Origin of the sequence: Helicobacter pylori (genome assembly GCF_016755635.1) — a bacterium.
Lineage (GTDB): Bacteria > Campylobacterota > Campylobacteria > Campylobacterales > Helicobacteraceae > Helicobacter > Helicobacter pylori_CQ.
Map to the genome: position 1 here is coordinate 115,344 of NZ_CP051500.1, position 115,343 is coordinate 230,686.

The following is a 115,343-nucleotide window of genomic DNA, read 5'->3' on the forward strand; positions in this document are numbered from 1 at the left end:
CAGAGCAGGATTTACAACAAAGCAGTATTCAAGATGGTTTCAGCCAAGATAATACGCCAAACGCCCCTGATTTTGACAGGTTACAAGCTTTAAACGCTATCAATAACGACGGCGAGATTAAAGATAAATCCCAAGTTGAAAAAAGCCTTGCTGATGGCGAAAATACCCCTGAAATTTATTCCAGCCTAGACACATACGCTTAAAAAGGGGTTCACCATTCCTTCAAAGCCATTTTGATCGCTTCTATCACGCAATCCATCCCACCCGCTAAACTAAAAAGCCAGTATTTGTGCGCGTAAATGTATTCTAATTGCTTAGCCCTTAATTCGTCTTCATTATTCGTTTTTTTACACACGATTTCAGCGATATGCAATTCCTGGTGGAAAATGTAAGATTGTATCGCATCCATGAAATACGAATTGAATCGCTTGTCATCAAAAAGCTCTTTAACGTTGTCAATTTCAGCGCTCAAATTTTCTAATGCTTTAAAATCCAACTCGTCTAATTTTTTTTCTTCATGAAGCTTTTCCACTTTTTCTAAAAATTCTGCCACCTTTAAAAACGCTTCTTCAACTTGCGTTTTTTTCTCATTGGCGTATTTGATGATTTCTTCGCATTTTTGCTTGGCGATCTTTAAATTTTTAGCCTGTTCTGATTGGGTGGGATAAATAAGATTGATAGGAGGCTTTGGCTTGGATTTGTCTATTTTTTCGCACACTTCTTTAAAAGGCATTTCTTTAGTCCCTTTAATCCTAGCCCCCCCTTCAGTAGCGTTAATGACTTCTAATTTATAGGGCGTGTTAAAAATATCTTTTTCAAAAAATTCTAAGAAAAGTTTCCACACTAAAGTGGTCTCTACTTTCCCATTACCTCCGTATTTTTCTATAAAGATCTTGTCTTTATCCTTTTTAGGCTTGATCTCTCTATCGCCATAAATCGCCCCACTAGCGTGGCTGTTACCGCTTTGTGAAAAGCTCAAATCTTGCCCGATAAACACGCATCTTTTGAAACGAGAATGCACCACTAATTCATACGCCATGTTCGCTGCACTCATGCCTATGCCCACATAACCATACTGGTGCAAATCAAAAAGGTTAGTATAACCAAAGGGGCGGAAGCTGAATTGCTTAACCCCCTTTTTAACCGCTTTAATCAATCGTTTATGCACAATGGAAGTCAGAGCAAAAATAACGCCTTCTTGAAAATCTAAGGGGGTTTCTTCGTAAAATTTCGCCGTCAAATCCACCCTTTCTAAAGACAGCACAATATCAGGCTTGATACCGGCTTTAGCCAAAATAGGGAAAGAAGCGTCTATGCAAAAAAGCGTCGCATAAGGAGCGATTTCTTTTAAAAGGGGGAGTTGCTTATTTAAACTAGGCCCGGTTGAAACAATAATAGCGGTATCTCTGTTTTTTAAAGCGTTCACAAAATCCACTAAACTAGGGCTTTTGATGACTTCAGGCAAATTAGCGGCATGTTGTTTGATGCCTATGAGCGCGTCTTTAGCGTCATTGCCCACGCTAATAGCGCCATGCTCTAAAGCGCGCGTGAAATGCTGGTTGATTTCTATCATTTGATCAGAATATCGTTCATAATAAGCGTTAAAAAGTTTTAAATCATACATTCTTGCGTATAAACGAGACTTTTTATCCATATCAAATAATGAAGCGATCATGTTGTAATTGCAAAAACTTGCATGCAATAAAATCAAACGATTTTCTAAAATCTCAGTGGAAAAATCCAAAAGATTCAGCACGATGAAAATAATTTCTATTTCAGGCTCAATGACCACCAAGCGTTTTAAATTGCCATTACCTAAAAGCAAGCGATAAAACACCCCATTACCCAAGCCAAAATAATACAAATAAGGATAAAGCATGTGAATTTCGCTATTTTTGTATAGCTCTAAGCTTGAATCTAGCGGGCTTTTTTCAAATAAGGGGGTGTTTGTTTCTTTATCTAAAAGGTTGAAATTCGCGCTATCATTCCCTAAAAACACTTCGTATTTTTTGTTTTCTTTAATGGCTTTGAGCTTTGCGAATAAGAGAGGGTCTTTTTTGAAAAGAGCTTGTAAGTTTTTTTGATAAATATCCATCGTTCCAACTTATAAAAAGGGCTAACGCCCCTTTGAATCAAGGGTTGTTATTGTAAAAGCCTTAAGACATTTTGTTGCACCGCATTCGCTTGCGCCATAGCAAAACTCCCGCTTTGCGCCAAAATATTGTATTTAGAAAAGTTCGCGCTCTCTTCAGCAAAATCCACATCTCTGATTTGAGATTCAGCCGCTTTAACATTCACTTGGGTTACAGAAATATTATTAATGGTGGTAACCAATTCCATTTGCACCGAACCCATATCCGATCGGATCTTGTCTAATTGCGTGCGCGCTGAATCCGCCATATCCATCACAATCATCGCCCCTTTAAGGCTTGTTACCCCAGCCCCTATACCTTGAGAATTGGTTTCCGCTTGCGCGCCATTAGCGTTCGCTCCAGCTGCGGAAGCCACATTCGCATCAAAAATGCCCCTAACCGCTCTCAAATTCACGGTGTATTCTGCCACCCCTTGAGCGGAATGAAAGCCCACATGGCTAAAATTCACACCGCTCACAATGATGTCTCTAGCGTCGGTCCTAGTCAAGGTTAAGCGCCCAATAACCGCATGCTGTGTCCCAGAAATCCCTGCAAAATTCCCTCCCCCAAAAACCTGACCGCTCGCGCTCGCTGCATGCACTGAGATCGCGCGCCCGTCAATGGAGTGCAAATTAATGCGCCCTTGAATATCCAAGCTCGCTTCCACGCCGGTGCGATCTTTGACGGAGTTAATGGCATTAGTCAATCTCCCGTCAGCGTCGTTTTTATGCACATCATTCACGGTCCCAATTTCTACGCCATTAATGGTAAGCTCCCTCACAGTTCCTGATTGCACAGGAGTGCCACCGGTAGCCATGACATTATAAGACGCCCTAACGCCTAAGGTGTTAGAAAAGCGGTTGATGATTTCGCTTAACGCCCCAATCCCAGTGCCAGCGCTTGTAGAAATACGCACGGTTTCAATCTTATAATCATTCACGCCATTGACTTGTTTGAAATTCAATCCCACTTCAGTCAAGTTTTGCGCCGCCGCACTAGCGAGCATGCCTGCACCGCTAAAAGAAGAGGTTTCCATGCGCACATGCCCAATCTTATCTGAGCTCGTTGAGCCAATAGACGCCTTAACCGTGGTGTTAGAATACGCGCCGATTTGAAATTCTTTGTTAGAAAAACTTCCTGAAAGCATTTGTTGGCCGTTAAAGCTTGTGGTGTTAGCGATATTGTCTAGTTCTTCTAACAACCTTTGAATATCGCTTTGGAGCGCTCTTCGGCTTTCTAAAGTTTGCCCATCTTGAGCGGCTTGAACGGCTTTGGTTTTAATGGTGTCTAAGATTTTGATTTGCTCATCCATCGCTTTATCAGCGGTTTGAACCATACCAATAGCGTCATTAGCGTTGCGGATCGCTTGACCCAAATTCGCACTTTGACTCCTTAAGCTATCAGCGATCGCCATCCCACTAGAATCGTCAGCGGCTTTATTGATCCTAAGCCCTGAGCTTAACTTTTCAAGCGAGCTTGAAAGGTCTCTGTTGTTTTGAACCCCTACCGCATGAGAAGTTAAAGCGGCGATATTGGTATTTATCCTAAAACTCATGTTTGCATCCTTTGCATAGATATTTGCTGTTAATCAAGCAAAGGGTGTTCCAACTCTTTGATTTTTAGCGCCGTTATAGTTTTTATGGTTTAATAGGGCGTTTAGTCAAAATTCTATGCTACAATCATTTATTAATAGGTATAAACATTTTATTAAAGGCGTTCCATGAAGCACCTTATTATTGTAGAATCCCCCGCAAAAGCCAAAACCATTAAAAATTTTTTGGATAAAAATTATGAAGTTATCGCCTCTAAAGGGCATGTTAGGGATTTATCCAAATTCGCTTTAGGCATTAAGATTGATGAAACCGGCTTCACTCCTAATTATGTCGTGGATAAAGATCATAAAGAACTTGTCAAACAAATCATAGAGCTTTCTAAAAAAGCATCTATTACTTATATCGCTACTGATGAAGACAGAGAAGGGGAAGCGATAGGCTATCATGTGGCATGCTTGATTGGGGGGAAATTGGAGAGCTATCCTAGGATTGTTTTTCATGAGATCACGCAAAATGCGATTTTAAACGCTCTAAAAACCCCACGACAAATTGACATGTCTAAGGTCAATGCCCAACAAGCCAGGCGTTTTTTAGATCGAATCGTGGGTTTCAAGCTCAGCTCATTGATTGCATCAAAGATCACTAAAGGCTTGAGCGCTGGGCGGGTGCAAAGCGCGGCTTTAAAGCTTGTGATTGATAGAGAAAGGGAAATCAAAGCCTTTAAGCCTTTAACCTACTTCACGCTAGACGCTTACTTTGAGCCGCATTTAGAAGCGCAACTCATCAGCTATAAGGGCAACAAACTCAAAGCCCAAGAACTCATTGATGAAAAAAAAGCCAAAGAAATTAAAAACGAATTAGAAAAAGAAAGCTACACTATCTCTAGTATCGTTAAAAAATCTAAAAAATCCCCCACACCGCCCCCTTTCATGACTTCCACTTTACAGCAAAGCGCTTCCAGTCTTTTAGGCTTTTCGCCTACAAAAACCATGAGTATCGCTCAAAAATTATATGAAGGCGTAGCCACCCCGCAAGGCGTTATGGGCGTGATCACTTACATGAGGACTGATAGCTTGAATATCGCTAAAGAGGCTTTAGAAGAAGCGAGGGCTAAGATTTTAAAAGACTATGGCAAAGACTACCTACCCCCTAAAGCCAAAGTCTATTCCAGCAAGAATAAAAACGCCCAAGAAGCCCATGAAGCGATCAGGCCCACTTCTATTATTTTAGAGCCAAACGCTTTAAAAGACTACCTTAAGCCTGAAGAATTAAAGCTCTATACCTTAATTTACAAACGCTTTTTAGCTTCTCAAATGCAAGACGCTCTTTTTGAAAGCCAAAGCGTGGTTGTGGCTTGCGAAAAAGGCGAGTTTAAAGCGAGTGGCAGAAAACTCCTTTTTGATGGTTATTATAAAATTTTAGGCAATGACGATAAGGACAAATTGCTCCCCAATTTGAAAGAAAATGACCCCATTAAATTAGAAAAACTAGAGAGCAACGCCCATGTTACAGAGCCTCCGGCACGCTATTCAGAAGCGAGTTTGATTAAAGTTTTAGAAAGTTTAGGCATAGGCAGGCCCAGCACCTACGCCCCAACGATTTCCCTTTTGCAAAACAGAGACTACATCAAGGTAGAAAAAAAGCAGATCAGCGCTTTAGAGAGCGCTTTTAAAGTGATAGAAATTTTAGAAAAGCATTTTGAAGAAATCGTGGATTCCAAATTCAGCGCTTCTTTAGAAGAAGAGCTTGATAATATCGCTCAAAATAAAGCCGACTACCAGCAAGTCTTAAAGGACTTTTACTACCCTTTTATGGATAAAATTGAAGCCGGGAAAAAGAATATCATCTCTCAGAAAGTGCATGAAAAAACCGGCCAATCATGCCCTAAATGCGGGGGGGAATTAGTCAAAAAGAATAGCCGTTATGGGGAGTTTATCGCTTGCAATAATTACCCTAAATGCAAATATGTCAAACAGACTGAAAACGCTCACGATGGAGCCAATCAAGAATTGTGCGAAAAATGCGGAGGGGAAATGGTGCAAAAATTCAGCAGAAATGGGGCGTTTTTGGCTTGCAACAACTATCCTGAATGCAAAAACACCAAATCGCTAAAAAACACCCCTAACGCCAAAGAAACAATAGAAGGCGTGAAATGCCCAGAATGCGGGGGGGATATTGCCTTAAAAAGGAGCAGGAAAGGCTCGTTTTATGGCTGTAACAATTACCCTAAATGCAATTTTTTATCCAACCATAAGCCCATCAACAAGCGTTGCGAGAAGTGCCATTATTTAATGAGTGAAAGAATCTATCGCAAAAAAAAGGTGCATGAATGCATTAAATGCAAAGAGCGTGTGTTTTTAGAGGAAGAGAATGGCTAAAGAAAATCCGCCTGTCGTTTTTGGGCCTGTTTTATCCAGGCGTTTTGGGAAGTCTTTGGGCGTGGATTTATCGCCCTCTAAAAAACAATGCAATTACAATTGCATTTATTGCGAGTTGGGTAAAGCCAAGCCCATTGAACGCATGGAAGAAGTGATAAAAGTAGAAACCTTGATTAACGCCATTCAAAACGCCCTAAACAATCTCACCATCCCCATTGATGTTTTAACCATTACCGCTAATGGCGAACCCACTCTATACCCTCATTTATTAGAGCTTATCCAAAGCGTCAAGCCTTTTTTAAAGGGCGTTAAAACTTTGATTTTAAGCAACGGCTCGCTCTTTTATGAGCCAAAAGTCCAGCAAGCCTTAAAGGAATTTGACATCGTTAAATTTTCTTTAGACGCTATTGATTTGAAAGCCTTTGAAAGAGTGGATAAGCCCTATTCTAAAGACATTAACAAGATTTTAGAGGGGATTTTGAGCTTTTCTCAAATCTATCAAGGGCAACTGGTGGCTGAAGTGCTGTTGATTAAGGGCGTGAATGATAGCGCGAACAACTTAAAACTCATCGCTGCCTTTTTAAAACAAATCAATATAGCCAGAGTGGATTTAAGCACCATAGACAGACCCTCAAGCTTTAAAGCCCCTAAATTGAGCGAAGATGAATTATTAAAATGCTCTTTATTTTTTGAAGGGCTTTGCGTGAGTTTGCCTAAACGATCCATTACTCAAGCTAAAAAATTGATTTCTTGCGGTATAGACGAATTGCTCGCTTTAATTTCCAGGCGCCCTTTAAGTGCAGAAGAAGCCCCCTTAATACTGGATTCTAACGCTTTTAAGCATTTAGAAACTTTATTAAACCATCAACAAATTACGATTAAAAGAGTCGGCTCTTTGGAGTTTTATTGCGCGTTTTAACCTCCATTTGTAAGTTTTACCTTACTTTAGGGAGCTTAAGCTTTTAAATAAGGTTCTCTTTTATTACCAAATAACGCCACAATACCATAAAAAATCAAAAGCCGACAGATCATTAAAAACTTGGTGTAATGTTTTTAATCGCTACATCCTTTTACTATAACCATAACCCGCTTTTTCTGCTTTTTTTTCAGTATTAGCCGCTGCTTCTATTTCTTTATTAATATCAGCAACGATGTTTTGAATGATTGAAAAGCTTTGAAAGGATGAAAGGTTGGCTTGTGGGTTTCTCATTTCAAGCATTTTAGCTTGAGCTTTAGAGCGTATTTTTAGATTTTCGTTTTGCCATTCTTCTGTAACATTAAAATCTCTAGGGTCTAGTTCTAAATAGGCGATAGAACTTGGTCTATAAAAATTCACTTGTTTAGCGATAGCTTTTTGTGAATAGGGCAGAGATTCTAGCTCTTTTTGCAAATAAGCTATAAGCTCTTGCGCTTTTGATCCTCTTTGAGAGTGGGGTTGTTTAGAGTTTGGAAGGTGTTTTGGCTGGATAGGGGTTTGGTTTGTTTTTGTGGGTTTAGGGGTTTTGCATTCAGCTTCTACTTCTATAGCAATACTATCTTTAATTCTTGCTTTTTTAATAAAGAATTGACCATGTTTTTCTTCGCAATTTTGTTCTAGGTCTTTAATGAAATCTTTCTGTGTTTTAATGGTCTTTTGTTTTTCTTGTTCTGTCTTTTGTCTTTCTTGTTCTAACTCTATCCCACTCTTGTTCGCCTTTTGTTTTTCTTGTTCTGTCTTTTGTCTTTCTTGTTCTAACTCTATCCCATTCTTGTTTGCCTTTTGCTTTTCTTGTTCTAGTTCTATTTGTTTATCAGTATCACCAACACTACAAGCGGCTAATAAGAAACTTGTCGCTATTGTTAATCCTGAATATTTCCACCAATTGATTTTATTCTCTTTTTCAGCTTGTTTGGATTTATCTTGGACTTTATCGTCTAATTCTTTTGCTCTCTTGCATGCAACATGGGTTAATACTACTAATGCCGCATTGCTTTTCTTGGGATGTTTTTTTACAAATTCTCTAACTTTCTTTGCAATTTTTGTAAAAATCCCACCAATTTGATCTGATCCTTTAAAATAAGTCCCTTTATTTGTCTTTGTGTTAGCCATCTCTGTGTTCTTACCGACTTTATTTGTTTTTCCTATTTTTACTGATTTCATTACCACCCTTTTTTTCAAAAAACAATCTTACCCATCAAAATTAAATCTATGGAAACTAATACGAAAAAATCCACTCAAGTTAGATCAACCCATTTATTATCAACGCGCAGTTAAGCCATGCTCTTTCAACTCTTTTTCTAACTTGGCTACAGCGTTCCAAGTGGGGATCACGCTATCAGGGTTTAAAGAAATGGAAGTGATGCCCTCTTTGACTAAAAACTCTGTTACTTCAGGGTAATCGCTTGGGGCTTGCCCACAAATCCCGCAATATTTGTTGTGCCTTTTACAAGCTTCAATCGCTTTTTTAAACATTCTTAGCATCGCTTCATTCCTTTCATCAAAGACATGGCTGACTAATTCGCTGTCTCTATCCACGCCTAAAGTGAGCTGGGTTAAATCATTAGAGCCAATAGAAAAGCCATCAAACAAGCTTAAGAAATCATCAGCCAAAATGACATTCACGGGTAATTCACACATGATATAGATTTCAAGCCCGTTTTTACCGGATTCTAAATTGTTTTTTCTTAAGATCTCTAGGACTTTTTTACCTTCTTCAATGGTGCGTAAAAAAGGGATCATCACTTTCATGTTGGTTAATCCCATTTCTTCCCTCACCAACGCTAAGGCTTCGCACTCCCATGAAAACGCTTCATTATAGCTTTCTGAATAATACCGACTAGCCCCTCTATATCCAAGCATGGGGTTTTCTTCATTAGGCTCATAGCTAGAGCCGCCAAGCATGCGCATGTATTCGTTGGATTTGAAATCGCTAGTCCTTACAATGACAGGTTTAGGGTAAAACGCCGCACTGATCATGCCAATGCCTTCAGCGATTTTTTTCACAAAAAAATCTTTAGGGTTAGCATAGCCTGCCATGAGGTTTTCAATTTCATTTTTTTCTTTCACGCTTTTTTTGTGGTGCAAATCCACTAATGCTAAAGGGTGGGCTTTGATTTGATTTAAAATAATCATTTCCATTCTGGCTAACCCTACGCCGTGATTAGGGAGTTGAGAAAAGCCAAAGGCTTTTTCAGGGTTTCCAATATTGATGTAAATTTTTGTTTGCGTTTCTTGCATGTTAGAAAGCTCCACCCTTTCAATTTCATGCTCATAAATGCCTGCATACACATAGCCCTCTTCGCCCTCAGCGCAAGAAACCGTGATTTCCATGCCGGTATAAAGGCTATCAGTCGCCCCGCTCACCCCAACAATGGCTGGCACGCCAATTTCTCTCGCCACAATCGCCGCATGGCAAGTGCGCCCTCCACGATTAGTGATAACCGCGCTCGCTTTTTTCATGCAAGGCTCCCAATCTGGGTCGGTGTTATCGGTAACTAAAATTTCGCCCTCTTTAAAAGAATTCATATGCTCCAAATCATTGATGATACGCACTTTCCCTGAGCCGATTTTACTCCCAATCGCTCTGCCTTGTAAGATAATCTCTTTTTTTTCGTTAGGGTTTTTGAATTTGAATTTTTCAAAGACTTGATTTTCTTCTTTACTTTTTTGGCTTTGAACGGTTTCTGGGCGTGCTTGAACGATAAAGATTTCCCCGCTCTCGCCATCTTTAGCCCATTCTATATCCATAGGGCGGTATTGTTTGGCTTCTTTAGAGTAATGTTTTTCAATTTCAATGGCGTATTTGGCTAAAATCAGCACGTCTTCATCGCTCAATGAAAAGGATTGCCATTCTTTTTTGGTGGTTTTAATATTTCTGGTGGGGTGTTCGCTACCTCTTGGGGCATAGACCATTTTTTGCGTTTTATTGCCGAGTTGGCGTTTGATAATGGGGCGTTTGTTTTGCTCTAAAGTGGGCTTAAACACATAAAATTCATCGGGGTTTATCGTGCCGCCCACCACATTTTCGCCTAACCCCCACGCTGAAGTGATAAACACCGCGTCTTTAAAACCGGTTTCAGTGTCAATAGAAAACATCACGCCCGCGCTGCCTTTATCCGCTCGCACCATTTTTTGCACCCCCACGCTCAGGGCGACTTTTAAATGATCAAACCCACGACTCGCTCTATAGCTAATCGCTCTGTCGGTAAAAAGCGACGCTAAACAGGATTTGATATAGTGGATCAATTCTGTTTTACCCTTAATGTTTAAATAAGTGTCTTGCTGTCCGGCAAAAGAAGCGTCCGGCAAATCTTCTGCAGTAGCGGAGCTCCTTACAGCCACATCGGCTTCTTTCATGTGGTATTGCTGGCTTAAAATTTCATAAGCTTGAAAAATCTCATCTCTCAAATCGCTAGGAAAAGGCGTGCCAAAAATAAGCTCTCTGATTTGTTTGGAGCGGATTTTCAACACATCAATTTCGGTGGCATCAACATTTTCTAAAAGCTCTATGATTTTTTGTTTAGCCCCCCCTTGCTCTAAAAGATACCAATACGCTTCGCTCGTGATCGCAAAGCCATCAGGCACTTTAATCCCAATTGGCACTAGTTCTTGAAACATTTCACCAATGCTAGCGTTCTTGCCCCCAACCAGATTCACATTCTTATTGTTCAACTCTTTGAAAAACTTGATATATCGCACAAAACTCCCTTAAAATTATCATTAAGTCTTTTAAAACAAAAATCTAATTAATGAATGATAGCATGATAGAGCTTTAGTTTTAGCTAGTTTGTATTCTAAGCTTTCTAATAGGGGTGTATTCTTTTTGATTTATGATTTTATTGTATAATAGGCGGTTAGTTAGGTATTTTTGAATATAGAAAGGGTGGTTTTGTATAGGCGGTTATTGTTGAATTTGTTTTGTATGGTGTTTTTACAAGCGTGTTTAAAGCCTATGAGCGACCCTAAAGCTGAGAAAGTGGATTCGCAAGTGCAATGCGGGTTTGGCTCAAAAGATTGCTAAATTTTAAGGTTTGAAGAAAGGAAACATAAGTTTTAAAGAATGAGTGCGGAATTGATTGCTGTTTATAAAGACGAGCAAATAATAGATTTAGAGAGCGCGAAAGTCTTAGGGCTGAGCGATGGGATTAAAGCGTTAAAAGGGAGTGAGCCGATATTTTTTGATGATTCGCCTTTGGCTTTAGAGGTGATCAGGCATTCATGCGCACATTTGCTTGCGCAAAGCTTGAAAGCCCTTTATCCGGACGCGAAATTTTTTGTAGGCCCTGTGGTAGAAGAGGGGTTTTATTACGATTTCAAGACCGCTTCAAAAATCAGCGAAGAGGATTTGCCTAAAATTGAAGCGAAAATGAAAGAGTTTGCGAAGTTGAAACTCGCTATCACTAAAGAGACTTTAACCAGAGAGCAAGCTTTGGAGCGTTTTAAGGGCGATGAATTAAAGCATGCGGTGATGAGTAAAATCAGTGGCGATATATTTGGCGTGTATAAACAAGGCGAGTTTGAAGATTTGTGTAAGGGGCCGCATCTCCCAAACACCCGTTTTTTAAACCATTTCAAGCTCACTAAACTGGCTGGGGCTTATTTGGGTGGCGATGAAAACAATGAAATGCTCATTAGAATCTATGGCATCGCTTTTGCCACCAAAGAGGGTTTAAAAGACTATCTTTTCCAAATAGAAGAAGCGAAAAAACGAGATCACAGAAAGTTAGGCGTGGAGCTAGGGCTTTTTAGCTTTGATGATGAGATAGGGGCGGGCTTGCCTTTATGGCTGCCTAAAGGGGCAAGACTCAGAAAACGCATTGAAGATTTATTGAGTCAAGCGTTACTTTTAAGAGGTTATGAGCCGGTTAAAGGCCCTGAGATTTTAAAGAGCGATGTGTGGAAAATCAGTGGGCATTATGACAACTATAAAGAAAACATGTATTTCACCACGATTGATGAGCAAGAATACGGCATAAAGCCCATGAATTGTGTGGGGCATATTAAAGTCTATCAAAGCGCTTTGCACAGCTACAGAGATTTGCCCTTAAGGTTTTATGAATACGGCGTGGTGCATCGGCATGAAAAAAGCGGCGTGTTGCATGGGCTTTTAAGGGTTAGGGAATTCACCCAAGACGATGCACATATTTTTTGCTCTTTTGAACAAATCCAAAGCGAAGTGAGTGCGATTTTAGATTTTACGCATAAGATCATGGAAGCGTTTGGTTTTAGCTATGAAATGGAATTATCCACTAGACCGGCTAAATCCATAGGCGATGATGAAGTTTGGGAAAAGGCCACTAACGCTTTAAAAGAAGCCCTAAAGGAGCACCGCATTGATTATAAGATTGATGAAGGAGGAGGGGCTTTCTATGGGCCTAAGATTGACATTAAAATCACTGACGTTTTAAAGCGTAAATGGCAGTGCGGCACGATTCAAGTGGATATGAATTTGCCTGAACGCTTCAAGCTCGCTTTCACTAATGAGCGCAATCACGCTGAACAGCCAGTGATGATCCACAGAGCGATTTTAGGCTCGTTTGAAAGGTTCATTGCGATTTTGAGCGAACATTTTGGGGGGAATTTCCCTTTCTTTGTCGCGCCCACTCAAATCGCTCTCATTCCTATTAATGAAGAGCATCATGTTTTTGCTTTGAAATTAAAAGAGAAACTAAAAAAGCGCGATATTTTTGTAGAAGTGCTGGATAAAAACGACAGCTTGAATAAAAAGGTGCGATTAGCCGAAAAGCAAAAAATCCCTATGATTTTAGTGTTAGGGAATGAGGAAGTGGAGACCGAAATTTTATCCATTAGAGACAGAGAAAAACAAGCTCAATATAAAATGCCCTTAAAGGAGTTTTTAAACATGGTTGAATCTAAGATGCAAGAGGTTAGTTTTTGAGTAGAAGCGAAGTGTTGTTAAACGGAGACATTAATTTTAAAGAAGTGCGTTGCGTGGGCGATGATGGCGAAGTGTATGGGATTATTTCTTCTAAAGAAGCGCTAAAAATCGCTCAAAATTTAGGCTTGGATTTGGTTTTGATTTCAGCGAGCGCGAAACCTCCCGTGTGTAAGGTGATGGATTATAATAAATTCCGCTACCAAAATGAAAAGAAAATCAAGGAAGCCAAGAAAAAGCAAAAGCAAATTGAAATCAAAGAGATCAAGCTTTCCACTCAAATCGCGCAAAACGATATTAACTATAAAGTCAAGCATGCGAGAGAATTTATTGAAGCCAATAAGCATGTCAAATTCAAAGTGGTTTTAAAGGGTAGGGAAAGCCAAAACTCAAAAGCCGGGCTTGATGTGCTTTTGAGAGTCCAAACGATGATGCAAGATTTAGCCAACCCTGAAAAAGAGCCAAAAACCGAGGGGCGTTTCGTTTCGTGGATGTTTGTGCCTAAGGCTAAAGAAGCCCCAAAAAACGAAAAGAAAACTAAAGAAAATAACCCGCCTTTTAATCGTATTAACCTTATGAAAGGAGAAAATCATGCCAAAAATGAAGACTAATCGCGGCGCGTCTAAGCGTTTCAAAGTCAAAAAAAACTTGATTAAGCGTGGCAGCGCTTTTAAAAGCCATATTTTGACTAAAAAAAGCCCTAAGCGTAAAGCCAATCTAAACGCGCCAAAACATGTGCATCACACTAACGCGCATTCTGTCATGTCGTTGCTTTGCAGGGCTTAGGAATGCTCATTAGAAAGTGGAGTTAATCCCCTTGTTTAAGGGAAAGTCGTTTGAAAAACGCACCTAAAAATATTTTAAAAAGAAAGGTAAAGAAATGAGAGTTAAAACAGGCGTTGTGCGCAGAAGACGCCATAAAAAAGTCTTAAAACTCGCTAGAGGGTTTTATAGTGGCAGAAGAAAGCATTTTAGAAAGGCTAAAGAACAGCTTGAAAGGAGCATGTATTACGCCTTTAGGGATCGCAAACAAAAGAAAAGAGAGTTCAGGAGTTTGTGGGTGGTAAGGATCAATGCGGCTTGCAGAATGCACAATACAAGCTATTCGCGCTTCATGCATGCCCTAAAAGTGGCTAATATTGAATTAGACCGCAAGGTTTTAGCAGACATGGCGATGAATGACATGCAAGCTTTTAAGAGCGTGTTAGAGAGCGTGAAAGAGCATCTTTAATCTCTATTGGCTGTTAGGTTTTAGTTTTAGCCTAAAAAAGGTGAGAGGATTTAGGACTTTTTACTAAAAAGTTCCTAAAATTGATTTTTGTTTCAATTTATTCTCATTCAATCGCTATATTTAATCAAAAAGAAAGCAATTTTATAGTAGAATGTAGCATTTAGAACTCAAGTAGAGAAAATGTAGAAGGAAGGAATACATGAAGAAATCTGTTATAGTAGGTGCTATCTCTCTAGCAATGACAAGCTTATTGTCAGCAGAGACCCCTAAGCAAGAAAAAGCTATTAAGACTAGCCCTACCAAAAAAGGTGAAAGAAATGCTGCTTTTATAGGGATTGATTACCAGTTGGGTATGCTCAGCACTACCGCTCAAAATTGTTCCCATGGGAATTGTAATGGTAATCAAAGTGGGGCTTACGGCTCTAATACGCCTAACATGCCTACAGCGTCAAACCCAACAGGAGGGCTTACTCATGGCGCTCTAGGGACTCGTGGGTATAAAGGCTTAAGCAACCAACAATACGCTATCAATGGTTTTGGGTTTGTTGTAGGGTATAAGCATTTTTTTAAGAAAGCCCCACAATTTGGAATGCGTTATTACGGATTCTTTGATTTTGCAAGCTCTTATTATAAGTATTACACTTATAATGATTATGGCATGAGAGACGCTCGCAAGGGTTCTCAAAGTTTCATGTTTGGCTATGGGGCTGGCACAGATGTGTTGTTTAACCCGGCTATTTTCAATCGTGAGAACTTGCATTTTGGGTTTTTCTTAGGCGTTGCGATTGGTGGCACCTCTTGGGGTCCAACAAACTATTATTTCAAGGACTTGGCTGATGAATACAGAGGGAGTTTCCACCCTTCAAATTTCCAGGTCTTAGTGAATGGAGGGATTCGTTTAGGCACGAAACACCAAGGTTTTGAAATTGGCTTGAAAATCCAAACCATTCGCAACAATTATTATACCGCTAGTGCGGATAATGTTCCTGAAGGGGTTACTTATAAATTCACCTTTCACCGCCCCTATGCCTTTTATTGGCGTTACATTGTAAGCTTTTAAAGTGTTTTAGGGTTAATCTTATGGGGGCATAGAAAAGGGCTTTTGCTCTTTGTGGCCTTTTATGACTTTCTTGTATCAAAGCCGTTGTTTAATCAATACGGCCACTCAGCAAAAATGAAATCGCAATCCTTACAAGCAATTGAACTCACTAGCAACTGCACACAAACAAGTTTTTGAAAAATCAAAAATGAGTTCATTATTTTTAAAAATAAGGGATATAGGTTAGCTGTTTTAATGGAGCGTTGATCATAAAATCTAAAAATCAATTGGCTATTAAAACGCTATAAGTTATCTTTAATCAATCAGATGATAGAATTCATTTTTTATTTTTGAATTGGGAGCATTTGATGAAAAAATTAGCGGTTTCTTTATTATTTACAGGGACTTTTTTGGGGCTTTTTTTGAATGCGAGCGATTTTAAAAGCATGAACAATCAGCAACTATTAGAGCAAGCAGGGAAAGTTGCTCCTAGCGAAGTTCCAGAGTTTCGCGCAGAAGTCAATAAGCGATTAGCAGTGATGAAAGAAGAAGAGCGTAAAAGTTATAAAGCGGATTTTAAAAAAGCGATGGATAAAAATTTAGCTTCTTTAAGCCAAGAAGATCGCAACAAGCGTAAAAAAGAAATTCTTGAAGCGATTGCTAACAAAAAGAAGACAATGACCATGAAAGAATACCGCCAAATGGGGTTGGATTTGCATGATTGTGCATGTGAAGGCCCTTTTCATGATCATGAGAAAAAGGGAAAAAAGGGGAAACAACCAAGCCATCATAAGCATTAACGCTTAAGGTGTGCTGACTTTTTTTGATTTTTGTAAAACCACGCCGTAAGTTTTTAGCTTTTGGCTAGGGGATATAAGGCGTTTTCGTGTTATAATTTTAGCGTTTGGGCACTTAAAATAGAGGTTGCTTGGTGGGTGGGCTTTGTTGATTCTAAAATCCTTTAGCTGTGAAGGGCATGCCAGTTTTTTAGAGTTAAAATTTTTGGAGTGTTTGTATTTTTTGGATATTTATAGTATCATACCCAATAATAAAGACCCTTTGAAAGTCTGTATTTTAAGACGACTAAAACAGCTTGAATTCTAGGTGGTTTTTTATCAATAGAAGAAGATTTCAAAAGAGAGCTTTTATGAAGAACGGTATCTATTTTTGTTGCGGTTATATATTAATTTAATTAGGAGTTTGGTGTGAAACGGATTTTATTTTTTTTAGCGGCTACGACTTTTTTGTTGAGAGCAGAAACGGATTCTGCCACTATTAACACTACAGTTGATCCCAATGTTATGTTTTCTGAAAGCTCCACAGGGAATGTGAAAAAAGACCGCAAGAGAGTTTTAAAGAGCATGGTTAATTTAGAAAAAGAGCGCGTGAAGAATTTTAACCAGTATTCTGAAACCAAGATGAGTAAGGGCGACTTATCCGCTTTTGGAGCTTTCTTTAAGGGGAGTTTGGAAAGCTGTGTGGAGCAAAAGGTCTGTTATTATGAGCATAAAGATGGTAAGGTTTCTTTTGTGGTGAATGACAGGGAGAAGTTTTATAAGCATGTGCTTAAAGACTTAGGGACAGAGCTTTCACTCCCTTTGTTTAACTGGCTTTACAAAGGCTCGGATTTTGGGGCTTTGCATGAGCAGTTTGGGGATATGTATGATGGGTATATCAAATACTTGATCAGTATGGTTAGGGTGAGCCAAAAAGAAAAGGCTAGAAAACTGGATACAGCCACTTTTAAGAGAATGGAAGAGCAAGCTGAGAAAGACACTAAGGCAGCGTTTCAAAAGAGGAGCAGTGGGGAGCTTGAAAGCCATACTGATAGCCCTGAATTTATAAGCTCTTCTAAGAGGACACAGAACGCTTCTAATTCGGATCTCAATTCTACGACCAATGCTAACGCACTCAAAGAAACAGCTTCAAAAGAGCCAGAGGCTTCTTCAAAAAAAGAGAAAAAGTCTAAGAAAAAACGCCGCCTTTCAAAGAAAGAAAGGCAACAACAAGCCTTGCAACAAGAGTTTGAAAAACAAATTAGCGACTCTAGTAAGTCTGAAAAATAGTAAAATAGCCCTAGCTTACCTTTTTGAGTAGGGGGGCTTTCTTTAATAAGTCTCTTAAGCACTCCTTTTCTAGGCTTTATAGCTCTCTATCGCTAAGCTCTCTGTGTCCTATTGATTTAGGACTATCTCTTTTAAAAATCACCGCTTTTTTAAAATCTTTAGACTTCAAGCTTTTTGGTTTTTTTGTGGTAACGATTGGTAAGCTTAAGGTTTTGTTACGCAAAAATCTTTGAAATATAGCGATTGATAGAGTTAAACATAACCTCAAGACATTCCAACGCATTTTATAAAGCCTATAAAAGTTTTTAATGGAGTATTGGTAATCAAATTGATGCTTTTGAGTATTTTTCACATTTAAAAAAAGCTTGCTAAAAGCGAGTGATAGTTCCTCATAACGCGCTCTTAGGGGGTTATGGGGAATTTTGGGGTTGGGGAGAGTTATTTCAAAAGGCCTCCTATCCCCTTATGAGCTTGAATAAACTTAATGAGTTTTATTATTAAATGGAATTTAAAAACGATGAAACAAAGTTTTAAAACCCTATTTTTTAAAATTTTTTAAGAATATCAAAGCGGATAAGGCTTATTGATATTTGATAAAAACAAACCTTTTTACTTTCTTTAGAAACCTAAAGCCCCCTAAAGATTAGATTTATCCCTTAGCATTTTAAGGTTTTGGCTAACCCCCCTAACGAGGTCTCTTTGTATTTTTCATTCATGTCTTTCCCGGTCGCATACATCGTAGCGATCACTTCATCTAGGCTCACTTTAGGCTTGTATTCATCTTCTAAGGCTAATTTAGAAGCGCTGATCGCTTTAATCGCCCCTAAAACATTGCGTTCAATGCAAGGGATTTGCACCAAGCCCCCCACCGGATCGCATGTCAATCCTAAATGGTGCTCCATAGCGATTTCACTAGCGATCAAAACCTGTTGCGTGGTCGCTTGGCACAAATGGGCTAACCCCCCCGCAGCCATAGAGCTTGCCACGCCAATTTCAGCCTGACACCCGGCTTCTGCGCCGCTCAAGGAAGCGTTTTTCTTGTAAAGATAGCCAATCGCCGCGCTAGTGAGTAAAAAATCATTGATGGCCTTTTGCGATAAATTTTCAAACAAATGGTTTTTAGCGTATAAAAGCACGCTTGGCACCACCGCGCACGCTCCATTAGTGGGGGCGGTTACCACCTTGCCTCCGCTGGCGTTTTCTTCAGCAATGGCGCGAGCGTAAAGCGAAATGTAATCAATCAACGCTAAGGGGTCTTTCCCGCTTGTGGGGTGTTTTTCTAAACGCGTTTTAATGCTTGGGGCCAATCGTGTTACTTTCAAAGAACCAGGCAGATACCTTTCTTTAGAATTAGCCCCATTATCATAACACTCAAGCATCGCATGGTAAATTTTAGCCATCATTGCATCAGGGCGGTTTTTCAGGGCGTCTTCTCTCAAGCGCACGATTTCAGCGATGTTTTTTTGGTATTTTTGGCATAATTCTAGCAATTCCTTAGCGCTTGAAAAATCATAGGCAATACTTTCATTTTCACCCTCTTCAGACAAGTTGTCTAATTCTTTTTCAGTATAGACAAACCCTCCACCGACAGAATAGTAAGTTTCTTCTTTTAAAACCTCATTTTTAGCGTTAAAAGCTTTTAGAATGAGGGCGTTTTGGTGTCTGGCTAAAGGCTTATTGTCAAAAATCAAATCTTTAGCGTAATCAAAAGGGATATGATGCTGGTTAGCGAGTTTTAAAACTTTGTTTTCAAACACTTCATGCAATAAGGCTTTTTTGGTTGTTACCTCCAATTCGTTAGCATAAATGCCATGCAAGCCAATTAAAACCGCCTCATCGCTCAAATGCCCTTTACCGGTCAAGGCTAATGAGCCATGCAAGGTGATTTGAACGCGTTCAACCTGCTCTAAAACGCCTTTTAACAACCCGCAAAATCTCGCTCCAGCTTCCATAGGCCCTATAGTGTGTGAAGAGCTAGGCCCCACGCCGATTTTAAAAATAGATAAAATAGAAAAACTAGCCATTAAAATAGTCCTAAAAACACGCTCAAAGCCGTCAAGCTCCCAAAAATAAACACAAAAATATCCACTTTAAAGTTTCTAAAACGCTTCAAACTAGAAATGCTATAAAAAGCTATCATAGGCATCACAAACAGAATGAGCGCGATAATGGGGCCGCCTAAATTTTCAATAAAATCCAAGATATTAGGGTTAATATAAGCCACAAGCGTGATAGTCAGCCATAAAAAAATCGTTACGCTAATATTCAAGGGCTTAGAAGCTTTTTTCAACTTTAAACTTTGAATGATAATACCTTCTAAACCCTCCTTAGCCCCATAATAATGCCCAAAAAAAGATGAAAAAATCGCTAAAAAAGCCACCACAGGCCCCGCATAATTGATTAAAGGGTTGTTTAAAGTGTTAGCAAAATAGCTTAAAATGGGGATATTTTGTTCCCTTGCTTTCACAAAATCGTCAGCATTCAAGCACATGACGCACGAAAACACAAAAAACATCACAAACCCTAAAAGCATCAGCGATGTCCCTAATTCAATTTGATTGAGTTTATACTCTTTGAAAGCGCCGTATTCTTTTTCCACATTTTGAGTGAAGGTTGAAATGATGGGGCTATGGTTGAATGAAAACACAAGCACCGGTAAGGTTAGCCAAATAGCTAACACAAATTCTTTAAAACTCGGCATCACAAAAAGGTTAGCGCCCTGCCAATAAGGGATAAGATACAAAGAAAAAAGCAATAAGATCAAGCATAAGGGATACACCAAAGCGTTACAAATGCGCGTAACAATCGTAGCGTTAAAAACCATCACCAACATCATTAAAGAAACTAACGCTACAGCCAGTAAGCCCCGATGGAAAGGCGCTAAATGCAACTGGTTAGTGAAGAAATGATCAAACACATTAGTGATACCCACCCCATAAGCCAAACAAATAGGATAAATCGCAAAGAAATAAAGCAAAGTGATAAGAAAACCCCATTGAGCGCCAAAATGAGAGCGAACGACCATGGTAATGTCTTCTTTATCTTTAGATCCTATGAAATAAGCTAAAGCTCTATGCCCCAGATAAGTTAAAGGGAATATAATCGCGCTCATCACCACAATAGCCCATATCCCATGCCCACCGGCTCTAATAGGCAAAAATAAAATCCCAGCCCCCACCGCCGTGCCAAATAAGGACACCATCCAACGCAAATCAAACAAATTGAGTTTTTTAGGATCTCTTGGAACTGCTTTTTCTTGCACCATGCTATTAAACCGCCCTTTTATCGTGTTAAAGAGATTTCATTGTAGCATAAAGCTTTTTATGATTGGGGTTTTTTGAGATTAAGGGGTGGTTTTTAGCGTGCATTTATTCCCTAAAATCCACGATTTAACCCGCACAAGCTATAATAACGCTTAAAAAAAGATTAATAAAGGATTATAGAAATGTCAAACACAACCTGGTCACCAACTTCATGGCATTCTTTTAAGATAGAGCAACACCCCACTTACAAAGATAAGCAAGAATTAGAAAGGGTCAAAAAAGAATTGCACTCCTACCCTCCTTTAGTGTTTGCTGGCGAAGCGAGGAACTTGCAAGAGCGCTTAGCCCAAGTCATTGACAATAAGGCGTTTTTGTTGCAAGGGGGCGATTGCGCAGAGTCGTTTTCTCAATTTAGCGCTAACAGGATTAAAGACATGTTTAAAGTGGTGATGCAAATGGCGATTGTCTTAACTTTTGCTGGCTCTATACCGATCGTGAAAGTGGGGCGCATTGCTGGGCAATTTGCCAAGCCTCGCTCTAATGCGACTGAAATACTAGATGATGAAGAAGTGCTAAGCTATAGGGGGGACATTATCAATGGGATTTCCAAAAAAGAAAGAGAGCCAAAGCCTGAAAGAATGCTTAAAGCCTACCATCAAAGCGTAGCGACTTTAAACCTTATCAGAGCCTTTGCTCAAGGCGGGTTAGCGGATTTGGAACAAGTGCATCGTTTCAATTTGGATTTTGTCAAAAACAACGATTTTGGGCAAAAATACCAGCAAATCGCTGATCGGATCACGCAAGCTTTAGGGTTTATGCGAGCATGCGGGGTGGAGATAGAAAAAACGCCTATTCTTAGGGAAGTGGAGTTTTACACCAGCCACGAAGCGTTACTGCTCCATTATGAAGAGCCTTTGGTGCGTAAGGATAGTTTGACTAACCAGTTTTATGATTGCTCTGCACACATGCTGTGGATTGGCGAAAGGACAAGAGATCCTAAGGGCGCACATGTGGAGTTTTTAAGGGGGGTTTGTAACCCTATTGGCGTGAAAATCGGGCCTAATGCGAGCGTGAGCGAAGTGTTAGAATTGTGCGATGTTTTAAACCCGCACAACATTAAGGGGCGTTTGAATTTGATCGTGCGCATGGGTTCTAAGATGATTAAAGAGCGTTTGCCTAAGCTTTTACAAGGGGTATTGAAAGAAAAACGCCATATTTTATGGAGCATTGATCCCATGCATGGCAACACGGTCAAAACCAGCTTGGGGGTTAAAACAAGGGCTTTTGATAGCGTGTTAGATGAAGTGAAAAGCTTTTTTGAAATCCATAGGGCTGAAGGGAGTTTGGCTTCAGGGGTTCATTTGGAAATGACAGGTGAAAATGTTACAGAATGTATCGGTGGCTCGCAAGCGATCACCGAAGAGGGTTTGAGCTGCCATTACTATACGCAATGCGATCCAAGACTAAACGCCACCCAAGCCCTAGAACTCGCTTTCTTAATCGCTGACATGCTCAAAAAACAGCGTGCTTGATTGAAATCAAGATAATAAGAGGCTTTAATCAAGCGATCGTTTCTTGTAATGCGTTCTATAGGGGGATTTAGTTGGGGGTTGTAGGGGGGAGTTATTTCAAAATACTCCAGTTATCCCCTTAAGAGAATGAGTTTTGTATAAAATAAAGTTTTAAAAATTAAAGGATAATAAGGTTAAATAAGGTTTTGAGTGCCGACATTTGATGAAAACAGAGCCAAATATTAATCTATCTTTAACTCTTTTTCTTTATAATTATCGTAAGCATTTTAATATTCAAAGGAGCTTGAAATGAGAATTTCTCTTTTAGCTGTAATTTTAGCGTTATTGTTTGTGGCTTGCCACGAAACTAAAAAACAAATCTTACAAAACGAAGCCGATAGCACCCCTTCAGAAAAAACCATTTGGCAACCTGAACAAAAATAAAAATTGTAAAAATCCTCAAAGGCATTTTTTAAAATAAACACAATCAAAAAGCTAGTGGGTGATAGTTTTTTGTAAAGCGATCTTAGGGTTGTAGGGGGAATGATTTCAAAACACCCCCTATCCCTTATGAGTTTTATTATAAAACTAAAATGGAGTTTAAAAAACAAGTTTTTAAAAATAAGAGAATAGCCAAAAAGCCTAAAATTAAAAAATCTCAAATTAAAACGGGCGAAAGCTTGAGAGTTAAACTACAAACTCTCTAAAACCTTTTGAGCATGGCCTTTCGCTTTGACATTGTAGAAGCATTTTTCTAAAACGCCCTGCGTGTTGATAATGAAAGTGGAGCGGATAATCCCCAAATGCTCCTTCCCATAGAGCATGCGTTTGCCATAAGCTTTGTAAAGATTGGCGGCTTTTTTATCTTCATCGCAGAGCAAAATCACATTCAAAGAGCATTGGCTGATAAATTTTTGATGCGATTGAGCGTTATCAGGGCTTACGCCTACGACAACAGCGTTTTTCTTTTCAAATTCACTAAACAGAGCGCTAAAGTCTTTGGCTTCTAGAGTGCATCCGGGGGTGTTGTCTTTAGGGTAGAAATACAGAACCACTTTTTTATGGAGCAAATCTTTTAAAGAAATCTCTACGCCATCGCTGTTTTTTAACCTGAAATCAGGGGCTAATTGCCCTACTTCTAATTTTTCCATCCTTGTCCTTTAGTAGAGAATGATAGCGACTTTTTGAGGCCCATGCACCCCAAAAACGGTTTTTAATTCAATATCGGCTGTCCGGCTAGGCCCGCCAATAAGGAGCATGTTTGTGGGTAATACGCCGTTTTTACTTTGGTTTTTTAAAGCTTGCATGCCTTCACTCAAATTGCGCACAATGGATTCTTTTTTCAATAAGATGATGCAATTAAGGGTGATGAGCGAAAGCAATCTTGGGCTTGCATGCGAAGAAACCGCCCCAATCATGCCCAAGCTTGAAATCCCACAAATCCCATGCAATAAAGCCGTATCAATCTCAAACAACTCTTCACGCATCGCTTCAATTTCTTTATCATAAGGCTGTAAAGTAAAATCCTTGAACGCTTCAAAATTCAAATTCAAATCTGTAGAGTGTAAGACTTTTTTGCTTTTAAAATTTTCTAAAGCCTTTAAAATTGTTTGCTCTAAATTTTCTTTAGCGCTTTCAATGACTTCAGCTTTATTCAACACTTGGAAATGTTTGTATTCTTCCACCAAGTCTTCAAACTCCACTTTAATGATATTCCTGTAAGCAGGGTTTGCTCCCTGAATGGCATGCTTGGCTCTGGCTTCTTTAATGCGGTTCAAAATAAGCTCTTTACTCATAAATCACCCCTTCTAAGTGCTGGACTTTTGCATGCAAGCTTGTGTCCATATTGGGTAAGGTTCTCACGCTCGCCCACTCTTTGACTAAAGGCAGTATGGGAGCTAAAAGCTTGCCTAAAGGCGAGAAAAATTGAGCCATTTTCAATTGGAAACGCCACTTAGCCCCATCGCTTGCCATTTTGGCAAACATCTTCATAGAGAATTTTTCCATCCCGCTGTGTTGGGTGCTTTTAGCCCCCTTAACTACGCCCCTACCCTCGCCCACTTTATCCGATCGTAAATCTCTAATGAGCTCGGCTAAAGGGATTTCTACAGGGCAAACTTCAGTGCAACGCCCGCAAAGACTGCACAAATTAGGGATATGCCCGTAATTATTCAGGCCAAAGAGTTGGGGGGATACCACCACGCCTATAGGGCCAGGATAAGTAGAAAGATAGGCATGCCCACCGATTTTGTCATACACGGGACAGTGGTTCAAACAAGTCCCGCAACGGATGCATGAAAGAGCGCGATAATACTTTTCATCAGCCAAAATATTAGAGCGGTTGTTGTCTAATAAAATGATGTGGGCTTCTTTAGGGCCGTCTAAATCGCCCTCTTTTCTGGGGCCTGTGATAATGTTTTGATAGCATGTGATAGGCACACCCACAGCGCTTGGAGCGAGCAGATTGTTTAAAATCGCCGCATCATCAAAGCTTTCTACTAATTTTTCAATCCCGCAAATAGCGACATGCACATCGCATGCGGTGGTGCTCATGCGACCATTGCCTTCATTTTCCACTAACCAGATCGCCCCCTCATTAGCGATAGCGAAATTAACCCCACTAATCCCCATTTTAAAGCTTTCAAATTCTTTGCGCATGTGCTTCCTGGCGATCGCATTGAGCTTCTCAGGCTCTTCTTCATAAGCGGCGTTGAGTTTTTCTTCAAAAATCTTACCGATTTGCTTGCGGTTTTTATGGATAGCTGGCACGACAATATGCACAGGGTGTTCATTAATGAGTTGGATAATCAATTCGCCCAAATCCGTTTCTTGCGCTTGAATGCCCTTTTCTTTCAAGTAATGGTTCAAGCCAATTTCTTCGCTCGCCATGGATTTTTGTTTTAAAATGCGATTGATATTCTTTTCTTTAGCGAGGTTGTAAATGATTTCATTAGCTTCATCGCCGTCTTTAGCGTAATGGATTTTAAAGCCGTTTTGAGTGGCGTTTTTTTCAAACAATTCCAAATACTCATCAAGCCTGGATAAAATTTTAAGCTTGACTTCTTTGCCTAATTCCCTTAAATTTTCCCATTCGCTGTAACGATTTTTAAGGAGATTCTTACGATTAGCCCTTAAGGTGTCCATTGCAGAACGCAAATTTTCCCTTAATTGCATATCGCCTAATTGGTCGGTGATGATTTCTTCGTATTCTTGGTCGCTGTGATATTTTTCCATGATTATTCCTTAAAACAATTCTTTAATGTTAAAGCCCAAGTCTTGAGGCTAAAAAGTCGTAAAAATGCATGGGTTTTGTGGGAGAGCCCATTTTTTGCATAGCGGTGCTGATATTCATCAAACACCCAGCGTCCGCTGAAACAATCACATCCACCTGACGGCTTTCTATGTCTTTAATCTTTTCTTTGACCATAACCGCTGAAATTTCAGGCTCTTTGACTGAAAAAGTCCCCCCAAACCCGCAGCATTCTTCTTCTTTTTCCAATTCAATGAGTTCCACATTTTTAAGCTGTCTGATGAGATTTTTCGCCGAGTCAATCACTTTAGCCACCCTTAAAGCATGGCAATTAGAATGCCATGTGATTTTAAGGGGTTCGCCCTTATCTTCATACTTGACTTGCAATTTTTTATCCAAAAACTCGCTCAATTCATACACCCTAGAGCAAAAATCTTTAACCATGTTAAATTCCGCATGCCCTTCAAACAATTCCAAATAATCATGCCGCATCATCCCTGTGCATGAACCGCTAGGCAAGATAATAGGGTAGTCATTATTGGAATAAAGTTTGATATTGTATAAAACGACTTTTTTTGTTTCTTCATAATACCCTGAGTTGTAGCTTGGCTGGCCACAACATGTTTGGTCTTTTTTAAAAACCACTTCCAAATTTTCCTTACGGAGTAATTTGATAGCGTTAAGCGATGCGTTGCTGTATATGGCTGCTCCTAGACAAGTAGCAAAGAAATTGACTTTCAAAGAAGGCTCCTTAAAATTCCAAATTAAGAGTTTCAAACATAATATAATACTCAAAATTAGTAAGATTGTAATCACAAGTTGATAAACCCACTCGCTCAAACATTGTTACTAAAATAAACCACAAACGCGCTCAGCCCCACCTAATATTAAACGCTGCTCGAAATTAGTTTTTTCTTTTAAGTAAGATAAAAAAGTACTTTTAATTATTCAAGGAAAATGCATGGAATTTTATCAAGTCTATGACCCATTAGGCAATATTTGGCTGAGCGCTTTAGTGGCGCTATCGCCTATTGCGCTCTTTTTTGTTTCTCTTATTGTCTTTAAACTTAAAGGGTATAGCGCTGGGTTTTTAAGCTTAGTGCTTTCAATCATTATTGCGTTATTTGTGTATAAAATGCCTGCTCAAATGGTGAGCGCGAGTTTTTTCTATGGCTTTCTTTATGGCTTGTGGCCGATCGCTTGGATTGTGATCGCTGCGATTTTTCTTTACAACCTTTCAGTGAAATCCGGGTATTTTGAGATTTTAAAAGAAAGCATTTTAAGCTTGACGCCGGATCACCGCATTTTAGTGATTTTGATCGGCTTTTGTTTTGGCTCGTTCTTAGAAGGCGCGATTGGTTTTGGAGGCCCGGTAGCGATCACAGCGGCGATTTTAGTCGGCCTTGGGCTAAACCCCTTATACGCTGCCGGATTATGCCTAATCGCTAACACCGCTCCTGTAGCTTTTGGCGCGGTGGGTATTCCTATTACGGCGATGGCTAGCGTGGTGGGTATCCCTGAATTAGAGATTTCTCAAATGGTGGGCAGGGTGTTACCCATTTTTTCCATTGGTATTCCTTTTTTCATCGTGTTTTTAATGGATGGTTTTAGAGGGATTAGAGAAACTTTTCCTGCAGTGGCCGTTACCGGGTTTAGTTTCGCTATCGCACAATTTTTAAGCTCTAATTATCTAGGGCCGCAGCTTCCGGATATTATTTCAGCTTTAGTGTCATTGATCGCTACCACTTTGTTTTTAAAATTCTGGCAGCCCAAACGCATTTTCACCAGCAATGGCAAAGAGCCCGCAATCAGCACAAAAAAACACCATATTTGTAAGGTGGTTGTGGCGTGGATGCCTTTTGTGTTGCTCACGATTACGATTATCATATGGACGCAACCCTGGTTTAAAGCGCTCTTTAAAGAAGGCGGGGCTTTGGCGTTTTCTAGCTTTGCTTTTGAATTTGATTCTATCAGTCAAAAGATTTTTAAAACCGTTCCCATTGTTACTGAAGCGACCAATTTTCCCGTCGTGTTCAAACTCCCTTTGATTTTAACGACAGGCACTTCCATTTTTTTAGCCGCTCTTTTAAGCGTGTTTTTGTTGCGCGTGAAAATCAGCGATGCGATAGGGGTGTTTGGGGCCACTTTAAAAGAAATGCGTTTGCCAATTTTAACCATTGGCGTGGTTTTAGCGTTTGCGTATGTGGCTAATTATAGTGGTATGAGCGCCACGCTCGCTTTAGCGTTAGCAGATACCGGGCATGTTTTCACTTTCTTTTCGCCTGTGGTAGGCTGGCTTGGGGTGTTTTTAACCGGAAGCGATACAAGTTCTAACCTTTTATTTGGCTCTTTGCAAATGCTCATCGCTACACAGCTTGGCTTACCTGAAGTGCTTTTCTTAGCAGCCAACACTTCAGGGGGTGTTGTGGGTAAAATGATAAGCCCTCAAAGTATCGCTATCGCTTGCGCAGCGGTGGGGTTAGTGGGGAAAGAGAGCGAATTGTTCAGATTTACAGTAAAATACTCTATCGTTTTGGCAATCATCATGGGGATTGTCTTCACTCTTATCGCTTATGTCTTCCCCTTTATTATTCCAGTTACTCCTACTTAATGGAGGGGGTTTAGGGGAGTAAGAGAATATTTTTTAAAGGGATTTTTAGTGCTAGAATTTCATCAAGTTTATGACCCTTTGGGTAATATTTGGCTGAGCGCTCTTGTAGCTTTATTGCCGATTTTATTGTTTTTCTTATCTTTAATGGTTTTTAAACTCAAAGGTTATACAGCGGCCTTTTTGAGCGTAGCTTTATCAGCTATTATTGCGGTTTTAGTGTATAAAATGCCTGTTAGCATGGTGGGTTCAAGCTTTCTTTATGGCTTTCTTTATGGCTTATGGCCGATCGCTTGGATTATTATTGCGGCGATTTTTTTATACAAACTCAGCGTTAAATCCGGCTATTTTGAAATTTTAAAAGAAAGTGTTCAGTCCATCACTTTAGATCACCGGATTTTAGTGATTTTGATTGGCTTTTGTTTTGGCTCGTTTTTAGAAGGAGCGATCGGTTTTGGAGGGCCTATTGCCATCACAGCGGCGATTTTAGTGGGGTTGGGGTTAAGCCCTTTATACGCTGCTGGGTTATGTTTGATCGCTAACACCGCTCCTGTAGCCTTTGGTGCGGTGGGTATCCCTATAAGCGCGATGGCGAGTGCGGTAGGGGTGCCAGCGATTTTAATTTCAGCCATGACGGGTAAAATCCTCTTTTTTGTGAGCTTGTTAGTGCCGTTTTTCATTGTGTTTTTAATGGATGGCTTTAAAGGGATTAAAGAGACTTTTCCGGCCGTTTTTATCGCGGCTTTTTCTTTCGCTGGCGCGCAATTTTTAAGCTCTAATTATTTAGGGCCAGAATTGCCCGGCATTATTTCAGCCCTTGTTTCACTCGTTGCAACGGCGCTCTTTTTGAAATTTTGGCAACCTAAAGTGATTTTTAGAAGCGACAACAAAGCGGCTTCATTCACTAAGAGTAACCATCATATCTGTAAGATCTATGTCGCTTGGTCTCCTTTTGTGATCTTGGTTTTAGTGATTGTGTTATGGATACAGCCTTTTTTTAAGGCTTTATTTGAAAAAGACGGCTTGTTAGCTTTTTCTAATTTTTATTTTGAATTCAATAACATCAGTAACCACATCTTTAAAAGCCCGCCTTTTGTAGAATCCGATCAAAGCGCGAGTTTTCCGGTGGTGTTTAAATTTCTCTTAATCAACACGGTTGGCACTTCCATTTTTTTAGCCGCTCTTATTAGCATGCTTGTTTTAAGGGTGCGAGTGAGCGATGCGCTGAGCGTTTTTGGCGAAACTTTAAAAGAAATGCGTTACCCCATTCTCACCATTGGTTTAGTCTTAAGCTTTGCCTATGTGTCTAATTACAGCGGGATTTCTTCCACTCTAGCCTTAGCGCTCACGCATACGGGTTTGGCTTTTACTTTTTTCTCGCCCTTGATCGGGTGGGTAGGCGTGTTTTTAACCGGGAGCGATACGAGTTCCAATCTTTTGTTTGGCTCTTTACAGCAACTCACCGCCCAACGATTGCATCTCCCTGAGGTTTTAACCCTAACGGCTAATACCGTGGGAGGCACTTTGGGCAAGATGATAAGCCCTCAAAGTATCGCTATCGCTTGCGCAGCGGTAGGGTTAGCCGGAAAAGAGAGCGATTTGTTCAAATTCACGGTCAAATACTCCCTTATTTTTGTAGCGATCATGGGAGTCGTGATTAGCGCGATTGCGTATTTGATCCCTGAAGTGGTGCCTACGATAAAGTAGAGCCATTTTGGATCTGGAAGGGTTTAACCCCCAAATAAATTTTTTTGTTTTAAAAAATTTAAAATTTTAAGCGTCATAGAGCTTATGGGTAAGGTTTCTAAGTCTTTAAGGCTATAAAAACGAACGGGATTTTTTAGATCCTTTATTGTGGCTAAATAGAGGTTTAAATTGAGTTTGAATTTAGTGTGGCTGTGTTTGATCGCACCTAAAAAGGGGAGTTTGCATTCTAAATTTTCTTTTAAGTCAGGGAAATGGTGCATCCCCAAATAGAGTTTTTGCTCTATTTTTTCTAAAGCGATTTGGTTATTTTGGATCACAACGCCCAAGTAACGCTCTTCTTGAACGATTTCTTGTTTTTTCTTAAGCGTGTGTTTTTCTAGGTTATTTTTACCTAAACAATAAGGATTGAAAGGGCAAATCGCGCATTTGGGTTTAGGGGAGCAGATTAAAGCCCCTAGATCAATTAGGGCTTGGTTATGATTAAAGCTTTCATTAGGATTAAGAAAGTCATTCGCCTTAATTTGTAAGTCTTTAGCGTGGATATTAGGATCCAAACCAAAAAGCCTTAAAAGCACGCGCTTGACATTAGCGTCCACGCATGCTCTCTTTTCTCTAAAACCAAAACACAAGATCGCATTAGCCGTGTATGCGCCAATCCCAGGGAGTTTTAACAGGCTTTGATAGTCATTGGGTAGTTGTGAGTGGTGTTCTTTAACGCAAATTTCAGCGCTTTTTTTTAAATTTTTAGCCCTTGAATAATAGCCAAGCCCTCGCCAGAGCAATAAAACCTCCTCTAATTGAGCGTTCGCTAAGTCTTTTAAAGTGGGGAAAGCTTCTAAAAAAGGGGAATAAAAACGCTCAATTACCGTGTTGATTTGGGTTTGTTGGCTCATCACTTCACTGATATAGACTTCATAAGGAGCGTTAATGCCCTTTAAATTCCTAAAAGGTAAATCCTTTCGCCCAAATTCTTCATACCATTTTAAAAGGGCGTTGTGTAAAGTTTCCAGCTACAACCACCTATAAGCGATGAGTTTAACCCAAGGCACGCACACGCTTAAAAACACGATCAAATACACCATACCAAAAATAAACCCCCATTTCCAAAAATCCTTGCTTGAAATATACCCGCTCCCGTAATAAATGGTGGATGGGCCTGTGCCATAGGGGGTTAAAATCCCCATAATCCCTAAAGAAAGCATTAAAAACAAGCTCAATTCTTGCAAATTGACCCCTTGAATGTGCGAACCAATCCCTACAAAAAGCGCAAATAACGCGCTCACATGAGCGGTGATGCTTGCGAAAAAATAATGAAACAGATAAAAGAGGGCTATAATAAACAAGACCGCTATTAACGGATCCAAGTTAGCATGCTCTAAAAAATTTTTAGCCGCATTGCCGATAAAGTTTAAAAACCCTACATTTTTAAGCCCGCCAGCCATCGTGAGTAGCGATCCAAGCAATAAAAAAATGTTGAACGCGCTCTTGTTTTTAATGATGTCTTCATAGCTTACAATCTTGCAAAACGCCATTAAAACCATGACAATCAAAGCCGTCGCGCTCGCATGCAAGCCTAAAGGTTTGCTAAAAATCCAACCCAATAAAGCTAGTAAAGTGAGGCTGAGCATTAAAATTTCTTTTAAAGAAAACCTCCCCATGCCCTCTAATTCTTTTTTAGCCCACAAACTCACTTCTTTTGAGCCTTTTAAGGTGGGTTTGCAGGTTTTATACGCTAATAAAGGCGCAAGCAAGATCAAAACCACCCCACAAGGCAAGAACGCTAAAAACCACGAAAACCATGAGATTTCATTCACGCCCATTTTGGTAGCGATTTCCATTGCTAGGGGGTTAGGAGCGAGCGCGGTTAAAAACATGGACGAAGTGATGCAAGTTGAAGCCAAAGCGACCCACATCAAATACGCGCCGATCTTGTCAGGGTTATTATTTGGAGCAGATCCCATTAAAGGCGGGATAGATGAAACGATTGGATAGAGTATGCCCCCACTTCTAGCGGAGTTGCTAGGGATAAAGGGGGCAAGACACAATTCGCTCAAACCAATCGCATAGCCTAAACCTAAAGGGGTTTGCCCTAAAAACCTAATGAGTAAAAGAGCGATCCGTTTCCCTAACAAGCTTTTTTCATACCCTAAACCCAAAATAAAAGCGACAAACACAAGCCACACCGTTTTATTCGCATACCCGCTCAAACCCCACGAAATAGCCTTATTAGCGCTCGCTACTTCATCGCTCGCTCCAATTTTTAACGCCACGCACAACACTAACGCGCTCAATGCCACTAAACCTGATGGCACCGGCTCTAAAACTAGCCCTATAATCATGCCCATGAAAATACAAAAATAAAGCCATGCGTTAGGGTTTAACCCATCTGGTGCGCCTAAAAAATACAATAGCGTTGCGATAAAAAAAGGGGCAAGGATTGAGAGAATTTGTTTAGTCATGTTTAGCCTTTAGCCAAAGATAGTAGTGGGTTGGCTTAGAAATGCCATTCAAATTGGATTGAGTTATTACAATATTACAGAAAAAGATTAAAAATTAAGCTTTTTGAAAAAGATAAAATTTTATAATCATGTTTATCTTTGTTGAATTTACTACAAATAGGAGTATTGCATGCAAGAAAATGTGCCTTTGAGTTATGATTATTCCATTAGCAAATTGTTTCTTTATGCGATGGTTGGCTTTGGGATAATAGGCATGTTAATAGGGATTGTGTTAGCCTTTGAATTGTCTTTCCCTAACTTGAATTACATTGCAGGGGAGTATGGTATTTTTGGCCGCTTACGCCCTTTACACACCAATGCGGTGATCTATGGTTTTACCCTTGGGGGGATTTGGGCGAGTTGGTATTATATCGGTCAAAGGGTGCTTAAAATCACTTATCACCAACACCCCTTTTTGAAAATTGTAGGGTTATTGCATTTTTGGCTTTGGATTCTTATTTTAATTCTAGGGGTCATTAGCTTGTTTGCTGGTCTTACTCAATCTAAAGAATACGCTGAATTGATGTGGCCTTTAGATATTATTGTGGTTGTGGTATGGGTGCTATGGGGGGTTAATATGTTTGGGAGCATGAGCGTTAGAAGAGAAAATACCATTTATGTGTCTTTATGGTATTACATCGCTACTTATGTGGGCATAGCAGTGATGTATATCTTCAATAACCTTTCTATCCCTACTTATTTTATCGCTGATATGGGGAGTGTTTGGCATTCTATTTCTATGTATTCAGGCAGTAATGATGCGCTCATTCAATGGTGGTGGGGGCATAATGCGGTCGCTTTTGTCTTTACGAGTGGGGTGATTGGCACGATTTATTATTTCTTGCCTAAAGAGAGCGGTCAGCCTATCTTCTCTTACAAACTCACTTTGTTTTCCTTTTGGAGCTTGATGTTTGTTTATATTTGGGCGGGCGGGCACCATTTGATTTATTCCACCGTGCCTGATTGGGTGCAAACCCTTTCTAGCGTGTTTTCAGTGGTGTTGATCTTGCCTTCGTGGGGGACAGCTATTAACATGCTTTTAACGATGAGGGGCCAATGGCACCAGCTCAAAGAAAGCCCTTTGATCAAATTCTTAGTTTTGGCTTCAACTTTCTACATGCTTTCCACTTTAGAAGGCTCTATTCAAGCCATCAAGAGCGTGAACGCCTTAGCCCACTTCACCGATTGGATTGTAGGGCATGTGCATGACGGCGTACTTGGGTGGGTAGGCTTCACTTTGATTGCGAGCATGTATCACATGACGCCTAGGCTTTTCAAAAGAGAGATTTATTCAGGCAGGCTTGTGGATTTCCAATTTTGGATCATGACTTTAGGGATTGTGCTTTACTTTTCGTCCATGTGGATTGCAGGGATCACGCAAGGGATGATGTGGAGGGATGTGGATCAGTATGGGAATCTCACTTACCAGTTCATTGACACGGTTAAGGTGTTAATCCCTTATTACAATATTAGAGGCGTTGGGGGTCTTATGTATTTTGTTGGATTTATTATCTTTGCCTACAATATTTTTATGACAATCACAGCAGGCAAAAAATTAGAGCGTGAGCCCAATTACGCCACGCCTATGTCTAGATAGGGGAGGTTGGAAATGTTTAGTTTTTTAGAAAAAAACCCGTTCTTTTTCACTCTTGCGTTTATTTTTGTGTTTGCGATTGCAGGCCTAGTGGAGATTTTGCCTAACTTCTTTAAATCCGCTCGCCCCATTGAAGGCTTACGGCCTTATACGGTTTTAGAAACAGCGGGGAGGCAAGTTTATATCCAAGAAGGTTGTTATAACTGCCATTCCCAGCTTATTCGCCCCTTCCAAGCTGAGGTGGATCGATATGGTGCGTATAGTTTGAGCGGGGAATATGCGTATGACAGGCCATTTTTATGGGGTTCTAAAAGGATTGGCCCTGATTTGCACAGGGTGGGGGATTATCGCACAACCGATTGGCATGAAAAGCACATGTTTGATCCTAAAAGCGTTGTGCCACACAGCATCATGCCCGCCTATAAGCATTTATTTGCAAAAAAGAGCGACTTTGACACCGCTTATGCAGAAGCTTTGACGCAAAAAAAGGTTTTTGGCGTGCCTTATGACACAGAAAACGGCGTGAAATTAGGGAGCGTAGAAGAAGCGAAAAAAGCCTATTTAGAAGAAGCTAAAAAAATCACAGCCGATATGAAAGACAAGAGGGTGCTAGATGCCATTCAAAGAGGTGAAGTGTTAGAAATTGTGGCTTTGATCGCTTATTTGAATAGCTTGGGTAATTCCAGGATCAACGCCAATCAAAACGCTAAGTAAGGGGTGAGTGATGGATTTAGAAAGTTTGAGAGGTTTTGCGTATGCGTTTTTCACTATTCTTTTTACGCTCTTTTTGTACGCTTATATTTTTAGCATGTATAGAAAGCAAAAAAAGGGTGTCGTGGATTATGAGCGATACGGGTATTTAGCGTTAAATGATGCTTTAGAAGATGAGTTGATTGAACCACGCCATAAAGAAGTTCATGATAAGGGCATAAAGGAAAGTTGAAATGGATTTTTTAAACGACCATATAAATGTTTTTGGCTTGATTGCAGCGCTTGTGATTTTAGTTTTAACCATCTATGAATCCAGTTCGCTCATTAAAGAAATGCGCGACAGCAAATCTCAAGGTGAGCTTGTAGAAAATGGGCATTTGATTGATGGGATAGGGGAGTTTGCCAATAATGTGCCAGTAGGCTGGATCGCAAGCTTTATGTGCACGATTGTGTGGGCTTTTTGGTATTTTTTCTTTGGGTATCCGCTGAATAGCTTTTCTCAAATCGGGCAATACAATGAAGAGGTTAAAGCACACAACCAAAAATTTGAAGCCAAATGGAAGCATTTGGGTCAAAAGGAATTGGTGGATATGGGGCAAGGCATCTTTTTAGTCCATTGTTCGCAATGCCATGGCATCACCGCTGAGGGCTTGCATGGGAGCGCTCAAAATCTGGTGCGATGGGGTAAAGAAGAGGGCATTATGGATACCATTAAGCATGGCTCTAAAGGCATGGATTATCTCGCTGGGGAAATGCCTGCTATGGAATTGGACGAAAAAGACGCTAAAGCGATTGCGAGCTATGTGATGGCAGAAATTTCTAGCGTTAAAAAAACCAAAAACCCTCAACTCATTGATAAGGGCAAGGAGCTGTTTGAAAGCATGGGTTGCACAGGCTGTCATGGCAATGATGGTAAGGGCTTGCAAGAAAATCAAGTGTTTGCGGCCGATTTGACCGCTTACGGCACAGAGAATTTTTTGAGAAATATCTTAACGCATGGCAAAAAGGGCAATATAGGGCATATGCCATCATTCAAATATAAAAACTTTAGCGATTTGCAAGTTAAAGCGTTAGCCGAATTTATCCAATCGCTAAAACCCTTAGAAGATTAAAGGAAAAGAGATGAAATTTTTAAACGGATTAGCAGGGAATTTACTGATTGTGGTTATTTTATTGTGTGTAGCCGTTTTTTTTACGCTCAAAGCGATCCATATCCAAAAAGAGCAAGCCACCAATTATTACCGCTATAAGGATATTAACGCTTTAGAGATGAAAAACACCCAAAACCGGGCTAATTATGAATTGGTCAATCAAGGGAGTAAAAAATGAAATTCACGACTTTAGAAAAAATCTTAGCCTTAATGGTAGTAGCGACCATTTTAATGACGATTGTTATTTCTTTTGTGCCTAACTTGTTTTTGTTTAGCACATGAGAATCTTATGGCTTGTAATAGCCTTTGTTTGTTGTTTGGGGGCCGATGATTATGTTTTTAATAATTCTAAGGGGCGTTTGGTAGAAAAAAGCGTTGCGTTTGTAGAGGGCGTTTCTAAAGAGCTTTATCTTAAAGCAGGCGTGCGTTTTGTGATTGATATGACGGATTTTGAAAAAAATCCTATCGCTTTGGCACTCAAAAAGGAACGCCAAAATTATCAAGAGGGCTTTTTAAAGCAGCTCAAGCCCCCTTTTGTGGTATTCTTTTTTTACCATGACGCTCAAAAAATAGAATTAGTGGCTAACCCTAAAGATTTGTTAGACACTGATAAAATCTTTTTTGAAAAAATCGCTCCCTTACTCCCCACAAACGCTAAAGAATACACGCCCCAAAGGATTTCAGCCATGCTCATTAACGGCTATTCGGTCGCAGTAGATGCTTTAGCGGAAAAATATCATGTGAATATTGTGCAAAATTTTAACGCTCCTAAGGGAGTAACTTTTGTAAAGGTGGTTATTTATATTTTATTATTGACGCTTTTAGGCGCGTTTTTGGGGCTTTATTTTTTTAAAAAATCTTAAGAGAGAAAATCAATGAAAGAAAAAAACTTTTGGCCTTTAGGGATCATGAGCGTGCTTATTCTTGGACTTGGGATTGTGGTGTTTTTGGTGGTGTTTGCCCTAAAAAATTCGCCTAAAAACGATTTAGTGTATTTTAAGGGTCATAACGAAGTGGATTTAAACTTTAACGACATGCTTAAAATTTATGAAAATTTTAAGTCTAATTATCGTTTTTTGGTGGGTTTAAAACCCCTTATTAAAAGCCCTAAAACCCCCATTTTGCCCTATTTTTCTAAAGGCACGCATGGGGATAAAAAACTCCAAGAAACCCTTTTAAACAACGCTTTGATTTTGGAAAAATCCAACACGCTTTATGCGCAATTGCAACCGCTCAAACCCGCTTTAGATCCGCCAAATATTCAAGTGTATTTAGCGTTTTATCCCAGCCCATCACAGCCCAGATTATTGGGGACGCTTGATTGTAGAAGTGCATGCGAACCTTTAAAATTTGATTTGTTAGAGAGCGATAAAAGGGGGCGCTATAAGATCCTTTTTAAATTTGTTTTTAAAAATAAAGAAGAATTGATTTTGGAGCAACTGGCTTTTTTCAAGCAGCGCGTTTAAAAAAATGCCTTTAGCGTTTTTTATTAACACTCAATCATTTTAAAAAGCCTGAATTTTCTATCCAAACGGGTATAATAAGGCTATGGGTTTTTTAAAAGTTTTTAAGCATGACGCCTTGGGGCAAGTAGGGAATGTTGTTGTGGGGAATTTTTTAATAACGCTCACTATTTTAGCGGTTTGTTTTTCCTCTCAAAGCGTTGAAGAAACGACCATGCTCACTTTAAGCTACACGCTCTTTTTTGTCTTGGGGGCGTTTTTACTGATTGCAATCAGTGTGGGAGCGATCAAAAATCTCAATGCGCTTTTTTCTAAAAGGGGGGTTTTAAGCTTTTCTTTACCCGTTAGTTTAGAGTCTTTATTGCTCCCTAAAATCTTGCTCCCCATGGTGTTTTTTATCTTCAGTTTGTTCTGGTTTGTGGCGAGCGTTCGTTTGGGCTATTCTCTTTTTAACGCGCAATCCAGCGTGCTGTTTATCTTGCACACCGCTTTAAAAACCTTTGTGTTAAAACCCACTAAAACTATAGGCGTTGCGCTGTTTTTAGGGCTTGTTTTAATGAAATTTTTATTTGTTTTGAGCGTTTTAAACGCTGCTAGGATCAAAAAAGCGCGTTTTTTACTAGGGGGGCTGTTATTCATTTTGGTGGGGGTTGTTTTGGAATTAGCGTTTAATTCGTTACTGCCCTTAATGAGCTCTAGTTTAAGCATCAATGAGGGATTTTATTATTTCTTGCAACAACAAGAATTGCAAGAAAATAAATACTACCTTTTATGGGGGGTGGATTTTTTAAAAATCCTTTTATTGTATGGGGTGATCCGTTACTTGCTTATGCATAAATTAGAATTGGATTAAGAAAAGCGGTATTTTAAATATTCATCAGTGAGCAAGCAATCTTTAGTCTTTAACAAGTTAGTGTAAAATCCGTGCTGATAGCCCAATTCAAAAAGCTTGTCTATGGCGAGAATTTGAACCTCACTTAAGTGCGTTGAAGTTTCGTTCGCATACAAGCTTAAATAAGTTCGTAAGCGCTCTTTATTGACACGAATGAGCGAACGCTCTAACAGCATGCTAGAGAGCAAATTTTGGTGTTTTAGCGCGGCTTCAACCGCTTTAATCAAAGCCTTTTTAATCAAAATCGCACGATACAAGGGGATAGAGCGCCTAATCGCCATGCCCCCTAAAGGTAAGGGTAAATCCACTTCAATGAGTTCTTTCCAAACATCCCACAATTCTTTTTCCACTTCTAATTCATCATGGAAATCCAAGATATTTTCATGGATGAGCACGCCCGCATGCACGCTCCCTTCAAGCACCGCTTTTTCAATGTCCAAAAAATTCATGTAAGTGATGCGCGCATGTTTGTAATAGATCTTAAACAAAAGGGCGTTGGTGGTGTGCTCCCCGCTTAATGCGACTCTAAAATCTTTTTTCAATTTCACGCCCTTTTTTTTCACTAATTTAGGCCCATAGCCGTTCCCAAAGCTCGTCGCTGTAGGGAGCAAAGCATAATCGTTTGCAATTTTAGGGTATAGCCCAAAGCTGATTGCGCTCACATCGTAAGTGTTTTTTAGGGCTTCTTGGTTTAGGGTTTCAATATCAAGGGCAATGTTTTTGAATGTTTTATTCTTAATGGGGCAATCTATCCAGCCAAACTTAATCGCATAATACATGAAAATATCATCAGCATCAGGGCTATGAGCGACACTAATCAAAGTAAAATCCTTTTGTGATAGGGTAAGTCCTTTTATTATAATAGATTTTAGGCTAGGATTTGATAGAATAAACAAATCAAATTCAATAAGGTGATTTATGGCAATAGATGAAGACAAACAAAAAGCGATTTCTTTAGCGATCAAACAAATTGATAAGGTTTTTGGTAAGGGGGCGTTGGTGCGCCTTGGGGATAAGCAAGTAGAAAAGATTGACGCTATTTCTACAGGCTCGTTAGGGTTGGATCTGGCTTTAGGGATTGGGGGCGTTCCAAAGGGCAGGATCATTGAAATTTATGGGCCAGAGTCAAGTGGGAAGACCACTTTAAGCTTGCATATTATTGCAGAATGCCAAAAAAATGGCGGCGTGTGCGCGTTCATTGACGCTGAGCATGCCCTAGACGTGTATTATGCTAAGAGATTGGGTGTGGATACGGAAAATCTACTCGTTTCCCAACCAAGCACAGGCGAAGAAGCTTTAGAGATTTTAGAAACGATCACCAGAAGCGGAGGGATTGATTTGGTGGTGGTGGATTCGGTGGCGGCTCTTACGCCTAAAGCGGAGATTGATGGGGATATGGGCGATCAGCATGTGGGCTTGCAAGCAAGGCTTATGAGCCATGCGTTAAGGAAAATCACCGGTGTTTTGCACAAGATGAACACTACTCTCGTTTTTATTAATCAAATCAGGATGAAGATTGGCATGATGGGTTATGGGAGTCCAGAGACCACAACCGGAGGTAACGCTTTAAAATTCTATGCGAGCGTTAGGATTGATATTAGAAGGATTGCGGCTTTAAAACAAAACGAACAGCATATCGGTAACAGAGCTAAAGCCAAAGTGGTTAAAAATAAAGTCGCTCCGCCCTTTAGAGAAGCGGAATTTGACATCATGTTTGGGGAAGGGATTTCTAAAGAGGGCGAAATCATTGACTATGGCGTGAAATTAGACATTGTGGATAAGAGCGGGGCATGGCTTAGTTATCAGGATAAAAAGTTAGGGCAAGGCCGAGAAAACGCTAAAGCCCTACTGAAAGAAGATAAAGCCCTAGCGAATGAAATCACTCTTAAGATTAAAGAGAGTATTGGTTCTAATGAAGAGATCATGCCCTTACCGGATGAGCCTTTAGAAGAAATGGAATAAAAAAGGATTTTGATGCTAACCATTAAAGATATTCATGCTTTAGAAGTGATGGATAGTAGGGGCAATCCTACCATTCAAGCCAGCGTGGTTTTAAGCGATAATACTAAGGCGAGCGCGATTGTGCCTAGCGGGGCGAGCACCGGTAAAAGAGAAGCGTTAGAATTAAGGGATAATGACAAAACCCGTTTTTTGGGTAAAGGGGTTTTAAGGGCATGCGAAAATGTCAATAGCGTGATCAAACACCATTTAATAGGGCTTGAAGCGACTAGTCAAGCCTTTGTGGATGAGAGGTTAAGGGCTTTAGACGGCACGCCTAATTACGCTAATTTAGGGGCGAACGCTGTTTTGGGCGTTTCTATGGCGTTAGCAAGGGCTAGCGCGAAGGCTTTAAATCTGCCATTATACCGCTATTTAGGGGGGGCTAACGCTCTGACTTTGCCTGTGCCAATGCTCAATATCATCAACGGCGGAACGCATGCGAATAATTCCATAGACTTTCAAGAATACATGATCATGCCTTTAGGGTTTGAGAGTTTTAAAGAAGCCTTAAGAGCGAGCGCAGAAGTCTATCACACGCTTAAAAAACTTTTAGATGAAAAGAATCAGCTCACAAGCGTGGGCGATGAGGGGGGTTTTGCGCCTAATTTTAACAACAATGTAGAACCCCTTGAAGCCATTTCTCAAGCCATTGAAAAAGCCGGCTATAAATTAGGCGAAGAAATCGCGCTCGCTTTAGATGTAGCGAGCAGTGAGTTAGTGGATGAACATTTCAATTACCATTTAAAGGGTGAAAATAAGATTCTAGATTCGCATGAATTAGTGGCTTATTATAAAGAGTTGGTGGCAAAATACCCGATTGTATCCATTGAAGATGGTTTGAGCGAAGACGATTGGGAGGGTTGGGCGTTTTTAAGCAAGGAATTAGGGCGTCAAATCCAGTTAGTGGGCGATGATTTGTTTGTAACGAACGCAAACATTTTACAAAAAGGCATTGAAAAAAACATTGCGAACGCCATTTTGATCAAACCCAATCAAATCGGCACCATTAGTGAAACTTTGGAAACCATAAGGTTAGCCAAACACCATGCCTATCAATGCGTGATGAGCCATAGAAGCGGGGAGAGTGAAGACAGCTTTATCGCTGATTTTGCAGTCGCGCTCAATACGGGAGAAATTAAAACCGGATCCACCGCAAGGAGCGAAAGGATCGCCAAATACAACCGCCTTTTAGAGATTGAGCATGAATTAAAAGGGGGGATTTATATCGGTAAAGAGTTGTTTAAGCATGGCTAGTGGCCTTTTTGAAAACGATAAAATCAAAGACAACAAAGCGCGAGATTTTTTTTATAGCCATAGCTCCCTTATTGTCTTTTTCCTTTTACTGCTTGGGTTTGGGTATTATTTAGGGAAGTTGCTTTTTGGGGGTTCTTCTTTAGAGGTTTATTTGGATTTAAGAGACAAGCATGAACGATTGCAACAAGAAATCACCGAATTGCAAAGCAAGAATGTGCGCTTGCAAAAGCGTTTGTTTGAATTGAGGGAATTACGGCCTAGAGATTAGATTTAAGGAAATGGCAGTGTTAAAAAAGATGATAGGTTTGGTGGTGGTTTTAAGCGTTTTATTGGCTAGAGACAACCCTTTTGAGTCTGAAATCAATTCCAAGAATTTGCAAGGGGGCTTTAATGGGATCTATGACAGCTATTTTAAAGAAATCCATGTGGATTTGCCCACGAGCGCTAGGATTTTAAAACAAATCACGCTCACTTACCAGGATATTGATGGCTCTATCCATTCTAAAGTCGTGGGCATTGATAAAAGCATTGATTGGCATTACCCCTTAAAACTCTCCCAACACACCCTTAATCAAGACGCCTTTGAAAAACGCTACCAGATCCAAGATTTTGATTTTTTAATGGCAAACAACACGATGATTTTGCGTTCCCCTTATAAAATTTTGCGCTCTTTTGTGCTGGTCAATCCTTATAGAATCGTGTTAGACACGCAAAAAGGCCCTTTGGATATTTATCAAAACATGGATTTAAACCAGAAATTTTTTTCTCAAATTAAAGTCGGCACGCACAAAGATTATTACCGCATCACGCTCATTTTAGACGGGAAATACCGCTATCTTTTGGAAGAAAAAAATGGGGCGTATGAATTAAAATTGAAATAAAAGCATGCAGCATTTAGTCTTAATCGGTTTTATGGGGAGCGGTAAAAGCTCTTTAGCGCAAGAATTGGGGCTTGCTTTGAAATTGGAAGTGTTGGATACGGATATGATCATTAGCGAGAGGGTGGGCTTGAGCGTGAGAGAAATTTTTGAAGAGCTTGGCGAAGACAATTTCAGGATGTTTGAAAAAAATTTGATTGATGAATTAAAAACGCTCAAAACCCCCCATGTTATTTCTACCGGTGGGGGCATTGTGATGCATGAAAATCTTAAGGGTTTAGGCACAACTTTTTACCTCAAAATGGATTTTGAGACCTTGATTAAGCGTTTGAATCAAAAAGAAAGGGAAAAACGCCCCCTTTTGAATGATCTCACTCAAGCCAAAGAACTTTTTGAAAAACGCCAAGCCCTCTATGAAAAAAACGCCTCCTTTATCATTGATGCAAGAGGTGGTTTAAATAATTCTTTAAAACAAGTGCTACAATTCATCGCATAAATTTTTTTTAAAGGCCTTTTGATGTTAAGTAGAGACATTGTCCAATATTCCAAGATCCGCACCGAGTTATACGCTTATCTTACCTATTTGTTTTCGCACAATATCCGCAACCATCTCCCTGAAATCACTTTGGATTATTTAAACAAACAGATCAGAAAAATGCACGCTGAAATCAAAATGGCAAAAAGTTTTTTTGTGTTAGACGCTAAGGGCATGCTAATTCTTAAGCCAAGCCAACTTAAAGAGCAGGGGCATAAGGAAGGGATATTAGAGCATGATTTAACAGAAGGGATTGAATTAGAATCGCATGCCAGCTTTAGCGATAAATACTATTTTTATCAAGCCGTGAGTGAAAAGCGTTGCATTTTAACAGATCCCTATCCTTCTAAAAAAGGAAACCATTTAGTAGTGAGCGCATCTTACCCGGTGTATGATCAAAATAATGATCTAGCGTTTGTGGTGTGCTTGCAAATCCCTTTGAGGGTGGCGATTGAAATCAGCTCGCCTTCAAAGTATTTTAAAACCTTTAGCGAAGGGAGCATGGTCATGTATTTTATGATTTCTATCATGCTCACTTTAGTGTCGCTGCTTTTATTTGTGAAATGCATTTCTAGCTTTTGGACAGCGATTGTCAATTTTAGCAGTTTTGATATTAAAGAAGTGTTCCACCCTATCGTGCTTTTAACCTTAGCTTTAGCCACCTTTGATTTGGTCAAGGCGATTTTTGAAGAGGAAGTGTTGGGTAAAAATAGTGGGGATAATCACCATGCGATCCACCGCACGATGATCAGGTTTTTAGGCTCTATCATTATCGCATTAGCCATTGAGGCGTTAATGCTCGTGTTTAAATTCAGCGTGAGCGAACCGGATAAAATCACTTATGCGGTGTATTTGGCTATCGGCGTGGCAGTGCTTTTGATAAGTTTAGCGATTTACGTTAAATTCGCCTATAGCGTGTTGCCCAAACGAGAACGCTAAGAGTTTAAAAACCTTTCTTTTAAGCGTTTGAAAATCTTACTCAATCTAAAAAAGACATATTCTAAAAGGGTTTTTTTATTGAGTAGGGGGGAAAGAAATTCAAAGGTTTTTTGTTTGTCTTGAAGGCTTAAACATTCTGTCATTTGTTTAAGGAATTTCACGGAATATTCAGCATAAAAAGGGGTTTTTAAAAGAGTCTCATGCCATTCTTTAGAATATAAAGCAGTGGGTAAAACCCAAGGTTTTCCTGTAAAATAAAAATGCAGCATGACGATTTCCTTTTTGTCAGGGATGAAGCGTTTTTGATTGGCCATGAAAGGGTGGGTGTTATAAATATAAGGTAAGATTAAAACTTTTTGATAGCATGCGAGCGTTAAAAGATCCTGTTCAGGGCAAAACACGCACTGGCCTTTTTGATGGGCCAAGTCCAATAAGCGCTCTTCTAATTTATCAGCCCGCCATAGCTTTAAATTCACGATTAAAAACCCAACGTTATAGTGGTTTTCACAAATGATTTGCATGTCTTTTTCTTTAAGGTAATGCTCATGGAGTGAAAATTTTTGGCGAGGCTCTCTCTCCCTTTCTATTTGAAAGCGTTTAAGGCTTTTAGGAGAAGAAAAATCCTTAGCCGCTCCAAAATAATAAGAATCCAGCGGGATAAAAAAACTCTCGCTCACATCGTTTAAAAACAAAGTGTCTGCATCAAACATGATGATTTTGTCGTATTGCGGGAATAAAGAAGCCAAAAACAAACGGCACATGACCATTTTAGAAAAGCGAGTCTTAGCGTAAATATTGAGTTGCAAAAAAGCTTCATGGATTTTATCAATCGCAGAGGGCTCTACTGAAGGGGTGTAAAGATTAGGGGTTGAAATGTCTAAAAAATCCACGCTCGCATAAGCATCAAAGGGGGCTAGAGTCTCTTTCAATTTGCGCTGGTTTTCAAGGCTTAAATTATCCACCAGGCAGTGGATTTTATAAAAAAGTTTTTTATCATGGTGTTCTGTTTTAGCGCAAGCTAGCATGGAATACAAGCTCACGCCAGCCGGCATGGCATAATGATTGTCAAAAGCGATGACAATAGGAATAATAATACTCATTTTAAGCTGTTTCCCTAAAATAGGTTTTTAATTAAATTTAATCCAAAAGTTGAATTTATTTTTTGACAATATTATACTATAATAACCAATTAAATTGGGGTTTTACTGATTTTTCTTTGTGCGAGCTTTGGCTTAGTTTTGTAAGGAATGAGATGATAAAGAGTTGGACTAAAAAGTGGGTTTTGATTTTGTTTTTAATGGCAAGTTGTTTCAGTTATTTGGTGGCTACAACCGGTGAGAAATATTTTAAGATGGCTAATCAAGCCCTTAAGAGAGGGGATTACCATAGAGCGGTGGCTTTTTATAAGAGGAGCTGTAATTTAAGGGTGGGGGTTGGTTGCACGAGTTTAGGCTCTATGTATGAAGATGGCGATGGCGTGGATCAGAATATTCCAAAAGCCGTTTTTTATTACAGAAGAGGGTGCAATTTAAGGAATCATCTCGCTTGCACGAGTTTAGGCTCTATGTATGAAGATGGCGATGGCGTTCAAAAAGATCTTCCAAAGGCTATCTATTATTACAGGAGAGGGTGCCACTTAAAGGGTGGGGTGAGTTGCGGGAGTTTAGGTTTTATGTATTTTAATGGCACAGGTGTTAAGCAAAATTATGCCAAAGCCCTTTCTCTTTCTAAATACGCTTGCAGTTTGAATTACGGCATCAGTTGTAACTTTGTAGGGTATATGTATAGGAACGCAAAAGGTGTGGAGAAGGATTTGAAAAAAGCCCTTACGAATTTTAAAAGAGGGTGCCATTTAAAAGACGGAGCGAGCTGTGTGAGCTTAGGCTATATGTATGAAGCCGGTCTTTATGTCAGACAAAATGAAGAGCAGGCCTTGAATCTTTATAAAAAGGGTTGTTCTTTAAAAGAAGGGAGCGGTTGTCATAATGTGGCGGTGATGTATTACACGGGTAATGGCACTCCAAAGGATTTAGATAAAGCCATTTCGTATTATAAGAAAGGTTGCACTCTAGGCTTTAGTGGTAGCTGTAAAGTGTTAGAAGAAGTGATTGGCAAGAAGTCTGATGATTTGCAAGATGACGCGCAAAACGACACGCAAGATGATACGCAATAGGCCAGAGTTTAGGGGCTATGATTAAAACTCATTTTATAGAAATCTTTCTATTCTCCTATTATCAAATAGGGATTAAGCGTCTCTATTGATGGGTATTGAGATTAAAAATCCACAAATCTAGGGTTTGGATTCGCTCTCATATTGATAATAAAAACATTCAAAGGCATTTTAAAACAAATATAAAAGAGCTTACAACACAAGCGATAATTTTTTAAAGCGCTCTTTAGGGGATTTAATGGGGTTAAAGGGGGCGTTATTTCAAAATCCCCCTATCCGCTTTAAAAAATAACTTACAGAATAAAAATTAACTATGAAAAAGCTTAAAAACAAGTTTTTTAAAAAAGAATATTGAAAAAGCTATTCATATTTGATCAAAACAAAAACCTTTATTCAATCAAAATAAGGTTAAAATCCAATAAAAAGGAGTTTTATAACTCTTCATAGGATTTTACAAGCTTATAGCAACAAAACTTTTTGTTGGTTTTGTTAAAAAATACTTTGAGCCTTTTTGCCTTTCACTCAATATTCGTATAAAGCGCGACCACATCATCATCGTCTTCAATCCTATCCAGTAATTTTTCGGTAAGCTCCATTTGTTCGTCATTCAATTCAATGGGCGTTGTGGCGATGCGTTGCAAACCCGCTTTTAAAATGGGCAATTTCAAGCTTTCAAACCCCTCATTTAAGAGTTTGAAGCTGTTATAATCCCCCCTAATAATAATCTTGTCTTCTACTTCTTCTAATTCTTCCAAGCCATAATCAATGAGAGCGAATTCTAAATCTTCTAGGCTGAGTTTTAAATTTTTTACTTCATTTTTCAAGCATTCAAACACGCTTTTTCTATTAAACATAAACTCTAAAGAGCCATTAGGCACGATACTTGCCCCTTGCGTTTTATTGAAATAGCTTTTAAGGTTGGCAATGGTTCTAGTGGGGTTATCAGTCATGCATTCCATAATGATTAACACGCCAAAATTCGCCTTACCCTCATAAGTGATTTCACTCAAATTCCCCTCTTTACTGCTCGCTCTTTTAATCGCTGCGTCAATATTGTCTTTAGGCATGTTTTGCGCTTTAGCGTTTAAAATCGCTGTTCGTAGTTTGGCATTCGTGTCCGGCTCGCTCCCGCCATCTTTTGCCGCTAGAGTGATCGCTTTGGCGAGCTTGGGGAAAACCTTACTCATCTTATCCCATCGTTTTTCTTTAGCCGCTCTTCTGTATTCAAACGCTCGTCCCATTCAATTCCTTTGTAATAAGTTAGCCACTTCTTTAGCATGATAGCTAATAATCATATCCGCTCCCGCTCTTTTAAAACAAGTCATCGTTTCTAATAAAACGCTTTCATAATTGATCAGGTTGTGTTTTTGCGCGAGTTTGAGCATGGCGTATTCCCCACTCACATTATAGAGCGCTAAGGGGAGCAAAGTGTGATCTCTAATCTCTTTAACAATATCCAAATACGCTAAAGCCGGTTTCACCATTAAAATATCCGCACCCTGTTTTTCATCTTCCAAGCTTTCTAAAAGCGCTTCTTTTTGATTAGCGTAATCCATTTGATAGCTTTTGCGATCGCCAAAACTCGGTGCAGAATTGGCTACATCTCTAAAAGGCCCGTAATAACTGCTCGCAAATTTAGTGGAATAGCTCATGATGGGCGTGTGAAAATACCCGGCCTTATCTAGCGCTTTTCTCAAGCTTAAAACATTGCCATCCATCATGTTGCTTGGGGCTAGAATATCCACGCCGCTTTCGGCTAAAATAAGCCCTTGAAGATTTAAAATCTCTAGCGTTTTATCGTTAGACACAGAATCGTTTTCTAAAATCCCGCAATGCCCATGGTCGGTGTATTCGCAAAAACACAAATCCGCTATAACGATCAAATCCTTAAATCGTTTTTTAATTTCTCTCGTGGCTTTTGCGACAATGTGATCCTTATTTAACGCATGGCTTCCTGTAGCGTCCTTATGTTTAGGAATGCCAAACAATAAAACGGCTTTGATGCCTAAACCCACTAATTCTTCGCATTCTTTTAAAAGAGGCTCGATACTCATTTGATAAACGCCAGGCATGGAACTGATTTCATTTTTAATATAACTATCGCTTTCTATGACAAATAAGGGAGCGATGAAATCATCAATATTCAGACGCGTTTCTCTTATCATCGCCCTTAAATTTTCGCTGCTTCGTAATCTTCTCAATCGTTTGAACATGTTCTCTCTTTATTGTTTTTCTTTAACCCCACAATTGGCTTTTTCTATCCCCATCATTCCCTTCACCTCTTTCAAATTTTCGGGGGGGGGGGGGGTAACTCTTCATCATCTTCTTCTAAATCGTAAAAACTATTAAAAACGCAATCATGGATAGTGAAACAAATTCTTCCATTGCTGTAATGATAGCTCAAATTCAATCCCATAGCCTCTAAAGCGTTTTTAATGATATACATGCCTAACCCAAAACCATGGGCTTGGCTGGGGTTAGAAGATTTGAAGTAGGGTTGCAAATATTTTTCAAAATTTTCTTTTAAAGGTTTGCTTTTATTGGACACCACTAAATTATTTCCTATGAAATCCAAAAATACCTGTTTGTCATCGCTGTATTTAATCGCATTATCTATCATGTTTTTTAACGCTATAGAAAACAATTCAAAATCCGCTTCAATGATGTAATTTGAAGAGGATACATGGATAGGGCTTTTTTTATCCTCATCAATTAAAAGCATTTTTTCAATCTTGTCTATCAAATCGCTCATTAAAAATTTTTCTTTATTGCTCCCATAATTTTTGGAAGCGAGTTGCTCAATGCGGGCAAATTGCTCAATCAACATGTTCAAGTGATCAAATATAGATGAAAAGCGCTTGTAAGACAGCTCTTCTTTGAGCATAGAGCTTAGTATCTTGCCCTTAGTGATAGGGGTGCGTAATTCATGCATGATAGAGCGCAAAAATAAAACCCGAGATTCATTCATCGCATTGATTTTTTGGATGCAATTGTCAAATTCGTTAGCCAGATCCCCTATTTCATCTTTTTGCTTGCTTTTACAACTCACGCTTTTATCCCCTTGAGCGAAGCGTTTCACTTGAGATCTTAACTCTTTTAAGGGCAATAAACTCTGCAAAACAAATAAAAAAAGGAATAAAATCAATAATAAACCCACCATAATAGCTAAGAAATAATTCCTGTAAGAAACCGAATGCAAATCTTTATAAAGCACAAAATGCTCATTCTTTTTTAAAAGGATAAAAACCATATCGCTGAATTTAAACACTTCAGCATACCCAATATTCCTATGGTGCAACTGGTGGCGTCTTTTGGCTAAAACCTTTTCTAAATTTTCCATTGTGGTTTCTTTAAAACCAATTTTATAGAGATAATCTTCTATGGCTCTATAATCAGAGTAGTTATTTAAAATTTCATTGATGGTGGTAACAAACTGATAATGGCGCATTTCGTTTTGATAGTTTTCGTGATTGATTTGAGAAGACACGAAATAGTAAGCGAACGCTCCAAAACTAAAGAGCGTTACCATAAACAAAGCGACAACTTTAAAAAAGATAGAGAAACGCAAAACCCCTTAACTCCTTATTAGAATATCAGTATTCTAATTTATAACCAATCCCTCTAACAGAGATGATGTATTGCGGTTGTTTAGGATTTTTTTCAATCTTGGATCGCAAACGGCCAATGATCACATCAATGCTTTTATTAGAGCTTTCAGGGTTGATGCTCTCGCTCTCAATCGCAATGCTTTCACGGCTAAACACATAACCTTTTTTGCTAATGAGAAGCGAAAGGATTTCATATTCAGCCCTAGTTAAGTCTAGCTTTTTTTCATGCATATACACTTCTCGGCTATCCTTATCCACCCTAAAGATATTCGCATCGCTTGGCTCACTCACTTCTTCTTTTTTATGAGAACGCCTGAGTAAGGACTGGATGCGAGCTAATAATTCTTTAGGATCATAGGGTTTAGGGAGGTAATCATCAGCCCCATAATCTAGCGCTTTAATCTTATCTTCCACATCGCTTCTTGCTGAAGAAATAATAATAGGGATATGTTTTTGTTTGGAAATGCGCCTACACACTTCAAGCCCGTCTAAATTAGGCAAAGTCAAATCCAATAACAACAAATCATAATTTTGTGTGTTAGCCGCACTAATGCCGGTGTATGGCTCATCGTAATTGGTTACATGAATGCCATGTTGGAGCAAAAACTCGCTCAAAAACTCGGCTAATTCTATATCATCTTCTATCATTAAAACTTCTATCATACTTCAATTAACTCCTTCAATGATTTTTACAACTTTAAAAACGATTAACTCTGTTAATGTTTTAAGGGCTTGATTTTAGCATTTTATTACTAAAGATACCTTAAAGATGTCTTAAAAATAAAAATTCAAAACATTATCATAGTTATTAATGGGAATTTAAGGCTTTGTTTTCATGGAATATTGAAAATCAAAGTCTTATTTTTTAATGTTTTTAAAAAATTCCTTTGATCATTTTTCACTCTGTGTCTTCTCGCTCCAAAGATTCTAATCGTTTTTCAAGCACGCTCAATTGGTATTGCAAGAAACGCGCCACTAAATCCAAACGCTTCATGGCTTCTTTTTCTTCTAAAGCTTGCATGCCTTTAAACAACACTAAGGTCCTCTCTAATAAATTTTTTAAAAAAACCCGCTCGTTTGGAATTAACACTTGCGTGGGGTTTTCTTGCACGATTTCTTCTATAATGATTTCTGGCGCCTCTTCTTCTTTTTCTTCTGTATTTTCTTCTGTGATTTTTTCTTGCGTTTCTATTTTAGCAGCGTTTTTTGGCTCCGTGTTACTCATTGGTGGCGTTTCAGCGTTTTTGGCGTTTTGCAAATAAGGGGGCGTTTTGAAAAAAGAGGGCGTTTTTTGTGCCGTATTAAAACCATCATCAATGGTTTTAGCCATTTTTTCAATTTCATTAAGGGTTTCTGAAATAATGTTTTTCAATTCCATTCTACCAGCCATTTTTCTAAATTTTCAACGCTCAAAAAATCCCCTTTGATAAAATTCAAATAGTGCTGCTCTAGTATTGCATCGTGTTTGAAAGGAGCGCCATTTTTTTGGATTTTTTCCAAGCGTTTTATTTGTTTTAACGCCTCTGCATGGTCAGGGGTTTTTTTTAAAATATTAGTATAAATTTGCAACGCTTCTTCAAAAAACCCTTGTTCTTCATAAATATTAGCGAGCGTGATAGTTTCTAACGACATGGTGTTTTCAATTACCCTTTAAAGAATACTCATTCTTAATTATTAAACTCCATTTTTTTAGACTCTGACTTGGGTGCGTAAAAAACTAAAAGCCGGTAAAGGTGCGGGCAGTCGCACTAAATTCACATTCCCGCTATGGATAGTTTCTAACTCGGTGTTATTTTCTAAAAGGATTTTATACAGCACTAAATAAGAGCGTTTTTCAAAGGTATAAATTTTGCCAATTTCATTGACTATGGGCGTGATAGCCGCATTTTTGGGGGCGATGATTTCATAAGCTATGTTAGTGGTGGTGGTGAATTTGCATGCAAAAAAACGCCCGTCTTCGGTTATTTCGCCATTGACTTGAAAATCCCCTTCGCTAATGGCTGTTTGGTGGTTTTGAGTATCCAACCTTTCAAAAGGCCTTCGCATCAAATAGCCGTCCGTAAAACCCCTGTTTTTAAGCGTGTTCAATTCGCTAGCATAAAAACTCGGCTTTAAGGTGTTATGGTAAAAATCATCAACCGCTAAACGATAGATGCGCGTGGTTTGTGCGGCGTAGTAACTGGACTTGGTGCGCCCTTCAATCTTGAGCGCGCTAATGGCGTTGGAGCTTAAAATTTCAGCGATATGACTAGAGAGATTCAAATCTTTAGCGTTAAAAATATGCGTGCCTACGCCTTCTTCTTCAACCAACCTCATCATCACGCCGTTATCAGGGTTTTTCACATAATATTCATAATCAAACCGGCAATCGTTCGCGCAACTCCCTCTATTAGGCACACGCCCCTTTTGTAAGGCCGAAATCAAGCAACGCCCTGAAAAGGCAAAGCACATGCTCCCATGCACAAAGATTTCTAATTCTAAATCGGGTAAGGCTTTTTTAATTTCAATCGCATCATTCAGGCTCAATTCCCTAGCGCACACAATGCGTTTAACCCCTAAATCATAAAACACTTGCGCATCGAGCAAATTTAAGACATTCGCTTGCGTGGATAAATGGACAGGGATATGCGGGGCGATTTTTAAAGCGAGTTTCACCACACCAGGCGCAGCGATAATGAAAGCGTCTGGCTCTAATTCTGCCATTTTATAAATATGCTCTTCTAAAAGTTTGAGCTGTGAATTGAAAGGGAAACCATTGATGGTCGCATAGACTTTTTTATTCAAGGCATGGGCGTAGTCAATCCCTTCTTTAAAGGTCTCTAAAGTGAATTCCTTGCTAGCACGATTGCGTAAAGAAAAATGGCTCACTCCCCCATAAACCGCATCAGCCCCATAGTTGAGAGCGATTTTAAGTTTTTTTAAATTACCAGCTGGAGAGAGTAATTCAACTTGGTTCAAAACTATTTGGCTCCAAAAGAAGCGATCAAAGCTTCAATATCATCAGCGCTGGCTAAATCTTTATCGTCATCGCCGGTGATAAAAGTCGCTGAACTCACGCGCTTAGAATCATCAATTTTGCCTTCAAAAAGCGAATTCATGTATTGGCTGAGCGCTCGCATGACATTGACCACTCGTTCAATTTTTTGGCGATGGATATCTTGAAACTGCATAATATCCATCGCTTGCATGGAGCTATCAGAGCAATTAGCGGCTTCTTCTTCAATGCTTTTAAGGGCGTTTAGGATTTCTTGTTGCTCGTTGAGCGCGGTTTTAAAAGATTCCACATGGGGGAAATGGCCATGCAAATTGTCAAAAATTTCTTGGTGTTTTTGCAAAGGTTCTTGGATTTTTTTAACCATTTTAGCGATCTTTTCAGCGCTAGCTCCGATCAAATCCAATTGATCAAAAATTTGCGTGGCTTTCACTTCAGAATCTCTTGTAACATCATCTAATTGATGCACGACTTTATGCTCTTCAGTGGGGGGAGGGGGAGGCCATTCATTGGGGCTAATCTTGCCATATTTTTCAGCGTCTTCTTTTTTGACGGTCATTTTTTGGCTAGAGCTTTCTTCTTTAGCCTCTTCTTTCTCTTTAGTTGGCTCTTTAGCCTCTTCTTTAGCCTCTAAGGCTTCCAAGTTTTCCAAATCGCCACCATTCATCAAAGCGTCTAATTCTTCTTGTGTCATTGTTGTTCCTTGCCAATTGGTTTTAAAAAGCGTTTTTAACCATAATTCCTAGCTGTCATTTTAGCGCACTTAAGCTTTAGCAATCAAAACGCCCTCTAAAATCGCATCAATATCGCCGTCTAGTATCGCTTCCACATTGCTATAAGCAATATTGGAGCGCGCGTCTTTGACTTGCTGGTAGGGGGCTAGGACATAGCTTCTTATTTGATGCCCCCAACCGATCTCGCTTTTTTCTTCATTTTTGGCACTGCTTTGCTGCTTTTCTAATTCCAATTCATAAAGCTTGGATTTAAGCATTTTTAACGCGCTCGCTTTGTTTTTATGCTGGCTCCTGTCGTTTTGGCATTGCACCACAATACCGGTAGGGAAATGTGTGATCCTAACCGCACTTTCTGTTTTATTGACATGCTGACCGCCTGCCCCACTGGCTCTGTAATAATCATAACGGACATCTTTTTCATCAATTTCTATATCAATATCATCGTCTAATTCAGGGCTAATTTGCACGCTCGCAAAACTCGTGTGCCGTTTGGCGTTCGCATCAAAGGGTGAAATCCTTACAAGCCTATGCACCCCATTTTCATTTTTCAAATAGCCATAAGCGTTTTCGCCCTTAATGATAAAGGCGACCCCTTTAATGCCCGCTTCTTCGCCATCTTGATAGTCTAAAATCTCGCTTTTAAAGCCCCTTCTTTCCGCCCACCTCAAATACATGCGATACAAAATACTCGCCCAATCTTGGCTTTCAGTCCCCCCCGCTCCAGGCTGAATGGTGATAATAGCGTTTGAAGTGTCATTTTCACCGCTTAACATGATTTCAATTTCTACTTTTTGGACGCTGTGCTCTAAAACAGGAGCCTCTTCATAGAGCAAGGATAAAGTAACCTCATCGTTATCGTTTTGAGCGAGTTCAAACAATTCTACGCTTTCATCTAAAGAATCTTTCGTTTTTTGATAGGTTTCTAGCAAGCGGTTTAGGCGCACTTTTTCTTTATTGGTATCTCTAGCCTTTAAGACATCTTGCCAAAAATTAGGGTCTTCTTGCTCTTTTTCAATGCGTTCTAATTCTTGTTTGATCTTTTCAGGCTTGATGATTAAAGCGATATTATCGCATTTGTTTTGCAAGCTTTTTAACAATTCGCTATAGGTGTAGTTATCCACAAACAGAACCTTTATGAGTGGGGTTTTAAGCTTGTCATTATAGCATTGTTAAAAGCCATTTTAATTTTCAAACCTTAAAATTTCAATTTCGCCCTGAACTAATCTTACTCCTTCATCAATTAAAGCGATAGAATCAACTTGCGCAAGGGCTTGAATCGCTCCTGAGTCATAGCGGTTGTCGTTGTAAGGAATGAATTGGTTGTTTGAATAGTTGCCTAAAATTAAATGCGTTCGTTCGCCTTTAAGCTTTAAAGGGGCATTGATTTGAGCCTTAAAGGGTTTTAGTTTAAAATCTTTATTTAAGGATAAGCGCTCTAGTAAGGGTAGAATCAAAACTCGTAAAACCAATAAGCAGCTTAAAGGATTACCCGGTAAGCCTATAATAATACTTTGATTGAGTTTGGCTAAAGTTACCGGTTTTCCAGGTTTGAGATTGACTTTTTCATAATAAAAAAGGGCGTTTTTTTCTTTCAAAGCGTCTTTAAAAAAGTCTTTATCCCCCACACTCACCCCCGCGCTTGAAAGGATGACATCATAATCTTGTGATTCAAGTGGTTTAAGCTGTAAATCTTTATTATCTTTTAAAACCCCTAAAAAATGCGTGTTGTAGTTTTTAAGCATGTTAAAAATACCCACTGAATTAACATCATAAACTTGGCATTCTAGGGCGTTTTGCCCTAAAGGCACTAATTCATCGCCGCTACTAAATAAAGCGATTTTTAATTTCCTAAACGCTTTGATTTCTTTTAACCCTTGAGAGGCAATGAGCGCGATATGCCCGTAATTCAAACGGGTATTTTTAGGGACTAACACGCTGTTTAAAGAAGCGTTTTCGCCCTTTTGACGGATATTGGCGTTTATTTTAAAATCTTTGGGAGCTAGGGCGAAATTTGTATGGCTTTCTAGCATGCATTCTATAGGGACAATCGTTTCTATTCCCTTTGGCACCATCGCTCCAGTCATGATTTTAACGCATTCATTTTCTTTAACTTCTAAAGCGCTCACATCATCTCCAGCAAAAATGCGCTGAATGACTTGAGTTTTTTTGCCTAAATCTTGCATTTTAAACCCATAGCCATCCATTGCGCTTTGATTGAATTTAGGCAAGGGGTGGATGCAAATAATATCCTCTGCTAAAATGCGCCCTATGCTTTCAAACAAAGAAATAACCTCTATTTCTAAGGGTTTTAGGGGAATGCTAGAATGGATTTTTAGAGCTTCTTTAAAACTAATCATATTGATCCTTTAAAAGATTTTGCTAATGGCGCTAAAGGCCAGGCTGATTTCTTCTTTAAAACGCCCCATGATAGCCGAAGCGATTAAAATAATGCCCACAAACCCGATCGCAATTTTAACCGGAAACCCGATAGCGAGTAGGTTGAACTGAGGGTGGGTTTTCATGATCATGCCAAAAATAATATCGCTCAATAACACCAAGCATAAAATAGGGAACGCCATAGAAAACCCTATGACAAACAAGTGCGAAAAGGCTTTGACAATGTTTTTAGCTAACGCTGGCTCAAAGACAAATTGCCCTAAAGGGACGGCTTTTAAGCTGTGATCCACAAACAAAATGATTTGATGGTGGAACGATAAGTCTAATAAAATTAAAATCGCTAACAATAAAAGGGCTTGCCCCACAATGGGTTTTTGCGATCCTGAAATAGGATCATATGCGCTCGCCATCGTAAGCCCCATAGAAAAGCTGATGCTATCGGTTGCAAACACCAAGCTTGCAAAGACGATTTGCAAAAAGATAGACGCGCACACCCCCAAAAACAGCTCGCACAAGCAAGCAATAATAAAACCCTCTGGCGTGTAAGCGGCGTTTGAAAATTCTAAAGTGGGGTAAAAAATCGTGCTCACATACAAGCTCAAAGCCCCACGCACCGACAAAGGCACTAAATGGTTTTCAAAAAAAGGGAAAAAAGACAGCACGCCACTAACCCTTAAAAACAACAAGAAAAAATCCCTAACATGGGGGGTGCTAAGCTCTTGAATGAAATCTAGCATTCTTTTTCTTTAAGGATAAAAAAGTAGTGCGTTAGCATTAGGGTTTGCAATAAAGTAGCAAAAAAATTAAAAAAAGGGATTAAGGAAAAAAGATAGCAAAAAAACGAGAAACGATAATGTTTTAACCGGTGCTGTTTGAGTAAATTTTGATAGCTTTGATGGTTAAAAATCATGCTGGCTATATCCAAACTCATGGTGTTTTTGAAAAAAAGAAAATGCGGAATTATAGAAAAAAAGACCCCAAAGATCCCTATAAAGGGAATGAAATAAAAGGGCGTTAAAACCGCCATCCATAAAAGCATAAAAATGAGCGATTTTAAAAAATATTTAATAGAAAAAAGAATAGAGCCAAATTCTTCTAAAACAACATGGGGATAATATTTTTGGTGCAAATAAGAGACCACCAAAGGGGTGTAAAAAACAGACGCAAAAATATTGATGACTAAACTCAAAAGAATCACGATCCAAAAAACAAGAAAATACACTAACGCTTTAAAAACCCATGCGAACACGCCAGCAAAAAAGCCTTGAGAATGGGAATAGTCATTCAAAGATTGCGGTAATAAAGTTTGGCAATAGCCCACAATATTTGTGCCATTGTAGTAAAAAACAGCTCCAAAAAACGCCAAACTCAAAAGGATAGGGCCAAGATTGATTAAAAGCATTCTAGTGCTCAAAAAATCATTAAAGCTTTTTTTAAGGATAGATAAAGACAAAAGCATAACTTGAAATCCTTCTTCACTCACTTTGCTAGGGTAATTTAAGCGCAAAGTCCCTTAATCTTACATAGTAAGTTTATAAATACGAGATTGATTAAAAGAATATAGAAGTTATTTAATATGGAATAACATATAGTAATAAAAATATTATGGGGTAAAACAATACCATCAGTATCCAAGGACACAAAATGATTACAGCAACAATGGTAAATATAACATTCATCATTGTCTTATAAAATTTTGAATCTTCTTTAACACCCTTTTTCTTCCCAAAAAGAACATAACTAACACCAATAAATACAATAAATTATTACAATATCTGTGGCGAACATTTTACCCGCTTTTAACGGAATGAATAACTTTAAGCATTTCTTACTCTTTATTGTGAGTTTTCTATAATCATGATAGCTGATTTTGTTTTAAATTTGCTATAATGCGAATTTAATGATGAAAATTAGTTTAAAGTGGAGAACACACAATGAAAAAAAATATCTTGAATTTAGCGTTAGTGGGCGCGTTGAGCGCGTCGTTTTTGATGGCTAAGCCGGCTCATAACGCAAATAACACTACGCATAACACGAAAAAAACGACTGATTCTTCAGCAGGCGTGTTAGCGACAGTGGATGGCAGGCCTATCACTAAAAGCGATTTTGATATGATTAAGCAACGAAATCCTAATTTTGATTTTGACAAGCTTAAAGAGAAAGAAAAAGAAGCCTTGATTGAGCAAGCCATTCGCACTGCGCTTGTAGAAAATGAAGCTAAAACAGAAAAGCTCGATCAGACTCCAGAATTTAAAGCGATGATGGAAGCGGTTAAAAAACAGGCTTTAGTGGAATTTTGGGCTAAAAAACAGGCTGAAGAAGTGAAAAAAATCCAAATCCCAGAAAAGGAAATGCAAGATTTTTACAACGCTAATAAAGATCAGCTTTTTGTCAAGCAAGAAGCCCATGCTAGGCATATTTTAGTGAAAACCGAAGATGAAGCCAAAAGGATTATTTCTGAGATTGACAAACAGCCAAAGACCAAGAAAGAAGCCAAATTCATTGAGCTAGCCAATCGGGATACGATTGATCCTAACAGCAAGAATGCACAAAATGGCGGTGATTTAGGGAAATTCCAGAAAAACCAAATGGCTCCGGATTTTTCTAAAGCCGCTTTCGCTTTAACTCCTGGGAATTACACTAAAACCCCTGTTAAAACAGAGTTTGGTTATCATATTATCTATTTGATTTCTAAAGATAGCCCTGTAACTTATACTTATGAGCAAGCTAAACCCACCATTAAGGGGATGTTACAAGAAAAGCTTTTCCAAGAACGCATGAATCAACGAATCGAGGAATTAAGGAAGCACGCTAAAATTGTTATCAACAAATAATTGATGAGGTGTTATCATGTTAGTTAAAGGCAATGAAATCTTATTGAAAGCCCATAAAGAAGGTTATGGGGTGGGGGCGTTTAATTTCGTGAATTTTGAAATGCTAAACGCTATTTTTGAAGCAGGAAATGAGGAAAATTCCCCGCTTTTCATTCAAGCGAGTGAAGGAGCGATCAAATACATGGGGATTGATATGGCAGTGGGCATGGTGAAAATCATGTGCGAACGCTACCCCCACATTCCTGTAGCCTTACACCTAGATCATGGCACGACTTTTGAAAGCTGTGAAAAAGCCGTGAAAGCGGGTTTCACTTCTGTGATGATTGATGCCTCTCATCATGCTTTTGAAGAAAATTTGGAATTGACTTCTAAAGTGGTCAAAATGGCGCATAACGCTGGAGTGAGCGTGGAAGCTGAGTTGGGGCGTTTAATGGGGATTGAAGACAATATTTCGGTAGATGAAAAGGACGCGGTGTTAGTGAATCCTAAAGAAGCGGAGCAGTTTGTCAAAGAATCTCAAGTGGATTACTTAGCCCCAGCCATTGGGACAAGCCATGGAGCGTTTAAGTTTAAGGGTGAGCCAAAATTGGATTTTGAACGCTTGCAAGAAGTCAAAAGGCTCACTAATATCCCTTTAGTTTTGCATGGAGCGAGTGCGATACCAGATGATGTGAGGAAATCTTATTTGGACGCTGGAGGCGATTTGAAAGGTTCTAAGGGCGTGCCTTTTGAATTTCTACGAGAATCTATAAAAGGGGGGATCAATAAGGTCAATACCGACACGGATTTAAGGATCGCTTTCATCGCAGAAGTGCGCAAGGTGGCTAATGAAGATAAGAGCCAATTTGATTTGAGGAAGTTTTTTTCTCCGGCCCAATTAGCGCTTAAAAATGTGGTCAAAGAGCGCATGAAACTTTTGGGCAGCGCTAATAAAATTTAATCAACAAGAGGAAAGAGTGTAACATGGCAATTGGGATGAGCGAGCTCAAAAAGGGCTTAAAAATTGAATTGGGTGGTGTGCCTTATAGAATTGTAGAATACCAGCATGTCAAGCCCGGCAAGGGTGCGGCTTTCGTGCGCACGAAAATCAAGTCGTTTTTGGATGGTAAGGTGATTGAGAAGACTTTCCATGCGGGGGATAAGTGCGAAGAGCCTAATCTGGTTGAAAAAACGATGCAATACCTTTATCACGATGGCGATACATACCAATTTATGGATATAGAGAGCTATGAGCAAATCGCTTTGAACGACTCTCAAGTGGGTGAGGCTTCTAAATGGATGCTAGACGGCATGCAAGTGCAGGTTTTATTGCATAATGACAAGGCGATTTCAGTGGATGTGCCGCAAGTTGTGGCTTTAAAGATTGTAGAAACAGCCCCTAATTTTAAGGGCGATACTTCAAGCGCGAGCAAAAAATCAGCGACTTTAGAAACCGGTGCGGTCGTGCAAGTGCCTTTCCATGTTTTAGAAGGTGAGACGATTAAGGTGAATACGGAAACAGAAGAGTATCTTGAAAAGGTGAAATGAGATTATCTTTTTATTGAGCTAGTGCTTTAGACACAGCCTTTTTGTCATAAGGGGTGTTATCAGCCCCTTTTTTGGGCTTTGTTTAAAGCGTGTATGAAATCTGTGATTAAAAATTATTTAAAATGGATTGACTTTTTTTATTGAGTGCCAATAAAAATATTCAAAGGCATTTTTTAAGATTAAACATAAGAGCTTGATATAAGAGCTTGATTTAATCAAGCGGATAACCTCTTAAAAAAGCATTCTTTGGGGGTTATGGAATTTGATTGGGGGTTATGGGGTATTAAGCACAAAATATTTCCCTAAAAAATGGGATTTATTATAAGGTTTAAAACGATAGCAACAAAGTAATCCTGTTTTTATTTTGGAATTCAAATAAGGCTCTAGTTGCAATATGTGATGAGAGTGATATTCCCTATCCCCTTAAGAGTTTATAAAATAAAGAAAATGAGTCTAAAATCAAACCTAAAACCATAAAACAAAATTAAAAACCCCATTTTTTAAACCAGACGACCGAGAATTTAACCAAATCCTTAAAGCAGTTTGACTTAAAAGATTACGAGATTAAGAGCGTTTTTGATAATTTAGAACAAGGCACAAAAGAAAGCTACGACAAAGCCCTAAACGAAATCATAGGAAAGCTATACGATGACAGCTACAAGGTGAATTTACGAGAAAGCGTCCAGGATGTAACCAATTTTGAAAAGTTTTTAAACGACTTGAAAGCGCAAGGCGAGATCGATGTGCAAGCTAAAAGCTTTTTAAGGCAAATTGAAGAAAATGTATATAACCCTAACGGTGTTACTTACGAGCAGCTGAAGAACTCACGCCAGCTAATCAATGCCTATTTAAGGAATGTCAAAGATCCTTCTACTTTAGGGTATATCCAAAAAGCGAGCGCTAATTTTTTAATCAAAACAAACTTACAATGAGCGTTCTATATCATCAGCGTTTAAAGGGGTGTTGGCTTTTAAAAATTTTGATGCCTTTTGGCCTAAAATTTCTTTATAAAATTTAGGGTGTAAGCCAAGGTTGGGGCGTAAGGCTTTGATATTGTTTTCAGTCAATGCTTCGCCTTTTTGAATATCCTTAATGACAAATAAAGAGCGAGCGAAGAATCTTCGCTTTTCTAAAGTCTTTGGATTGATTTTAGGCTCTTCTTCGCCTAAGGCTAAAACGCTTTGCTTGATGGCTTCAACCATGCTTTTAAATCCGTTAAAATCCATGCTAAAAGCGCTGTCTGGGGTTTGTAAGGATTTGTTTAAAATGAAATGCTTTTCTATCATGCTCGCTCCTAAAGTGGTGGCTAAAATGGGGCAAAGAGAGCCAATCGTGTGATCGCTCAAGCCAAATTTAACGCCAAAGGTTTCGCCTAATTTAACCATGCTCAATAAGTTAGCGTCTTCTATTTTACTGGGATAAGCGCTCACGCATTTTAAAAGGGTGATGTCAAAATTATTCACGCCTTTGCACAACGAGATAGCGTTTTGCAATTCGGTGTGTGTAGCGATACCGCTAGAAAGGATAATGGGCTTTTGTGTGCAAGCGGCCTTTTCAATCAAGTCTAAATCAACGATTTCAAAACTAGCGATCTTATACATGGGGCAATTCAGGCTCTCTAAAAGCTTTAAGGCTTTTGAACTAAAAGGCGAGCTAAAAATGCCTAAATCAAGCTTTCTAGCCAACTCAAACAATTCCGCATGCCATTCTAGGGGGGTAGAAGCCTTTTGATACAATCCATACAGATTTTCTTTATCCCATAAAGTGCCTTGAATGATGAAAGGATCTTCTTTAGAGTTTAAAGTCATGCAACTTGGCGTGTAGGTTTGGAGCTTGACAAAATCCGCACCGCTTTCCTTAATGGCATGAAGGCTTTCTTTAGCGAGATTTAAATCCTGGTTATGATTAGCGCTCAATTCAGCGACAATTTTAGGGCGTTGTAACATTTCTTATTTTTCCTTAATCAAAACTTCTTTTTCTAAGCGATAGACTTGAGAGCAAGTGAAAGCCAAATGCTCATCATGCGTGGCTAGAACTAACGCCCCTTCTTTTTCTGTAATGTAATTTTGCAGCATGCTGATGACTTGATTAGCGCTAGTGGTGTCTAAATTCCCGGTGGGTTCATCAGCGATAATGATTTGGGGTTTTTTAGAAAGCACTCTGGCGATGCTTAAGCGTTGTTGCTGGCCGCCGCTCAATTCACCCACGCCTTGTTTTAGGGTGTGGGCTATGCCTAATTGTTCTAAAAGGGAATGATTTATTTCTTGCTTGGCTAGGATGGAAGCGACTTGCAAGTTTTCTAAAGCGCTAAAACCCTTAAAAAGGTAATGCGATTGGAAGATTATGCCCACTTTTAAGCGCCGTAGTTCCAAAAGCTTTTTGGAATTTAAAGCATAAATATCTTGGTGTTCTAACAAACTAACTGTTCCGTTATCCGGTTTTAGCATGGTGGCTAGATGGCTTAAAAGCGTGCTTTTACCGCTCCCGCTCACGCCCAAAATCGCTAGGCTTTCTTTGGGCTTGATGTGCAAATTCACGCCACTATAAAGAGGCTTTTCAAAAGCATGAGAAATATTAATCGCTTTAATCATGATCGTTTCCTAAAAAGAATATCGCCTAATAAACTAGGGCTTAAAATGTAAGAAGTTGAAAAGTTCGCGCTGTGCAAGATGATTTTATCATAACGCCTTGCATAGTATTTTAAAAGCGTTTTTTGTAGGGTGGGTTCAATGCTTGGGCTAAACCATGCGTTATTGCTCATTAGGATAAAAATTTTTGAAGGGCTGTTTGAATAAGCGGGTTTGGAAGTGCCTTCATAACAAATCAGAGGGCGGAAAGTAAAATCGTCTAATGTAAAATCGCTGAAACTAGAAGCGTTGCGGTATAAATAAGCGCTCTCGCCAAAAAAGAGCTTTTCAAGGGGTTTTTGAAGAAACTTGGGTAAAGGCATGGTCTCGCCAAAGGGGGCTAAGATCACTTTATCAGCGATCTGAACGCTTTTTTTAGAAAATAAAAACGAGCTGTTATAAAGGCTATAGCCTTGGGTGCGTAATGTCCCTATTAAAATAGCAATATTACCGCTTAAATCTTCTAGCTTCGCTTTAAAGGGGGAGTTTTCTAAAGCGATAGGGTAGGCGGTTTCTGGAAAAACAATCAAGGTTTTTTGCTTGCTTTGAGCGAGCTTGATTTCTTTAAGAATGTTGTTTTCAATATCATTAAGGTAGTTTGAGTCAAATTTCAAATCTTGGGGCGTTTTTGTAGAGACTAATTCAATATTTCCAACCTTTTTTAAATCGCTTGTTTTGAAACCATTAAAATCCAACGCGCCAAGCAGCAATAAAACCCCTATCATTCTGTATTTTTTAAGATTTTGAGTGCTCAAAAAAACGCAAGCTAAAAAAACAAGCCCTAGCGATAATTTATCCACCCTAAACACGCTATAAGAAAAAAAGCTATCCGGGACTAACCAATCAAATCCAAAAGGGTGGATAAAACTAGAGCCTAAAAAACTCAAAAGCCTAAAGTAGGGGTTTTCAAAACAGAGCAACAAATAAAATAAAACCCCATAAACTAACGCTATTAAAATAATGATTAAGGGCAATAAATAAGTGAAATCCGAGTAGCGAAAGCTTAAAGCGCACCAATAAAACAATAACGCCCCCACGAAAAACCCCAAAGCAAAAGCGCTATTTCTAGGGGTTTTTAAAAACGCTAGCATGCTTAAAGGGGCTAATAGGCTTGTGAGTGTGATAGAAATATAGGGGTTTTCAACCGCATAAGCGTCTAAAACAGCGTTAATATACACGCTTGAAACAAACATGCACGCTAATAAAAAAGCGTTTTGATTGAACAGAATAAGACGCATGGCTAAATTTTGAAACCTTGAGATTGTTTTAGTGTATTATAGCTATATTTTAATTTAAGAATTTTAGATTGATTTTTTTAAGGGTAGTTTTTTTTAAGTTGTGTTATTATTTTCAAATTTCAAGTCTAAAGAGCGTGAATTGGCATGATTTAAGAGTAATGGGTGTTTTTGAGCGCTCACTATCTTTATGCGAGATATATGAGAGAAAGGTTTGGGTTTAGGGTTTGAATTATATTGATTTGGCGTTACTTGTGGTGGTGGTAGCCTTTGGGATTAGAGGATTTTATCATGGCTTCGTGAGTGAAGTGGCGGGGACTTTAGGGATTGTGCTTGGCGTTTATTTGGCGTCTCGCTATTCTGTGGCTGTTGGGAATTTATTTTCAGAGCATTTGTATGATTTAAGAAATGAAACCATGACCAATCTCATCGGTTTTTTATTGGTGTTAGCGTCTATTTGGGTGTTTTTTTTAGCTTTTGGAGTGTTGCTAGGCAAGGTGTTAGTCTTTAGCGGGTTAGGCATTATAGACAAAGCGTTAGGGTTTATTTTTTCATGTTTAAAGACTTTTTTAGTGCTTTCTTTCATCCTTTATGCGCTTTCTAAAATGGAAGTGATGAAGGACGCTAACGCCTATTTGCAAGAAAAAAGCGCTTTTTTTTCTACTATGAAAAGCGTCGCTAGTAAGATCATGCACCTTGATGGCGTCAAACATGTGGAGCAAAACCTTAAAGACAACCTTGAAGAAATGAGCGATGAAGTCAAAAATAAAGAATCTTTCAATAAAAATAAAGAATCTTTTAATAAAGCGATGGATAAGGGCATGGAATCTTTAAAAGAAAAGGCTAAAGATTTGCCTAAAAACATGCTAGATCCAAAAGCTAACCAAACCCCACCAAACCCCACCCCATCTAATAAAGAACCCCTATAAAGGCATCACATGTTTTCTAACCAATACATCCAACAACGCATCCATAAAGCCAATAGCTTGAGAGAAGAAGGGAAAAACCCTTATAAAAATAGCTTGAAACGAAGTCTCACCAACGCCGCTTTTTTGGAAAAATACGCTTATGTTAAGGGTTTAGAAGAGCCTAAAGACAAAGAAAAATGCGAGAGTATTGTAGGGAGGGTCAAGCTTTTGCGTTTAATGGGCAAGGCATGTTTTATTAAAGTTGAAGATGAAAGCGCGATTTTGCAAGCTTATGTTTCGCAAAATGAATTGAACGATGAATTTAAAAGCTTGAAAAAGCATTTAGAAGTGGGCGATATTGTGTTGGTGAAAGGTTTCCCTTTTGCTACCAAAACCGGTGAATTGAGCGTTCATGCCCTAGAATTTCATATTTTAAGCAAAACCATTGTGCCTTTACCTGAAAAGTTTCATGGACTGAGCGATATAGAATTACGCTACCGCCAGCGCTACTTGGATTTGATCGTCAATCCTGGCGTTAAAGATGTGTTTAAAAAGCGCAGTTTGATTGTCTCTAGCGTGCGGAAATTTTTTGAAATGGAAGGGTTTTTAGAAGTGGAAACTCCCATGATGCACCCCATTCCTGGCGGGGCGAACGCAAGGCCTTTTATCACTTACCATAACGCTTTAGAGGTGGAGAGGTATTTAAGAATCGCCCCAGAATTATACCTTAAACGCTTGATTGTGGGGGGGTTTGAAGCGGTGTTTGAAATCAATCGTAATTTCAGGAATGAGGGCATGGATCACAGCCATAACCCCGAATTCACGATGATTGAATTTTATTGGGCGTATCACACTTATGAAGATTTGATTGAACTCAGTAAGAGGCTATTTGACTACTTGCTAAAGACTTTAAATTTAGATTCAAAAATCATCTATAACGATATGGAAGTGGATTTCAACCAAACGAGCGTGATTTCCTATTTGGACGCTTTAGAAACGATAGGGGGCATTAGTAAGGATATTTTGGAAAAAGAAGACAGGCTTTTGGCTTATTTGTTAGAGCAAGGCATCAAAGTAGAGCCAAATCTCACTTATGGCAAGTTGCTCGCTGAAGCGTTTGATCATTTTGTAGAGCACCAACTCATTAACCCCACTTTTGTAACCCAATACCCTATTGAGATTAGCCCTTTAGCCAGACGCAACGATAGTAACCCTAATATTGCTGACAGGTTTGAATTGTTCATTGCAGGAAAAGAAATCGCTAATGGCTTTAGCGAGTTGAACGATCCTTTAGATCAATTAGAACGCTTTAAAAATCAAGTGGCTGAAAAAGAAAAAGGCGATGAAGAAGCCCAATACATGGATGAAGATTATGTGTGGGCCCTAGCCCATGGAATGCCCCCCACTGCAGGGCAAGGCATAGGCATTGACAGGTTGGTGATGTTACTCACTGGGGCTAAAAGCATTAAAGATGTGATTTTATTCCCAGCGATGCGTCCTGTTAAAAACGATTTTAATATTGAGAGTGGAGAATAATGGCTTATTTTTTAGAACAAAGCGATAGTGAAACTTTTGAATTGATCTTTGAAGAATACAAGCGGCAAAATGAGCATTTAGAAATGATAGCGAGCGAGAATTACACTTTTCCTAGTGTTATGGAAGCTATGGGAAGCATTTTAACGAATAAATACGCTGAGGGCTATCCTAACAAGCGCTATTATGGAGGCTGTGAAGTGGTGGATAAAATAGAAAGCCTAGCCATAGAAAGGGCTAAAAAGCTTTTTAATTGCCAGTTCGCTAACGTGCAAGCGCATTCAGGCTCACAAGCTAATAACGCTGTCTATCACGCTCTTTTAAAGCCTTATGACAAGATTTTAGGCATGGATTTAAGCTGTGGAGGGCATTTAACGCATGGTGCTAAAGTGAGCTTGACCGGCAAGCATTATCAGAGCTTTTCTTATGGCGTGAATTTGGATGGCTATATTGATTATGAAGAGGCGCTAAAAATCGCTCAAAGCGTTAAGCCAGAAATCATCGTGTGCGGGTTTTCAGCCTATCCAAGGGAAATTGATTTTAAGAAATTTAGAGAAATCGCTGATGAAGTAGGGGCGTTACTATTAGGCGATATAGCCCATGTGGCAGGGCTTGTGGTAACTAATGAGCATGCCCATCCTTTCCCGCATTGCCATGTGGTTTCAAGCACCACTCATAAGACCTTAAGAGGGCCTAGAGGGGGGCTTATTTTAACTAATGATGAAGAGATAGCGGCTAAGATTGATAAAGCGATTTTTCCAGGGACTCAAGGCGGGCCTTTGATGCATGCGATTGCTGCTAAAGCGGTGGGTTTTAAAGAGAATTTAAAACCAGAGTTTAAAGCTTACGCGAAATTAGTGAAATCTAACATGCAAGTTCTCGCTAAAACATTAAAAGAAAAAAACCACAAATTAGTGAGCGGTGGCACTTCTAACCATTTGCTTTTAATGGATTTCTTGGATAAGCCTTATAGCGGGAAAGACGCTGATATTGCCTTAGGGAATGCTGGGATCACCGTGAATAAAAACACCATTCCTGGCGAAACGCGCAGCCCTTTTGTAACGAGCGGGATAAGGATTGGCTCAGCGGCATTGAGCGCAAGGGGCATGGGAGCTAAAGAATTTGAAATCATAGGGAATAAAATATCAGATATTTTGAATGATATTAATAATGTTAGTTTGCAATTGCATGTGAAAGAAGAATTGAAGGCGATGGCTAATCAATTCCCTGTGTACCAGCAACCTATTTTTTAAGGGAGTCAAGATGACAGAAATGGAATTAAAGCTCATTAAGATAGACACAAGCCATTATTTTGAAAAAAAACCAGGCTTGGGGGAGAGGGTGGATTATGCGGGGCGTTGCTATTATAATAAATTCCAAAGAGTGAATGCCATGCTCACAAGCTCGCTCATTCAAAAGCATTTGAAAAGGGAGATAGAAATCGCGCACAACCTCATCTTGCGTAACGATAAGGTGGAAAACATTGTGTTTGATTATAATGGGAGGAACCCGGAGCGTTTTTACCATAAGGCGCAGTTATTGCTTCGTGAGGAAGGTTTTATGAATTTTACCGCTTATAACACCAAAACGCCAGGGCATTTGCATTTGTATGTGCATAAGGGGCATACGGAGTTAGGCGAGGGTGAAAGGTTGGTTAAAACTTTGTCCATGAAATTAGCGCAAGGGTTGCCTAAAGAATGGAAGGTCTTCCCTAGCAATGAATGGCCTAAGGAATTTAATATTTTAGCTTTACCTTATGAAGTGTTTGCAAAAGAGCGAGGGAGCTCTTGGGCGAAGCATTTATAACCATTTTTGAAAGGATTTTTGATGTCAGAAAAAGAAAGACTGAATGAAGTGATTTTAGAAGAAGAAAATAATGGGGGCGGCACTAAAAAGGTGTTTTTGATCGTGGCTATAGCCATTATCATTTTAGCGGTGCTTTTAATGGTGTTTTGGAAAAGCACGAGAGTCGCTCCTAAAGAGACTTTTTTACAAACCGATAGCGGGATGCAAAAAATAGGCAACACTAAAGATGAGAAAAAAGATGATGAGTTTGAAAGCTTGAATATGGATCCTTCCAAACAAGAAGACAAGCTAGACAAAGTAGCGGATAATGTTAAAAAACAAGAAAATGATGCGTTTAACATGCCCACTCAAACCAATCAAACTCAAACGGAGATGAAAACAACAGAAGAAACGCAAGAAGCTAAAAAAGAATTAAAAGCTGTTGAGTCTATTCCCATGAGCGTTCAAAAAGAATCTCAGGCTATGGCTAAAAAAGAAACCCCCCATAAAAAGCCCAAAGTAACCCCTAAAGATAAGGAAGCTCACAAAGACAAAGCTAAGCATGCGGCTAAAAAAGAGTCTAAAACTAAAAAAGAAGCCCATAAAGAAGTTCCTAAAAAAGCCGACTCTAAAACCAATCTTACTAAAGGGCATTATTTGCAAGTGGGGGTTTTTGCACACACACCTAATAAAGCCTTTTTGCAAGCGTTTAACCAATTCCCCCATAAGATTGAAGATAGGGGGGCTACTAAACGCTACCTCATAGGCCCTTATAAGAGCAAGCAAGAAGCCTTAATGCATACCGATGAAGTCAGTAAAAAAATGACTAAACCGGTTGTCATAGAGATTCGTTAAAGATTTTACAAACTTAAAAGAGTTTAGCGTTAGTCAAGCGATAATTTCTTGTGATGTGCTCTTAGGGGTTAGAGGGATTTATGGGGGAGAGTTTGCAAAATACCCCTATTTTCTTAAGAGTTTTGTATAAAACTAAAATAAAGTAATCCTATTTAAAAAATAAAGAGCGTTATGAATTTAATGGATAGCAAAGAATATGACGGCTTTTTAATAGCGAGCAAAATATAAGACAGCTAAAACAAAGTAATAGCATTTAGTAAAGTAGGGGTAAGAGGTAAAAAATGGAAAAACATGCGTTTTAGATAAAACATTCATACCCACTACTAGCAGTCAAGGAGAAGTAACAAACCCAGACCGCATGAAAGAATTGTAATATAAAAAAGATTAAAACAGCTTTTAAGACTATCAATCCATATGATTTTACCAAAAAGAAAGCATCAGTCATTTTAATAGGTTTTTTAAAATTAGCTATAATCAAGGCTTCAAAAAGCCATAATTAAAAGAGTTGAGATGTTAGAAAAGTTGATTGAAAGAGTGTTGTTTGCCACTCGTTGGTTGCTAGCCCCTTTGTGCATTGCCATGTCGTTAGTGTTGGTGGTTTTAGGCTATGCGTTCATGAAAGAATTGTGGCACATGCTCAGCCATTTAAACACGATCAGCGAAACGGATTTGGTTTTATCAGCCTTAGGCTTGGTGGATTTGTTGTTTATGGCAGGGCTTGTTTTAATGGTATTGCTCGCCAGTTATGAAAGCTTTGTTTCCAAATTAGACAAGGTGGATGCTAGTGAAATCACCTGGCTAAAACACACGGATTTTAACGCTTTAAAGTTAAAGGTTTCGCTCTCCATTGTAGCCATTTCGGCGATTTTTTTGCTCAAACGCTACATGAGTTTAGAAGACGTTTTATCCAGTATTCCTAAAGACACGCCTCTATCGCATAACCCCATTTTTTGGCAAGTGGTGATCCATTTGGTGTTTGTGTGTTCAGCGCTTTTAGCCGCCGTTACCAATAATATCGCTTTTTCGCAAAATAAAGCGCATTAAAAGTTTTAAAGCTCTCTTTCAGGAAGGACTTTAGACCATTCTTTAATCAAGCGTAAAAAGAAGGAAGTATCAGGCGAAGTTTTTTCATGGATTAAAATGCCTTCTTCCACCGCTTCCCAAATCACTCTATGCCGATACACCACCAGATGCCATGATTGTTGGGCATGATCTTTAAGCGACAAACGCACCCTTTTAGCAAAAGACGGGTTGTCAAACAAAACTGCGCTTTCAGTGTTGATGTATGCAGAGCGCGGATCAATATTGAAACTCCCTAGAAGCGTTAAATTGTCATCAAAAACAATCGTCTTGCCGTGTAAGGAATGTTTGGTGCTAAAGTGCCCTTTAATCTGGCGGTTGAAAAAATCGTTTCGTATTTCATAGACATTCGCGCCCATTCGCACTAATTGGTTGCGATACCTTTCCCATGCCCCATAGACCACTATCGCATCAGTAGATGAAAGGGAATTGGTAAGGATATTCAATTCAATCCCCTTAGAAATTTGATTTTTAAAGATTTTCATCATCTTTTTGCCTGGAATAAAATACGATGAAGCGATAAAAACGGAGTCCTTAGCGTTTTTAAGGGCTTTCTCAAAAGCGATTTTGATAGGCGAATACAAGGGCGTGTCAATTTTTTTGGGTGAATCGGCTAAAAAAATGGCATTCCCATAATAAATTGGGTATTGGTATTTTTGGAATCGTTCTATAAAATCATTGACTTTTTTTTCAAACTGGTTTTTGTCTTCAGCGCTGATAGGGATTTTTTCATGGAGTTTAGCGATTTCTTTAGCGTTGTTTTTGAGTCTTTTATGGGTTCTTAGTAATGAAACAGGAATGGAGCGGTGGAATCTCCAATAGCGTTCAAAGCTTTCTTTGGCTTTTGAAGCAACCCCCCCAAAAAACAAAGCGTCTAAATCTAAAAAATTCGTGTCTAAATCGTTATCAAAATAATTATCCCCAATATTGCGCCCTCCTATAATGACAGCGAAATTATCCACGATGAAAAGCTTGTTGTGCATGCGTTTTTTAATGCGCTCATAATCCGCAAGCATTTCAAAATAGCGCAAGCCTTTATTGCGGATGTAGTAGGGGTTAAAAATTTTCACTTCAATGTTTTTATGGAAATTTAAAAGCATAATATCTGAAAAATCCGAATACACTCCGTTATCGTCTAAAAGGATGCGCACTTTTACCCCACGATTGGCCGCGTTTAAAAGTTCTTTAGCGATCACTTGAGAGGAAAGATCGTTCTTATAGATATAAGTTTGCATGTCAATGCTTTTTTGGCTCATTCTGATAAGACCCACTCTGTGCAATAAAGCGTCAAAGCCGTCTTCTAAAAGAATGGCCGCGCTATGGTTAGGGTTTTCTTTCAAATTTTTAGCATACAAGCTCCCAATGGTGGTAGTGTAGGGATCATAAGAGATAGGGGGGCTTGAAATGGGAGTCTTATAGACTAACCCAAAGCACCCATTAAAAAAAAAGACGCTTAAAAAAACTAAAAAGATTTTCAAAAACGACCCAAAGAAATTAGCGGCTTTTACCCACTTTCAACATCCTATTACGCAAAGTAGCGATACTGCTTTGCAAGGGTAATTCTTTAGGGCAAGTGTCATGGCAAGCAATCAAGCTCATGCACCCAAAAACACCATCATCATCGCCGACTAATTCATAAAAATCATCATCGCTTCTTTCATCATGGCTGTCAATCATAAAACGCATGGCTCTGTTCATGCCAGCAGCTCCAATGAAATTAGGGCGCATGAGTTTAGTCCCGCAAGAAGCGATACAGCACCCGCATTCAATGCACCTGTCTAGTTCAAAGACTTCTTGGGCTTCATCAGGCTCAACCCTTTTTTCCGGCTTAGTAATATCCACTTCTTCTTTAGAATGCGCCCAACTCTCCACCCTTTTAGTCATATCGCTAAACCAATCGCCGGTGTTTACGCTCAAATCTTTAATGAGCGTAAAACTGGGCATGGGCATGAGCGTGATCACCCCGCTTTCAAAACTGGAAGTTAGGGTTTTACAAGCTAGCCTCGGTCTCCCATTAACCATCATCGCGCAAGAGCCGCAAATCCCAGCGCGGCACACAAAATCAAAACTCAAATCCGGATCTTGATGCTCTCTAATGAGGTTTAAAGCGATAAAGAGCGTCATGGATGGCGTTTCTTTCAATTGATACTCTTTAAAATGCGGCTTACTCACCGCGCTTTGAGGGTCAAATTTTAGCACTCTAACTACAATCGTTCGTTCATTATCACTCATGGTGTTCTCCTTTTAAATTAGCGTTGTGTTGGTCTAATAAATCATGGACATTGAAAGAATACAAATGTTCCCCCCTAGCCCTGACTTCCTCATCTTCTAAACGCATGTTCCTAGCCTTGTATTTTTCTTGCAATTCAAAAGGCATGAGTGCGTGTTGGACTTCTACCCTGTCTTTCCCGAGCTTTTCTAATTCTAAAATCGTTTTCAAAATCTCAGCGTCGCGCTCTTCTTTTTTGGGGTGGGGAATGAAATTGCCTTTTTTGCCATAGCCCCTAAAATCAGGGCTGATTTCCATTTTCATCACATCTAATTCTTCGTATTCAATCGTGGGCATGTCTTGCTCAGCGCTAGGCCAGCTCGCTAAAGTCCGATTAAGCCATTTTTCATCGTCTCTTTTAGGGTAGTCAATCCTTGTGTGAGCCCCTCTGCTTTCGGTGCGCAGTAACGCTCCTTGAGTGATGCAAAGCGCGAGTTTGAGCATTTTTTTGGTGCGGTAAGCGTCTTCTAATTCAGGGTTATTGTGCAAAACCTTGTTTTTCACGCAAATGTTTTTGGAGCGTGCATAAAGCTCTTGCAATTCTTTAAGGGCTTCTTCTAATTTTTTGCCTTCTCTAAAAACGCCCACTTTTTCATCCATGACTTCTTTCATGCGTTCTCTAATTTCATACACGTCTTCTTTGCCTTCATTATGCAATAAAAAATGCATGTAATCCTGGCTTTCTTTAATGAAGGCTTCAACTTTTTGCGTGTTGATTTCAATTTGCGCTTCTAAACAATGCAAGGCGAAATAATCCCCTATGATCATGCCAGCGACTACCGCTTCACTCACAGAATTTCCCCCCAAGCGGTTAAACCCATGCAAATCCCAGCATGCCGCTTCACCCGCACAAAACAAGCCTTTCAAATGGGTTTCGCCTTTAGGGTTTGTCCTAACCCCACCCATAGAATAGTGTTGCATGGGCTTTATGGGGATCCAGCCTTTTTGCTTAGCCATCGCTTGCCCGTATTCAGGCTCATTAGTGGGCGCTCCTTGCATGTTGTCTTTGGTTTGCTCTTCGCTATCAGCCGGATCAATTCCTGCAAAAGTCATGGCAATATCGCGCACATCCCTTAAGTTTTTTTCCACATGGTTACGCCCTAAAATAGCAATATCCAGCCACACATGATCCCCATAAGGCGATTTGGCTCCATAGCCTTTTTGGATATGCTCTAAAATCCGCCTTGAGACCACATCCCTACTCGCAAGCTCTTTTTTCTCCGGCTCATAAGCGGGCATGAAGCGTCTGCCAAACTTGTCTCTTAAAACGCCGCCATCGCCCCTACAACCTTCGGTCATTAAAATCCCGCTAGGCACTAAAGCGGTAGGGTGGAATTGCACCGCTTCCATGTTGCCTAATTTAGCCACGCCGGTTTCTAAAGCGCTCGCCGCCCCGGCTCCATCGCAAATCACAGCGTTAGTGGTGTGTTTATACACGCGCCCATAACCTCCGGTAGCTAAAAGCGTGCCTTTAGAAACATACGCTGAAATTTCGCCCGTGATCAAATCCCTTACCACCGCCCCATAGCATTTATTATCATGATGGATGAAAGCGAGCATGTCCTTTCTGTCTTGAATATCCACTTTGTGGTGTAAGGCTTCATTAGCGACCGCATAAAGCATGGTATGCCCTGTAGCATCAGCCGTAAAGCATGTGCGCCATTTTTTAGTGCCGCCAAAATCACGGCTTAGAATATAACCATGCCTGTCGTCTCTTTCGGTAATGATAACATGCTCACCATTGACGACCGCAGGCCTATCGCCCTTTTTAATCCTAGTCCAAGGCACCCCCCAACTGGCCAATTCCCTAATGGCTTTAGGAGCAGTGGTTACAAACATCCTAGCCACTTGCTGATCACACCCCCAATCGCTCCCCTTAACCGTGTCTAAAAAGTGCAAATCTTCATTATCGCCCTCGCTTTTTTTAGCGTTCGCAAGGCTCGCTTGCATGCCCCCTTGAGCGGCTGCAGAGTGCGAACGCCTGACAGGCACTAGGCTTAAAACGATGGTGTTTAAACCCTTTTGTTTGCATGCGATACTAGCCCTTAACCCAGCTAGTCCGCCTCCAATAATTAGTGCATCACAATATGTTATTTTCATTTTCTACCCTTATTCTTTGTGGAATTTCCCATCAGCTTCTATGGCTTCTTGCATGGTTTTAATGCCATTGTCCTTATTTTCTAAACCTTTTTTAATGTAAGCCCCATAGGTGCAAAGCCCTAAAACAATGAAAAACACGCTCATCGCCCATTTGACTTTTCTCAAGCCTTGAATGCTCGCATTCTTAAACCACCCCCATTTAATCGCTAAACGATACAACCCAATAGAGCCATGCAATTCTACGGCAAACAATAAGAAAATATACAAAAGCCAAAAGTTTTGCGTGACAAAACGATAGCTTGAGCCATGAGGCCCAATACTTTCAGGCTCTGTGAGCATGACAAATAAGTGGATACTCGCTAAGAAAAACATCGCAAATCCGGTGAGGGCTTGAATAAACCACAAGCTCGTATCGCCATGTTTCATCAAATGCTTATGGGTTTTAAAAACCTTGTATTGCCGATAATTGATAGGGAATTTCCTTAACGCCAAAAAAGCATGTGCGACTAAAATAAGAATAACTCCTGCTGCAACCACGCTCACAATAGCCGGCTCGCCTGCTTTTAAAAACAAGCTCCCTTCAAAAAATTTCGCCACTTTATACATGGCTTCATCGCTAATCAAGATACTTGAGACCAAAAACATGTGCGTTATCATAAAGAGCGCTAAAATCAATCCCGTAGCGCTCTGTAAAAAATCCAGCTTGGCATAAATACCGCTCTTTTTAAGCCCTTTGCTAGCGCCATAATAACCCTCTATAATCTCTTCTTGTTGCATAAAAACTGCTCCTAAAACTCAAAATTAACCTAAAATCGCTTGATGCAAAAACACTGCCTTAATTTTACTACATTTGAAATAATTTTTCTTATAAACAAAACCTAAATTGGGAAAAAATTCAATTCAAGGGGGCTATTGTTTAAAATTTACATTTTTTGAATGCTATAATAAGGGATAGACCACCTATAAAATAAGGATCATTCAATGACAAAAATTGCCATGGCTAATTTTAAATCCGCTATGCCTATTTTTAAAAGCCATGCGTATTTAAAAGAATTAGAAAAAACTTTAAAACCGCAGCATTTTGATAGGGTGTTTGTATTCCCTGATTTTTTGGGGTTATTGCCTAATTCGTTTTTGCATTTCACTTTAGGAGTGCAAAACGCTTACCCTAGAGATTGTGGGGCTTTTACCGGTGAAATCACTTCAAAGCATTTAGAAGAATTAAAAATCCACACGCTTTTAATAGGGCATAGCGAGAGGCGAACGCTTTTAAAGGAAAGCCCTAGTTTTTTGAAAGAAAAGTTTGATTTTTTTAAAAGTAAAAATTTTAAAATTGTCTATTGTATTGGCGAAGATTTAACGACCAGAGAAAAGGGTTTAGTGGCTGTAAAGGAATTTTTAAATGAGCAATTAGAAACTATCGATCTCAATTATTCCAATTTAATTGTGGCTTATGAGCCTATTTGGGCGATTGGCACCAAAAAAAGCGCTTCTTTAGAAGATATTTACCTCACGCATGGTTTTTTAAAGCAAATCTTAAACCAAAAAACGCCTTTATTGTATGGGGGGAGCGTGAATGTGCAAAACGCTAAAGAAATTTTAGGGATTGATAGCGTGGATGGCTTATTGATCGGGAGTGCATCTTGGGAATTAGAAAATTTTAAAACAATCATTTCATTTTTATAAAGGAAAATCATGGGATTTTTAAAAGGTAAAAAAGGGCTTATTGTAGGGGTGGCAAACAATAAATCCATCGCTTATGGGATCGCTCAATCTTGCTTCAATCAAGGAGCTACTTTGGCTTTCACTTATTTGAATGAGAGCTTAGAAAAGCGTGTGAGGCCTATTGCACAGGAATTGAGTAGCCCCTATGTGTATGAATTGGATGTGAGCAAAGAAGAGCATTTCAAGTCGCTATACAATAGCGTTAAAAAGGATTTAGGCTCATTGGATTTTATCGTTCATAGCGTGGCCTTTGCCCCAAAAGAGGCTTTAGAAGGGAGCTTGTTAGAAACTTCTAAAAGCGCGTTTAATACCGCTATGGAAATTTCTGTTTATTCTTTAATAGAGCTGACAAACACTCTAAAACCTTTATTGAATAACGGGGCGTCTGTTTTGACTTTAAGCTATTTAGGCAGCACCAAATACATGGCGCATTACAATGTGATGGGGTTGGCTAAAGCGGCCCTAGAGAGCGCGGTGCGTTATTTAGCGGTGGATTTAGGCAAACATAATATTAGAGTGAATGCCCTATCGGCTGGGCCTATCAGGACGCTCGCTTCTAGCGGGATCGCTGATTTTAGGATGATTTTAAAATGGAATGAAATCAACGCCCCTTTAAGAAAAAATGTGAGCTTAGAAGAAGTGGGCAATGCTGGGATGTATTTGCTTTCTAGCTTGTCTAGTGGCGTGAGTGGGGAAGTGCATTTTGTGGATGCCGGCTATCATGTGATGGGCATGGGGGCTGTGGAAGAAAAAGATAATAAAGCTACGCTGTTGTGGGATTTGCATAAAGAACCATAAGGGGTATTGATGAAATTAAGCGAATTGTTAAGCGCCTATTCTATTGAAACGGAATTTTCAAACGATTTTGAAGTGCATGCTTTAGCGGAATTAGACAAGGCTACGCCTAATGATATTAGCTATATTGACCAAGCGCGTTACCTTAAACTTTTAAAAGATTCCAAAGCTGGGGCGGTGTTTATCCGTAAAAAAGAATCTTCTAAAGTGCCAAAACACATGCAAGCTTTAATCGTGGATAACCCGCATTTAGCCTTTGCCAAAGCTTCGCATGCCTTTAAGATCCCTTTTTTTAAAAACCCAGAAAGCGTGAATGAACCTAAACATTTTGAAAAAGTAACGATCATGCCTAATGTGATGATTGGAGAGAGCGTAGAAATTGGCGAAAACTCTTTGATTTATCCGGGCGTGGTGATTGCTGATGGGGTCAAAATCGGTAAAAATTGCGTTTTGTATCCTCGTGTTATTTTGTATCAAAACACGATTTTAGAAGACAATGTCATCATCCATGCGGGTAGTGTGATCGGAGGTGATGGCTTTGGTTATGCGCACACCGCTTTAGGAGAGCATGTCAAAATTGAGCATGTGGGGATTGTTAGGATTCAAAAAAATGTAGAAATTGGCGCTAACACGGCGATTGATAGGGCGGTGTTTGGCGAGACTTTGATTAAAGAGGGCGTTAAGATTGATAACCTGGTTCAAATCGGGCATAATTGCGTTTTAGGCGAGCACAGCATCGTCGTTTCTCAAGTGGGCTTGAGCGGCTCTACAACCACTGGCCGTAATGTGGTTTTTGGCGGGCAAGTGGGTATTGGGGGGCATTTGCATGTGGGTGAATTCACTCAAATTGGGGGTAAAAGCGCGGTGGGTAAGGACTTGCCCCCTAATACCAATTTTGCCGGAGCGATCCCTGCTATGGAAATCCATGAATGGCACCATTTCTTAGCCCATTTAAGAACGAATTTCAGGAAACAGCAAAAAACAAGTTTGTTGCAAAAAGCTAAAGGATTTTTTAAGTCTTAAAGAATGAAATAAGCTATAATAAGCCCATTTTGAATACGAATGATTATTTTAATAAGGACAATCAATGAAAGATAGTTTTCTTTTCACTTCTGAATCAGTAACTGAGGGGCATCCTGATAAAATGGCTGATCAAATCAGCGATGCGGTTTTAGATTATATTATTGAGCGGGATCAAAAAGCCAAAGTCGCATGCGAGACTTTGGTTTCTAACGGGTTTTGCATGATCACTGGCGAGTTAAAAACTTCTGTTTATGCCCCTATGCAAGAGATTGCAAGAGAAGTGGTTAAAAAGATTGGCTATACAGACGCTCTTTATGGCTTTGATTATAGAAGCGCGGCGGTTTTGAATGGTGTTGGCGAGCAAAGCCCTGATATTAATCAAGGCGTGGATAGAGAAGATGGCGAGATTGGGGCAGGGGATCAAGGGCTTATGTTTGGTTATGCGTGCAAGGAGACTGAAACGCTCATGCCCTTACCCATTCATTTAGCGCACCAGCTCACTTTCGCTCTGGCTCAAAAAAGAAAAGACAACACTTTGCCTTTTTTAAGGCCTGATGGCAAGTCTCAAGTGAGCGTGCGTTATGAAAACAACAAGCCTGTAAGCATTGATACGATTGTTATTTCCACCCAACATTCCCCAGAAGTTTCGCAAAAGCATTTAAAAGAAGCCGTGATTGAAGAGATCGTGTATAAGGTTTTACCCAAAGAATATTTGCATGACAATATCAAGTTTTTTGTCAATCCCACAGGAAAATTCGTTATCGGTGGGCCGCAAGGCGATGCGGGTTTGACGGGTAGAAAAATCATCGTGGATACTTATGGGGGGAGTTGTCCGCATGGCGGGGGAGCGTTTAGTGGGAAAGACCCTAGCAAAGTGGATAGGAGCGCAGCTTATGCGGCCCGCTATGTGGCTAAAAATTTGGTAGCGAGTGGGGTTTGCGATAAAGCGACCGTGCAGCTTGCTTATGCGATTGGGGTGATAGAGCCAGTGTCTATCTATGTGAACACGCATAACACGAGCAAGTATTCAAGCACGGAGTTGGAAAAATGCGTGAAAGCGGTTTTCAAACTCACGCCAAAAGGCATTATTGAAAGCTTGGATTTGTTAAGACCCATTTATTCGCTCACTTCGGCTTATGGGCATTTTGGGCGCGAGTTAGAGGAATTCACTTGGGAAAAAACCAACAAAGCTGAGGAGATTAAAGCGTTCTTTAAGCGTTAAAAAAATACTTTAAGGGTAATATTTTAAAAAATTTTTGTATAATCAACAATTCACAAGGAGTTTAAATTGAAACAAAGAACGCTGTCTATTATTAAACCGGATGCGCTTAAGAAAAAAGTGGTAGGCAAAATCATTGATCGCTTTGAGAGTAACGGCTTGGAAGTCATTGCTATGAAACGCTTGCATTTGAGCGTTAAAGACGCTGAAAGCTTTTATGCGATCCACAGAGAGAGACCCTTTTTTAAAGATTTGATAGAATTTATGGTCAGTGGTCCGGTGGTGGTTATGGTTTTAGAGGGCAAAGATGCCGTGGCTAAAAACAGAGATCTTATGGGAGCGACTGATCCCAAACTCGCTCAAAAAGGCACTATCAGAGCGGATTTTGCTGAAAGCATTGACGCTAATGCGGTGCATGGGAGCGATAGCTTGGAAAACGCGCACAATGAAATCGCTTTCTTTTTTGCCGCTAGAGATCTTTAAGATTTAAGGGCGTTTTAAGTTAAGCATGCAATTTGAAATGCGTAAAATCGCTTTTAATGCACCTAAAGCGTTTTCTTTAGAGCATGAGGGAGTGGTTTTAGAGGGCGAAGTTGTGCGAGTGGGGGCGAAATTGTTTCGTTTGGAAGCGCGCCTTAAGGGTGAATTGATGCTTGTTTGCGATACAAGCGGTAAAGAGTTTAAAAAAAGCCTTGATGAGTCATTGGTTTTGCATATTTCAGACGGGTTGTGGGATACGCAAAGCCAAAGTTTGGATTTTGATAATTTAGATGTTATTGAATCTTTCAATGGTTTTATTGATTTGAGCGAAATTTTACGCTCTGAAGTGGAGTCTATTAAATTAGACTACCATTATGCAGATTGAAATGAAGGAGAATTTATGGCAGTACCTGATAGAAGAGTGAGTAAGACAAGAGCGGCAAAAAGGCGCACGCATTATAGCGTTAAGTTGGCTAAACCTGTGAAAGCCAAAGATGGCACTTGGAAGCTTCCCCACCATATTAACAAATTTACTAAAGAATACTAATATAAAAGCTATCTTTAGTGATAGAAAGTATTTTAAAGGATTGCAACAAGCCTTTTAAGGACGCATGATGAAAATTGTAATAGACTTAATGGGGGCTGACCATGGGGTTTTACCCATTATTGAGGGAGTCTCAAGGGCTTTAGAGAATAAGAGTTTTAGTGCGGTTTTAGTGGGGGATAAAGACAAAGCGACCCCTTTTATTTCTAAAGAGTTAGCCAGCAAAGTGGAAATGATCCACACGCAAGATTATATTAAAATGGAAGAAGCCGCCACTGAGGCGATTAAGCGTAAGGAATCTTCCATTTACTTGGGTATGGATATTTTGAAAAATGGGGCTGACGCTTTGATTTCAGCGGGGCATAGCGGAGCGACTATGGGTTTAGCGACCTTGCGTTTAGGGCGTATCAAGGGGGTTGAAAGGCCCGCTATTTGCACTTTGATGCCTAGCGTTGGCAAACGCCCTAGCGTGCTGTTAGACGCAGGAGCGAACACGGATTGCAAGCCTGAATATTTGATTGATTTTGCTCTTATGGGGTATGAATACGCTAAAAGCGTGTTGCATTATGATAGCCCTAAGGTGGGTCTTTTGAGTAATGGCGAAGAAGATATTAAAGGGAACATGCTCGTTAAAGAAACGCATAAAATGCTGAAAGCTTATGACTTCTTTTATGGCAATGTGGAGGGGAGCGATATTTTCAAAGGGGTTGTGGATGTGGTGGTTTGCGATGGCTTTATGGGGAATGTGGTCTTAAAGACAACTGAAGGGGTCGCTAGTGCGATAGGTTCTATTTTTAAAGATGAAATTAAAAGCTCTTTTAAATCTAAAATGGGGGCTTTGATGCTTAAGAATGCGTTTGGTATTTTAAAACAAAAAACCGATTACGCTGAATATGGGGGCGCGCCGCTTTTAGGCGTGAATAAAAGCGTGATCATTAGCCATGGCAAGAGCAACGCTAGAGCGATTGAATGCGCGATTTATCAGGCTATTAACGCTGTTGAAAGTCAGGTTTGTTTGAGAATTACCCAAGCGTTTGAGAGCTTAAAGCCTAGCGTTTCTGCGCATCAAAGTGATCAGCAAGACGCTTAAAGATGACTATGTTAAGGGGATTGAATGGAATTTTACGCCTCTCTTAAATCCATTGCGATGCATGTTCCAAGCGAGCGTGTGAAAAATGCAGAGTTCCAGCAATTTTTGGATACCAGCGATGAATGGATAGAAAAAAGGACTGGTATCAAAGAACGCCGTTTCGCTAGCAATGAAGAAAAAAGCAGCGATTTAGGGGTAATAGCGGCTAAACAGGCCATAGAGAGAGCGCATTTAACCCCAAAAGACATTGATTTGGTGGTTGTGGCGACCTTAAGCCCTGATTTTTTGGCCATGCCTTCAACCGCTTGCGTGTTGAGCGCGAAATTAGGCATTGAAAACAAACCGGCGTTTGATATTTCAGCCGCTTGCACGGGTTTTATTTATTTATTATCTGTGGCTAAGGCTTATGTTGAGAGCGGGATGTGCGAAAATGTGCTGATTGTGGGGGCAGAAAAAACGAGCAGCGTGTTAGATTTTAAAGATAGGGGGACTTGTATTTTATTTGGCGATGGGGCTGGGGCGTGCGTGATAGGCAGAACCAAACATTTAAAAGAAAGCATTTTAGACGTGCAGATTTCAGCGAACGGGAATTTTTCTAATTATCTCTATACGCCAAGGACTCTTAAACCCACGCCCTTTAACGCTAAAGAAGAAGCTTCAGAGCCTTTTTTGTGCATGAAGGGCAATGAAGTGTTTAAACTAGCGGTAAAAACGCTTTTAAAAGATGTGGAAATGATTTTAGAAAAAAACGCTCTCAAACCTGAAGATGTGCGTTTGTTTATCCCGCATCAAGCTAATTTTAGGATCATTCAAGCGGTGCGAGAGCATTTGGATTTTAAAGATGAGCAAGTGGTTTTAACCGTGCATAAATACGGCAACACTTCAGCAGCCAGTATCCCTATGGCCATGGGTGAAGCTTATGAAGAGGGGCACTTGAAAAAGGGCGATTTAATGCTTCTAGACGCTTTTGGTGGGGGATTGACTTGGGGTTCAGCGTTGGTGTATTTTGGAGGATAAAAAGGATTAAGGAGTATTGATGAAAAAGATAATTTTTTTATTTTTAATGGTGTTGGGGGGGTTAAAGTCGCAAAGCAGTTATTGCAGCGATTTTTGCGAAGGCACTCCAGATAGCCGTATCCCTCCTATGGGGTTTCATTTCAGTTTTGTGCATTCAGTGAAATATTACTTGCAAGATCCGCAAGAGCGCGATCACAAGCTTAAAAAATGCCATCAAGCCTTTGATTCGACTCTTAAGGTTAATTTTATTACGAAGTCTTTTAAAAAGGATTGCAAGCATGCGCAAATGGCTTTAGAGCAAGCTCAAAAAGGGACTCCATAAAAGGGGTTTCTTTAAGGATTTTATTTCTTATAGCAGAAATTATTTTTAAAGTAAAAGACAAATCATGTTTGTATTAATTAGAGATATATTGGTTATTTTACTACCTATTATGGCTATTGGATTTGTATTAGCGGCTTGTCAGAAGGTAGAGATGGTGATGACGATAATGATGTTAATGATGGTTTTTTAGTAGATTATGGGATAAGTGCCTAGAATGGTTAGGAATAATTTCGGTATTTATAGGCATATTTTTCCCTTATATAGCCGGTATAGTTTTACTCTTAATTGTTTTATTCAGTAATGATTAGTAGCTTCTCAACTAAAAACTCAACCAACAACCCATTGAGAATCAAGTATAAGCAAACTTTTTGATATTAAAAAAGTTTTTAGCGTTTTTAAATTTTATCACCAACACCCCATTAGAACAAAAACCAAATTTTTATTTGGAAAATTTGTGGTAATACTCGCCCTTGTCCGTGATGATTTTAACTTCTAACAATTGGTTAGGCTTGCAATCTAGGCGGTAAAATATCTGTTGCGAATACTTTAACTCATGATCAAAGAGCTTTTCTTTTTTAAACTTATCGCCCAATTTGGGTTCCACTTTTTTAGTCGCTTCGCATGAATTTCCCCTATTGACAATAAGATTTTTAATCACCACCGGTTCATCGTTCATGGAAGTGATGCTTAAAAGACTAGAGTCCGTCATTTTTCCCACCAGTTTCCCCCCAGTCGCACGATAATCCAGCTTGAAATCCAAATCCTTTGCCCCCACACAAACACCGCTTATCATTAGCAAGCTCAAACACATCTTTTTAAACATCAAAATCCTTTCACTTTATAATATTTGTGGGGTATTATAATCAAATTTGATATATTCTTTTTTAATCGTTGGGTTATTGCACTCTTTTCTTTATCCATTCAAATAAGCATAGAAAATTCTTTTTTGTTTCTTCGCTCATTACATCGTCTTTACCGCTATACAAGAGTCTTGTTTTGAACGCCATGGCCAATTCCATGCGCTTGTTTTTGGCGTATTTTTTTCTATCGTTTGCGCTGAAACAATCTTCAATTTGTTTGAAACACCTGTCGCAGTCTGAGAGTTGTAGGATTGTGATGGGATCATGCATTTCTTCATTAGCGTTTTTAAATCGTTCACTCGTTGCGTTTTGGTCAGAATCGCATTTCCTGTCATCATCTGTCAAAACAATGGGGTTGTTGTCTAACTCGCAAAGTTTTTGAATGGTTTCTTTCATATCGTTTGGATTGTTTTTAAGCCCTGAAATGGGTAAGAAAGTGAAAGGAATGGGGTTGTCTTTGAATTCTCGCTCATTGAAATACAATTTGAAAGCGCTCAAATAACAATAATCCGTGATGCCTTCTACAAAGATGATTCGGTGTTTTTGGGGGTTGTGAAAAACATGCTGACCCACCCCTAAAGAACGCTTGATTTTATCTAAGGCATCGGAGTCTTTGCTCGCATTATTTAGGGGGTAGTTAAAGTGATTCTTAATTACAGAGTCTTCTGTTTCTTTTTCTACAATCCTTATTTCATCTAAATGATCCGTATCCACTAAAAAGGGGTCATGGGTGGCTAAAACAAAAGTGACATGATTTTTATGAGCGTATTCTTTTAAAAACTTCCTGAATTCCTTTCTGGCTGGCACGCTCAAGTGAGTGGCTGGCTCGTCCATAACCACAATGCACTCACCATAATTAGCAGGAACTCCTTCGTAATTATGATGGTATTTATATAAAAAATTAAAAAACAAGTTAAAAAACCATTGGAATCCAGTGCTTTGTTTTGCGAGCTCTAAATACTCATTGTCTCTTTTGATTTTTATGTGCAAAAAATGCTGTTCTTGCAAACAGAATTCAAAAACATATCTGTGTTCATCATCTGGGTTAATACAATAACTTTCGTTAAACTTTTTGTTGATTTTTTCACCCATTTTCTTTAATTCTTTTTCCAATTCTTCAAGAAGATTCGTTTTTTTACAGAAGAGAAATTTTTCAGAATGACTATAGAAATTGAAAACAACATCATATTTTTCATTTAGAAACATTGTGACTTTTGGTTTATTAGATGCATATGGGTTGTTATATTTAATATATTTATCATTCTCTGAAGTAATAAACTCATTGCTAGAAGTTTTTTGCAAATCTATTTCTAGACAATTTATCTCATTAATAATTATTAATAATGTTTTTTTATTCTCATCAATTTTAAGTTCAATTATTGCACGGAATGGTGGTTCTTTTACTATGTCGGTTAGTTCAATTATTGCACCGACAAATAGCCAATGTTTATCGCACCATTCACACATCGCTTGCTACACTTTATTGCATTTAGGCATGTTTTTAATTGCTGAAAAGCTTATTTTTGATACATCAATAGACAAATATTCATCTTTAAGCTCAAAAGGATTATCGCAATTGGTAATTTCTGGTAACCAATGGAACAAGAAAGCGTATTTTTTAGGGTCTTGTGGAATGGTGTTGCAAGGTTGTTCTAATCTATTTTTTATTCTATCCGATTGCTCTTTAAATTTTGCTCTCATTTTTTCTAATGTTTCATTATTCTTATCAGAACTTTCTATTAATTTTGACAAGCTATATTCTTTGAAAGTTAAGAGAATGTGTAATAAAAGTTTTTCTTTAAGATTTTTATACGCTACTTTGGCTTTTTTCTTATCTTTTTTGTGTTCTATTGGCTTTATACATTTGTTGAAATTCATTTCGTTTAACCTTAATGTCTCTTTGTATTGGTTTAAAAAGTTACCACAAGAGTTTTTAAGATCTTCACAATATTTCTTATGGCTTAGAGTATCATTAGCATCAGGCAATAATTCTTCTAGAGCTTCTCTAACAGATTGTATAACTTCATTTATAAAATTATCTGTATGATTATCACAAGAGAACGACTTATGTCTCTCAAACGGACAGAAGTTCATTTCAAAATTATTTTGTTCATTCTCTTTGCTTTCTTTGAGTTCTACCCAAGAAAGCGTTTCAAGTTGTTGGTTATTTTCAATTGTATTAATAAGACTTAATATGGTTGGTTTTTTGATTTGTTCTTCATGATTTTCTATAGTACATAGAGAATTAGTATTATCATTAAACGCCTTCAAAGCTTCTAAAACATTGCTTTTGCCGACATTGTTTTCCCCCACTAAAACCACCAACCCCCCATGCTTAATTTCTCCAAAACTTGAATTTAAAAGCAATTCTGTAGGCGAGTTTTTACCCAAATTCCTAAAAGGGTGCAATTTCAAAACACGCTTATATAGCTTCATGTCTTACCCTTTCAAAACGCAAATTTAATTTATAATGCAAAATTAAACAAAACATGTTATAAAGAAAATTCAAATACTATCATTTTAAGGATTAAAATGCTCACCCAAGAAGATGTCTTAAACGCGTTAAAAACAATTATTTACCCTAATTTTGAAAAGGATATTGTCAGCTTTGGTTTTGTCAAAAACATCGCTTTGCATGACAACCAATTAGGGCTTTTAATAGAAATCCCCTCAAGCTCTGAAGAAACGAGCGCGATTTTAAGGGAAAATATCTCCAAAGCGATGCAAAAAATGGGCGTGAAAGCTTTGAATTTGGATATTAAAACCCCGCCTAAACCGCAAGCCCCAAAGCCCGCCACTAAAAATTTGGCTAAAAATATCAAGCATGTAGTGATGATAAGCTCCGGTAAGGGCGGTGTGGGTAAAAGCACCACCAGTGTGAATTTAAGCATCGCTTTAGCGAATTTAAACCAAAAAGTGGGGCTACTAGACGCTGATGTGTATGGCCCTAATATCCCTAGAATGATGGGCTTACAAAACGCTGATGTGATCATGGATCCTAGCGGTAAAAAACTCATTCCTTTAAAAGCTTTTGGTGTTTCTGTGATGAGCATGGGGCTTTTGTATGATGAAGGGCAGAGTCTCATTTGGAGAGGGCCCATGCTCATGCGAGCGATTGAGCAGATGTTAAGCGATATTATTTGGGGGGATTTAGATGTTTTGGTGGTGGATATGCCCCCAGGAACAGGCGATGCGCAGCTCACGCTAGCCCAAGCTGTGCCTTTGAGTGCAGGAATTACTGTTACTACGCCTCAAATCGTGAGTTTGGATGACGCTAAACGGAGTTTGGACATGTTTAAGAAACTACACATTCCTATTGCGGGCATTGTAGAAAATATGGGGAGTTTTGTGTGCAAGCATTGCAAGAAAGAGAGCGAGATTTTTGGCTCAAATTCCATGAATGAGTTGCTAGAAGCTTACCACACGCAGATTTTAGCCAAGCTCCCTTTAGAGCCTAAAGTGCGTTTAGGGGGGGATAGGGGCGAACCGATTGTGATTTCTCACCCTAATAGCGTGAGCGCTAAGATTTTTGAAAAAATGGCGCAAGATTTGAGCGCTTTTTTAGACAAAGTAAAAAAGGAAAAACTAGCCGATAATAAGGACATCCAGCCCACACAAACGCATGCTTGCTCGCATTAGTTTTGAAAGGGTTTTAAACCCTTTTAATCAATCGCTTCACTTTTTGTTTGGCTTTAAAAAGCAAAAATTCTATAAGGAGTTTAGAAGAAAATTTGGGCAGAAGAGATTTAAAAGAATGCCGTTTGTCTGAAAAAGACAGGATTTTATTAAGAGCGTGGATTTCTTTATCCTTGTTTTGAATGGATTCAAAGAGGTGATCCAAAAAAGGAGCGTTAAAATAGGCGTCTTTAAAAGGCGTTTGAATCAACGCTTCATGCCATCTTTTCGCACCAATGACGCTGAAGAGCTTCCAAGGTTTATCGCCCCAAAAATGCAGCATGCGCGCTTCTTTAACGCTAGGGAATGAGGGCGTATCAAGGAAACTAGGGTGGGCATTGTATGAATAAGGCAATTCTAAAATCCTACCACGGCACACAAAACACAGAGCATCTTGATCGCTAAATAAAAGTTTTTCATTTTTCAAAAGAAAAAATCCAATCAATTGGTTTTCAAGATTTTCTTTACGCCATGATTTTAAATTTAAGGCTAAAAACCCGGCGTTAAAGTAGTTGTCAAAAAGGATTTGAGCTTCTTTTAAATTAGGGAAAGCGTCAGCGACACCAATGTTTTTTGCGTGCATTTGGCGTAATTCGTATAAATCCTTAGCCGAATTCCTATTCATAGCGATCAAATCTTTTTCCCTCACAGCCCCAAAATAATGCGTTTCAAGGGGGATAAAAAAGCTCTCGCTAATATCATTCACAAACAAAGTGTCCACATCAAACATGATCATCTTATCGTATTGGGGGAAAAGGGAAGCGAAAAAGAAACGGCACATGATCATTTTAGAAAAGCGTTTTTGCGAAAAAGCATTGAGTTTTAAATACAATTTTTTAATTTCATTAGCTATTAAAGAATCAAGCTTATCGTAATTATGGCGTGGTTCTAGTTCTTCATTAGAAATATCCAAAAACTCTATACTGGAAAAAGCGCTAAAAGGAGCGATCGTTTCTTCTAATTTGGCTATATTTTCAGCGCTTAAATTTTCCACCAAACAATGGATTTTATAAAAGAGTTTTACTCTCTCTCTCTCTCTCTCGTTTGGCGTGCACTAGCATGGAATACAAACTCACACCAGCAGGGATACAATAATTATTATCAAAAACCACCACAATAGGGATAATCTCTTGCATGCACAGTCCTTAAATCTTTAAATTAAACCCGCTAAAAAGGGGGTGATTTGTCATTTTATCGTTTTTTTTTTTTTTTTTTCAAAACAACAATAAGCGGGCAACTTGCGAGTTTGTTTTATGGCATAATATCAGAATTCAATAAAAAAGGTGTTTGATAAAAGGGTGCTTAATCAAAAAGTTTGGCTAGGGCTTTTAGCTTTGAATGGGGTTTTTCTCAACGCTTTTGAGTATCAAATCAGCGCGAGAGTGGGATCATTTTCGCGCATCGCTTTCAACCAGTCGGTTATCAATTCAAAAAAAGGGATTTATCCTACAGGGAGTTATGTAACCACTACCGGGGCTTTACAGGTTGATTCTAGTTTGCTCCCTAAAGGGATTGAAAACCACAAACTGGGTTTTGGGGTGGGGGGCGAAATAGGATCGTTAGCTTATGATTCCACGAAGTTTTTGATTGATGAAGCCAACCCTAAGGCAGGGTTTCAGCCAGCGAACTGGTATTATATGGGGCGATGGGAGGGCTATTTGATGCAATATAGCGAAAAATGGACCAGAGAGCAAAAGTCGCAAAACGCCAGGCCTTATGTGTTATACAATTTGTATTTAGATTATCAATATAAGGATATTTTTGGGATTAAATTAGGGCGTTACCCCTCTAAAGCTTTGTTTTTGAGCGGGTTTAATCAAGGGTTTGAGCTTTTTTACCGGTGGAAAAAGTTTAGGATAGAGTGGTTTAGCACCTTTGGAAGGGCTTTAGCTAATGAGCAATCCATTAGAGATTTTTACGCTCCTGTCAATTACAAGCAAAAAACCAACTACGGCATGCACAATTTAAACCTCATTTACGAAAATAAATACATTAGAGTTGCGCCTTTTATTTGGTTTTACCCTAAGAATTTTAACGCTCCTGGATTTGAAATCACCCATGACACAAAGTCTTATTGGAAATCTCTTTGGCGCATCCAAACGACTTTTTACGCATGGTTTCCCCTTTATAGCGATTATTTGTCTAAAGATTATTACAGAGCCGCTTTAGTGGGTAAAAAAAGCGTGGCTTTGTTTGTGTTTCAAAGAGTGCATTTCCGCTCTTATCGTTTTGGCTGGAGCGTGTATAAGAATTTTGGGAACGGGAGCGCTCAATTAGGCTGGAACGGCTCGCCAGTGGATCCTTTTTATGACACTAAAGACGACACCCCTTATGAAGACGCTTATTCCAATTTTTACAACGCTAATTCCATAACGATTAACGCTTTTATAGGGAAGAGCGTTAAGAATCTTTTGGTGCAATTGTATGGGAAATTGACCTATTCCCCAAGGGCTGATGCACAAAGCTTAGGGGTTACTCTCAAATATAACTTTAAAAAACATATCTATTTCATGCTCATGTTTAATGGCTATCAAATCACGATGCATAAGGGTTATAAGGTAGGGTTTTTTACAAGCGGTTATAACCCTGATTTCGCTCAAACCATTCAAAACAGAAGCTATTTTATGAGCTCTATGAGTTATCGTTTTTAAGGAATTAAACATTCTTTCATGTTCTTTTTTTAAAATAAAGCTTCACGCCATAGCATACCCCTTTTAAGCACGCTTTTATTGTATAATCTTAAAAATTTTATTAAAGGAAAAGTTCAATGTCTAACCAAGAATACACCTTTCAAACTGAAATCAACCAGCTTTTGGATTTGATGATCCACTCTTTGTATTCTAATAAAGAGATTTTTTTAAGGGAGTTGATTTCTAACGCAAGCGACGCTTTGGACAAGCTGAATTATTTAATGCTGACCGATGAGAAATTAAAAGGGCTCAATACCACGCCCAGCATTCATTTGAGTTTTGATAGCCAGAAAAAGACCTTAACGATTAAAGATAATGGTATAGGCATGGATAAAAGCGATCTCATCGAGCATCTAGGCACGATCGCTAAATCAGGCACGAAGAGTTTTTTAAGCGCTTTGAGTGGGGATAAGAAAAAAGATAGTGCTTTAATTGGCCAGTTTGGCGTGGGCTTTTATTCGGCGTTTATGGTAGCGAGTAAGATTGTCGTTCAAACCAAAAAAGTTACCAGCGAGCAAGCGTATGCATGGGTGAGCGATGGTAAGGGCAAGTTTGAAATCAGCGAATGCGTCAAAGAGGAACAAGGCACAGAAATCACCCTCTTTTTAAAAGAAGAAGATTCTCATTTTGCGAGCCGTTGGGAGATTGATGGCATTGTTAAAAAGTATTCTGAGCATATCCCTTTCCCTATTTTTCTAACTTACACCGATACGAAATTTGAGGGCGAAGGGGATCATAAAAAAGAAGTTAAAGAAGAAAAATGCGATCAGATCAATCAAGCGAGCGCTTTATGGAAAATGAATAAGAGCGAGTTGAAAGACAAAGATTACAAAGACTTTTACCAATCGTTTGCACATGACAACAGCGAGCCTTTGAGCTATATCCATAATAAAGTGGAAGGCTCTTTAGAATACACGACGCTTTTTTACATCCCTAGCAAGGCGCCCTTTGATTTGTTTAGGGTGGATTATAAAAGCGGGGTCAAACTTTATGTTAAAAGGGTGTTTATCACTGATGATGACAAAGAATTGTTGCCCTCTTATTTGAGGTTTGTTAAAGGCGTGATTGACAGCGAAGATTTGCCCTTGAACGTGAGCCGTGAAATCTTACAGCAAAACAAGATTTTAGCCAATATCCGTTCGGCTTCAGTGAAAAAGATTTTAAGCGAGATTGAACGCTTGAGCAAGGATAACAAGAATTACCATAAATTCTATGAGCCTTTTGGGAAAGTGTTAAAAGAAGGCTTGTATGGGGATTTTGAAAACAAAGAAAAACTTTTAGAATTGTTAAGATTCTATTCTAAAGACAAAGAAAAATTAATTTCTTTGAAAGAATACAAAGAAAATTTAAAAGAAAATCAAAAAAGCATTTATTACCTTTTAGGCGAAAATTTAGACTTACTAAAAGCGTCCCCCATTTTGGAAAAATACGCTCAAAAAGGCTATGACGTTTTGTTATTGAGCGATGAAATTGATGCGTTTGTGATGCCAGGCGTGAATGAATATGATAAAACGCCCTTTAAAGACGCTAGCCATAGCGAGAGTTTGAAAGAGCTTGGTTTGGAAGAAATCCATGATGAGGTAAAAGATCAGTTTAAAGATTTAATGAAAGCGTTTGAAGAAAATCTTAAAGATGAGATTAAAGGCGTAGAGCTTTCTAATCATCTCACTTCAGCGGTGGCTTTAATAGGCGATGAACAAAATGCGATGATGGCTAATTTTATGCGTCAAATGGGCCAAAGCGTGCCTGAAAGCAAGAAAACGCTAGAATTAAACCCTAACCATGCGATTTTGCAAAAACTCTTAAAATGCGAAGATAAAGAGCAGTTGAGCGCTTTTATCTGGTTGCTTTATGATGGGGCGAAGCTTTTAGAAAAAGGGGCTTTGAAAGACGCTAAAAGTTTTAATGAGCGCCTAAATAGCGTGCTGTTGAAAGCGTTGTAGGAAAAAACCCTTTTTAAGGGTTTGAACAAACTCGCTTTAACCTTTCAAGTGCCAATCTAAAAATGGCAATGAATGGGTGCGATAAACGCCTTTTATGATCATTAAAAAGATTAGTTCATGGGGTTTATATTTTCATTAAGATATTAAAAAGCGTAAAAGCCAGCTAAACACGGCGTTTAGCTTAACTTCATTAAAATTAAAGTTCTATTTTCAATTCCTTGAGAGCGTCGCATGCTTCTTTGATGCCTGACTTACAGCCTTTTTTAAAGTTTTCTACCGCTTGCTTTTCGTCCTTTGCTGTGCCTTGGGCGTTGTATTGCATAACCCCTAAATTATAACACCCCCTGCCATCTTTTAACTCGCATGCTTTAGAATAACGAACGATAGCCTCCTTAAAATTCTTTGCTACACCATACATGTATCCTGCATTAATGCACCCGGGGCTGTCTTTTAAATCGCAAGCTTTTTCATACAAATCAAGAGCCTTTCTTAAATCCTTAGGCGTGCCTACGCCATAATGGTGTAGGCTTCCTAAGACCGTACACCCTTCAGCATGGTTTAAGTCGCAAGCTTTAGAGTAGTATTGTGAGGCTTTTTTGGCGTCTTTAGAAACGCCTTGTCCGTTATAGTATAAATTGCCTAGCAGGCGGCACCCATAACCATCATTTAATTCACAACCTTTAGTGTAAAATTGAATGGCTTTTTTCAAGTCTTTTCCCACTCCTTTCCCTTCTTCATAGAACGCCCCTAAAAAAACACACCCAAAGCCATTTTTTAACTCACACGCTTTTTCAAAATGCGTTTTAGCTTGAGCGAAATCTTGCTTCTTCGCACTCTCTATGCCTAAATTAACAAGCTCTTTAGCGTCTGGCTCTGCCATTAACCCTCTCAAACACAACGCGCCCAAACACAAGACCCCAAAAAGGGTTTTTTGAACACTTCCTGGCATGATATATTTCCTATTAAAAAAAATGTAATCCTTTATGATTGTAACCAAATATTGACGATTAAAGCCTTATTGAATGCCATTTTATTGGTGCAATAAAGAAAATGATTGAGAATTGCTTCTCTTTTAAGTGCGTTCCAACGCTTGAGCTGGATTGCCATGCGATAGGGGATACTAGTGAGAAGCTGTACTAAAAGAGTTTGTTTTAAAAAGCTGATTGAGCCACCCCTTTAAGAGTGGCTTGGTAAAAGACCTCTTAAGAAACTAAAAAACAAGGAAAGATATTATAGCAAGCTTTGGTTACTTTGTCAAGCATGACCCCACTCTTATAAGGCTATAATAAATGGATACTAGCATGCTAAAGCTTGAGTTGGTTTGGTGGTTTTTGCTAGCGAAAAAGGCGTTGGTATTAAAAATAAAACCCTTACGCCAAAACTCCCCATTCATTTCTCGCTCAAATCCTCTAAAACCCCTAAAAACACTTTTTCTAAAAGCTCTAATTCTTTCAAGCTCACCCTTTCATCAATGGCATGGATCCTGTCATTAATAACGCCAAACTCCACCACTTCTATGCCATGAGCGCTAAAAAATCGCGCATCGCTCGTGCCGCCTTTGGTGTTTAAAAGGGGGGTGGTGTGGCATGTTTTTAAAATATTTTCTTGTAAAACGCTGGTAAGCTTTGAATGGGAAGCCGTGATGAAAGGCGAACTGCTTGACTCTAATTCTAAAGCGTGAGGCAAATTTTTCAAAACCTTTTCTAAATATTCTTTCAAACTTTCTTTAGTGGTTTTTAAAGAATGGCGCACATTAAAGGTAATTTCTACGCTTGCGGGCGTTACATTATTAGCCCCTAACCCTGCATGCAAGTTGGTGATGACTAATTTTGAAGGGTCAAAACACTCATCGCCATTGTCTAAATGAACTCCTGAAATCAAAGGCAAAACCGAAGCGAGCGTATCAATAGGGTTTTGGCATTTTTGCGGGTAAGCCACATGCCCTTGAGTGCCTTTTAAAATGAGTTTGCCATTAATGGAGCCTCTTCGGCCAATTTTGATGCTATCGCCTAAGACTTTTTCGCAAGTGGGTTCAGCCACAATCGCCATATGGGGCAGCAAATCTTTTTCTTTGAGTTTTTCTAACATAAGCCTAGTGCCAAAAATCCCTGGCCCTTCTTCATCGCTCGTGAGTAAAATAGAAAGCAAAAAAGGGGTTTTAGGGTTAAAATTTAAACTCGCGCTCAAAAACGCCCCCACGCCCCCCTTCATGTCTTGCGCCCCACGGCCGTATAAAAACCCCTCCTTAATAATAGGTTTAAAAGGATCGCTTTGCCAATTATCTCCAGGAGGCACGACATCAATATGCCCTGCAAAGCAAAAGTGCAAGGGCTTAACACTTTCTTCTGCATGCTCTTTTTTTACATGCTCTTTGGGGGGGTTAAAAATGCGGTATAAAAAAAGGTTTTTCACGCCATTTTCCCCACACTCTAGAGCTTTAAAAGTAGGAAAAAGCGATTTAATGTATTCAAAAATACCGCATTCTTTGGGCGTAATGGTGGGGTAGCTGATGAGCTTTTGGGTGATTTCTAAAGCGTCCATTAAAAATCCTTTAAGAATTTTTTCGCAAATGGATGTATAAATGCAAAACATCTAAATTCGCCGGGGTGATCCCGCTGATTTCTGAGGCTTCAAAAAGGCTTTTGGGGCGGAATTTTTCTAACTTTTCTACCGCTTCTAAGCTTAAGCCTGGAATGCCTTTAAACACAAAACCTTTAGGGATAGAAACTTTGAGCATGCTATCCATTTTAGCGATATTTTCGTGTTGCTTTTCAATATAAATATTATACTTGCATTCAATTTTAATCTGCTCTAAAACCCGCTCATTCAAAGGCGTTAAAAAGCTGAAAAAGGAGCGCATTTTTTTTAGATTAAAACTATCGCGCGCCAACAAACTAACGCCATCAACCTTGTCATTGATAGGGTTTTCATCTAATTCATTCAAGCGTTTTAACACTTCTTTGCTAGGGGTAAGGACGCATTCTTTAAGGCGTTTGAGATTGTCTTGTATTTCTTGTTGGTCTTTTTTCAATCCCTTATAAAAATCCTCTTCCATAAGCCCTAAACGATAGGCATGTTCGCCTAATCTAAAAAGCGTGTTGTCCTCTCTTAAAAGCAAGCGGTATTCGGCTCGACTGGTAAACATTCTGTAAGGCTCATTCGTGCCTTTAGTGACCAAATCATCAATCAAAACACCGATATAAGCTTCATTGCGCTTTAAAATAAAGGGGTCTTGATTCTTTAAGGCTAATACCGCATTAATCCCAGCCATAAGCCCTTGAGCCGCCGCTTCTTCATAGCCGGTAGTCCCATTGATTTGCCCGGCCAAATAAAGCCCCTTGATTTTTTTGGTTTCTAAAGTGTGGGTCAATTCCGTGGGCTGGATAAAATCATACTCTATTGCATAGCCGTAGCGCGTGATGAGGGCGTTTTCTAAGCCTTTGATAGAGTGAATGACCTTTTCTTGCACATCTAGGGGTAAAGAGGTGCTTAAGCCGTTGATATAATATTCGCTTTTGTGGATGGTTTGAGGCTCTAAAAACAGCTGGTGGCGTTCTTTTTCGCTGAAGCGGTTGATTTTATCTTCAATGCTAGGGCAATACCTTGGGCCTATGCCTTCAATTTGACCGCTAAATAGGGGGGCTCGGTGGAAATTATCCCTAATGATTTGGTGGGTAATGGGGTTAGTGTAAGTGATAAAACATGAGAGTTGGGTGGGGTTAAAATCTTTGGTTTTATAGCTAAAATAGGGAGGGTTTGTGTCCCCAAAATGCTCTTCTAAGCCTTCAAAATCAATGCTATTGCCTGCCACTCTTGGGCAAGTGCCGGTTTTTAACCTTTCTGCCTTAAAGCCAAGCTCCCTTAAATTCAAGGCTAAAGAATTAGAAGCGTTTTCCCCAAAGCGCCCGTTTTGGTTTTGGTGCGTGCCAATATGCACCACCCCTTTTAAAAAAGTGCCTGTGGTGATGATCACTTTTTTAGCCTTATAAGTGTTATTAATATTCGTGGTTACGCCCACCACCTCATCGTTTTCAAGGATTAAATTTTCGGTCATTTCTTGAGAGACGCTCAAATTAGGGGTGTTTAAAACGAGATTTCTTGCAAAAATGCGGTAAGTATCCATATCAATTTGCGCTCTAGTCCCCCTAACCGCCGGCCCTTTAGAAGCGTTTAGCACACGATATTGCAAACCGCTATGATCCGTAATAATCCCCATAGCCCCCCCTAACACATCCACTTCTTTAGTCAAATGCCCTTTACCCAAGCCCCCAATGGCCGGATTACAGCTCGCTAAACCGATCGTGTCTATGAGCATGGTGATTAAATGCACTCTAGCCCCCATTTTAGCCGCAATCAAGCTCGCTTCAATGCCTGCATGCCCCCCACCAACCACTAAAATATCACTTTCTTTTACCACTCTTTTTCCTATTTTGATATGATTTTTCTAAAATCTTAGTTTTGAAAAAGTTTTATTGTAGCATGTAGGTTAGTAATTTTAAAGGGTAAAATAAAATGGAAAATCATTCGCATGCCAATACGAATACTGATGACAAAAGTACCAAGATCGTGCGCTTGTTGGGGTTAATAGGGGGGGCGTTAATCGCGCTTGTTATCTACTATGCGCTTAATGTTCAAATGCCTCATATTGTAGAAGAAATCCCCAAGCTCAGCTCTTTGAATTATAAGGCGATGCCTGTTGTGGCGGGGGTGGCTGTTTTAATGGGGATATGGTGGATGACTGAAGCCATTGACTTGCCTGCAACCGCGCTTTTACCTTTGGTGCTTTTTAGCGTCTTTAGCGTGGATCAATTCGCTCATATCAGCTCTTCTTACGCATCGCCCATTATCTTTCTTTTTATGGGAGGGTTTATTTTAGCTTTAAGCATGCAAAAATGGAACTTGCACACACGCATCGCTTTAAGCATTATTTTATTAGTGGGCACAAGCCCTAGGAGGTTGATTTTAGGTTTCATGATCGCTACAGGCTTTTTGTCTATGTGGGTGAGCAATACCGCAACGGCGGTGATGATGTTTCCTGTTGGCATGAGCGTTTTGCAATTAGTCGCTAAACTGGTGGGTAAAGAAAACGCCTCTAATGCATTCTATCAAAAAGAAGAAATCACCAAAGTGCATGGGGGCATTATGAGTAATATCGTGCATAAGGGCAAAGATATTACCCAAGTCATTCAAGAAAAGACGATCATTTATCGCACGAATTTCAGTATTTGCTTGATGCTTGGCATCGCTTATGCGGCTTCTATTGGCTCTTTAGGCACTTTGATTGGCACGCCGCCTAACGCTTTATTAGCCGGCTATATGAAAACCGCTTTCAATATTGAAATTGATTTCGCTCAGTGGATGGTGTTTGGGACGCCGTTAGCCTTCATCATGCTCATTTTAGCGTGGCTCTTGCTCACTTATGCGATTTTCCCTTTAAAGATTAAAGAAATTCCAGGGGGTAAGGAAGTCGTTAGATTAGAGTTAAACAAATTAGGCCGTTTGAGTCAAGCGGAAATCTCGGTGGGCGTTATTTTTATCCTAGCGTCTTTAGGGTGGATTTTTTTAGATACGATTTTAAAATCTTGGGGCATTAAAATAGATAAAATTGATTCCGTGATCGCTATGGGGGTTTCTGTGCTTTTATTCATTTTGCCCGCTAACAATCAGGGCGATAGGCTCATTGATTGGGGTGTTGCTAAAAAACTCCCTTGGGATGTGTTGCTTTTATTTGGCGGCGGGTTAGCCTTGAGCGTGCAATTTTCTAAAACTGGGTTGAGTTTGTGGATCGGGCATTTGGTCTCTGGCTTTTCGCATTTACCGATTTTATTCATCATTGTCATGGTAACTTTAATGGTCATTTTCTTAACCGAAATCACTTCTAACACCGCTACTGCTGCCGCATTTTTACCGGTGATTGGGGGAGTGGCGATGGGCATGGGTTATGAAAACCATCAGAGCTTGTTATTGACCATTCCTGTAGCCTTGAGCGCAACTTGCGCGTTCATGCTCCCTGTGGCCACCCCACCCAATGCGATAGCTTATGGCTCTGGGTATGTTAAAATAACGGATATGATTAAAGCTGGTTTGTGGCTTAATTTGGTGGGCGTTGTTTTGATTAGCGCGTTTAGCTATTTTTTGGTTTCGTTAATATTTAATTGATTAAGGAAAAAAGTGAAAGAAGAGTTATTTAAAGAAAAATCTCGTTACATTACAGGGTTTGTTTTAATCATTGTGGCGGGCTTGATTTTGTATGCGGACAATTTGTTGTTGTTTTGGGCGGTTTTAGGGGGGATTTATGCGGTAGGGTTTTCTGAAGCGTTAAGATTATTCCAAGTTAAAGCGAGCTTTAGCTTGTATCTCATTTTAGTGTTGTCATGGGTGGCGGCGTATTTTAACGGGCGCCCTATAGAATGCGCTCTTATCAGTGCCATGGTCATGGCTAGCATCATCGCTTATCAAAAAGCGCACCATAGCGAAGCCATTTTACCCTTTTTATACCCGGGCGTTGGGTTTTTTGCGCTTTTTGGGGTTTATAAGGATTTTGGCGCAGTAGCGATCATTTGGCTTTTAGTGGTGGTGGTCGCAAGCGATGTGGGGGCGTTTTTTGGAGGCAAGCTTTTAGGCAAAACCCCTTTTACGCCCACTTCACCGAATAAAACCTTAGAGGGCGCGTTGATTGGCGTTGTTTTGGCGAGCGTTTTAGGATCGTTTGTGGGCATGGGGAAATTGAGCGGAGGTTTTCTTATGGCGCTCTTTTTTAGTTTTTTAATCGCTCTTATAGCGGTGTTTGGGGATTTGTATGAAAGCTATTTGAAAAGAAAGGCTGGGATCAAAGATAGCGGTAAAATTTTACCCGGGCATGGGGGCGTTTTAGACCGGTTGGATTCCATGCTTTTTGGGGCTTTAGGCTTGCATGCGTTGTTGTATTTTTTAGAAGTTTGGAAAGAGACGGCGGTGTTTTTAGGGGATTGAATGGTTGTTTTAGGAAGCACCGGCTCTATTGGGAAAAACGCCCTAAAAATCGCAAAAAAATTTGGCGTAGAAATAGAAGCCTTAAGCTGTGGGAAAAATATCGCTTTAATCAATGAGCAAATCAAAATTTTCAAACCCAAGAAAGTAGCGATCTTAGATCCTAGCGATTTGAATGATTTAGAGCCTTTGGGTGCGGAAGTGTTTGTAGGGCTAGACGGCATTGATGCGATGATAGAAGAGTGCACCTCAAATTTAGTCCTTAACGCCATTGTGGGCGTGGCAGGATTGAAAGCGAGCTTTAAAAGCTTACAAAGGAATAAAAAACTAGCCCTAGCGAATAAAGAGAGCTTAGTGAGCGCGGGGCATTTATTAGACATTTCACAAATCACGCCCGTTGATAGCGAGCATTTTGGTTTGTGGGCGTTGTTGCAAAACAAGACTTTAAAGCCTAAATCTTTAATCATTAGCGCGAGTGGGGGGGCTTTTAGGGACACGCCTTTAGAACTTATCGCTATTCAAAACGCGCAAAACGCGCTCAAGCACCCTAATTGGAGCATGGGATCTAAAATCACCATTGATTCAGCGAGCATGGTCAATAAGCTTTTTGAAATCCTAGAAACCTATTGGCTTTTTGGCGCGTCTTTAAAGATTGATGCGCTGATTGAAAGGAGTTCTATCGTGCATGCTTTGGTGGAGTTTGAAGATAACTCTATCATCGCGCATTTGGCGAGTGCGGACATGCAATTACCCATAAGCTATGCGATCGATCCGAAGTTAGCTTCTTTGAGCGCGTCTATCAAACCCCTAGATTTATACGCTTTAAGCGCGATTAAATTTGAACCCATTAGCATGGAGCGCTACACTTTGTGGCGTTATAAAGACTTGTTGTTGGAAAACCCAAAGCTTGGCGTGGTGCTGAATGCGAGCAATGAGGTGGCGATGGAGAAGTTTTTAAATCAAGAGATCGCTTTTGGTGGGCTTATCAAAACCATTTCTCAAGCCCTAGAATCATACGCTAAAATGCCTTTCAAGCTCTCTAATTTAGACGAAGTGCTAGAACTGGATAAGGAAGTTAGGGATCGTTTTAAAAATTATAGGTAGTGTTGAATGAATGGTTTGATAAGGAGTTGATGCGTGTTTAAATCAGCTTTTGGTGCTTTTAGCTCTAATTTTTAGCGTTATAATCCATTTGGTTAGGGTTGCATAAAACCCCACTTTTTAAAAAAATGAAAGAATATTAAGGTTAAACAAGTTCATTGAACTAAACCTACAAGCTTATAGCCTATCTCCTTACAAACTGCTTGTATAAAAATTCCTTTCTCCCTATGGCGATGATATGGTTGCGCATTTTGTCATGCAAATCGCCTAAGAAAAAAGGGGCTTTTAATTCCAGTTTAGGGATGTCTAGGGCATACACTTGAATCAAGTAATGGTGATCGCCATTAGGAGGCATGGGGCCGATATAGACGCTGTTATTGAGGTTGGAGCGTTGTTTTTCGCTTTCATTAAGAGAAGAACGGATAAAGCCTTGAGTGAGCGAATTGACCCCTTGAACAATCCTTTTATCCATCATGGAAGCGTTTTCTTCTAATACATTGTAAGAAATATTGCCCACGACCCAATGGACAAACGGCATGCCGCACACTTTTTGCGCGTCATGATCTATTAATTCTAAAGCGTAGCTTTTAGCGCCTTCCACTTTTTGCCATGAGATTTTAGGCGAATAAGTGGGTAATCCGTTTGGGTTAAGAAACCCTCTAGGGGCGTTGCCGCCAAATTTAGCGTCCAAATACCCTTCTGAATCGGTTTGAATCATCACTTCAAAAGTTTTCATTTTAAGCCCTTTTTCTTTGAAATCATTTTCCTTTATTGTAGCATGATCATAAAAACACATCTTACTTTGGAACATGATATTAGAATAATTATTTTTAATGATTGTATAGCTATTTATTTTTGGTGGTTACCATTGAACGCATGGAAAGTAGAATAAATCGTTTGAGCGCCAAAATAGACGCACTATTGGAACAGCAAAAAAAAGTGATTTCGTTGTTAGAAACTTATTTGAGCGTTTATTCCACACCACAAGAGGCTTCAAATAAGCTTTTTAAAGGCGTTAGTCAAGGGATGGAGTTAGCCCCAGAAATCGCACAAGAAGATGAAGAAAAACGCCTTTATGTGTTGCAATATTTAAGCCATGTGGATATTACCAAAAACAAGCAAGACTCCCAGCTCAAAAAAGATTGTTTGGAATTTATCCAAAGGTTTAATATCCCAAAACCCATTATTATTACCGCTCTTTATAACCTTAAAGGCATTAAGCCCACGAAAAAAGAAGTAGCGAAACAATTGCAAAAACTCTATGTGTGGGAGAAGCGTTACCAACAAGGGGGGATAGACGCTTTAAAAGACAGGCGTGGGAGACCCCTTAAAAAGCCTTAAGCGACTTGGTAGCGGCTGTTGTTGGTTTTTGATAGGGGGGGTATTCGCATTTCTCAAAATGTTTTCAAAAATTCATCTTATTTTAAGTTAAAATTAAGAAAATATCTTGTATTTAATCATAATTTAGACTTAGATAAGAAAATCTATGTAAAATTTTTGAGGAGAATATTGACTTTGTTACAACGAATTTATTTAGACAATAACGCTACAACTAGGATTGACCCTAAAGTCAAAGAGATCATGGATCCTTTTTTAAGGGATCATTACGGGAACCCTAGCTCGTTGCACCAGTTTGGCACAGAAACCCACCCAGCCATTGCAGAAGCTTTAGATAAGCTTTATAAGGGCATTAACGCTAGGGATATAGACGATGTGATCATCACTTCTTGTGCGACAGAGAGCAATAATTGGGTTTTAAAGGGCGTGTATTTTGATGAATGTTTGAAAAAGGGCAAAAACCATATTGTAACCACGGTTGCAGAGCATCCGGCGGTGCGATCCACTTGTAATTTTTTAGAAAGCTTGGGGGTGGAGGTTACTTACTTGCCCATTAATGAGCATGGGAGTATCACCGCCGATCAAGTCAAAGAAGCGATCACAGAAAAAACCGCTCTAGTGAGCGTGATGTGGGCGAATAATGAAACCGGTCTCATTTTCCCTATTGAAGAAATTGGGGCTATTTGTAAAGAAAAGGGCGTGTTGTTCCATACCGATGCGGTGCAAGCGATTGGTAAAATCCCTGTAGATGTGTTGAAAGCGAATGCGGATTTCCTTTCTTTTAGTGCGCACAAATTCCATGGGCCTAAAGGCATTGGGGGGTTGTATATTAGAAGTGGGGTGGGATTGACCCCTCTTTTTCATGGCGGGGAGCATATGAATGGCAGGCGTAGCGGGACTTTGAACGTGCCTTATATTGTGGGCATGGGCGAAGCGATGAGATTAGCCGTAGAGCATTTAGACTATGAAAAAGAAGTGGTAGGGAAATTGCGCGACAAATTAGAAGAAGCGCTTTTGAAAATCCCTGATGTGATGGTGGTGGGGGATCGAATCCATCGTGTGCCTAACACGACTTTAGTCAGCGTGAGAGGGATTGAAGGAGAGGCCATGCTGTGGGATTTAAACCGCTCTAATATCGCCGCTTCCACAGGGAGCGCGTGCGCGAGTGAGGATTTAGAGGCTAATCCTGTAATGGTGGCGATTGGAGCGAGTAAGGAATTGGCTCATACCGCTATCAGGCTCTCATTGAGCCGTTTTAACACGGAAGCTGAAATTGATAAAACGATTGAAGTTTTCTCTCAAGCGGCTGTAAGATTGAGAAACATTTCAAGCTCTTATTAAAAAGAATATAAAGGAATCAAAATGGCAAAACATGATTTAGTGGGTTCGGTTCTCTGGGACGCGTATTCTAAAGAAGTTCAAAGGCGCATGGATAACCCCACGCATTTAGGGGTCATCACCGAAGAGCAGGCTAAAGCCAAAAACGCTAAGCTGATTGTGGCGGATTATGGTGCAGAAGCATGCGGTGATGCGGTGAGGTTGTATTGGCTTGTAGATGAAAGCACGGATAGAATTGTTGATGCGAAGTTTAAAAGCTTTGGTTGCGGAACAGCGATCGCAAGCTCAGACATGATGGTAGAGTTGTGTTTGAATAAAAGAGTCCAAGATGCGGTAAAAATCACGAATTTAGACGTGGAAAGAGGCTTAAGAGACGATCCGGACACACCGGCGGTGCCTGGGCAAAAAATGCACTGCTCCGTGATGGCGTATGATGTGATCAAAAAAGCTGCCGGCATGTATTTAGGGAAAAACGCTGAAGATTTTGAAGAAGAAATCATCGTGTGCGAGTGCGCTAGGGTGAGTTTAGGCACGATTAAAGAAGTGATTAGGCTCAATGATTTAAAAAGCGTTGAAGAAATCACTAACTACACCAAAGCCGGCGCGTTTTGTAAAAGCTGTGTGAGGCCTGGAGGGCATGAAAAAAGGGATTATTACCTGGTGGATATTCTTAAAGAAGTGCGCGAAGAAATGGAAGCTGAAAAACTTAAAGCCGCCGCGAATAAATCCCAAAATGGGGAATTGGCTTTCAGGGAAATGACTATGGTTCAAAAGATTAAAGCGGTGGATAAAGTCATAGATGAAAATATCCGCGCTATGCTTATGATGGATGGGGGGGATTTAGAGATTTTAGACATTAAAGAAAGCGATGATTACATTGATGTGTATATCCGCTACATGGGGGCATGCGATGGGTGCATGAGCGCGACTACCGGGACATTATTTGCCATTGAAAACGCCTTGCAGGAATTATTGGATCGCAGTATCAGGGTGTTACCGATTTGATTTGTTCTTTTTAGGGGGTGAAGGCCTTTTTTGAGCGAAGCGCTAATAAACTCACAATGAGGAATGATTAGCACTTGCAACATTATTCATTATACGCTACTTTTATGCTAATATGCTATTTTGAAGCGATTTGCGATGATGATTGAAGGAACTTGATGAAAACGACAGAAAACACAGATGAAACTCACTTAAGGGGAACTAAAAATAAACTAGGACGCAAACCAAAAGCAGACGCTAATAAAAAAACTCGCGCGGTAAGCTTGTATTTTTCTGATGAGCAATACCAAAAACTAGAGAAAATGGCTAACGAAGAAGAAGAAAGCGTGGGATCTTATATCAAACGCTATATTTTGAAGGCTTTAAGAAAAATAGAGCAAAATGGCGCTTGATAACTTTTTAACTTGGTTTTAGTTTAGCTTTACGAGTTTTGCTATAGAATAAAACCAAAACCTTGTTTTTATCTGGTCTTTAGCTGTGTGATTTTTAAAAAAGAGTGGTATTTTGGCTAAAAAAACTTCTTTATTTGAGTGTCAGCATTGCGGTTTTACAAGCCCTAAGTGGTTGGGCAAGTGCGTTCAATGCAACGCATGGGAGAGTTTTATAGAATTGAACCAAGCTCAAAAGGAAGTTTTACACGCGCTTAAAAAACCGCTCCCACAAGCGCAAAAAAGCGTTTCTATCGTTGCAATTGAGCATGAAGAAGTCATTAAGTTTTCTTCCACTCAAAGCGAATTGGATATTGTTTTAGGTGGGGGGATCGCTAAAGGGGGGTTGTATTTAGTGGGGGGGAGTCCTGGGGTGGGGAAATCCACTCTGCTTTTAAAAGTGGCTTCTGGCTTAGCCAAGAACCAGCAAAAGGTTTTGTACGTGAGCGGGGAAGAGAGCTTGAGCCAGATTAAAATGCGCGCCACTAGATTGGATTGCATAGAAAAAGAATTGTATCTGCTCAATGAAATCAATTGGCCTGTGATTAAGGCGAATATTGAGAGCGAAAATTATTTTGCGTGCGTGATTGATTCCATTCAAACGCTTTATTCGCCAGAGATTTCTTCAGCGCCCGGCTCTATTTCGCAAGTGCGAGAGATCACTTTTGAACTCATGCGTTTAGCCAAAACAAGAGATATTGCTGTTTTTATCATCGGCCATATCACTAAAGAAGGGAGCATCGCAGGGCCTAGGGTGCTAGAGCATATGGTGGATAGCGTGCTGTATTTTGAGGGCGATCCCAGTAGGGAATTAAGGATTTTAAGGAGTTTTAAAAACCGCTTTGGCCCTACGAGTGAGATCGGCTTGTTTGAAATGAAAGAGCAGGGTTTGGTGAGTGCTAAAGAAGCTTCAAGCTTGTTTTTTTCTAAAGAAGAGCCTATGGAGGGGAGTGCGATTACCATCACTTTAGAAGGATCAAGGGCGTTGATTTTAGAGATTCAGGCGTTGGTGAGCGAGTGCAGTTTTGGAGCGCCCAAACGATTAGCGAACGGGTTTGACACCAACCGCCTTAACATGCTCATCGCTTTATTAGAAAAAAAGCTAGAAATCCCCTTAAACCGCCATGATGTGTTTATTAATGTGAGCGGAGGCATTAAGATTAGCGAGCCGGCTTGCGATTTGGCGGTCATTGCCAGTATCCTTTCAAGCTTTAAAAACAGAAAAATTGACAATAAAACGGCGTTTTTGGGCGAAGTGAGTTTGAATGGCAGGATTTTAGAAGCCCCTAATTTGAACGCCAGATTGAAAGAAATGGAAAATTACGGCTTTTTAAAAGCCATTTTGCCTAAAAAACCCAGTCAAAAAACCTCTATCAAATGCTATGAAGCCAATGCGGTAGGGAAGATTGTTGAATGGATGTGATTGGAACTTTTGTTACCTAATAGAACAGAGCCTTATTGAAATTTAAACTCATTTTAAAGAACAACTACCATTTTTTTTAGTTATAATGGCAAACACCATTAAAATTAAAACAAAGGTTATTCAATGAAGGTATTATCTTATTTGAAAAATTTTTATCTTTTTTTAGCGATAGGAGCAATTATGCAAGCGAATGAAAACATGGGATCTAAACTTCCCAAAACCGATGAAAGAGTGATTTACTTGGCTGGGGGGTGCTTTTGGGGGTTAGAGGCGTATATGGAGAGGATTTATGGCGTCATAGACGCAAGCTCTGGTTACGCTAACGGCAAGACTTCAAGCACGAATTATGAAAAATTGCATGAAAGCGATCATGCTGAAAGCGTGAAAGTGATCTATGATCCTAAAAAAATCAGTTTGGACAAGTTGTTGCGTTACTATTTTAAGGTGGTTGATCCGGTGAGCGTGAACAAGCAGGGTAATGATGTGGGCAGGCAGTATCGCACAGGGATTTACTATGTCAATAGCGCGGATAAAGAAGTGATAGACAACGCCTTAAAAGCGTTACAAAAAGAAGTGAAAGGCAAAATCGCCATTGAGGTAGAGCCGTTAAAAAATTATGTGAGGGCTGAAGAATACCACCAGGATTATTTGAAAAAACACCCTGGTGGTTATTGCCATATTGATTTGAAAAAGGCGGATGAAGTGATTGTAGATAGCGATAAATACACCAAACCAAGCGATGAAGCTTTAAAGAAAAAACTCACCAAACTCCAGTATGAGGTGACTCAAAACAAACACACTGAGAAACCTTTTGAGAATGAGTATTACAACAAAGAAGAAGAGGGCATTTATGTGGATATTACCACCGGCGAGCCGTTATTTTCTTCAGCGGATAAATACGACTCCGGTTGCGGGTGGCCAAGCTTTTCTAAGCCTATCAATAAAGATGTGGTGAAATACGAAGACGATGAGAGCCTTAACAGGAAACGCATTGAAGTGTTGAGTCGCATTGGTAAGGCGCATTTAGGGCATGTGTTTAACGATGGACCTAAGGAATTGGGGGGCTTAAGGTATTGTATCAATAGCGCGGCTTTGAGATTTATCCCCTTAAAAGACATGGAAAAAGAGGGTTATGGCGAGTTTATCCCTTATATCAAAAAGGGTGAATTGAAAAAATACATCCAAGATAAAAAAACGCATTAAGGGGTAATGACTAAGCCTCCTAATGGGGGTTAAAATGGGGGGTTAAGCTTGGGTTGTCTTAAAAACGCTAAAATCCGCCCTAAATGATTCATTTTTTAATTACTCTTACTTTGAAGACATTCTTTTTTAAGTTTTATGTTTTTGTTCTCATCAAATAAAGATAACTAAAACTTTTTATTTTTTTAAAAATGGGGTTTTTAATTTTATTTTTTGTTTCAAACTCATTTTTTAAGGGGGTAGGGGTTATCCCATTACAACCCCCAAACTAAACCCCCCTAACCCTAAAGAAGCGCTTTTTTTAGAGATTATCGCTTGCTGATGAAAGCTTTTTGGTATTAATTTTAAAAATGCCCTTGAGCGTTTTTAGATTTACCCCATAATGAGCTTGTGTAAAGTCGCTAAAATGCTTAAGGCATAAATGAGGAGCAATAAGATTTTATGCACCTTTTCATTAGCCAAAGCAATGAGCTTGATGCCAATGCCCACCCCTAAAAACGCTCCAATACCGGTAATCACCCCCGCTTGAACGCTTATATCATCAAGAACCTTCCCATTATAAAGAGAGATGACCCCAGATAAAGAAGCGAACACCACAAAAAATAGCCCCAAAGGCACGATTTTTTTGGAATCGTATTTCAAAAAATAGCCCAAAAACGGCACCATTAAAATCCCCCCACCCATGCCTAGCGGGATAGAAAAGATGCCAGTAACAAAACCGGCGAGCATCAAAACCCCATGCGTTCTATCCATAGACACAAAGGGGATTGCGCGCTTTTTTTCGGGCGTTTTGTTATTCGCATGCAAATCAAAATGCATTTCTTCAAAATGCTCTGGCTTCTTGTTGCTAGAAAAAGCGTATTTGATAAAGGTGTAGCACACCACCACCACAAACACAGCCATTAAAATCTTATCGTCAATGATTTTTAAAATAAAGCTCCCTAAAATCGCCCCCATTAGCCCTCCAAACGCGGCAAATGAGCCTTCTTTCAAATCCAATAAGCCCTTTTTGTAATTGATGATAGAGCCGATTACTGAAGAAAAAAGCATTTGCATGAGCGAAATACCCACCGCATGGCTATAGCTAAAATGCGCAAAAATCGCGCTAGGGACGACAATCTCCCCCCCACCAATACCAAAAAACCCAGCGGTAATGCCGGTGAATAGCCCCACAAGAGCCAAAATAAACGCTGTTGATTCTTCCATGAAAAACTCCCTAAATTCTAAATTATTACTTTATCAAAAAAGAGTGATAATCTTTAAAAAATCTTTCTTTAATGATTGCAAAAATAGGGGTTTGATTAGTTTTATAGCTTGAGAGCGATTACAAGAGATAAGCTCTCTTTTTAGCGCTTAATTTTTAAAACGCCTTCAAGCGTTTTTAAACAAGCCCCTTTTTTAAAGAGGGTTTAGTAAGCAAACACATAATTGAGATACACGCTATAGAGCCTTCTGTATTTGAGTTCAGCGCCCATGAAAGAATAATAATCCGTGTTAATGGTAGGGATTTTCACGCCTAATTCCACGCCATGCTGAGCCGCATGATCGCTGTCTTTTTTCTTTGCCCTAGCGAGATTCATTCTCAAGCCTAAATTGAATAAAAATTGGAAATTCGCCACATTCACTTTAGCGCTATAGATATTACCCACCATATTCAAATTCACAAATTCAGAATTAAGCCACGAAGTCCCAGCTAGCGCAAAGCCACCAAAAAGCCCCACAGAAAGCTTGTTATTCTTGCCTAAAAAGTTGGTGTTTTTATCGTTGATGAAGTTATAAAGCACATCCATACCCACCCCATAAGTCCACACATCAGAAGCCGAGTTAAAAAAGCTAGATTTAATGAATGCATGGTTATAGTCAAAAAAGCCGTAATACCTTAACCCCCAATTCCTTTTTTTGCCAAAGAATTGTTTGTAGCCCACTTGCACGCCGATGCCGTTCATCGCCCCATTGTTGGTTTGAGAACTGATCATGCCAAAGCGCCTGAAAGGGTTTTTGCCTAATTCTTGCGTGGTGGCTTGGAGCTGGTTGTATTTGTTTGAATCCAAAGAATAAGTGAGCAGACCTTCTGGGGAATTGGGGTTTTGAGTGGAATGCGTCATGTTTTGAAGAGATTTAGCGTTAGGCAAGCTAGAGATAGCGCTATTGATCGCTTTTTGGTCGTTGTTTAAAGTGTTAAGAGCTCCTTTAAAATCCAAAATGGTTTGAGCCAAAGCTTTCTCTTGATTGACCTGGTTGCCATAATAAGCGGTGTGTTGCTCTAAAGAGTTTAAAGTCTCTTTCACAAACGCGCAGCCTGAACCATAAGTGTTGTCGTTAATCACACCAGCTGATCCTGCCAAACATTCTTCTAGATCTTGTTGGATAGGCCCTTGAATGCTGTGGAAATTGTCCGCAACTTGCTTAGCTAAACCTAAAATTTCTGCTTGAGCGTTAGCTCTATTGAGCATTTCTTGAGCAAACCCTTTGTCTTTAGAAGTGTAGGGGTTGAAATTTTCTGGTTGCGTGATTTGGGCGTTTTCATTAGCGTTAAGCTGCTTAGTTTTTTCTAAAACGGCTTGAGCGTTTTTAATCATCTCGTTAATTGCGTTAAAACTATCGCCAAAAATATCCATCACACTCCCAGTCTTGCCGCCAAACCCCCATGCCCCACCGCCACCATTCACATGCGGGTTTTGGGTGGTAAGGACATTGATGATGGTAGCGGCTTGTTGCAAAAGGTTTTCAGCGTCATTGACGCTGCTAATCTTTAGCTGGATTGGGATTGATGATCCGCCTGAATAATAATTGCCATTCCCATCGGGGTAAGTGTATTCTGTGGTAGGGTTTCTTGTGAAAGTTTGATTGATATTGACTACCATTTTTTTGGATCCGTTCAAGGCAGGCATCCCACCTCCTTGACTTTGGTTTAAAGCGGTTTGGATAGTTTGATAAGCGGTATTGAGAGTCTGGTATTCACTACTAGATAGGATACCATTTGGCCCTACATTGCTAGCTCCATTGCAAGTGGTGGTGGTCGTTCCGCTATTAGTGTTGTAGCTGTAGTTTGGCGTGTTACTAAACGATCGAACGCCCCCATTTTCTAAATGTTCTGTGCCAAGATTTGGGCCAGGACCACAGCTGATACCAAAGGCTATGACTTGCCACATGCCCACAGCGGCATTGAGCGCTAAAGCTACAGCTTGATAGGCGGGAGAAGTGGTGGTAGCGCTAGTGAGATTGATCGCGCTTGAGCTTAGATTGTCAATCGCACCGGTAATCGCACTGGGCGTGCTGGCTAGATTGACTAAAGAGTTAAGGTAGTTGTATTGGTTTAAAAGGTTGCTCAAATTATCGTATTTGTCCGCAAGGTTTTGCAATGCTCCTGTGTTTTTCACTTTTTGAACCGCTTCACCGATCTGATAGCCCACGCTCATGTAAAATCCATCGTCTTCAGCCCTTGATAATGAGAGCATGAGAGAAAGAGAGAGCAAGAGGGATTTTTTGATTTTCATGTTTTCTCCTTTTAATAGATTTTTCTTTCACATTCCCAATGGTAACCATGTTTATGAAAGTTTGCCATTTTACCATAAAATGCTTATTATTAACTTAAAATTTATATTTTGAAAAAAAAAAAAAACAATTTTAAGTATTTTTTACAATAAAATATCATAGAGATTGATTTAAGAAAAGGGATTTTATCCGGTTTGAAATTGGTTTTTAAATCTTTGGTTACAATCAAGCCATTTTAATTAGAAAGAGTGGCATGTTGGAAAAGATACAAAAAGAATGGCTGAGCAACATTCAAAAAGATTTGTTGTCTGGTTTTGTGGTGGGGCTTTCTGTGATCCCAGAGACGGCCGGTTTTGCGATCATGGTGGGTTTAGATGTGGGCGTAGCGTTTTATACGACCTTTTATATGGCTTTTGTTTTGTCTCTTTTTGGGGCTAGAAAGGCGATGATTAGTGCAGCGGCCGGCTCAGTGGCGCTCATTTTAGTGGGCGTGGTTAAAAACTATGGGCTTGAATACGCGGGCGTGGCGACTCTTATGGCAGGGGTGTTGCAAATTCTTTTAGGCTATTTGAAAATAGGGAATCTTTTGAGGTTTATCCCCCAATCAGTGATGTATGGCTTTGTGAACGCGCTAGGCATTTTGCTGTTAATGGAGCAATTCAAATTCCTTCAAAACCAAAATTTAGGGGTGTTTGTCTTGCTCGCTATTGGGATACTCATCATTTACCTCTTCCCCTTAATCACTAAAAAAATCCCCTCTAATCTGGTTTGTATCCTTATAGTGAGCGCGATCGCTTTAATTTTTGATACGCATGCACCGAATTTAGGGAGCATTGAGCAAGGGGTTTCAGGCTTTCATTTTCTTATCATCCCCAAAAATTTGGATTTTAAAATGGTGTTAGAATTGTTGCCTTACGCTCTTTCTTTAGCACTAGTGGGCACGATAGAAAGCTTATTGACCGCTAAAACTCTAGATGTCATTTTAAAAGACGGCGTGAGCGATAAAAATAAAGAAACTAAAGCGCAAGGCTTGGGGAATATCATCTCAGGGCTTTTGGGGGGAATGACAGGGTGCGCTTTAGTGGGGCAGTCTATCATTAACGCAAAATCCGGGGCCAAAACAAGGCTTTCTACTTTTTTTGCCGGCTTTTCTTTAATGGTGCTAATATTAGTGTTTAATGAATACGTGGTTAAGATCCCCATTGTAGCGGTTGTGGCGGTGATGGTGATGATTTCTTTCACCACTTTTAATTTCCAATCCGTTATTAACATTAAAAAAATCAAGCTCTATGACACGCTAAACATGCTTTTAGTCGTGGCGGTGGTTTTATACACGCATAATTTAGCGATAGGGGTTGTGGTGGGGGTTTTAGTCAATGCGTTATGGATCAAATCAAAAGGGATTGCATGAATTTTTGCTATAAAGCTAGAAAAAAGATGAGTTAAAAGTATGGCTCCAGATGTAGGATTCGAACCTACGACCAAGCGGTTAACAGCCGCCTACTCTACCGCTGAGCTAATCTGGAATTTCGCTCAAAAATGAAAAGAAATTTTAGTGTGTTTTTTGTAAAAAGTCAAGTAAAACGATGCCGTTATTCATTGAGAGCCAAAAAATTGGCTTTGTCCTCATTAATAATGAGAACCGATTCAATATCAATAAGCCAAAACATAATTGAAATACACGCTATAAAGTCTTCGGTAGGCTAATTTAGCGCCCATGAAAGAATAGTAATTCGTGTTGATGGTGGGGATTTTCACGCCTAATTCAACGCCATGGTGAATCCCTTGAAGCCTTAAACCGGTATTGAATAAGAATTGGAAATTGGTGTTGTTGATTTTAGCGTTGTAGATGCTAGTGGTAGTTTTTAAATTCACCAATTGGGAATTGAGCCATGTCGTGCCGGCTAGAGCGATGCCCCCAAAAATACCAAAAGAGACTTTGCGGTTTTTATCGGATCCGCCATTGATGAAATTCAATAAAAGATCACTGCCTGCGCCATAAGTGAAAACATTAGAAGCGGAGTTGAAAAAGTTGGATTTGATATAGGCATGGTTGTAATCAAAAAAGGCATAATACCGGATCCCAAAAAATTTATTTTTCCCAAAGAATTGCTTATAGCCTAATTGCACGCCCACGCCATTCATCGCCCCGTTATTGCTTTGAGAATTAATTAATCCCACGCTTCTAAAGGGGTTATGGCCAAACTCTTTGGTGGTAGTTTGGAATTCAGAATATTGGGTTTCGTTGAGAGAATAACTATAGCTAGATCGGCTCACTAAACTGTGAAACCCTTTAGAACCGGGCGTTTTTTGAAGGGTGTTATAGATGGTTGCTAAATTGTCCCCTTTGAGGTAAGAGATCGTATCGTTAATAACGCTTGAGACTTGATTGAGGTTTTTAGTGAAATCAGCGTTGGTAAACGCGCTTGGTTGGTTTGGACCTTCTGGGTCAGTTCTTCGGGCTTGTGCGGCGGCTTCTTTAGCGCTATTTATCATGCTAGTAATAGCGTTAAAGGTGCTGCCAAAAATAGTGCATGCGTTCCCGCTTGCATTAATGCCCCATGGTTTGCCATTGCCTCCGTCTATTCCTGGACATTGGCTTTGAAGGGTGCTAATAATGGTGCTAGCTTGTCCTAGAAGATGTTCGTAGTCATTTCCAATCGTGAGTTCATTGTTTTTATTTAAGGTATTTTGGAGCAATTGAGAAATCGCATTGATTTCGTTGTATTTATCAGTGGGTAGCGTGCCACTGGCTAAATTAGAGGCTATCACTTGCCACATGCCCACCGCAGAGCTGAGCGCTGAGGATACGGCTTGATTAGCGCTATTAGGGGTCGTTTTCAATCGGCTAGCACTTTCTTTTAGATTGTCAATCGCTTGAGTGGTGCTTGAATTGGTGTTAGAGGCCGTTTGTTTGAGTTCGTTATAGCGGGTTAAAAGATTGTTCAAATTTTCATAAGCGTTGGAGACTTTTTGGATTTCGCCGGTGTTTTTCACTTGTTGAACCGCTTCGCCGATTTGATAGCCCACGCTCATAAAAACGCCGTCATTTTCAGCAAGGAGCGATGACGCCATAAGAGGAAGTAAAATCGTTTTTTTCATAAAATGTTCCTTAAAGTAATGTTTTATTTGTAAAATCGTATCAAATTGAAACTTTATTTACAATGCGTTTAAATTGTGCCATAAATTTATTGAATTTTTAATAAAATTGAGCGAAAATTAACAAATCTTGCTTTTTTTTTGGATTTAAAAAAAAAGGTTTTTGATAGTGTAAAATGTTTTGAGTATTTTTAAATTTCACCGCTTAAGGAGATCGGGGCTAAAAATTTTCAAAGCGTTTTCTAAATCTTCTTTGGTGTCAATGCCCACGCTTTGGCTTTGAACGATTTTTACTGCAATCTTTTTTTGGTAATACAAAGCCCTTAACTGCTCTAATTTTTCTATCTCCTCTAAAACGCAAGGTTTTAAAGCGCATAATTCTTCTAAGATTTCTTTATTGTGGAAGCCGTAAATACCGATATGCCCTAAAAGGGGGGTTTGGCGTTTCGCATCAAAATCTCGTAAAAAAGGGATAAGGGAGCGCGAAAAATACAAGGCGTTATTTTGGCTATCTAAAACCACCTTGACTAAATTAGGGCTTTTGGCTTGTTCTTCATCAATGACTTTGGCGCAAGTCGCCATGAAAGGGGCGTTTTTGGTGGCTTCTAATAACGCTAAAATGACTTCTTTTTCTAAAAAAGGCTCATCGCCTTGCAAGTTTAAAACCCTTTCGTCGTTTTTTAACCCTAAAATTCGCGCCGCTTCCAAACAGCGTTCCGTGCCGCTATTATGGTGTTTGGAGGTTAGCACCGCTTTAATGTGGAATTTTTGGCATGTTTGCATGATGCTTTCATCATCGCAAGCGACTACGCATTCATCTACAAGATTTGCATTTTTAGCGCAACGCACTACCATAGGCAAGCCAAAAATATCTTCTAGCACTTTATTTTCAAAACGACTGGATTTTAATCTAGCAGGAATGATAATCATCTTTAAACCTTTTTAAGCCAAAATAGGGGATTTTATGGTATTATACCCATTAAAAGCTTATTCCTTTTATTGTAAGGATTTAGGCTATTGAACTTTAGGAGTTTTAATGATATTAAGAGCGAGTGTGTTGAGCGCGTTACTTCTTGTAGGCTTAGGGGCAGCCCCTAAACATTCAGTTTCAGCTAATGACAAACGGATGCAGGATAATTTAGTGAGCGTGATTGAAAAACAAACCAATAAAAAGGTGCGTATTTTAGAAGTCAAACCTTTAAAATCTAGTCAGGATTTAAAAATGGTCGTCATTGAAGATCCGGACACTAAATACAATATCCCGCTTGTAGTGAGTAAGGATGGTAATTTAGTCATAGGGCTTAGCAACATATTCTTTAGCAATAAAAGCGATGATGTGCAATTAGTCGCAGAAACCAATCAAAAAATCCAAGCCCTTAACGCCACCCAACAAAATAGTGCGAAATTGAACGCTATTTTTAATGAAATACCGGCTGATTATGCGATAGAGTTGCCCTCTACTAACGCTGAAAATAAGGACAAGATCCTTTATATTGTCTCTGATCCCATGTGCCCGCATTGCCAAAAAGAGCTCACTAAACTCAGGGATCACTTGAAAGAAAACACCGTGAGAATGGTTGTAGTGGGGTGGCTTGGAGTCAATTCGGCTAAAAAAGCGGCTTTAATCCAAGAAGAAATGGCGAAAGCTAGGGCTAGGGGAGCGAGCGTGGAAGATAAAATCTCTATTCTTGAAAAGATTTATTCCACCCAATACGATATTAACGCTCAAAAAGAGCCTGAAGATTTACGCACCAAAGTGGAAAATACCACGAAAAAGATTTTTGAATCTGGCGTGATTAAGGGTGTGCCTTTCTTATACCACTATAAGGCATGATATAAGGTTACTCTCATGAAAAAACCCTACAGAAAAATTTCTGATTATGCGATCGTGGGTGGTTTGAGCGCGTTAGTGATGGTGAGCATTGTGGGGTGTAAGAGCAATGCCGATGACAAACCCAAAGAGCAAAGCTCTTTGAGCCAAAGCGTTCAAAAAGGTGCGTTTGTGATTTTAGAAGAGCAAAAGGATAAATCTTACAAGGTTGTTGAAGAATACCCTAGCTCAAGAACCCACATCATAGTGCGCGATTTGCAAGGCAATGAACGCGTGTTAAGCAATGAAGAGATTCAAAAGCTCATTAAAGAAGAAGAAGCCAAAATTGATAACGGCACGAGCAAACTTATCCAACCTAATACTAATAATGGAGGGAGTAATGAAGGCTCAGGCTTTGGCTTGGGGAGTGCGATTTTAGGGAGCGCGGCGGGGGCGATTTTAGGGAGTTATATTGGCAATAAGCTTTTCAATAACCCTAATTACCAGCAAAACGCCCAACGGACCTACAAATCCCCACAAGCTTACCAACGCTCTCAAAATTCCTTTTCTAAAA

General features: G+C 39.5%; 107 protein-coding genes, 1 tRNA gene and 5 pseudogenes (2 of these 113 cut by a window edge). 65 read left to right on the forward strand and 48 right to left on the reverse strand.

The genetic code is table 11. The annotated features are described in order from the left end of the window. On the forward strand, nucleotides 1-203 hold the 3' portion of the coding sequence (locus tag HG567_RS00550; RefSeq protein WP_202139778.1) for a hypothetical protein. The gene continues 94 nt to the left of window position 1, outside the view; the window shows 203 of its 297 coding nt (coding positions 95-297); its start codon lies off the left edge, out of view; its stop codon occupies nucleotides 201-203. Between the two features lie 8 nt (nucleotides 204-211). On the opposite strand, the gene HG567_RS00555 is transcribed toward HG567_RS00550, so the two are convergent. Next, a complete protein-coding gene (locus tag HG567_RS00555; protein WP_202163843.1) occupies nucleotides 212-2,095 on the reverse strand; it encodes a motility associated factor glycosyltransferase family protein in 1,884 nt (627 codons plus the stop codon). A 47-nt stretch (nucleotides 2,096-2,142) separates the two neighbouring features. Continuing rightward, complete coding sequence (locus HG567_RS00560; RefSeq protein ID WP_000010011.1) at nucleotides 2,143-3,687, reverse strand: flagellin B; 1,545 nt, start codon at nucleotides 3,685-3,687, stop codon at nucleotides 2,143-2,145. A gap of 165 nt (nucleotides 3,688-3,852) precedes the next feature. On the opposite strand from HG567_RS00560, the gene topA reads away from it, so the two are divergent. After that, on the forward strand, nucleotides 3,853-6,063 hold the full coding sequence (topA, locus tag HG567_RS00565; RefSeq protein ID WP_202163844.1) for a type I DNA topoisomerase: 2,211 nt from the start codon (nucleotides 3,853-3,855) through the stop codon (nucleotides 6,061-6,063). Continuing rightward, nucleotides 6,056-6,982: a radical SAM protein gene (locus HG567_RS00570; RefSeq protein ID WP_202139781.1), complete on the forward strand. Its 927-nt coding sequence runs from the start codon at nucleotides 6,056-6,058 to the stop codon at nucleotides 6,980-6,982. The genes topA and HG567_RS00570 overlap by 8 nt, the downstream gene beginning before the upstream one ends. A gap of 141 nt (nucleotides 6,983-7,123) precedes the next feature. Here the strand turns inward: HG567_RS00570 and HG567_RS00575 are convergent, their stop codons facing one another. Both HG567_RS00575 and ppsA read right to left on the reverse strand, forming a co-directional pair. Further along, entirely contained in the window at nucleotides 7,124-8,203 is a 1,080-nt protein-coding gene (locus HG567_RS00575) for a DUF874 family protein (RefSeq protein ID WP_202163845.1), read from the reverse strand. A 99-nt stretch (nucleotides 8,204-8,302) separates the two neighbouring features. Continuing rightward, nucleotides 8,303-10,741 carry a pyruvate, water dikinase gene (gene ppsA / locus HG567_RS00580; protein ID WP_202139783.1) on the reverse strand — a complete coding sequence of 813 codons (2,439 nt, stop codon included), beginning with the start codon at nucleotides 10,739-10,741 and terminating at the stop codon, nucleotides 8,303-8,305. 361 nt (nucleotides 10,742-11,102) lie between these two features. On the opposite strand from ppsA, the gene thrS reads away from it, so the two are divergent. The 7 genes from thrS to HG567_RS00615 all read left to right on the forward strand — a co-directional run bounded on the left by thrS (nucleotide 11,103) and on the right by HG567_RS00615 (nucleotide 16,312). After that, entirely contained in the window at nucleotides 11,103-12,941 is a 1,839-nt protein-coding gene (gene thrS, locus HG567_RS00585) for a threonine--tRNA ligase (RefSeq protein ID WP_202163846.1), read from the forward strand. Further along, nucleotides 12,938-13,549 (forward strand): translation initiation factor IF-3, encoded by a 612-nt coding sequence (infC, locus tag HG567_RS00590; protein ID WP_000091341.1) that lies wholly within the window; start codon nucleotides 12,938-12,940, stop codon nucleotides 13,547-13,549. Before thrS ends, infC begins: the two co-directional genes overlap by 4 nt. Next, entirely contained in the window at nucleotides 13,530-13,724 is a 195-nt protein-coding gene (gene rpmI / locus HG567_RS00595; RefSeq protein WP_001125542.1) for a 50S ribosomal protein L35, read from the forward strand. The genes infC and rpmI overlap by 20 nt, the downstream gene beginning before the upstream one ends. 94 nt (nucleotides 13,725-13,818) lie before the next feature. Then, nucleotides 13,819-14,169: a 50S ribosomal protein L20 gene (gene rplT / locus HG567_RS00600; RefSeq protein ID WP_001264175.1), complete on the forward strand. Its 351-nt coding sequence runs from the start codon at nucleotides 13,819-13,821 to the stop codon at nucleotides 14,167-14,169. Nucleotides 14,170-14,368: 199 nt separating this feature from the next. Continuing rightward, a complete protein-coding gene (locus HG567_RS00605; protein WP_000750177.1) occupies nucleotides 14,369-15,229 on the forward strand; it encodes an outer membrane protein in 861 nt (286 codons plus the stop codon). A 347-nt stretch (nucleotides 15,230-15,576) separates the two neighbouring features. Further along, a complete protein-coding gene (locus tag HG567_RS00610) occupies nucleotides 15,577-16,008 on the forward strand; it encodes a DUF1104 domain-containing protein (protein ID WP_202139785.1) in 432 nt (143 codons plus the stop codon). A gap of 124 nt (nucleotides 16,009-16,132) precedes the next feature. Beyond that, on the forward strand, nucleotides 16,133-16,312 hold the full coding sequence (locus HG567_RS00615; protein WP_199498948.1) for a hypothetical protein: 180 nt from the start codon (nucleotides 16,133-16,135) through the stop codon (nucleotides 16,310-16,312). Here the strand turns inward: HG567_RS00615 and HG567_RS08000 are convergent. Next, nucleotides 16,292-16,490: pseudogene (locus HG567_RS08000) on the reverse strand (hypothetical protein). The gene HG567_RS00615 and the pseudogene HG567_RS08000 sit on opposite strands and share 21 nt — an antisense overlap. On the opposite strand from HG567_RS08000, the gene HG567_RS00620 reads away from it, so the two are divergent. Next, nucleotides 16,414-17,274, forward strand: coding sequence for a hypothetical protein (locus HG567_RS00620; RefSeq protein ID WP_202139786.1), 861 nt, complete (start codon nucleotides 16,414-16,416; stop codon nucleotides 17,272-17,274). The pseudogene HG567_RS08000 and the gene HG567_RS00620 sit on opposite strands and share 77 nt — an antisense overlap. A 656-nt stretch (nucleotides 17,275-17,930) precedes the next feature. Here the strand turns inward: HG567_RS00620 and HG567_RS00625 are convergent. Continuing rightward, on the reverse strand, nucleotides 17,931-19,298 hold the full coding sequence (locus tag HG567_RS00625; protein ID WP_202139787.1) for an L-serine ammonia-lyase: 1,368 nt from the start codon (nucleotides 19,296-19,298) through the stop codon (nucleotides 17,931-17,933). After that, complete coding sequence (locus HG567_RS00630; protein WP_202139788.1) at nucleotides 19,298-20,539, reverse strand: serine/threonine transporter; 1,242 nt, start codon at nucleotides 20,537-20,539, stop codon at nucleotides 19,298-19,300. The genes HG567_RS00625 and HG567_RS00630 overlap by 1 nt, the downstream gene beginning before the upstream one ends. 180 nt (nucleotides 20,540-20,719) lie before the next feature. On the opposite strand from HG567_RS00630, the gene HG567_RS00635 reads away from it, so the two are divergent. Next, nucleotides 20,720-22,069 carry a class II 3-deoxy-7-phosphoheptulonate synthase gene (locus HG567_RS00635; protein WP_202139789.1) on the forward strand — a complete coding sequence of 450 codons (1,350 nt, stop codon included), beginning with the start codon at nucleotides 20,720-20,722 and terminating at the stop codon, nucleotides 22,067-22,069. A 288-nt stretch (nucleotides 22,070-22,357) separates the two neighbouring features. Next, nucleotides 22,358-22,492, forward strand: a complete 135-nt coding sequence (locus tag HG567_RS07860) for an HP0135 family lipoprotein (protein ID WP_001222899.1) — start codon at nucleotides 22,358-22,360, stop codon at nucleotides 22,490-22,492. Nucleotides 22,493-22,740: 248 nt separating this feature from the next. Here HG567_RS07860 and HG567_RS00640 read toward each other — a convergent pair whose 3' ends face one another. The 4 genes from HG567_RS00640 to HG567_RS00655 are packed head-to-tail and all read right to left on the reverse strand — an operon-like array spanning nucleotide 22,741 to nucleotide 26,039. Further along, the gene (locus tag HG567_RS00640; RefSeq protein ID WP_000412952.1) at nucleotides 22,741-23,199 is read right to left on the reverse strand and encodes a peroxiredoxin; all 459 of its coding nucleotides are present in this window, start codon (nucleotides 23,197-23,199) and stop codon (nucleotides 22,741-22,743) included. A gap of 9 nt (nucleotides 23,200-23,208) precedes the next feature. After that, on the reverse strand, nucleotides 23,209-23,844 hold the full coding sequence (locus tag HG567_RS00645) for a LutC/YkgG family protein (RefSeq protein WP_202163847.1): 636 nt from the start codon (nucleotides 23,842-23,844) through the stop codon (nucleotides 23,209-23,211). Further along, entirely contained in the window at nucleotides 23,837-25,282 is a 1,446-nt protein-coding gene (locus HG567_RS00650) for a LutB/LldF family L-lactate oxidation iron-sulfur protein (protein WP_021299797.1), read from the reverse strand. The genes HG567_RS00645 and HG567_RS00650 overlap by 8 nt, the downstream gene beginning before the upstream one ends. A gap of 28 nt (nucleotides 25,283-25,310) precedes the next feature. Continuing rightward, a complete protein-coding gene (locus tag HG567_RS00655; protein ID WP_000867260.1) occupies nucleotides 25,311-26,039 on the reverse strand; it encodes a (Fe-S)-binding protein in 729 nt (242 codons plus the stop codon). Between the two features lie 220 nt (nucleotides 26,040-26,259). On the opposite strand from HG567_RS00655, the gene HG567_RS00660 reads away from it, so the two are divergent. Together HG567_RS00660 and HG567_RS00665 are read left to right on the forward strand one after the other, a co-directional pair. After that, nucleotides 26,260-27,909 (forward strand): L-lactate permease, encoded by a 1,650-nt coding sequence (locus HG567_RS00660; protein WP_202163848.1) that lies wholly within the window; start codon nucleotides 26,260-26,262, stop codon nucleotides 27,907-27,909. 48 nt (nucleotides 27,910-27,957) lie between these two features. Further along, complete coding sequence (locus HG567_RS00665) at nucleotides 27,958-29,613, forward strand: L-lactate permease (protein ID WP_202163849.1); 1,656 nt, start codon at nucleotides 27,958-27,960, stop codon at nucleotides 29,611-29,613. 23 nt (nucleotides 29,614-29,636) lie between these two features. On the opposite strand, the gene HG567_RS00670 is transcribed toward HG567_RS00665, so the two are convergent. Further along, complete coding sequence (locus tag HG567_RS00670; RefSeq protein ID WP_202164014.1) at nucleotides 29,637-30,623, reverse strand: adenine-specific DNA glycosylase; 987 nt, start codon at nucleotides 30,621-30,623, stop codon at nucleotides 29,637-29,639. Next, nucleotides 30,624-32,072: a DASS family sodium-coupled anion symporter gene (locus tag HG567_RS00675; protein WP_202163850.1), complete on the reverse strand. Its 1,449-nt coding sequence runs from the start codon at nucleotides 32,070-32,072 to the stop codon at nucleotides 30,624-30,626. It abuts the gene before it with no gap. A gap of 169 nt (nucleotides 32,073-32,241) precedes the next feature. Between HG567_RS00675 and ccoN the strand changes: the two genes are divergently transcribed. The 8 genes from ccoN to HG567_RS00715 all read left to right on the forward strand — a co-directional run bounded on the left by ccoN (nucleotide 32,242) and on the right by HG567_RS00715 (nucleotide 37,883). Further along, the gene (ccoN, locus tag HG567_RS00680; protein ID WP_202163851.1) at nucleotides 32,242-33,708 is read left to right on the forward strand and encodes a cytochrome-c oxidase, cbb3-type subunit I; all 1,467 of its coding nucleotides are present in this window, start codon (nucleotides 32,242-32,244) and stop codon (nucleotides 33,706-33,708) included. Nucleotides 33,709-33,720: 12 nt separating this feature from the next. Beyond that, complete coding sequence (ccoO, locus tag HG567_RS00685; protein WP_202163852.1) at nucleotides 33,721-34,419, forward strand: cytochrome-c oxidase, cbb3-type subunit II; 699 nt, start codon at nucleotides 33,721-33,723, stop codon at nucleotides 34,417-34,419. Nucleotides 34,420-34,429: 10 nt separating this feature from the next. After that, the gene (locus HG567_RS00690; RefSeq protein ID WP_001847091.1) at nucleotides 34,430-34,648 is read left to right on the forward strand and encodes a cytochrome c oxidase, cbb3-type, CcoQ subunit; all 219 of its coding nucleotides are present in this window, start codon (nucleotides 34,430-34,432) and stop codon (nucleotides 34,646-34,648) included. Between the two features lies 1 nt (nucleotide 34,649). Then, on the forward strand, nucleotides 34,650-35,528 hold the full coding sequence (gene ccoP, locus HG567_RS00695; protein WP_000346887.1) for a cytochrome-c oxidase, cbb3-type subunit III: 879 nt from the start codon (nucleotides 34,650-34,652) through the stop codon (nucleotides 35,526-35,528). A 10-nt stretch (nucleotides 35,529-35,538) separates the two neighbouring features. Beyond that, nucleotides 35,539-35,745, forward strand: coding sequence for a DUF4006 family protein (locus HG567_RS00700; RefSeq protein WP_060474299.1), 207 nt, complete (start codon nucleotides 35,539-35,541; stop codon nucleotides 35,743-35,745). A gap of 100 nt (nucleotides 35,746-35,845) precedes the next feature. Continuing rightward, the gene (locus HG567_RS00705; RefSeq protein WP_202163853.1) at nucleotides 35,846-36,430 is read left to right on the forward strand and encodes a hypothetical protein; all 585 of its coding nucleotides are present in this window, start codon (nucleotides 35,846-35,848) and stop codon (nucleotides 36,428-36,430) included. 12 nt (nucleotides 36,431-36,442) lie between these two features. Continuing rightward, nucleotides 36,443-37,033, forward strand: a complete 591-nt coding sequence (locus HG567_RS00710; RefSeq protein ID WP_202139798.1) for a hypothetical protein — start codon at nucleotides 36,443-36,445, stop codon at nucleotides 37,031-37,033. An 82-nt stretch (nucleotides 37,034-37,115) separates the two neighbouring features. Continuing rightward, nucleotides 37,116-37,883 (forward strand): hypothetical protein, encoded by a 768-nt coding sequence (locus HG567_RS00715; RefSeq protein ID WP_202139799.1) that lies wholly within the window; start codon nucleotides 37,116-37,118, stop codon nucleotides 37,881-37,883. Here the strand turns inward: HG567_RS00715 and HG567_RS00720 are convergent. After that, nucleotides 37,880-38,743 (reverse strand): menaquinone biosynthesis family protein, encoded by an 864-nt coding sequence (locus HG567_RS00720; RefSeq protein ID WP_202139800.1) that lies wholly within the window; start codon nucleotides 38,741-38,743, stop codon nucleotides 37,880-37,882. The genes HG567_RS00715 and HG567_RS00720 overlap by 4 nt on opposite strands. 97 nt (nucleotides 38,744-38,840) lie before the next feature. Here HG567_RS00720 and recA point away from each other — a divergent pair, with 97 nt between their 5' ends. Genes recA through HG567_RS00750 form a run of 6 tightly spaced genes read left to right on the forward strand, consistent with a single transcriptional unit; the run spans nucleotide 38,841 to nucleotide 43,529 of the window. After that, nucleotides 38,841-39,884, forward strand: a complete 1,044-nt coding sequence (gene recA, locus HG567_RS00725; RefSeq protein ID WP_000963119.1) for a recombinase RecA — start codon at nucleotides 38,841-38,843, stop codon at nucleotides 39,882-39,884. Between the two features lie 12 nt (nucleotides 39,885-39,896). Further along, nucleotides 39,897-41,177, forward strand: coding sequence for a phosphopyruvate hydratase (gene eno / locus HG567_RS00730; RefSeq protein ID WP_150198730.1), 1,281 nt, complete (start codon nucleotides 39,897-39,899; stop codon nucleotides 41,175-41,177). Beyond that, nucleotides 41,170-41,445 (forward strand): hypothetical protein, encoded by a 276-nt coding sequence (locus tag HG567_RS00735; RefSeq protein ID WP_000146234.1) that lies wholly within the window; start codon nucleotides 41,170-41,172, stop codon nucleotides 41,443-41,445. The genes eno and HG567_RS00735 overlap by 8 nt, the downstream gene beginning before the upstream one ends. A gap of 16 nt (nucleotides 41,446-41,461) precedes the next feature. Then, complete coding sequence (locus tag HG567_RS00740; RefSeq protein ID WP_187230225.1) at nucleotides 41,462-42,058, forward strand: AMIN domain-containing protein; 597 nt, start codon at nucleotides 41,462-41,464, stop codon at nucleotides 42,056-42,058. A gap of 4 nt (nucleotides 42,059-42,062) precedes the next feature. Next, nucleotides 42,063-42,551, forward strand: coding sequence for a shikimate kinase (locus HG567_RS00745; protein WP_001164289.1), 489 nt, complete (start codon nucleotides 42,063-42,065; stop codon nucleotides 42,549-42,551). Between the two features lie 21 nt (nucleotides 42,552-42,572). Continuing rightward, on the forward strand, nucleotides 42,573-43,529 hold the full coding sequence (locus tag HG567_RS00750; protein ID WP_108299759.1) for a PDC sensor domain-containing protein: 957 nt from the start codon (nucleotides 42,573-42,575) through the stop codon (nucleotides 43,527-43,529). On the opposite strand, the gene rfaJ is transcribed toward HG567_RS00750, so the two are convergent. Further along, nucleotides 43,526-44,629 (reverse strand): HP0159 family lipopolysaccharide 1,6-glucosyltransferase, encoded by a 1,104-nt coding sequence (gene rfaJ / locus HG567_RS00755; protein WP_202139801.1) that lies wholly within the window; start codon nucleotides 44,627-44,629, stop codon nucleotides 43,526-43,528. The two genes, HG567_RS00750 and rfaJ, sit on opposite strands and share 4 nt — an antisense overlap. 152 nt (nucleotides 44,630-44,781) lie before the next feature. On the opposite strand from rfaJ, the gene HG567_RS00760 reads away from it, so the two are divergent. Then, entirely contained in the window at nucleotides 44,782-45,702 is a 921-nt protein-coding gene (locus HG567_RS00760; RefSeq protein WP_202163854.1) for a tetratricopeptide repeat protein, read from the forward strand. A 515-nt stretch (nucleotides 45,703-46,217) separates the two neighbouring features. On the opposite strand, the gene HG567_RS00765 is transcribed toward HG567_RS00760, so the two are convergent. The 13 genes and pseudogenes from HG567_RS00765 to HG567_RS07730 all read right to left on the reverse strand — a co-directional run bounded on the left by HG567_RS00765 (nucleotide 46,218) and on the right by HG567_RS07730 (nucleotide 57,218). Beyond that, nucleotides 46,218-46,940: a YebC/PmpR family DNA-binding transcriptional regulator gene (locus tag HG567_RS00765; protein WP_108253554.1), complete on the reverse strand. Its 723-nt coding sequence runs from the start codon at nucleotides 46,938-46,940 to the stop codon at nucleotides 46,218-46,220. Next, a complete protein-coding gene (hemB, locus tag HG567_RS00770; protein ID WP_078269638.1) occupies nucleotides 46,941-47,912 on the reverse strand; it encodes a porphobilinogen synthase in 972 nt (323 codons plus the stop codon). Continuing rightward, nucleotides 47,897-49,267 (reverse strand): annotated as a pseudogene (gene arsS, locus HG567_RS00775) (acid-sensing histidine kinase ArsS). The gene hemB and the pseudogene arsS overlap by 16 nt, the downstream one beginning before the upstream one ends. A 25-nt stretch (nucleotides 49,268-49,292) precedes the next feature. Continuing rightward, nucleotides 49,293-49,970, reverse strand: a complete 678-nt coding sequence (gene arsR / locus HG567_RS00780; protein ID WP_000573717.1) for an acid response regulator transcription factor ArsR — start codon at nucleotides 49,968-49,970, stop codon at nucleotides 49,293-49,295. Between the two features lie 235 nt (nucleotides 49,971-50,205). Continuing rightward, the gene (locus HG567_RS00785; protein WP_187875735.1) at nucleotides 50,206-50,685 is read right to left on the reverse strand and encodes a CiaD-like domain-containing protein; all 480 of its coding nucleotides are present in this window, start codon (nucleotides 50,683-50,685) and stop codon (nucleotides 50,206-50,208) included. Beyond that, entirely contained in the window at nucleotides 50,676-50,939 is a 264-nt protein-coding gene (locus tag HG567_RS00790; RefSeq protein ID WP_120980216.1) for a tetratricopeptide repeat protein, read from the reverse strand. Before HG567_RS00790 ends, HG567_RS00785 begins: the two co-directional genes overlap by 10 nt. A 57-nt stretch (nucleotides 50,940-50,996) precedes the next feature. Continuing rightward, on the reverse strand, nucleotides 50,997-52,265 hold the full coding sequence (locus HG567_RS00795; RefSeq protein WP_120890387.1) for a peptidase U32 family protein: 1,269 nt from the start codon (nucleotides 52,263-52,265) through the stop codon (nucleotides 50,997-50,999). A 2-nt stretch (nucleotides 52,266-52,267) separates the two neighbouring features. Continuing rightward, a complete protein-coding gene (gene cheZ, locus HG567_RS00800) occupies nucleotides 52,268-52,993 on the reverse strand; it encodes a protein phosphatase CheZ (protein ID WP_202139804.1) in 726 nt (241 codons plus the stop codon). A gap of 69 nt (nucleotides 52,994-53,062) precedes the next feature. Further along, a complete protein-coding gene (gene prfB, locus HG567_RS00805) occupies nucleotides 53,063-54,154 on the reverse strand; it encodes a peptide chain release factor 2 (RefSeq protein WP_202139805.1) in 1,092 nt (363 codons plus the stop codon). Between the two features lie 60 nt (nucleotides 54,155-54,214). Then, nucleotides 54,215-55,390, reverse strand: a complete 1,176-nt coding sequence (locus HG567_RS00810; protein ID WP_202139806.1) for a molybdopterin molybdotransferase MoeA — start codon at nucleotides 55,388-55,390, stop codon at nucleotides 54,215-54,217. Nucleotides 55,391-55,399: 9 nt separating this feature from the next. Continuing rightward, on the reverse strand, nucleotides 55,400-56,167 hold the full coding sequence (gene fliR, locus HG567_RS00815; RefSeq protein WP_097693082.1) for a flagellar biosynthetic protein FliR: 768 nt from the start codon (nucleotides 56,165-56,167) through the stop codon (nucleotides 55,400-55,402). Further along, nucleotides 56,161-56,889, reverse strand: a complete 729-nt coding sequence (locus HG567_RS00820; protein WP_202139807.1) for an EI24 domain-containing protein — start codon at nucleotides 56,887-56,889, stop codon at nucleotides 56,161-56,163. Before HG567_RS00820 ends, fliR begins: the two co-directional genes overlap by 7 nt. Before the next feature lie 112 nt (nucleotides 56,890-57,001). Continuing rightward, nucleotides 57,002-57,218: pseudogene (locus HG567_RS07730) on the reverse strand (hypothetical protein). Nucleotides 57,219-57,364: 146 nt separating this feature from the next. On the opposite strand from HG567_RS07730, the gene cbf2 reads away from it, so the two are divergent. The 4 genes and pseudogenes from cbf2 to HG567_RS00840 form a co-directional block, all read left to right on the forward strand. Further along, nucleotides 57,365-58,264 (forward strand): peptidylprolyl isomerase CBF2, encoded by a 900-nt coding sequence (cbf2, locus tag HG567_RS00825; RefSeq protein ID WP_202139808.1) that lies wholly within the window; start codon nucleotides 57,365-57,367, stop codon nucleotides 58,262-58,264. 16 nt (nucleotides 58,265-58,280) lie between these two features. Further along, nucleotides 58,281-59,204 (forward strand): class II fructose-bisphosphate aldolase, encoded by a 924-nt coding sequence (locus tag HG567_RS00830; protein WP_202139809.1) that lies wholly within the window; start codon nucleotides 58,281-58,283, stop codon nucleotides 59,202-59,204. 23 nt (nucleotides 59,205-59,227) lie between these two features. Further along, nucleotides 59,228-59,791 (forward strand): elongation factor P, encoded by a 564-nt coding sequence (efp, locus tag HG567_RS00835; RefSeq protein ID WP_202139810.1) that lies wholly within the window; start codon nucleotides 59,228-59,230, stop codon nucleotides 59,789-59,791. Between the two features lie 500 nt (nucleotides 59,792-60,291). Then, nucleotides 60,292-60,702, forward strand: a pseudogene (locus HG567_RS00840) (hypothetical protein); the annotation flags it as partial. A 12-nt stretch (nucleotides 60,703-60,714) separates the two neighbouring features. Here the strand turns inward: HG567_RS00840 and pseI are convergent. Genes pseI through HG567_RS00855 form a run of 3 tightly spaced genes read right to left on the reverse strand, consistent with a single transcriptional unit; the run spans nucleotide 60,715 to nucleotide 63,656 of the window. Further along, a complete protein-coding gene (gene pseI / locus HG567_RS00845; RefSeq protein ID WP_202163856.1) occupies nucleotides 60,715-61,737 on the reverse strand; it encodes a pseudaminic acid synthase in 1,023 nt (340 codons plus the stop codon). A gap of 3 nt (nucleotides 61,738-61,740) precedes the next feature. Then, nucleotides 61,741-62,382: an ABC transporter ATP-binding protein gene (locus tag HG567_RS00850; protein ID WP_202139812.1), complete on the reverse strand. Its 642-nt coding sequence runs from the start codon at nucleotides 62,380-62,382 to the stop codon at nucleotides 61,741-61,743. Beyond that, nucleotides 62,379-63,656, reverse strand: coding sequence for an apolipoprotein N-acyltransferase (locus HG567_RS00855; protein WP_202163857.1), 1,278 nt, complete (start codon nucleotides 63,654-63,656; stop codon nucleotides 62,379-62,381). The genes HG567_RS00850 and HG567_RS00855 overlap by 4 nt, the downstream gene beginning before the upstream one ends. Before the next feature lie 224 nt (nucleotides 63,657-63,880). On the opposite strand from HG567_RS00855, the gene HG567_RS00860 reads away from it, so the two are divergent. From HG567_RS00860 to HG567_RS00885, 6 genes are all read left to right on the forward strand, one after another. Then, a complete protein-coding gene (locus tag HG567_RS00860; protein WP_202139814.1) occupies nucleotides 63,881-64,582 on the forward strand; it encodes a CvpA family protein in 702 nt (233 codons plus the stop codon). A 9-nt stretch (nucleotides 64,583-64,591) separates the two neighbouring features. Further along, complete coding sequence (gene lysS / locus HG567_RS00865) at nucleotides 64,592-66,097, forward strand: lysine--tRNA ligase (RefSeq protein WP_202139815.1); 1,506 nt, start codon at nucleotides 64,592-64,594, stop codon at nucleotides 66,095-66,097. Beyond that, nucleotides 66,097-67,347 carry a serine hydroxymethyltransferase gene (locus HG567_RS00870; RefSeq protein ID WP_202139816.1) on the forward strand — a complete coding sequence of 417 codons (1,251 nt, stop codon included), beginning with the start codon at nucleotides 66,097-66,099 and terminating at the stop codon, nucleotides 67,345-67,347. The genes lysS and HG567_RS00870 overlap by 1 nt, the downstream gene beginning before the upstream one ends. 10 nt (nucleotides 67,348-67,357) lie before the next feature. Next, entirely contained in the window at nucleotides 67,358-67,900 is a 543-nt protein-coding gene (locus tag HG567_RS00875; RefSeq protein ID WP_000138102.1) for a DUF1882 domain-containing protein, read from the forward strand. Nucleotides 67,901-67,921: 21 nt separating this feature from the next. Further along, nucleotides 67,922-68,734 (forward strand): SPOR domain-containing protein, encoded by an 813-nt coding sequence (locus HG567_RS00880; RefSeq protein ID WP_202139817.1) that lies wholly within the window; start codon nucleotides 67,922-67,924, stop codon nucleotides 68,732-68,734. A gap of 510 nt (nucleotides 68,735-69,244) precedes the next feature. Then, a complete protein-coding gene (locus tag HG567_RS00885) occupies nucleotides 69,245-69,778 on the forward strand; it encodes a TIGR00645 family protein (RefSeq protein ID WP_025275584.1) in 534 nt (177 codons plus the stop codon). A gap of 5 nt (nucleotides 69,779-69,783) precedes the next feature. Here HG567_RS00885 and clsC read toward each other — a convergent pair whose 3' ends face one another. From clsC to HG567_RS00905, 4 genes are read right to left on the reverse strand one after another with little or no spacing between them, the layout of a single operon-like run. Continuing rightward, on the reverse strand, nucleotides 69,784-71,292 hold the full coding sequence (clsC, locus tag HG567_RS00890; protein WP_202163858.1) for a cardiolipin synthase ClsC: 1,509 nt from the start codon (nucleotides 71,290-71,292) through the stop codon (nucleotides 69,784-69,786). Nucleotides 71,293-71,308: 16 nt separating this feature from the next. Further along, nucleotides 71,309-72,046 (reverse strand): fumarate reductase iron-sulfur subunit, encoded by a 738-nt coding sequence (locus tag HG567_RS00895; RefSeq protein WP_001282442.1) that lies wholly within the window; start codon nucleotides 72,044-72,046, stop codon nucleotides 71,309-71,311. Continuing rightward, nucleotides 72,039-74,183: a fumarate reductase flavoprotein subunit gene (locus tag HG567_RS00900; RefSeq protein ID WP_202139818.1), complete on the reverse strand. Its 2,145-nt coding sequence runs from the start codon at nucleotides 74,181-74,183 to the stop codon at nucleotides 72,039-72,041. The genes HG567_RS00895 and HG567_RS00900 overlap by 8 nt, the downstream gene beginning before the upstream one ends. Nucleotides 74,184-74,192: 9 nt before the next feature. Beyond that, entirely contained in the window at nucleotides 74,193-74,960 is a 768-nt protein-coding gene (locus HG567_RS00905) for a fumarate reductase cytochrome b subunit (protein WP_202139819.1), read from the reverse strand. Nucleotides 74,961-75,164: 204 nt separating this feature from the next. Here HG567_RS00905 and HG567_RS00910 point away from each other — a divergent pair, with 204 nt between their 5' ends. From HG567_RS00910 to HG567_RS00955, 10 genes are all read left to right on the forward strand, one after another. After that, nucleotides 75,165-75,869: a triose-phosphate isomerase gene (locus HG567_RS00910; RefSeq protein ID WP_202139820.1), complete on the forward strand. Its 705-nt coding sequence runs from the start codon at nucleotides 75,165-75,167 to the stop codon at nucleotides 75,867-75,869. A gap of 9 nt (nucleotides 75,870-75,878) precedes the next feature. Further along, the gene (gene fabI, locus HG567_RS00915; protein WP_202139821.1) at nucleotides 75,879-76,706 is read left to right on the forward strand and encodes an enoyl-ACP reductase FabI; all 828 of its coding nucleotides are present in this window, start codon (nucleotides 75,879-75,881) and stop codon (nucleotides 76,704-76,706) included. A 9-nt stretch (nucleotides 76,707-76,715) separates the two neighbouring features. Continuing rightward, the gene (gene lpxD, locus HG567_RS00920; protein ID WP_078270915.1) at nucleotides 76,716-77,726 is read left to right on the forward strand and encodes a UDP-3-O-(3-hydroxymyristoyl)glucosamine N-acyltransferase; all 1,011 of its coding nucleotides are present in this window, start codon (nucleotides 76,716-76,718) and stop codon (nucleotides 77,724-77,726) included. A 64-nt stretch (nucleotides 77,727-77,790) separates the two neighbouring features. Beyond that, complete coding sequence (gene metK / locus HG567_RS00925; RefSeq protein ID WP_000655161.1) at nucleotides 77,791-78,948, forward strand: methionine adenosyltransferase; 1,158 nt, start codon at nucleotides 77,791-77,793, stop codon at nucleotides 78,946-78,948. A 66-nt stretch (nucleotides 78,949-79,014) separates the two neighbouring features. Next, complete coding sequence (gene ndk / locus HG567_RS00930; protein ID WP_000813738.1) at nucleotides 79,015-79,428, forward strand: nucleoside-diphosphate kinase; 414 nt, start codon at nucleotides 79,015-79,017, stop codon at nucleotides 79,426-79,428. A 25-nt stretch (nucleotides 79,429-79,453) separates the two neighbouring features. After that, the gene (locus tag HG567_RS00935) at nucleotides 79,454-79,810 is read left to right on the forward strand and encodes a DUF177 domain-containing protein (RefSeq protein ID WP_108341837.1); all 357 of its coding nucleotides are present in this window, start codon (nucleotides 79,454-79,456) and stop codon (nucleotides 79,808-79,810) included. A 15-nt stretch (nucleotides 79,811-79,825) separates the two neighbouring features. Continuing rightward, a complete protein-coding gene (rpmF, locus tag HG567_RS00940) occupies nucleotides 79,826-79,972 on the forward strand; it encodes a 50S ribosomal protein L32 (protein WP_000290431.1) in 147 nt (48 codons plus the stop codon). 67 nt (nucleotides 79,973-80,039) lie between these two features. Further along, nucleotides 80,040-81,059 carry a phosphate acyltransferase PlsX gene (plsX, locus tag HG567_RS00945; protein WP_202139822.1) on the forward strand — a complete coding sequence of 340 codons (1,020 nt, stop codon included), beginning with the start codon at nucleotides 80,040-80,042 and terminating at the stop codon, nucleotides 81,057-81,059. A gap of 24 nt (nucleotides 81,060-81,083) precedes the next feature. Further along, on the forward strand, nucleotides 81,084-82,076 hold the full coding sequence (gene fabH, locus HG567_RS00950; RefSeq protein ID WP_202163859.1) for a ketoacyl-ACP synthase III: 993 nt from the start codon (nucleotides 81,084-81,086) through the stop codon (nucleotides 82,074-82,076). A gap of 19 nt (nucleotides 82,077-82,095) precedes the next feature. Continuing rightward, complete coding sequence (locus HG567_RS00955) at nucleotides 82,096-82,398, forward strand: hypothetical protein (RefSeq protein ID WP_001912884.1); 303 nt, start codon at nucleotides 82,096-82,098, stop codon at nucleotides 82,396-82,398. Between the two features lie 439 nt (nucleotides 82,399-82,837). Here HG567_RS00955 and HG567_RS00960 read toward each other — a convergent pair whose 3' ends face one another. Together HG567_RS00960 and HG567_RS08005 are read right to left on the reverse strand one after the other, a co-directional pair. After that, nucleotides 82,838-83,221 (reverse strand): hypothetical protein, encoded by a 384-nt coding sequence (locus tag HG567_RS00960; protein WP_050853436.1) that lies wholly within the window; start codon nucleotides 83,219-83,221, stop codon nucleotides 82,838-82,840. Between the two features lie 15 nt (nucleotides 83,222-83,236). After that, nucleotides 83,237-85,694 (reverse strand): annotated as a pseudogene (locus HG567_RS08005) (hypothetical protein). A 27-nt stretch (nucleotides 85,695-85,721) separates the two neighbouring features. Here HG567_RS08005 and HG567_RS00970 point away from each other — a divergent pair. Continuing rightward, nucleotides 85,722-86,897 (forward strand): Mrp/NBP35 family ATP-binding protein, encoded by a 1,176-nt coding sequence (locus HG567_RS00970; protein WP_202140212.1) that lies wholly within the window; start codon nucleotides 85,722-85,724, stop codon nucleotides 86,895-86,897. A gap of 13 nt (nucleotides 86,898-86,910) precedes the next feature. Here HG567_RS00970 and HG567_RS00975 read toward each other — a convergent pair whose 3' ends face one another. Beyond that, nucleotides 86,911-87,927 (reverse strand): glycosyltransferase family 8 protein, encoded by a 1,017-nt coding sequence (locus HG567_RS00975; protein ID WP_237392971.1) that lies wholly within the window; start codon nucleotides 87,925-87,927, stop codon nucleotides 86,911-86,913. Between the two features lie 13 nt (nucleotides 87,928-87,940). Further along, nucleotides 87,941-88,069: a glycosyltransferase family 8 protein gene (locus HG567_RS07735; RefSeq protein WP_079306068.1), complete on the reverse strand. Its 129-nt coding sequence runs from the start codon at nucleotides 88,067-88,069 to the stop codon at nucleotides 87,941-87,943. A 162-nt stretch (nucleotides 88,070-88,231) separates the two neighbouring features. On the opposite strand from HG567_RS07735, the gene hofA reads away from it, so the two are divergent. Both hofA and htpG read left to right on the forward strand, forming a co-directional pair. Beyond that, nucleotides 88,232-89,584 (forward strand): outer membrane beta-barrel protein HofA, encoded by a 1,353-nt coding sequence (gene hofA, locus HG567_RS00980; protein ID WP_202140213.1) that lies wholly within the window; start codon nucleotides 88,232-88,234, stop codon nucleotides 89,582-89,584. A gap of 116 nt (nucleotides 89,585-89,700) precedes the next feature. Beyond that, nucleotides 89,701-91,566, forward strand: coding sequence for a molecular chaperone HtpG (gene htpG, locus HG567_RS00985; RefSeq protein WP_202163860.1), 1,866 nt, complete (start codon nucleotides 89,701-89,703; stop codon nucleotides 91,564-91,566). Between the two features lie 196 nt (nucleotides 91,567-91,762). On the opposite strand, the gene hcpA is transcribed toward htpG, so the two are convergent. The 3 genes from hcpA to mnmG form a co-directional block, all read right to left on the reverse strand. Continuing rightward, complete coding sequence (gene hcpA / locus HG567_RS00990; protein ID WP_202139825.1) at nucleotides 91,763-92,515, reverse strand: Sel1-like repeat protein HcpA; 753 nt, start codon at nucleotides 92,513-92,515, stop codon at nucleotides 91,763-91,765. A gap of 440 nt (nucleotides 92,516-92,955) precedes the next feature. Further along, on the reverse strand, nucleotides 92,956-94,107 hold the full coding sequence (dapE, locus tag HG567_RS00995) for a succinyl-diaminopimelate desuccinylase (protein WP_202139826.1): 1,152 nt from the start codon (nucleotides 94,105-94,107) through the stop codon (nucleotides 92,956-92,958). Between the two features lie 10 nt (nucleotides 94,108-94,117). Beyond that, nucleotides 94,118-95,983: a tRNA uridine-5-carboxymethylaminomethyl(34) synthesis enzyme MnmG gene (gene mnmG, locus HG567_RS01000; protein ID WP_202163861.1), complete on the reverse strand. Its 1,866-nt coding sequence runs from the start codon at nucleotides 95,981-95,983 to the stop codon at nucleotides 94,118-94,120. Nucleotides 95,984-96,078: 95 nt separating this feature from the next. On the opposite strand from mnmG, the gene HG567_RS01005 reads away from it, so the two are divergent. From HG567_RS01005 to dxr, 3 genes are read left to right on the forward strand one after another with little or no spacing between them, the layout of a single operon-like run. Continuing rightward, entirely contained in the window at nucleotides 96,079-97,725 is a 1,647-nt protein-coding gene (locus HG567_RS01005) for an SLC13 family permease (RefSeq protein WP_202139832.1), read from the forward strand. Between the two features lie 12 nt (nucleotides 97,726-97,737). Further along, entirely contained in the window at nucleotides 97,738-98,538 is an 801-nt protein-coding gene (locus HG567_RS01010) for a phosphatidate cytidylyltransferase (protein ID WP_202139834.1), read from the forward strand. Then, nucleotides 98,539-99,639, forward strand: coding sequence for a 1-deoxy-D-xylulose-5-phosphate reductoisomerase (dxr, locus tag HG567_RS01015; RefSeq protein ID WP_202139835.1), 1,101 nt, complete (start codon nucleotides 98,539-98,541; stop codon nucleotides 99,637-99,639). It begins immediately after the preceding gene. Nucleotides 99,640-99,820: 181 nt separating this feature from the next. Here dxr and HG567_RS01020 read toward each other — a convergent pair whose 3' ends face one another. Continuing rightward, nucleotides 99,821-100,447 (reverse strand): YbhB/YbcL family Raf kinase inhibitor-like protein, encoded by a 627-nt coding sequence (locus tag HG567_RS01020; RefSeq protein ID WP_202139836.1) that lies wholly within the window; start codon nucleotides 100,445-100,447, stop codon nucleotides 99,821-99,823. Nucleotides 100,448-100,512: 65 nt separating this feature from the next. Between HG567_RS01020 and HG567_RS01025 the strand changes: the two genes are divergently transcribed. The 6 genes from HG567_RS01025 (at nucleotide 100,513) to msrB (ending at nucleotide 106,368) form a co-directional block, all read left to right on the forward strand. After that, complete coding sequence (locus HG567_RS01025; protein WP_202139837.1) at nucleotides 100,513-100,977, forward strand: helix-turn-helix domain-containing protein; 465 nt, start codon at nucleotides 100,513-100,515, stop codon at nucleotides 100,975-100,977. 174 nt (nucleotides 100,978-101,151) lie between these two features. Further along, the gene (locus HG567_RS01030) at nucleotides 101,152-102,315 is read left to right on the forward strand and encodes a NifS family cysteine desulfurase (RefSeq protein WP_000941678.1); all 1,164 of its coding nucleotides are present in this window, start codon (nucleotides 101,152-101,154) and stop codon (nucleotides 102,313-102,315) included. 21 nt (nucleotides 102,316-102,336) lie between these two features. Beyond that, the gene (locus HG567_RS01035; protein ID WP_001051999.1) at nucleotides 102,337-103,317 is read left to right on the forward strand and encodes an iron-sulfur cluster assembly scaffold protein NifU; all 981 of its coding nucleotides are present in this window, start codon (nucleotides 102,337-102,339) and stop codon (nucleotides 103,315-103,317) included. Between the two features lie 155 nt (nucleotides 103,318-103,472). Next, nucleotides 103,473-103,706 (forward strand): ribbon-helix-helix domain-containing protein, encoded by a 234-nt coding sequence (locus tag HG567_RS01040; RefSeq protein WP_000858680.1) that lies wholly within the window; start codon nucleotides 103,473-103,475, stop codon nucleotides 103,704-103,706. Nucleotides 103,707-103,818: 112 nt separating this feature from the next. Further along, nucleotides 103,819-105,165, forward strand: a complete 1,347-nt coding sequence (gene radA, locus HG567_RS01045) for a DNA repair protein RadA (protein ID WP_202139839.1) — start codon at nucleotides 103,819-103,821, stop codon at nucleotides 105,163-105,165. Between the two features lie 123 nt (nucleotides 105,166-105,288). Continuing rightward, nucleotides 105,289-106,368 (forward strand): peptide-methionine (R)-S-oxide reductase MsrB, encoded by a 1,080-nt coding sequence (gene msrB, locus HG567_RS01050; protein ID WP_202139846.1) that lies wholly within the window; start codon nucleotides 105,289-105,291, stop codon nucleotides 106,366-106,368. A gap of 369 nt (nucleotides 106,369-106,737) precedes the next feature. Here msrB and HG567_RS01055 read toward each other — a convergent pair whose 3' ends face one another. Continuing rightward, on the reverse strand, nucleotides 106,738-107,571 hold the full coding sequence (locus HG567_RS01055; protein ID WP_202139848.1) for a sulfite exporter TauE/SafE family protein: 834 nt from the start codon (nucleotides 107,569-107,571) through the stop codon (nucleotides 106,738-106,740). Nucleotides 107,572-107,774: 203 nt separating this feature from the next. Beyond that, nucleotides 107,775-109,862, reverse strand: coding sequence for a Hop family adhesin SabA/HopD (gene sabA / locus HG567_RS01060; RefSeq protein WP_237393066.1), 2,088 nt, complete (start codon nucleotides 109,860-109,862; stop codon nucleotides 107,775-107,777). A 251-nt stretch (nucleotides 109,863-110,113) separates the two neighbouring features. Between sabA and HG567_RS01065 the strand changes: the two genes are divergently transcribed. Next, nucleotides 110,114-111,271, forward strand: a complete 1,158-nt coding sequence (locus HG567_RS01065; protein ID WP_202139850.1) for a SulP family inorganic anion transporter — start codon at nucleotides 110,114-110,116, stop codon at nucleotides 111,269-111,271. Between the two features lie 40 nt (nucleotides 111,272-111,311). Here HG567_RS01065 and HG567_RS01070 read toward each other — a convergent pair. The 3 genes from HG567_RS01070 to kdsB all read right to left on the reverse strand — a co-directional run bounded on the left by HG567_RS01070 (nucleotide 111,312) and on the right by kdsB (nucleotide 113,889). Continuing rightward, nucleotides 111,312-111,386 (reverse strand) — tRNA-Asn (locus HG567_RS01070). A gap of 127 nt (nucleotides 111,387-111,513) precedes the next feature. Continuing rightward, nucleotides 111,514-112,962 (reverse strand): porin HopA, encoded by a 1,449-nt coding sequence (hopA, locus tag HG567_RS01075; RefSeq protein ID WP_202139851.1) that lies wholly within the window; start codon nucleotides 112,960-112,962, stop codon nucleotides 111,514-111,516. A gap of 195 nt (nucleotides 112,963-113,157) precedes the next feature. Next, the gene (kdsB, locus tag HG567_RS01080) at nucleotides 113,158-113,889 is read right to left on the reverse strand and encodes a 3-deoxy-manno-octulosonate cytidylyltransferase (protein ID WP_202139853.1); all 732 of its coding nucleotides are present in this window, start codon (nucleotides 113,887-113,889) and stop codon (nucleotides 113,158-113,160) included. Between the two features lie 106 nt (nucleotides 113,890-113,995). Between kdsB and dsbK the strand changes: the two genes are divergently transcribed. Then, the gene (gene dsbK / locus HG567_RS01085; RefSeq protein WP_202139855.1) at nucleotides 113,996-114,793 is read left to right on the forward strand and encodes a protein disulfide-isomerase DsbK; all 798 of its coding nucleotides are present in this window, start codon (nucleotides 113,996-113,998) and stop codon (nucleotides 114,791-114,793) included. 15 nt (nucleotides 114,794-114,808) lie between these two features. Further along, nucleotides 114,809-115,343, forward strand: partial view of a UPF0323 family lipoprotein gene (locus HG567_RS01090; protein WP_120911544.1) — the 5' portion only. It continues 119 nt past the right edge of the window; the window shows 535 of its 654 coding nt (coding positions 1-535); it begins with the start codon at nucleotides 114,809-114,811; its stop codon lies off the right edge, out of view.

Coding starts and splice junctions, on each gene's coding strand:
- HG567_RS00810 (WP_202139806.1), bottom strand. CDS start 55,390: ATGATTAGTTTTAAAGAAGCTCTAAAAATCCATTCTAGCATTCCCCTA.
- HG567_RS01040 (WP_000858680.1), top strand. CDS start 103,473: ATGAAAACGACAGAAAACACAGATGAAACTCACTTAAGGGGAACTAAA.
- HG567_RS00640 (WP_000412952.1), bottom strand. CDS start 23,199: ATGGAAAAATTAGAAGTAGGGCAATTAGCCCCTGATTTCAGGTTAAAA.
- HG567_RS00830 (WP_202139809.1), top strand. CDS start 58,281: ATGTTAGTTAAAGGCAATGAAATCTTATTGAAAGCCCATAAAGAAGGT.
- HG567_RS00645 (WP_202163847.1), bottom strand. CDS start 23,844: ATGAGTAAAGAGCTTATTTTGAACCGCATTAAAGAAGCCAGAGCCAAG.
- HG567_RS00850 (WP_202139812.1), bottom strand. CDS start 62,382: ATGATTAAAGCGATTAATATTTCTCATGCTTTTGAAAAGCCTCTTTAT.
- fabH (WP_202163859.1), top strand. CDS start 81,084: ATGGAATTTTACGCCTCTCTTAAATCCATTGCGATGCATGTTCCAAGC.
- cbf2 (WP_202139808.1), top strand. CDS start 57,365: ATGAAAAAAAATATCTTGAATTTAGCGTTAGTGGGCGCGTTGAGCGCG.
- HG567_RS00610 (WP_202139785.1), top strand. CDS start 15,577: ATGAAAAAATTAGCGGTTTCTTTATTATTTACAGGGACTTTTTTGGGG.
- HG567_RS01055 (WP_202139848.1), bottom strand. CDS start 107,571: ATGGAAGAATCAACAGCGTTTATTTTGGCTCTTGTGGGGCTATTCACC.
- HG567_RS00710 (WP_202139798.1), top strand. CDS start 36,443: ATGAAAGAAAAAAACTTTTGGCCTTTAGGGATCATGAGCGTGCTTATT.
- thrS (WP_202163846.1), top strand. CDS start 11,103: ATGAGTGCGGAATTGATTGCTGTTTATAAAGACGAGCAAATAATAGAT.
- HG567_RS00785 (WP_187875735.1), bottom strand. CDS start 50,685: ATGGAATTGAAAAACATTATTTCAGAAACCCTTAATGAAATTGAAAAA.
- HG567_RS00765 (WP_108253554.1), bottom strand. CDS start 46,940: ATGGGACGAGCGTTTGAATACAGAAGAGCGGCTAAAGAAAAACGATGG.
- fabI (WP_202139821.1), top strand. CDS start 75,879: ATGGGATTTTTAAAAGGTAAAAAAGGGCTTATTGTAGGGGTGGCAAAC.
- HG567_RS00560 (WP_000010011.1), bottom strand. CDS start 3,687: ATGAGTTTTAGGATAAATACCAATATCGCCGCTTTAACTTCTCATGCG.
- HG567_RS00820 (WP_202139807.1), bottom strand. CDS start 56,889: ATGCTTTTGTCTTTATCTATCCTTAAAAAAAGCTTTAATGATTTTTTG.
- HG567_RS00715 (WP_202139799.1), top strand. CDS start 37,116: ATGGGTTTTTTAAAAGTTTTTAAGCATGACGCCTTGGGGCAAGTAGGG.
- HG567_RS00900 (WP_202139818.1), bottom strand. CDS start 74,183: ATGAAAATAACATATTGTGATGCACTAATTATTGGAGGCGGACTAGCT.
- plsX (WP_202139822.1), top strand. CDS start 80,040: ATGAAAATTGTAATAGACTTAATGGGGGCTGACCATGGGGTTTTACCC.
- HG567_RS00935 (WP_108341837.1), top strand. CDS start 79,454: ATGCAATTTGAAATGCGTAAAATCGCTTTTAATGCACCTAAAGCGTTT.
- fliR (WP_097693082.1), bottom strand. CDS start 56,167: ATGCTAGATTTCATTCAAGAGCTTAGCACCCCCCATGTTAGGGATTTT.
- arsR (WP_000573717.1), bottom strand. CDS start 49,970: ATGATAGAAGTTTTAATGATAGAAGATGATATAGAATTAGCCGAGTTT.
- hopA (WP_202139851.1), bottom strand. CDS start 112,962: ATGAAAAAAACGATTTTACTTCCTCTTATGGCGTCATCGCTCCTTGCT.
- HG567_RS00570 (WP_202139781.1), top strand. CDS start 6,056: ATGGCTAAAGAAAATCCGCCTGTCGTTTTTGGGCCTGTTTTATCCAGG.
- HG567_RS00895 (WP_001282442.1), bottom strand. CDS start 72,046: ATGAGTGATAATGAACGAACGATTGTAGTTAGAGTGCTAAAATTTGAC.
- HG567_RS00555 (WP_202163843.1), bottom strand. CDS start 2,095: ATGGATATTTATCAAAAAAACTTACAAGCTCTTTTCAAAAAAGACCCT.
- rfaJ (WP_202139801.1), bottom strand. CDS start 44,629: ATGAGTATTATTATTCCTATTGTCATCGCTTTTGACAATCATTATGCC.
- HG567_RS01005 (WP_202139832.1), top strand. CDS start 96,079: ATGGAAAATCATTCGCATGCCAATACGAATACTGATGACAAAAGTACC.
- HG567_RS00650 (WP_021299797.1), bottom strand. CDS start 25,282: ATGGAAAAATATCACAGCGACCAAGAATACGAAGAAATCATCACCGAC.
- sabA (WP_237393066.1), bottom strand. CDS start 109,862: ATGAAAATCAAAAAATCCCTCTTGCTCTCTCTTTCTCTCATGCTCTCA.
- efp (WP_202139810.1), top strand. CDS start 59,228: ATGGCAATTGGGATGAGCGAGCTCAAAAAGGGCTTAAAAATTGAATTG.
- HG567_RS00690 (WP_001847091.1), top strand. CDS start 34,430: ATGGATTTAGAAAGTTTGAGAGGTTTTGCGTATGCGTTTTTCACTATT.
- HG567_RS07860 (WP_001222899.1), top strand. CDS start 22,358: ATGAGAATTTCTCTTTTAGCTGTAATTTTAGCGTTATTGTTTGTGGCT.
- HG567_RS00910 (WP_202139820.1), top strand. CDS start 75,165: ATGACAAAAATTGCCATGGCTAATTTTAAATCCGCTATGCCTATTTTT.
- msrB (WP_202139846.1), top strand. CDS start 105,289: ATGAAGGTATTATCTTATTTGAAAAATTTTTATCTTTTTTTAGCGATA.
- pseI (WP_202163856.1), bottom strand. CDS start 61,737: ATGTTACAACGCCCTAAAATTGTCGCTGAATTGAGCGCTAATCATAAC.
- HG567_RS00630 (WP_202139788.1), bottom strand. CDS start 20,539: ATGGTGCAAGAAAAAGCAGTTCCAAGAGATCCTAAAAAACTCAATTTG.
- HG567_RS00955 (WP_001912884.1), top strand. CDS start 82,096: ATGAAAAAGATAATTTTTTTATTTTTAATGGTGTTGGGGGGGTTAAAG.
- HG567_RS01065 (WP_202139850.1), top strand. CDS start 110,114: ATGTTGGAAAAGATACAAAAAGAATGGCTGAGCAACATTCAAAAAGAT.
- ccoP (WP_000346887.1), top strand. CDS start 34,650: ATGGATTTTTTAAACGACCATATAAATGTTTTTGGCTTGATTGCAGCG.
- HG567_RS01035 (WP_001051999.1), top strand. CDS start 102,337: ATGGCAAAACATGATTTAGTGGGTTCGGTTCTCTGGGACGCGTATTCT.
- htpG (WP_202163860.1), top strand. CDS start 89,701: ATGTCTAACCAAGAATACACCTTTCAAACTGAAATCAACCAGCTTTTG.
- lysS (WP_202139815.1), top strand. CDS start 64,592: ATGTTTTCTAACCAATACATCCAACAACGCATCCATAAAGCCAATAGC.
- HG567_RS00960 (WP_050853436.1), bottom strand. CDS start 83,221: ATGTTTAAAAAGATGTGTTTGAGCTTGCTAATGATAAGCGGTGTTTGT.
- lpxD (WP_078270915.1), top strand. CDS start 76,716: ATGAAATTAAGCGAATTGTTAAGCGCCTATTCTATTGAAACGGAATTT.
- HG567_RS00885 (WP_025275584.1), top strand. CDS start 69,245: ATGTTAGAAAAGTTGATTGAAAGAGTGTTGTTTGCCACTCGTTGGTTG.
- HG567_RS00705 (WP_202163853.1), top strand. CDS start 35,846: ATGAGAATCTTATGGCTTGTAATAGCCTTTGTTTGTTGTTTGGGGGCC.
- dapE (WP_202139826.1), bottom strand. CDS start 94,107: ATGGACGCTTTAGAAATCACCCAAAAGCTCATCAGCTACCCCACCATT.
- hcpA (WP_202139825.1), bottom strand. CDS start 92,515: ATGCCAGGAAGTGTTCAAAAAACCCTTTTTGGGGTCTTGTGTTTGGGC.
- kdsB (WP_202139853.1), bottom strand. CDS start 113,889: ATGATTATCATTCCTGCTAGATTAAAATCCAGTCGTTTTGAAAATAAA.
- HG567_RS00700 (WP_060474299.1), top strand. CDS start 35,539: ATGAAATTTTTAAACGGATTAGCAGGGAATTTACTGATTGTGGTTATT.
- HG567_RS00760 (WP_202163854.1), top strand. CDS start 44,782: ATGATAAAGAGTTGGACTAAAAAGTGGGTTTTGATTTTGTTTTTAATG.
- HG567_RS00660 (WP_202163848.1), top strand. CDS start 26,260: ATGGAATTTTATCAAGTCTATGACCCATTAGGCAATATTTGGCTGAGC.
- HG567_RS00625 (WP_202139787.1), bottom strand. CDS start 19,298: ATGGCTAGTTTTTCTATTTTATCTATTTTTAAAATCGGCGTGGGGCCT.
- HG567_RS00875 (WP_000138102.1), top strand. CDS start 67,358: ATGACAGAAATGGAATTAAAGCTCATTAAGATAGACACAAGCCATTAT.
- eno (WP_150198730.1), top strand. CDS start 39,897: ATGCTAACCATTAAAGATATTCATGCTTTAGAAGTGATGGATAGTAGG.
- HG567_RS00905 (WP_202139819.1), bottom strand. CDS start 74,960: ATGCAACAAGAAGAGATTATAGAGGGTTATTATGGCGCTAGCAAAGGG.
- dsbK (WP_202139855.1), top strand. CDS start 113,996: ATGATATTAAGAGCGAGTGTGTTGAGCGCGTTACTTCTTGTAGGCTTA.
- recA (WP_000963119.1), top strand. CDS start 38,841: ATGGCAATAGATGAAGACAAACAAAAAGCGATTTCTTTAGCGATCAAA.
- HG567_RS00605 (WP_000750177.1), top strand. CDS start 14,369: ATGAAGAAATCTGTTATAGTAGGTGCTATCTCTCTAGCAATGACAAGC.
- HG567_RS00880 (WP_202139817.1), top strand. CDS start 67,922: ATGTCAGAAAAAGAAAGACTGAATGAAGTGATTTTAGAAGAAGAAAAT.
- HG567_RS00790 (WP_120980216.1), bottom strand. CDS start 50,939: ATGTCGTTAGAAACTATCACGCTCGCTAATATTTATGAAGAACAAGGG.
- HG567_RS00745 (WP_001164289.1), top strand. CDS start 42,063: ATGCAGCATTTAGTCTTAATCGGTTTTATGGGGAGCGGTAAAAGCTCT.
- HG567_RS07735 (WP_079306068.1), bottom strand. CDS start 88,069: ATGCAAGAGATTATCCCTATTGTGGTGGTTTTTGATAATAATTATTGT.
- HG567_RS00855 (WP_202163857.1), bottom strand. CDS start 63,656: ATGCGTCTTATTCTGTTCAATCAAAACGCTTTTTTATTAGCGTGCATG.
- metK (WP_000655161.1), top strand. CDS start 77,791: ATGAAAGATAGTTTTCTTTTCACTTCTGAATCAGTAACTGAGGGGCAT.
- HG567_RS01020 (WP_202139836.1), bottom strand. CDS start 100,447: ATGTTCCAAAGTAAGATGTGTTTTTATGATCATGCTACAATAAAGGAA.
- HG567_RS01025 (WP_202139837.1), top strand. CDS start 100,513: ATGGAAAGTAGAATAAATCGTTTGAGCGCCAAAATAGACGCACTATTG.
- rpmF (WP_000290431.1), top strand. CDS start 79,826: ATGGCAGTACCTGATAGAAGAGTGAGTAAGACAAGAGCGGCAAAAAGG.
- rpmI (WP_001125542.1), top strand. CDS start 13,530: ATGCCAAAAATGAAGACTAATCGCGGCGCGTCTAAGCGTTTCAAAGTC.
- cheZ (WP_202139804.1), bottom strand. CDS start 52,993: ATGACACAAGAAGAATTAGACGCTTTGATGAATGGTGGCGATTTGGAA.
- HG567_RS00575 (WP_202163845.1), bottom strand. CDS start 8,203: ATGAAATCAGTAAAAATAGGAAAAACAAATAAAGTCGGTAAGAACACA.
- HG567_RS00735 (WP_000146234.1), top strand. CDS start 41,170: ATGGCTAGTGGCCTTTTTGAAAACGATAAAATCAAAGACAACAAAGCG.
- rplT (WP_001264175.1), top strand. CDS start 13,819: ATGAGAGTTAAAACAGGCGTTGTGCGCAGAAGACGCCATAAAAAAGTC.
- dxr (WP_202139835.1), top strand. CDS start 98,539: ATGGTTGTTTTAGGAAGCACCGGCTCTATTGGGAAAAACGCCCTAAAA.
- ccoO (WP_202163852.1), top strand. CDS start 33,721: ATGTTTAGTTTTTTAGAAAAAAACCCGTTCTTTTTCACTCTTGCGTTT.
- topA (WP_202163844.1), top strand. CDS start 3,853: ATGAAGCACCTTATTATTGTAGAATCCCCCGCAAAAGCCAAAACCATT.
- HG567_RS00750 (WP_108299759.1), top strand. CDS start 42,573: ATGTTAAGTAGAGACATTGTCCAATATTCCAAGATCCGCACCGAGTTA.
- ccoN (WP_202163851.1), top strand. CDS start 32,242: ATGCAAGAAAATGTGCCTTTGAGTTATGATTATTCCATTAGCAAATTG.
- HG567_RS00870 (WP_202139816.1), top strand. CDS start 66,097: ATGGCTTATTTTTTAGAACAAAGCGATAGTGAAACTTTTGAATTGATC.
- hemB (WP_078269638.1), bottom strand. CDS start 47,912: ATGTTCAAACGATTGAGAAGATTACGAAGCAGCGAAAATTTAAGGGCG.
- HG567_RS00675 (WP_202163850.1), bottom strand. CDS start 32,072: ATGACTAAACAAATTCTCTCAATCCTTGCCCCTTTTTTTATCGCAACG.
- HG567_RS00635 (WP_202139789.1), top strand. CDS start 20,720: ATGTCAAACACAACCTGGTCACCAACTTCATGGCATTCTTTTAAGATA.